This is a genomic window from Prevotella sp. FD3004, assembly GCF_000746155.1.
Classification (GTDB): domain Bacteria; phylum Bacteroidota; class Bacteroidia; order Bacteroidales; family Bacteroidaceae; genus Prevotella.
In genome coordinates this window covers 403,700-516,770 of the sequence record NZ_JQKR01000008.1, presented here as the reverse complement: position 1 = coordinate 516,770, position 113,071 = coordinate 403,700, and the positions used below count along the sequence as shown (strand labels likewise).

Here is a 113,071-nt window from a genome sequence, read left to right as displayed (position 1 = left end):
AGACGATGACGTTGATAGGGTGCAGGTGTAAAGACGGTGACGTCAAAGCCGAGCACTACTAATTGCCCGAGATCTTTCGCTGTATGCTGATATTATCAGATGTAGTTGTTTCTGAAACGGGCTTCTACTGAGGTTTCTTGTGTCGACAGTGTCAATACCCATATCAGGTGGTTATTGCAGCGGGGTCCCACCTCTTCCCATTCCGAACAGAGAAGTTAAGCCCGCCTGCGCCGATGGTACTGCAATGCAATGCGGGAGAGTAGGAAGCCGCCACTTTTGTTTGAGAGCCCTGAATCCGAAAAGGTTCAGGGCTCTTTCGTTTTGTTACTGAAAATATTGAATTCTTTTCTTATTGTTATCTTCCGATTACCGAAAATTCTTTGTATCTTTGCCATCGAAATGCAGAGGTTATTGTATATATATGTATGGCTAAAGCGTATAAGGCACACTTGTGGCTTTGGCATCCAGTCGCCTACCGATTATTGGTTGGTGCGTTATGTAATTAATGAGCATTGGCCATATTATCAATATAAAACATTAGGAAAAGGAGATCAATGGTTGACTAGAAAACTGGGGCGCCTCTATTTCAGGTTAGCCAATTGGCGACAGCCTCAAATGATAGAGAGTGATGGTTATCACGATTATTTCAAGGCTGGCTGCAGTATGGCAAACTATGGTAGCTCTACCGAATTAATTAGAATAACTTTGGAAGACGATTATCAATCTCGCTTGACTGATATATATAATAAGGTGAATGACGGGACAGTACTCATAGTGGAAGGCATACAAAAGGATATTTGTTTCTGGCAACAGATAGTAGCTGATGTAAGGACAGGTGTCACTTTCGATCTCTATTACTGTGGAATCGTTTTATTCGATAAGAAACGACATAAGCAAAACTATATTATTAACTTCTAACCAACAATTGAATATGAAGATAACTAAGGTTTATACTAGGACAGGGGACAAAGGCGAAACAAGTATCGTTGGTGGTATTAGGGTGAGAAAATCAAATGTACGTCTCGAAGCCTATGGGACGGTAGATGAGTTGAGCGCTCATCTAGGATTATTGGCGGCGGTGCTTCCTGTTGGTGATGACCGTGATTTGGTCATTAAGATACAGAACAATCTGTTTAACGTATGCTCCAATCTTGCAACCGATCAGAGTAAAACCCCCTTATATGAATCGGCTAAACTTGCTGGAGGAGAGATAGAATTGTTGGAACAGGAGGTTGATAAGATTATGAAACTGCTTCCTGAGAAGCAGGGATTCGTTCTTCCTGGTGGTACGCAGGCAGCTGCCCAGGCACATGTTTGCCGTACAGTGTGTAGAAGAGCTGAGAGACGTATCGTCGCATTGTCGGAGGTGGCGCTAATTAGCCCCGAAATACAACAATATATTAACAGATTGAGTGATTACTTATTTGTTTTGGCAAAAAAAATAAATTTTAACGCTGGTGTCAGTGAAATAGTTTGGCAAAAAGTTTGTAAATAAGAATAAAATGATTACTTTTGCGTCCGATAAATTAATATAGTAAACCCAAAGACCTAAGAAATATGTATTGGACACTGGAATTAGCTTCAAAATTAGAAGACGCACCTTGGCCCGCAACCAAGGACGAGTTGATAGATTACGCAATACGCTCAGGTGCCCCTTTGGAAGTACTTGAGAACTTGCAGGAGATTGAGGATGAGGGTGATGTATATGAAAGCATTGAAGATATCTGGCCCGACTATCCAACTAAGGAAGACTTTCTCTTCAACGAGGATGAGTATTAGACTGTAAGTGTTAATCTATTAATCAAAAACATCAGCGAGACAGGCAAATCGGATTTGCTTATCTCGCTGATGTTTTTGATGCTTTCAATCGTTATTTGCTGAGATAGCTCTTCAAGGCCTCGACGTATGCCTCGAATGCTTTTCGTCCTTTATCGGTGATGCGGCAGATGGTGCAAGGGCGTTTGCCTTTGAAGGTTTTCTCTACCTCGATGTAGCCCGCCGCAGATAGTTTGTCGACCTGCACGCTCAAGTTGCCTGCCGTAGCTCCCGTCTGCTCCTTGATATAAGGGAACTCGGCTTCGTCGGCGCTGATGAGCAGCGACATGACGGCTAGTCGCAGTTCTGCATGCAGCAGTGGATCTAATGGCTGAAACATAGACGGTCCTCCTTATTTCTTGTTTTGTATATGAATCACAACTCCTGGTATGATGAGGGCAATGATTGTAACGCCTGCCATTACATAGAGCTGTTGGTAACTGGAGAAAAATAGTGCGGTAAAAAATCCTCCCAAGCCTGCGATGAATCCGCATCTTTGTATGAGAAGGTTTTGGATTATGCGTCCCGTGATGCACGTACTCATTCCAAAACATAAGGAAATGATACTAGTTATGCAGCTGAATATGTATGCATTGGGGATAATCAGTTTTAAAGGCAGAACTCCAGTGCCTATCAGGCAGAACAAGATGCCGATACCTCCACAAAACAAACCAAATGTAGACCATACATGGCCTATGGTCTTGCTGACGAATGTTGTTGGGACTGTTTCTTTCTTTTTGTCGATTATCCAATTGCCAATAAAGCCAATCAGCCACATGACAGCCCATAGAGTGTTCCAAATAGGTCCACCATGATTCTTCCACAAGTAAGCTATCAGCGGTGCAAATATAGTGACGCAAACTCCCCACCACATCAGAGGCAGAGCTGAATTCTTGGTAATCGTGCGCTGACTACGCTCAATCTGTTCTGTGATAATCTCCAGACTGCGTTCAGCAGTCAAGTTTTTATTTTCTTCCATGTCGTTTACAATTTGATAAATTATGAAATGTTGTATAACTCTCTTATGTGCCTGTCTTTCCTCCTGCAGAAAGGTCAGACAGAACACAAATTATCCGGATTGCGCTGCAAAGATAAATAAGTTTATAATATAAACCAAATTATAATGCAGAATACATCTCAAATATAAGAATTATTAACACTTCATAAAGAATATGGATAATATGTGCTTCTATTGCAACAGGTGCTTGTGTATACTTTAGATCTGTTTACAATCGAAAAAAATATCTGTAGGTTGTTATGATAGACCTACAGATATTCACTTACATTCAATAGAATGTGATTATTCAGACAGCATGGTTACCTCGATGCTGCGTTTGGCAGCCAACAGTTGCTGAGCCATGCGCTGGATGTCTTCGGCTGTCATTTCTTCTACCATCTTACAGTAGTTATGGTCGAAGTCGGCATTATCGTCGAGTTCATGCCATATGATGTAGCTCCAGTAATCGTTGGTAATAGCTACTTGGGCATACTGCTTCACGAGATATTCCTTCACTTTCTGCATGGACGTGGCTGAAGGGCCATGATTGGCGATGTTCCTCAGCTGCTGATAGATGATAGGATTCAACTCTTCATATCTTGATGGGTCGGCATTGTACGAGATGTTCAACGTGGCGTTGGGCTTATCGTCCTTATCGAGTTCAAAGTCAACGCTTACACCATAAGTGCCACCCTTTTCTTCACGAACAGAGTCGGTATAGGCGATGGAGAGACAGCGTTTCAGGAAGTCGAGTTCCAAATCGCTCTTTGGAGTGAAGGGTACGTCTGCGGTCAGGTAAATGCTGACATTGGCCAATGGGGTGGCCTGTTGCTTAGTGAACTTTACCACCTTCTCGCCATCTACAATGCGGGGTACGTTCTGGTAGTTTGTCTGTTCGTGCTTTCCAGTGGCAGGCAGCGTAGCCAGATACTGACAAACAAGATTGCGCAATTCATGCTCGTCGTAGTTGCCGATGATAACCGTCTTGAAGTTAGAGGCATCGCTGAAACGCTCTTTGTATATCTGAAGAATGCGGTCGTAGTTGGCCTTGTCGAGAGTCTCCTGCACGACAGGTTCCAGTCGTGGATGATGTCCATAGAGGATGGCACGGATAGAGTCATTATAGTCAACTTTTGGTGAAGCATTTCTGTTAGAGAGGAATGAGCGTGTACGGCTGATGAGCGAGGCATAGGCAGCAGAATCTTTGCGAGGCTGAGTGAAGTAAAGGTAAGTTAGCTGGAACATTGTCTTCATATCTTTGACCGACGAACTGCCGTTGATGCTCTGTCCCTTACTGCCTACAGATGGACTGACACGCACGCTTTTGCCCGTCAGCATCTTGCGTAAGCTGACTGCATCGAAGTTGCCCACGCCTCCCTCGGTGACACCGCTGGAGATAAGTGAGAAGTTGGGAATATCCTTATCGTCATAGAGCGATGTTCCGCCATCTGCCTTCATGCTGAGCGATACGGCATCCGCTTCATAGTCAGTCTTCTTAGCGTACACCTTCATGCCGTTGCTGAGTGTGAACTCTGTGAAACCGTGAGCCCATGCCTGCTCGTTGGTGATGGATCCTGGCTGTGGCAACTTACTTACGAGGTCGGTGGCCAGCTGCTGTTCTTCATAAGGTGCATAACTTAACTGTTGGGCAGCAAGAATCACTTGACGTACCTGGTCTTCTGATGGAATGACGATGTTTTCCTTGTCTGGGGCATACATTACCACCACCTGATTCTGGTTGGTGATAAGTTCTTTCACAGCGGCATTCACTTCAGCCAAAGTCACTTCTCGGTCGAGTTTGCGGGTATTATCCAATTTGAAGTCGGCGCTCACCAAAGGCTCGCCCTCCAGGAAGTTGTCAACACACTCGTTCACGAAGTGCGAGTTACGGTAGTCTCCCTGCATCTTGGCACGGCGTTCGGCAGCATTCATGCGCAGTTTCTTGGCGCGGTCGAGTTCTGATTGGGTAAAACCATGCTGGCGGGCTCGTTCTGCCACGCCTACGGCAGCAATGATGCCTCCCAGGATGTTGTCACTTTTACAGCTGACACTCATAGAGAAGGCGTCTTTTGTGCGACTGAGGAAGAATATCGAAGAACGCCCCGTCGCACTCTGGAAGGGTGCGTCCGACTGCTGCCGCAGTTCTACGTAACGGTCGTTGAGCATAGTGCTGATCAGACCGTCCACATAGTCGTCGCGCAGGTATTTCTCCGAGTTCTTCTCACTGTCTGGGGTGGCATCACGTTTCTGATAAAGGTGACAGAGGGCAATGGGCTGCTCCTTGTCTTTTTCGATGGCTACAATCATCGTGTCGTTGTTACTGACAGGGAAGTAGATACGCTCTGCCGCTTTCTTCGGCATGGGGATGGGTGAAAAAATCTTCTTGATTTTCTTTTCCATCTTGTCCACATCAATATCACCAACAACGATGATAGCCTGCAGGTCGGGGCGATACCACTTCTGATAGTAGTCGCGCAGATCCTGATAGGGGAAGTTGTCTACGATGTCCATCGAACCGATAGGCATGCAGTCTTCATACTTGGTGCCTTTATATATTTTGGGCATGGCCTGTTCCATGAGACGCTGCACAGCCATACCGGCACGGCGGGTGCGCCACTCCTCATGAATCACACCACGTTCTTTGTCAATTTCTGCGTCTTCAAGCAGCAGGTAGTGGCTCCAGTCGTGAAGCACCAGCAGGCAGCTGTCTATGATACCTTCGCGCTTTAGCGGGGCAGAACCGATATGGTAGACCGTCTGGTCGATAGAGGTATAGGCATTCAGATTGGCGCCGAACTTCACGCCGATGGACTCGCACCAGGGCACGATGCCGAGGCGCTTGCCCTTGCCGGGGAAGTTCTTGGTGCCGTTGAAGGCCATGTGCTCCAGAAAATGGGCCAGTCCGCGCTGACGTGGCTCCTCAAGAATGCTACCCACGCGCTGGGCGATGTAAAAGTCTGCCAGACCAGCCTCTTTCGCATTGTGACGGAGGTAGTAGGTCATGCCGTTCTTCAGTTTGCCCTTACGTACGGCAGGGTCTTGTGGCAGGCTCTGGGCCACTGCCGTAGCCGACAGCAGCACCAGAGCTAAAAGAGAATATATTTTCTTCATCTTCATAACTTATTTGAACATTGAAGGTTTTGCTTCGGGGATGAAGTCGTTGGCAGAGTTGTTGGTGTCAACATACTTTCCTTCGCTGTCAGTCTTACGGATAACAGCCTTGCTATAGCGGGTCTTATCGTTCATGGTCTTTCCACAGTAAGTCCAGCCGCTGTCGATGTTAGCGGGCAGCACGTTCCACTGCCATTCCTCCTCAACACTAAGGTTGACGCCGTCGATAACCCATGACATGGGTACCTTGTAGGTGCTGTTCACTTTCATCTCATAGGTATTACCACTGACGCTCATCATATATTTACCGTTATAAGCATACTTCTCTAGCCAGTTTTCTTTGGTTTCCTTCATCTTGGCGATGGCCATCGACTTGAAACCGCGGTTGTGCATGCTGTAGAGTGTAGCGGTATAGCAGTACCACTTGTCGAGATTGGGCACATTGGTGTTGTCTACATCGTTGTAGGTAGGATTGCTGCTGATGTCATAGAACTCGTAGTCGGCACCACGCAGGTCGATGGAGTTGGCGTTGCCCTCCAGATGGTTGATGGCGTTAACGGCCAAGGTGAGTGACTTGCCAGGTTCAACGGGTACGCTTGTGCCGTTGCCAGGAATCATGTAGACGGCAGCTACGGCCATGGTGTCCTTGCTGATATCGGGTACGTATTCGTAGTTGTTAACAGTCAGGAATGATGACTCGAGGAAAGCGATGCTATCGGCATAGAGGGTAACATCACTGTTGTTGGTGATGACCACGTATTGGTCGTTGCTGTACTGTTTGCCTTCAGGAGTGGTGGTGCCTGTAAAGAATACCTCGCTGATCACGAAGCCGCCCTTGGCTGTGAAGGTGTTGATGGTAACCTTCATTGATGTAGCTGTGCGTGAGAGGTTGATGTTATCCTGGCTAACCTCGAATTTGCTGGTACCTGCCACACCATTGATGGTGAACGACAATTCACCTTCAGCATGCAGGTCGTAAGTGCCTTCTTCCACCTCGTTGAATGTGGCTACAAAGCCGTTGCTGGTCTTCTCGATGGCGTTGTTCAGAACATGTATCTGACTTGAGCTTACGTTGGTCAGGGTGATGTTGCTATTAGTTACCTCAACGTTCTCCAGGTTGAGGGGCATCTCCAGTGACAATGTCACAGGATCATTGATGATGATAGGATCATCGTTGCTGCTGCACGATGTCAGATTCAGTCCCAAGGAAAGGAGCATCAGGCTCCACAAAAATACCTTCTTCATAATTACTATACTTTTTATCTGATAAATATTATTGTTTAAAATGTGATTCCTAACTTGACAGCCAAATACTGTTCATATTCACTCTCAGAACAGAATGTCGCCCCTCCACTCAGTGCGCCGAACATTGCATAACGGCTGGTGCCGATGCCGTGGTCGTATCTTATCTGTGCATTGACGACTGTATAGTCGGCCTTCAGATAACGGAAGTTGTGGTTCTGCATCTTGACAGCAGCCTTTTCTGTGTTCACCACAGGGATGCTTAACTGGCTGTCAAGGTTTTTGTGATAGCCTCCTGTCAGTGCACAGGTCAGCGTCCCCTTTTTACCCAGTCCTGTGATGTATTGCGCACTCAACTGGCTGTATATACGGCTGACGTTCTGTTTACGCTCAGGCTCCACATACTTCTCATGGTTCTGCATATAGCCTACCTTCATGGCGATGTGCCAGCTAGAGTGTTGACGTTGTCCGTAAACCATGTTCATACTGGCATCGATGATGTTGTTCTTATACATGGTCAGTGTGGTCAGGATAGGGTAGCTGTTCGACTGCGACGAGCCTACCATGTTCTCATCGCCCAGTCGGCAGATATATTGCGCATCAGCATAGATGGCTAAGTCGGTCTTACCACTTTTCCGCCACCCTGCCTGCAGTTTGGCCTCCTCACGATAGAGTTTGGTGAGGGGCAGTGAGTTAAGAGAGGCGGCAATGCGCTCATAGCGATGCTCTCCGATGGTGATGTTGGTGAAAAGCCCCTGGCCGTTGCGGGGTTGGACGTTCAGGTAGAGCTGTGCGCCGCCACCATTGAAATACAGGTTGTTCACCTCGCCAGAGAAGCGCACGTAGATAGCTCCTAATCCCGTCATCTGAAACTCTGGTATGACGCCTGTCTCACGGTAGAAGGTGACGTTGTCTGTCTGTTTATAGATATTAGCCTCGGCTGCTGCTCCCAAAAGGTATGTGCCTGTTTCGTATGCCACTCCGCCCCTTAGGGTAAGGTCGGTCACGATGGCACGCATACGAGGGTCGATGGTACGGTATTCGTGTTCAGCACGGAACAGCATTTCACCCCCCATAAGCACGCTTCCGACCTTCGCGGCATAGCCGCCCTCAAACACATAGCGTTCGCGCTCTGTGTTGCCGCCCATGGTGTCGGCAAGGATATAGGGCTCCAACAACTCATAGTCTGAAACGGAGTTCCATTTGATGTTTCTGTTCTTACCAGTCATATATGATGCCTTGCCCCATACTGAAGAATGGTCTGAGAGACGCAAATATGTATCGGCTTCAATATCATAGAGCGTGCTGCCAGTTCCCTTCTGCAAAGTAAACGCCTCTGTCTGGTCTGTGAGATCAAGGGAAATTGCCAATTGTGAGTAAGCCGTCTTAAAGGCCTGTCCGTGAAGTGCTGGGTTCTTCCAAGTTTCAGCATCCAGTAGATTCCATGCCTGTTGGTGTTCTGTCAGCACAGAGTCGGGCGTGGCGGCCACCAATGAGGTGGTAGCTATTATATATAATAAGGTGGTAATATGTCGTAACTGTATGTTCATTCTTCCAGAAGTATGATGGGTAATTCTGTTTTGCTGAGAGGCATGTCGGCAAAAGGCTTGTAGTCCGAGTGTGCACGATAGTGGCGGGTACGTATCGCTCCGTCCAGCCCTGTGTATTTCACCATACCTGTCACGTCAACCTTATAAGCTCCTCGCAAGACGGTTGTCTCGAAGGTGTTGCCGCTCATGTCGGCTGTCGACGTGTTGAGCGTGGTGTTAAGACTCTGCAGGGTCAGCGTTCCCTGTATCTGTATGACGTTGATGGTGTCGGGGATGTCGAGTGTCACTCTGGCCACTGTATGGTAGTCTGTCTGCTCCTGGTGACAGCCCGTAAGGACTGTTGTCAGCAGGATGAAAATACATATGTTCAGTATCTGCTTCATATCTTTACGTTCATTTCTAGTCCGAAATAGGGTGTTACGTGGCGGCGGAAGGTGTAGCCCTTGCGCTCATAGTCAGGGGTGTAGTCCCATATCTTGTTACAGAACATGGCTATCTGTAGTCTGTCGGCAAACAGTTTCTTTGTCACCTTCAGGTTCAGGTTCATCGACATAGGCACGCGGGTCAGTTCATAGAGAGTCTCGCTGTTGGTTCTGATGAGCCATTGCAGATAGGTGTCGTTTTCGTCGCCAGCCAGCCAGTCATGTATGGTGCCGTCGGGAGCGATGTACTGGTCGGGTGTGTTACTGATACGGTCGCGTTGCGACATGGTGTACCATAGGAACTGTGCCGAGAGTGAGAATCCGAGTCTCAGGCGTGGCACATCGGTGTCGAAGGTGAAGTTGGTGTTGAACGACTCGCTCATCGTGCCGTCGGCATCCTGATAGAGACCAACATACTGCAGACTCCTGTCACCTACTACCATGCTGGGGCGATAGGTCTCGAGAATAGAATTGCGGTAGTGGGTGTGTAGCCAGGCGCCATTGATGGTCAGTCGTGTCAGTATCTTAGGCAGACGTACGGTCTCAAGGGTATATTCAATACCTTGCTTGTCGGTTTCGCTGCCATTGGTGTAGTTGCTATAGCCTACCAGTTCATCCCTCAGAGTATAGGTCATATCGCTGAGGGCGGGTGGCGCTGTGAGTGTTAAGCCGTCGATGGTTGAGGCATCGTATTCCTTATAACTGAAGCTCTCGTAGTGTGTCTGACTACGGAACCCTGAGGTCATCTTCTCACGGAAGTAGGTTATGCTCAGTCGGTTGCCGCCGATATTAATGTCGGCCGACATTTCCCACTTCAAGTTTCTGGCAGCCTGCAACTCCAGGTTCCTGGGGTTGCGGATATACGTCATGAGATTCACACGGCGATAGTCGGGATTCTCGTGGTAATAGTTCAGTTGGATGAAGTCGATGTAGAGCTTGTCGGGGAAGAGCTGCTCCATCGTCGGCATCTTTGTGTGCTGTCCGATACCCCCAGCCAGACGGATGAAGGTAGGTTTGCCCAAGAAGGAGAATTTTGGGAAGGTATAACCTGCGTTGATGCGTGGGTCCAGATACTTCTTACCGTGCATGGCATATTCAGCGGGCAGGTTTAGCATCTCTGTGACACGTATGCCGCCCGTTGCCTCAAAGGTGCCTATGGCTGTAGGCCATTTTAGTGTCTCTTCTGCAAACAAAGACAACCGGTGATTAGCAGGAATGTCGTAGAGTGGACGCTCGCGGGTTGATATGCCGGGGTAGAGCGGACGCTCGGGGTCGAACACCTGTCCACGTCCGTAGTTCTTGTCCATGTTCCAGTCGATACCTAGTAGCAGGGCATTGCTGAGTCTTGTCGTGGGAATCTGCAGACGCGCCGACAACTTTGCATAGATGTTGAGTGGTTTTCCTTCAACCTCATGGTTGGCCATGTATTTCCAGGGCAGCAGTAATGCATCGGCCTCGCCCTCCTCATGATTGGTGGCAGCCACCGTCGTACGCTGGAGCTGTATCAGACGTCGGCGCTTGATATCGTCGTATTCGTAGGCTGCCGAACACATCAGTCCTGCCGACTTCAGCCATGAGTCGCGTTTGCTTTTAAGTGTCAGGTCGCCCATCCAGACCATGCGGTTATACTGCGACTTGTAGGAGTCCTCCACGTTGTAGTTCAGGTCGGGGTCTACCTTGTCGTTGTCGAACGATCCTGTATAGTCGGCGTTGGTCGACAGACTCAGGTCGTAGTTGTCGCGAAGCCACTGTTTGTGCAGGCGTGCCGAGAACGTGATGCGTTTATAGTTCTCTAACGTGTTACGGGGATCGGCTTTGGCGTCGAGATAGTCGGCACTGAGGTTCAGACTCAGGTGTTGGGGCTTCCACTCCAGACCTTTTGACAGATAGAAAAGCTTTGAACTCATGTCTGCCTTCAGTCTCACGTGGAGGTCGGCACCACCTTTCTTGCGCTCAATCTTTACCAGACCGCTGGTCAAGTCACCATATTCAACAGAGGCGATGCCACGCACAATCTCTACCTTCTCAATATCATCGGTAGAGAGTGAACGCATGTCGACACCAGCATTGGTAAAGTCACGGTAGGTACTCTCAGAGTCCCATGCGCCGCTGACGTACTGCATGTTGGCATTGGTGGAGATGGGGGCTCCGTCAACCATGAACTGTGTGCCCAGCGACGAAGTCATATACTGACTGCCGCCCGAAGCCGCCTCACGGATGTGAATCACGTTGGGTGTGCTCAAAGAGGGTGTCTCTGCCCGTCCGCCAGGCAGCAGTTCCAACAGGTCGGCAAAACTTGAGGGCTGCAGGTGCTCCATGGCATGCTTGCCGATGGTCGAGGCACTGGTCAGCCCGCGGCTCTCCTGAGCCGTCACAACCACTTCACCTAATCGGCTGATCTCGGCCTCTAACAGGTAACGCCCGTTCCTGACAGGAGCGGTTGTCAGAATCTTATAACCTATATAAGTAATGCGTATCTGTTTGGTATCATCATTATTAGGTATCGTGAAACAACCTTCTGCGTCGGTAACCGCAATCGGCTTACCTTTTACGGCATCATGGATAGTGGCTCCAATGATGGGTTCTCGTGTATCCTTATCAAGTACTGTGGCGCGTAAAACTCCCTGTGCATGGGCTGCTTGGAGTGTGAATACGGCTAAAATTGTATAAATTATCCTATATATATGCATCTCATCTGTAATGGGATACAAAGGTACTAACTTTCAATCAAGCCTGCAATACTCAAAAATTAGGATTTTAATATATGGAAAGGTATGCTCAGACACCCTTGGCCGTTTTAGCGTTGCCGTATGACTTTTACACCTTCGCAGAGGTCGTAAAGGATGTGACCGTTCTTTGTGCCTTTGCCAACGTTGACGCGGCGACTAGCTGGCAGAAAGCCGCAGACGATACGTTTGATGTGCCGACTAATATTAAACTGCTTGGGTTCGTCAACGCCAATGCTCTCTACTCGAAGACTGAAGCGCCCGATTCCTTCGATAACCACCGTCTGCCCATTGGCCAGTCGATGCTTCATAAGGTCTTGAAGCTCCATCACACCTCTAACGAAGGCTCCTTTAGAAATGCCGCTGTTGGTTGCCGCCTCTTTGGCCAGTTCCTCTATTGTCACTTCGCCTTGGCTCACTGCCTTAGCAAAAAACTTACCGTATGAACTACTGCTCTTGATGTTGTTCTGTATCAGTTTAATGTGTACTGCCATTTTTTATAAAGTTACATTATAGTTGTTAATTGTTTGAATATCGGTTTGTTGGGTTGCTTTTGTCTTTCGTTGGAAACAACACCGTTCTGCGCGACTACAAAACAAGTTGTTTTGTACTTGTTAAGATAGTCTTTTAGATTGAAAGATGACGTCTCTGACGGAACAAAACAACTTGTTTTGTGGTTGAAGGCAACCTTTCCTTCACTCTAAAAGCTAATCCTTTACCCTGTCGTTTGCAGTCGGATGATTTAGGAAATCCACTTCCCGTTCAGTTTTATCCGCTCTGTCGCAAGACAGACCTCTTCTCAATTCTTTCCGAGTTGATAATTGTTTTTTTCATATACTCTGGTTTAGTTTATGATATGCAAAGATACAACAATTTTATGAGAGATGCAAACGTTTTACCAAAAAGCTATCGAAAATAGCGAAAAAATATAGCCTTAATATAGTATTTGTCATCTAAACAACATGCTTATATATGGTTTTTAATATTGAAGATGCTGTTATGATGTCATGATAAGAAAATAAAAATGTTGATGAGAAGATGATAATACCTGTCAATACCTACTTGTTATTAATCCTATATGGTAGGTGTTTCCAAGTGCAAGAGCCTTAAAACACTCAGTTTTAGGTATTGCGCACTTTAATTATTTGCCGTACCTTTGCACCCGAAAATCAGAACCATGCCGTGAGGCTAAATTAATCAACCATATACTTTTATTCAGTAATTGTTTATAATAAAAATAGGTAAAAATGAAAAAGATTGTAATGATGATGTTTGCCGCTCTGTTTACAATGAACGTGATGGCCGACAATGTGAAATTCAAAGTGAACAACATGCACTGTGAGAACTGTGCAAAACGTGTTGAGAAAACCCTGAAAGCTAATGATGCAGTGAGTGAGGTGAAGGTTAATCTGGAGTGTAAGGCTGTTTGTGTGAGTTATGATGCACAGAAGACTAACGTGGAAGCATTGCAGAAGGCGCTTTCAGACGCCAAGTTCGAGGCGGAGATTGCCAAGCAGTGTAACGATAAAGAAGGATGTAAGGGCGAAGGTGAGCATAAATGCGGACACAACGATAAGAAAACTCAGGAGTAACATTTAATTTCAAACAACAATGATGCGATTATTTAAATTCGCACTGGCAGCTCTCATCTGCCCAGTGCTGCTGGCCTCATGCTCTGATGATGAGGCAGAAAAGAAGATTGACGTGACGTTTAATGCCATTCCTAAAGTGGCGGGTGCCCTTGACGTTTCTGCCTTAGCAGGTACGCCTGTACAGTTTACTGAGGTACGAAACCAGGATACCAAATCATTCTCACTGGATGCCAACGGAAGTGTGATTGCTTCTCTGCCTATGGGCGTCTACAACGTATCTATTGAGAAGAACATCACTAATGCTCAAGGGGAGCAGGTGGTCATCTCGCTGCGTATGGAAAACGTAAACGTGAACACTGACGGACAGGTTATTGATGGTTATGTCAACTCGCTGCCAGCCAGTGCGTTAGGTAAGGACTTTATCTTCAGTGAGGTATTCTTCAACGGTGAGACCAACTCGGGTCGTATGATGCACCCCGATCAGTATATCGTACTCTTTAACCCTACGGAGGATGTGCTCTATGCCGACGGTGTGAGCGTAGGTGTAACGATGCATATCTCATGGTGGCCTAAAGAGTTGTGGTATGACAGCTACTATCCTGATCAGGTGCCTATCGGCGGCTTCATCACCATTCCCGGTAGTGGCAAGGAGCATCCGGTTCAGCCTGGTGAAAAGCTGGTGATTGCCTTTACTGCAATCAACCACTCAGAGGTTGTGAATGGTGAGATTGCCTATGATCACGCCGTAGACTTGAGTGGAGCAGACTTCGAGGTGTACTATGGTCCCGATGCCAACGATGTGGACAACCCCAGTGTTCCCAACGTGCTCATCACAGAGAATGGTGACTCTTACGGTTTCTTCTTCCAGCCTCGTGGTTATGTCTCGCCTGTGATGTTCCGTTTGGAGAATGGTCAGCAGTCGACTGTCGACGCTTTCGTCAACAGCCACACCACACTCTCGAAGACCCATGTCGATGCAACTGAAACAACTCCCGAGGGCGATATAGATATTCATATCCTGGCTATTGAGACCGAGAATATCATTGACGGCATTCAGACCAGCGACGTACCTCAGGACGTGAAGACACGTGTGGTGCCCGAGACCGTAGACCGCGGCAAGTTCCTTGTCAATGGTTGCCACCGTCAGGAACTCTGCATCCGCAAGGAAATTAAAGTAGGTGACAAGACTTTCTATCAGGACACCAATAATAGTAGTGAGGATATGCAGGATGTGAACGAGCGCAAGGCAGCGGGTAAAGTACAGACGGCATTCCCCGTTGGTTGGCGTAATAATAAATAATAATGTATCTTTCAAATCATATTAAATTTTGTTTATTGATCCTTCTCCTGCTGTGTAAGGCGACTTCCATTATCGGACAGTCCTACACAGTCAAGGGGAAAGTCATCACTGATCACGATGGCGAGGCTGCAAGCTTCGCCATCGTTAGTATACAGAATCAGGAGTTGCGTACACTCTGTGATATCAACGGGAATTTCGAATTACGCAATATTCCTGCCGGCAAACATACACTTGAAGTGGAGTGCCTGGGTTATGCGAAGTTGAAGAAGTCTATAGTGGTCAGTAAGACCCAGAGTATTCAACTACAGCTTCAAAGTAGCAGTTTCGCTCTGCCCGAATTCGAGGTGATGGCCAAAAGAAGCCGAAAGGGGAAAGTTGTTATTGATGAGGCGGCCTTAGAATATATACAACCAACGTCGCTTGCCGATGTAATGCTGTTATTGCCTGGCAGTGTGTATAAGGAGAATAATCTGACACAGTTCTCGCAAATCAGCAGCCGTCAGGTCGGTACCGATGCCAATACTTCCCTTGGCGTGGGGATTGTCACCGACGGCGCTCCCGTTTCCAACGATGGCATCCGTTCACAATTAGTGGGTATCACCGAGGGGAGTGGCACCTATGACAGTGAGGTGAGAAACCGTACGGGCATCAACCAGGGAACCGACATGCGATATATCTCTACAGACCATATACAAAGTGTGGAGTTTACCAGAGGAATCTCCTCTGCCCGTTATGGTAATCTGTCGAGTGGCATGATCAGTATCTCGTCGAAGCACGGTGTCACACCATTACGTGTTCGTTTGAAGACCGACCTGAAAAACAAACTCATATACATGGGCAAAGGTTTCCGACTGGGAGAAAAAGCTGGAACATTGCACGCTGGTATAGACTATCTGCACTCTATCGATGACATCCGTGAGGAAATGGATAAATTCTCGCGACTGACAGGGCAACTATATTATAATAATAAGGTGAAAGTAGGTGGCTACAACTTGGATCTTGACGCACGACTGAGTCAGACCATTACCACCAGCAAGATGAAAAAGGATGAACTGACTTACGAATACGACGAAACCTATAAGGCCGACTATAGTCGTACGGGACTGATGATGAAGGGGTGTATGACTTTCGGTAAGACATGGCTCGACCAGATTGAACTGACCCTCTCTGCCGACTATACCCGCGAAAAAATCAGTCGTCATCGTTTGGTACTCTCTGGTTCTGGACCGATGAATATGCCTTTGGCCTACGAAGAGGGCGAACATGAGGGAATCTATCTGCCACGAAAGTATTATAGCGATTTCTACATCGACAACCAGCCCGTGAATATCTATGCCCAACTTAATGCCAACTCACGTATACCACTATTCAGGAATATGATGCTAAACTTGATGTATGGCGCAGAGTATACCAACGTTAAGAATCATGGCGCAGGAGCTGTGATTGAAGATGAGAAACGTCCGCCTTTTCCATACGACAACTCCTACATGCGCCCTCGCCCCAACTGGGCTATTCCTGCCCTCGGTACTGGTGCTGGATATGTTCAGGCGGATTTTATCTATGATGATAGTAAACGTAACATTCTCCAACTCTCTATTGGAGGTCGTGCCTCTATGCTGACAAACCTGCCGTCAGACTATTATCTGCACGGCCGAGTGCTGACAGATCCTCGAATCAATCTCTCCTATACTGTGGGCAGAACAGTTAAGAATACCTTTAGAATTGGCTTTGGCACAGAAAGCAAGACGCCAACGCTTGACTACCTCTATCCAGAGAAACTCTATAAAGACTTCTATATGCTTAACGCTTATACCAATGATCCACAATACCGTCACCTCATTACTTATACAAATATATATGATGTGGCCAATCGTGAATTAAAGGCTAACAAGAACAAAAAGGCGGAAGCTGGATGGGATATTGACTATCAGGGATTGAGCATTTCGCTTACCGCGTTTTATGAACAGTCGGATATGGGATTTGAGTATTTTACAGAGTACTATCCGTTAACATACAATCTCTACACCACACTGAAGCCAGATGTAAGCATCGAAGGCCGTACACCTCAGAAAAACGACTATATAGAGGAACAGTATAGTCTCTTTACTACATCGAAGAAGGTCATGAACTCCAGCAAGGTGACAAAGCGTGGTATAGAGTACCGACTTATCTTTCCAAAGATAGTGCCCCTGTCGACAACGGTAGAAATCAATGGTGCCTATTATCAGACAGACTATGCCTCGTCGTTGCCACTTTACTATTATCCAGCCGTGAAGATCGGTGGAAAGGAGTATCCTTATGTCTGCATCTATGACAATGGAGCCAAGAACCAATATCGTCGTCTGAATTCCAATATATGGCTGAACACACATATCCCGAAGTTCAAACTCTTCCTGATGAACTTCTTCCAGGTGGTGTGGCTCAACACCTCGCAGTATAAGGATAACCACGATTATATCCCCACCGAATACATTGACATGAGTGGTGCCCTTAAACCCGTTGATGACATTATCCGTGCCCAGATTGCAGCCGATGATGGTACATTCCGTTACTTCCGCCGTACTATTCTGCCAGTGAAGTATGCCCGTAATGAGAAACCTGTGTCACTGCTTTGGAATCTGAAGGCCACCAAGGAGTTCAAAAAAGGAACCAAACTCTCGTTCTTTGTCAACGGCTTGCTCGATATCAGTCCTAAATACCTCTCTGGTAGTAAGGTCACCCAACGCGAATGGCATGACCCTTATTTCGGACTTGAACTGTTTTTTAATTTCAACTTATGATACGCAAATTACGAATATACATATCACTCGTAGCCATCACCTGTGGTTGTCAGGCATCAGCCCAACTGCTGCTTGACCGCGTCACTCATCCTCTGTCACCGCAGGAAGACCGCAGCCTTACTGATAATGTCGATATATCGCTGAGCAGCAGTTGTGCCTTGTATGCCAATCCCGTTTTCACAGAGTGGCGAAATAGTAATGACACGATGCTTCGTCGTCGTACGGCTATCGTTTATGCAGGGTTGGCAAGTGGTGACGGAAAGGGGGATTTCATCCCTTATGAGGGTGACGGTTCTTCGGACTATCGCGTTGGTGCGTATGGTGAGTATACCACACCCCGTAGTGGTACGCTTTCGGGTAGCATCCAGTATGCACAAGGTGAGCATCGCAATATCGGGTGGAGTGCCATGCGGTTGCCAGAACTTTACTTCCCTTATATATCCACAGATTCATGTGGTGGTGACTTCAAGTTCGATAGCTATTATGCTGAAGGAAATTATGCACTGAAAGTTCAGCAGTGGGTTCTTGGCGTAAAAGGTTCGTTCTATGGCGAGCAGGCGTATCGGCTTTCTGATCCACGCGCCTTGAACAATACAACCTGGCTGCGCTTTAACATGGGAACTGCACGTGATGTGAACGGACATCTGCTGATGCTTGATTGGGGGTATGGCCGTAACAAACAGCACATGCAATTACGATATTGGCGTCCTGGACAACAGGATCGCTTCTTCGTGTGTTATGGTTTTGGTCTCTATGATACACGTCAGAGCGGTGTGTCATTCGGCAAATCGCGTATGTACTATGTTGATGAGTATAATGCCCGTTTGCAATACCTCTCACCACAGAGAAAGAAACTGCGCTTTCATGCATCGCTGGCTTATGCCTATCAGCATATGGAAACCGAAGAAAGTGATATTTATAATCTCTATGAATCATGTTCGCATCACCTCACTCCAATGCTCAGTCTGGCATACGATCCGAAAAATAGCTGGCGCTTTGAACTGATGGTACAAGTCGACCTCATGTTGAGAAAAGGCTATGAGAATATTATAGAGGAATACCTAATTGACAATGCTAATAACATCTACGATTTCCGTACTATTGACACCCGTCAGAATTACAGTCGTAATACTGGCCGCATGGAGGTTGCTTTGAGAACTGCAAAGAATATGGGCCGTTTTGAATTAAGTCTGCAGGGTGGTATTGCCACAGATAGATATGACGAGAAATACAAGATAGGTGATTATCGAATCAATGTAAGAAGGCTGACTTCTCATATTAAAGCAGGGGTGAACTGGCAGGGAAGTCGCAACGCTTTGGCATTTAATTTAGTTTATGCTCGTCAGCGTATAGGCTCTCACGACTACCATGTTCAGATGCAGAATCAGAAGATAACCCACCTTGACTTCCAGCATGCCTTTGCTCCCTATGCCTATCGGACAGCCAATCTTCATAAGTTTATTGCGGATGTGACGTGGCAACACCAGTTGAAGAGTGTCATTGTAGGCATTAAAGGGAAGGCATATCTTGCCAATGGTCATCGTCTTGAGAATGCATGTTATACCGATGTTATCGGTTTTCCGTCAACGGCACCTATGATTTCGGCATATCCTGATAAGCATAACGAACAGTGGGGCAGTACTTCTTTCTTTGTAATGTTCTAGTATATACCTAATTATGATTAATATCCTATTACTTAGGATGCAATTCTGTAATGACAAAACACTCAGTTTTAGGTATTGTGTGTTTGGGAGAATTACCGTACCTTTGCACCCCGAAAGATGAATAGATCATGATAAGGTATAGTTGTTATAAGAAGCAATTTATAAAGTTAGAGAGGACTCGCATGGGTGCGGGTTCTCTTTTTTTTATGAACAATTTAGAACTTTGTTCGTTTTTTGACATTTAAAAGACTATGCAGATAAAAAAGGATTACACGCGTGAACATATATTAGGGGTGTCAAAGCAAGTGTTCCTGCGCGACGGTTACGCCAAGACCTCGATGCGCGATATTGCGAAGGGGGTAGGTATTGGAGTGAGTAATATCTATAATTACTTCAAGAGTAAGGATGAGTTGTTCCGCCATATCGTCGGGCCGCTTATTCAGGAACTCGAGAGGATGATGCACGAGCACCACAATGTAGACAATCAAGAGGCCTTCCTGAGGTATGCTAGCGGTGAGTGTAACGAATTGATTGCCAATAATGTGCAGGAGTACATGTGCCTCATCAACAACCACCGCGATGAACTGAAGTTGCTGCTCTACCAATCGCAAGGCTCTTCGCTCGAGAATTACATCGATCAGTATACCGAGGAGTGCTCCAACATGGTGTTGGAGTTTATGAACCAGTTGGGCTGCCAGTATCCCGACTTCAGCACCATCCATACGCCTTTTACCTATCACATTCATATGGTGTGGATGTTCAACTTCATCTCTGAGGTCATCAAGCACAACCTATCGGCGCAGGAAACCAAAAAGGCAATCGAGGACTACATTCTGTTTGAATTTGCAGGCTGGCGAGCACTGATGAATCATCAATAAAAAAGAAAGATATATAAAGTTTCAATTATGGTAAAAAGATGTTTATTAGGAATTGGTTTTTGTATGTGTAGTATGGTTATGGCTGCTGATGTTGACAGCGTATTGACCGTAAAAGACACAGTGAGATTGCGAGAGGTCCAGGTGATGGGCCGCAGCAGAATCAGAAAACTTAAGGAGTCGGGTATGCCCGTCACTGTGATTGGACAGCACCAGTTGCAGGGTACGGCCAATAATATTAATGATGTACTGTCGCGCACTGTGGGCGTCACCGTACGTAACACGGGTGGACTTGGCAGTGCCTCGCGTATCTCCGTTCGTGGATTGGAGGGCAAGCGCATCGGTATGTATATCGACGAGGCCCCAATGTCGCAACTTAGTAACTTTGTTGCCCTTAACGATGTGCCAACCGATATGATTGAGCGTATCGAGGTGTATAAGGGGCTGGTGCCCTATCGTTTTGGCGGATCAGCATTGGGTGGCGCCGTTAACGTGGTGACTAAAGAATACCCACCTCTATATCTCGACTTCTCTTATGAGATAGGCTCGTTTAATACCCATCAGGTGTCGGGCGTGTTCAAACGTACTGACAGTAAAAGTGGCCTGCAATTTGGCTTAGGTGGTACCTACTCGTTTGCCAAGAATAACTATAAAATGCGATTAGATCATATAGACGGCCGTTGGGTGGAGCGTGACCACGACCAGTTTGACAAAGCCATTTGTGGCGGTTCTATCAAAGCTACGAAATGGTGGTTCGACGAACTGAAACTGGAATTGATAGGTATGCATACCAAGCAGGAGATACAGGGAATTGACATTGATATTCGCGAGGCCTACAATTACTCCGACAACTATGTGGCAGCGTTGAAAGTAAAGAGGAACGATTTCTTTCTCGATGGTCTTGATTTGGATTTGGATGCAGGCTACGTATTGGGCTACTCAGGCATGAAGGACAAGGCCATGCATCGCTACGATTGGGATGGTAATCAGATGCCGCCCACATCGGTTTATGGTGGCGAGCAGAATTCCTACCCCAGCGATGGCCGCACACGTACCAATGAGGTTACCTGCAAACTAAATCTGGGATATACAATCGACCTGCACCACTCTCTTAACCTGAATGTGTATGCCGATCACAGCTCGATGCACCCCAACGACTCGCTGATGGATAAGGCGATGGGATTCAAAGCCAACTTTCCCAGCAAAATGAACACTGTTACAATCGGTTTCTCGTACGACCTGACGCTGTTTGACGGCAAGTTCCAAAACGCATTTACGCTCAAGGACTACCATTTCTCGTCATCGTCGCGTAGTATTGATGTTTACAGCGTAAGCGAGCCAGAGTCAGTAGATATCTCCAAGAACTATTTTGGTTTCAATGATGCCATGCGCTATAAGTTTGCCCGCGATTGGATGATTAAAGCCTCGTTTAATTCCGAGGTACGCATACCTACTACCGAGGAACTCATTGGTAATGGATTCAGTATCCTTGCCTCGCCCGCACTCAAGCCAGAACGTACCAATGGTGTAAACTTGGGCTTGATATATCGTCACCTGAAAAGTGATGGTGGCCTGTTGGAGATGGAACTGACGGGCTACTACAATCAGCTGGAAGATATGATACGTTTTACTCCCGACATTATACCTACCATGGCTCGTTATCGTAACTTTGGCACGGTTCGTACAAAGGGAGTGGAACTTGAGTTGAAAGGCGATGTCACCAAGCTGCTCTACCTTTATGCCAACGGCACATGGCAGGACCTGCGCGACGTGCGCAAGCTGACCCCAGGCACCAATGTGCCTAACCCTACCAAGAATCTACGTATACCCAACGTGCCTTACCTGATGGGCAATTTCGGCGCTGAGCTCCACAAGGAGAACCTGTTTGGCGGCAATGGCCAGAACACCCGTCTGCTGCTCGATGCGGCCTATATCCATGAGTATTTCTACGACTTCGAGGTGAGCAAGTATCAGGAGCGTAAGATTCCCACCTCTTTCACGATGGATGCTGCCCTGGAGCATAGTTTTATGGACAACCGATTGACGCTGACCCTGAGAGCAAAGAACCTGACCGACCGCCACGTGGTGTCGGAGTTCAACCGTCCCCTGCCAGGCCGCTACATTGGCTTTAAAATCAGATATGTATATAAGTAATTAATAATTATATTATCAGAATGAAAATGAAAAAGTACAGTTTATTGTTTGCAGCCATCATGGCTTTAGTTTGTTCATGTAGTAGTGATGACGACACCCCCAACCCCAGTAATGGGCAGGCTGAGGGCAACTTCACGGGTATCATCTTCGCCACCGCCATCACCAACCCTGAAGGCAGCAGCGGCAGCTCCTATATGCAGGCCATTGCCGGCATGATTCCCGGCAGCTACGACAACCGCAACGCCATTCCCTTCGGCTTTGGTGCCACGCCCATCGTTACCTCATCGGGCAGCATCTACACTTTCCCCGACTATATGGGCAACTCGAAGGCGCAGATAGAGCGCTATACCGTAGATACCCAGGGTAACTGGGTAAAACAGGGCGTGCTGTCGATTCCTGCCGAGGCCTCGGCTGCCAACATCGTGGAACTCAACAGCGAGAAGGCCTACGTCACCCTGCAGAGCCTGGGACTCATCACCGTGTTCAATCCCACTACGATGACCAAAATCACCGACATTGACCTGAATAGTCTGGCGCAGTCCACTACCAACGTATCGCCTGCCGTGATGGTGATTCGCGACGACAAACTCTTTGTGGGTCTGAACCAGATGAATGCTCAGTGGATGCCCGAACAGAACACAATAGAACTAGCTGTCATCGATACCAAGACCGACCAGCTTGAGAAGCACATCGTCAACTCGTCACTGGGCTTTTGCTTCGCCACCCGTCCTGTCGATCCCAATTCGATGTTCATTGATGAGCAGGGCGACATCTACATCAACTGCATCGGCTCCTTTGGCTATATCCCTGGCTTCCGTAGCGGCATCGTGCGCATCAAGAAAGGACAGACCGACATCGATCCCGACTACTCAATAGCCTTCGATCAGACCGAGGTTGCAGGTTTGAGCACGAAGTATGCCGACTTCCTGGCTGCTGTGTGCTATGGGGGCGACGGCAAGCTCTATGCCTATGCCAACTCAAATGCCCTCGACCCCGATGCGATGTCGAACCCCTACCTGAGCATGACCAACCTGCCCGTCATCATCGACCTGAAGGCGAAGACCATGCGGGTCATCGAGGGTATGGAAATCAGCAACCCCCACACAATGGCCATCGGCCTGCATCAGGGTCTCGTGGTCTATGGAAGTTCTAACAAGCAGGCCAACGGCTTCTATACCTACGACCCCAAGACGCAGAAGGTAGAGGGGCCTGTTATCAGCGTGCAAGGTATCCCCTGCTTCTTCCATAGCTTTGCTGAATGAATAGAGAAGACTCGCAGCAATGCGGGTCTTTTTTGTGAACGTTTCGGAACATTGTTCGTTATTAATATTAGTAAGGTATGAAGATTGAAAAGATTAATGAGTTGTTTGCGCGGTTTGCGGGACAACTGCTGAAGATGCGCTGGCTGACGTTAGGCATCTTCGCATTGGTGATGATTGTGTCGGTCATTGGCATGAAGCGGATGGTTAAGGAGACGTCGTTCGACGACTATTTCATCGAGGACGACCCCATGCTGGTAATGACGGAAGAGTTTAAATCGCATTTTGGTAACGACTACTACGTTGGCGTGCTGACACAATGTGATAACCATTTTACGCAGGAGAACCTGCTGACGCTGCGGGCTCTGTCCAACGAACTGTTGGATAGTCTGTCGTATGCCGACAAGGTGACGTCGCTGACGGATATCGAGTTTATGGTGGGCAGCGACGAGGGGATGACTATTGAACAGATAGTGCCAGAGGAGATTCCGGAGGACAACTCGGCGGCAATGGACAGCGTCCGTGCGCGGGCCTACAGTAAGCCGCACGTGGCGCGGAAACTCATCTCGCAGAAGGGCGACCTCTCGTGGATTATGGTGAAACTGCGCCAGTTTCCTAAGGACAGCGTGTGGAAGCAGCAGGGCACGGTGGCACCCGACATCATCACGGGTCAGGAGGTGGAGCGCATCATCAAGAAACCGCAGTATGCCTCGCTGCACCCACGGGGTACTGGTATGCCCTACGTTACCAATTGTAAGACCGTGTATATCGGTAAGGAGATGGGGCGCCTGATGATGATTGCCACCATCGTGTGCATGCTGGTGATGCTTTGTATGACGCGCTCGCTGCGTGGCGTTATGGCGCCGATTATCTCGGTGGTGGGCGGACTCTTCCTTACTTATGGCATCGCAGGCTGGACGCAGATGTACGTCGATTCCACCGTGTTGATGATTCCCACCATCCTGGCCTTTGCCGTAGCCATCGCCTACAACATCCACATCTTCTCGTATTTCAGAGGTAGGATGCGCATTCACGGCGAGCGGCACAAGGCTGTGATCGAGACGATGAGGGAGATCGGTTGGTCTGTGTTCTTCTGTGGATTTACTACGCTGGTATCGCTGCTGTCATTCCTCGTCATCCCCATTCGGCCGATGCATTGTGTGGGTGTCATCAGCTCGATGAGCGTGCTATTTGTACTGCTCACCTCGCTCATTATCTCGCCCGTATTGTTGTCGTTTGGCAAAAACAAGCGTCCTACAGAGGGCTTCACGGAGGAGAGTGACACGCGCTGGACGGCAGCGATGGTAAAGTTGAGTGACGTGGTACTGAGGAATCCGAAGAAGATTGGCTGCTCGTTCCTTGTGGTGTGCATCGTGCTGTGCGTGGGTCTGTGGAAGATTGAGGCGGCGTTCGACATTGAGCGCACGATGGGCACTCGTGTGGATTATGTGAAGGAGGTGATGGACGTGGGTCGCTCGGAACTGGGCTCGCTCTATTCTTATGACCTGATAGTGGAGTTACCCAACAATGATGAGGCTAAGGAACCAGAAAACCTGAAACGATTAGATCAGTTACAGCAAAAAGTGGCTGACTATAAACTGACTAAACGTACAACCTCAATCCTGGACATTCTGAAGGACCTGAACCAGACGCTCAACGATGGCGATACAGCTTACTTTCGCGTGCCTGATAGCGAGGAAGAGGTGGCACAGGAGATACTGCTTTACGAGAATGCAGGCGGCACCGAGTCAGAGTACTGGGTGGATTACGACTACCGCCGCCTGCGACTGATGGTAGAGATTTCCGACTTCAACTCGGCGCAAGTGGAGCGCGAGATGGCGCAGATCCAGACCGATGCCCAGAAATTATTCCCAGACGCTAAGATTACTACAGTGGGTAATATTCCGCAGTATGTAACTATGATGCAGTATCTGGTACGCGGACAGATGCTCTCGTTCGTCATATCCATCCTCATCATCGGTGTCATCCTCATGATAGCCTTCCAGAGCATCCGCGTTGGTCTCATCGGTCTGATACCCAACATGATGCCTGCAGTGTTCGTAGGCGGCTATATGGGATGGATGGGTGTGCCGCTCGACATGATGACTGCCACGTTGCTGCCCATGATGCTTGGTATGGCGGTGGATGATACCATCCACTTTATCAACCACTCCAAGCTCGAGTTCGACCGCACTGCCCACTATCGTGAGGCCATCCGTCGCACGTTCCGTGTTGTGGGTGTCGCCATCGTCATCACCAGCATCATTACGTCGGCCGTCTTTGCTGGCTTCTGCACTTCGGCCTGCACTATGTGCATCAACTTCGGCCTGATGGCTATCATTGGTATCCTGTCGGCTCTTGCTGCCGACTTGTTTGTAACGCCTATACTTGTTAATAAGTGTAAGGTGTTTGGTAAGGAAAAGTCTAATCAATAAAAATAGAATATGAAAAAGATCGTTTTAATTTTTGCCGTATGCCTGATGGCTGCCGGAGAGATGAATGCCCAACAACTGACGGGGCGTGATATTGTACAGAAGGTGAAAGACCGTCCCGACGGTAATACACGCTATGGCGAGATGGAACTGACACTCAAGAAAAAGAATGGTAGTACTCGTCAGCGCAAGGTGACGTCATGGGCCATGGATGAGGGTAAGGACACGAAGAAAATGATGTTCTTTACTTATCCTGGCGATGTGAAGGGAACGGGCTTCCTGACATGGGACTACGACCAGATAGGCAAAGAGGATGCTAAATGGCTTTATCTGCCTGCCATGAAGAAGACCAGACGTATCAGTGGTTCTTCATCGAAGACAGACTATTTCATGGGAACTGACTTTACCTATGATGATATGGGCTCGCGACATGTGGATGAAGACCATCATAAACTGCTCCGTGAGGAGATGAAGAACGGGTATAAGTGCTGGGTGGTTGAGTCGGTGCCTGTAGATAAGCACGAGATATACAGCCGTAAAGTGTCGTGGATCCGTCAGGATTGTTTGATTGCAGCCTATGTGGAATACTATGACAAGCTGAACAAACTGCATCGGGTATTGACAACCTCTGACATCAAGAAAGTGCAAGGCTTCTGGACCATCCATAAGATGGAGATGAAAAATGTACAGACCGAGCACAGCACTATGATTGTAGTGAAGAATTCTCAATATGATATCAAAATAGACAAGGCACTCTTTACTGTTGCCAAACTTGAGAAAGGTTTATGAAATCAGCTTTTATTTTCATGGCATTTTTGTGGTGCGCACTCCCTCGTCCTGTCATTGCACAGGACGAGGATTCTTTGCGTGTCGGTGTGAAAGGTTTTGTTGATACCTATCACGCTGTGCGAACAGAACAGCCTAACGACTGGATGTCGTCAAGAACCCGTGTGCGTGGTGAGGTATCGGTAGAGAAGGGTCATGCTGGTGCCTTTGTTTCGGCAAATCTGGTATATAACGCCATTTTGAAAGAACGTACAGACTTTCAATTGCGTGAGGCCTATGCTTATTACTCAGATCAGCACTGGGATCTGCGTGCTGGTCGACAGATTGTTGTCTGGGGTGTGGCCGATGGTCTGCGTCTGACTGATGTGATATCACCAATGGACTATACAGAGTTCTTAGCGCAGGATTATGATGATATCCGAATACCTGTGGGTGGTCTACGTCTGCGTTACTCTCATGAGAAATGGAGTCTTGAGGCTGTTGCCGTTCCCGTTAGTTCTTTTTTTGAACTGCCTACCGACACGGAGAACCCATGGTCTGTGGGGGCGATACCTATTAATAATGAACCTAGTCATAAACTATGTAATATGGAATATGGTGCACGCCTGTCATTCTACCTCAGTGGTATCGACTTTTCGTTCTCGGCATTGCATACCTGGAATAAGATGCCTGTTGTATGTAATGGCCGAGGTGATTATCGAAGAATGACCATGTTAGGCGCAGATTTGTCAGTGCCTGTTGATAAATTTGTGATAAGAGGAGAACTCGCGGAGTATCTGGACGAGGCACAGTCGGCCAATGGCGTTAAGGATATGCCAAGGGCTGCCTCTACAAATGGTCTTATTGGCATAGATTGGTATGCAGGAAACGATTGGTCGCTCTCTGCCCAGTATGCCCATAAATATGTGGCGTGGGGTGAGCATCGTAATACCGGGCTTGCCACCTTCCGCCTGTCCAAGGAATTGTTGCACAATACTCTGACTCTTCAGAGCTTTGCTTATGTCGATGTGACCAATGGCGGTATCTACAACCGACTAAGTGGTGATTATGCATTGAATGACCAGTTACATGCTATTGTGGGATACGATTATTTCCATGCCGATCGAGGCATGTTCACAGTCTACGATAAAAACTCGGAAGTGTTTCTTAAGTTGAAGTACAGCTTTTAGACTTCTGTTTTACGGTTTTATACCAATGATAGTAGCATAGTATGGCTTCTTTTGGTATACCTTGGTAAGGGTGAAACCCGCAGCGTTGAGCATGACCTGAAGCTCCTCTGGTGTGTAGACGGTCATGCCCTCAACGATATTGGTCCACATAGAATCGCTGTTAATGGCTTCCACCATGATGGCAAAACGGCCTCCTTGTTTCAATACACGATATACTTCTTGTAGACAGCTAGGCATGTTTGGCCAGAAATATACTGTTTCGACGGCTGTTACGAGATCGAACTTTTCATCATGATAGGGTAGCTTCTCTGCAGAACCTTGGCTGACGAATACCTGCTTATCAAGTAATTCCTTGTTTATTTTTTTTGCTTTTTTTACACTCTCTTCAGAGATGTCGATACCATAGACCTGCGCACCATTGCTTCGTTTCGATAGCCGCTGTAGGGTGGCGCCTCCGCCACAACCGATGTCGAGCATCGTCCATTTGTTTTGAATGTCGATAAGGTCTAACCCCCAGTTGGTAAGTGGCGCATGGGTGCTGTTCATGAACCACAACATTGCACGTCCCATCCGACCTTTGGGATGGGCACAGTTAGTGAACAGTTTACTTAATATTTTTGACATGATTGATTAATTTAGTCTTTTAAATTATAGTGCAAAGATACGGTAAAAAAATGAATGACGCAATACCTAAAACAGAGGATTTTATAAACAACGTTCCGCCCGGGCTTTCACAAGTCCGGGCGGAACTGTCAAATCTGACTTGACTTAAAAGAATCAGCTGCCTGCTGATTATCGTTACTACATTGTATAACGAACTATAACTAACTAGAAAAACCAAATTTAATCATAGATTGGTGTACCAGTCATATTTGCTCCGTGAGCACCTGCTCCCCAACCGGGATTCTGCTTCAGTACGGTCTCGTCGTTGGTGATGGCAATCTGAGCAGGTGGTATCATGACGAAACCATCGGTATCTGCATAACGCTGTGCCCAACTGCTGCCGCCAACGGCCTGGCCATGATGCATTACCGTCCAATGGCCTTTGTAGTTTACACGACTTCCATCCTGACGTTGTAAGGCTGCTGCTGCCTCGCAATTAACTCCTCCGTTCTTACCTGACCAGCGGCGCAAATCGTTATAGCGAATACCTTCGCATGCCAATTCCCAACGGCGCTCGTCCTTGATGTTCTTCCATGAATAGGTGGTGGCAGGCAGGCCTACACGGGCACGTACTTTATTCATTTGGGTGGCTGTTCCTGTGAGCTCAGAGTGCATCAGCATTACATCGGCCAGACGAAGCAACACCATGTCTGCAAAGTGGTCGCCCTGGAACGAGTTCTTGTTATTGTTGGCTGCCGTTGAGCTTTCAGAACGAAGGACTCCCCACCAAGTATAGACTGAGTTTACATCATTCCAATGACTCTTGGAACAGGTAATGGGCATCCATTTCTTGTTGTACAGGCCTGCATCCTCTGAACAGTTGGTAACAAAGGCGAACTTCTTACATTCTTCGGGCGCATTTAGGATTGTAGCCTTTTTACGCGGGTCATCGTCACTCCAGTCGTCCCAAAGTGTTGTATTGACAAGACCTTGTCCCCATCCCTGTCCGAAGGGCATCGTATTTTCCTTACCATTCTCATTGCCTTCACTGTCGTTTCCATTGCGTAGTCCCGTATAGAGCGATACCTGATTGGTGAATCCCATCTGGATATTACCGCTCCAGCCGCCACTGTTCATGTATTGAACCTGGAACATCTCCTCGCAGTTACCATTGCCAGCCCATACCTTACCGGCTTCAGCCAGATCCTTCACGTAGTCGTAGTCCTGAATGGTATATTTATTGGTATACTGCCAGAGCAGGCGATAGTCTTCAACCAGACTGTAGCCACCGTTGTTGATGGCATCTTCTACATAGCTGATTACCTGCGCTTTACTCAGTGATGCGCCTGCACCCTCCTGCTCAAAGTCGAAGACGACATCAGCGAGAGAGGCCGAAGCCAGCTCGCCGGCTTTCTTATAGAAACCCTCATAGAACATATAGGCACGAGCCAGCATACCCTCGGCAGCGGCCTTTGTGGCATGACCGTCACCCATGGTGGTCATACCATGATTCATCAGATTAGCGGCACTCACAAAGTCGGCAAGGATGTGTGGATAGATTACCGTCTCGGCATCCTGCTGTGGACAGGGATCTGGTGCTCCTGCTGCCCAATAGGCTGGAATGTCGCCCCAGAACTGTGCCCCCCAAAGATAGAACAAACCACGCATGAAGTATGCCTCGCCCACCATCTGATCGCGCTCTTTCTCCTGACCAGTCCAGTCAAAAGCGTCGACGCCATAGATAATGGCATTAGCACGAGCTATACCGACGTAGATTCTTTTCCACAGGTTATCAAACATATCCTCCTGGTTGTACATCAGATGGCCGATGGCGTGTATCTTTGTCGAACTAGCGCTGCCGCCGCCGTTTCCTTCATCGGCCATGATATGGTTCACCAGCCATGGTGTCTCGTTAGCCGTCTGACTGATTTGGTTCATCACACCATAAAGAGCTGCCAACTCCTTGTTCAGGTCGTTTGCTGAAGCTGGGAAGTTAGAGGTGTTCGCCTCAGTATAGTTTTGGGTATCGAGCGCATTCTCGCAAGAGGTTACTCCTGTGGCTAACAGAGCTGCGATAGCTATTGTATATATCTTTTTCATAATTTCTTATCTTTTAATTCTCAATTCTTAATTAGAACTTAACGCTTGCGCCTACGATAAAGGTACGGGCTGGGGGATAGAGACCAACGTCGATACCACGGATGAAGTTTGTATTATCAGCATTCTTGCCACCATCGGCCGAGCATTCCGGATCAACACCTGTATAACCAGTAAAGGTATAGAGGTTCTGAGCTTGTACGTAAAGACGAAGCTGACTGAATGGTGACCCCTTCCATATCTTGTTGAAATCATATCCCAACGTAACGTTCTGAATCTTGAAATAGTCACCATTCTGCATGAAGCGTGTAGATACCCACTGGTCGGCTATCTGACCGACTGTCAGTCGGGGCTGTGTGTTGCTAGTGCCCTCGCCATGCCAACGGCCGAACACATCTGTCGTATACTCGTCGTACTGGTTTGTACGTTGTGCGGTACGATAACACTGCATGATCTGCTGGCCGAAGGCGCCTGCACCAGTTATTCCGAAATCAAAACCCTTGTATTCGCAACCAAGGCTAACGCCGAGGGTTACATCGGGATTGGGATTGCCTACTTCATGGCGGTCGAGGTCATAGTTAATCTCGCCATCTCCGTCGTAATCAGTCCAGATGGGGTCGCCAGGAACTGCTGAGTCGAGTACGGCCTTTCCTGCTGCACGGGCAGCGTCGATCTGAGCCTGGTTCTGCCAGATTCCATCGTATGACATAGCATAGAAATAACCAACAGGATGCCCTTCTTCTACGAGCGATACATATGATGAGCCTTGGAACAGGGTGTTAAGGAATTCTTTGTCTATACCGATCTTGCCACCATTGGCTGCCAGACGGGTGACCTTGTTCTTGTTGGTGGCAACATTTACATTTGCATGGTAGTTGAAGTCGCTACCAATTTTGTCACGCCATGAGAGTGCTAGTTCGAAACCGGTATTCTTAATATCACCGCCGTTAATCATTGCAGGCTCCTCGTAGCCGAGCACTACGTTCATGGGGGCCTGTACCAGCCAGTCTTTGGTCATCTTTACATACCAATCGAAACTCAAGCCGAGACGGCCATCTAAGAAACGGGCGTCAAGACCGATGTTTGTCTGCTCAGAAGTCTCCCATGTCACATCTTCATTGGGGGGATTCTTGGCATAGGCTCCAGTCGTGTAGCTGCCCTGTGAGATGGTATACATGTCGTCATTGCTGAATTTGTAGCCATAGTCGGGATAACCTGTAGGAGAGAAACCGATATTGGAGAGATAGTAGAAATTACCGATCTGGCAGTTACCGTTCTGTCCCCATGAGGCGCGTATTTTCAGGAAATCAAGCCAACTGGCAGCTCTTTCCATGAACTTCTCGTTGGAAACAACCCATCCTGCAGAGAATGAGGGGAAGTAGCCCCAGCGCTTGCCACGGGCAAAGTTATTGGAACCGTCGGCACGGATGATAGCTGTGGCCATGTATTTCTCATCGTAGTTCCAGTTGGCGCGTCCGAAGAACGAGACGATATTGGTTTGCAGAGGGTTGTCGTAACCGCCATGACCAGTCATATATTGGGTCTCGTAGTTGTTAGGGATGTTGAAGTCCCATCCGTTGTGAACCAGTGAGTTCAGATTATCCTCGCCCACTGTAAAGCTCATGTTCATGCTGTTACTCCATTGGGTGCGCTCCAGCGACTGACCAGCCAGCACATCAATGGTATTTTTTCCCATCTTTGGAAGGATATATGCAAGTGTGTTTTCTACCGAGAGACTGCTGCTCTGCGCCTCCCTCATATTCAGGCTATAGTTCGCACTGGCACTGGTGGGGTTCGAGTTATAGGGCAGACTGATATCGCGGTGATTGTTGGCATTATAACCCGTATGGAACTGTCCGCGATACTTCAGGTCCTTGACAGGCTCTACTATCCAGTAGAAAGTGGCATTCACGTTGAAACTGCGATTCTTGTTGATGGAGCTGTAGCCACCGGCAAGGAAATGGTTCAATGGGTTATTATAAATGTCAGTGCTATAACCGGCACCGTTCTTGTCATAAGAGGCAATCGTACCGTCTGCATTGTAGGGCTCTACCAGTGGCGATGCCACATAGGCTGCCTGCATGATGTTCCAGTAGCCGCTACCTTCTGCTAGGTCATGACTCCTCTGGTAAGTGTAACTTACGTTCTCACCAATGGTGATGATGTCATGGCTCTCACCAATCAGGTCCTTGCCTTTCAGCAGCACATGCTCTGAGTTGATTCGACCACCGTAACGTTTGTAGTTTGATGCGTTGTCGCCGCCCATAATACCCTCGTTCGAGCTGTAGTTCAGCGATATTGAGAACTTTGAGTTCTCAGAACCACCAGTCAGTGTTACGGCGTTACTGAACTGTAAAGCATTTTTGTTCTCATATTCTTTTACCCAGTTGGTGCCTGTCCATCCATTATTAATCTTCGAAAGGATGTTAGCGGGAACTAAGTTCGACCAGTTGGTGGCTTCACCGAAAGTATTCATGTTGGTCTCGTCGATAATCTGCATGTATTGTTGGGCATTCAGCAAATCGGGCACTTTGTAAGGGTTCGACCAGCCAGCATAACCGTCATATTGCAACTGAATCTTACCGGCCTTTCCCTGTTTGGTGGTTACCAAGATAACACCGTTAGCAGCACGGGCACCGTAGATGGCTGCAGAAGCAGCATCCTTCAGTACGTCAATACTTTCAATATCGTTCGGGTTCAGACCGTTCAAACCGTCATCGGCCGTACCGGCATTGATGCCATCGATGATCAGCAGTGGAGAAGAAGTACCAATGGTACCGACACCACGGATGTTGACTTTAAAGCCCTTACCAGGCTGTGAAGAACTCTGGGTAATCTGCACACCAGGCGTGCTTGACTGCATGGCGGTCAGCGCATTGGTGGTGTTCAGTTTGGCGATTTCCTCACCCTTCACCTGAACAGTGGCACCGGTAACCAGCTTTTTCTTCTGGACACCGTAACCTACAACCACCACCTCTTCAAGGACTGCATTGTCGTCCTTCATCGTAATCTTGTAGTTGTTCTGATCACCAACCCTAATCTCCTGTGTTTCGAAACCAATAAACGACACGACAATCGTTGCACCTGGTTTCACATTGAGTGTAAAGTTACCGTCAAAGTCGGTAACCGTAGCATTCGTGGTACCCTTTTCCACTACACTGGCTCCGATGACGGGTCCCATAGCATCAACTACAGTACCTGTAATCTTCTTCGTTGCCTGCTGAACCTCTGTGGTTGAAGTCGAGGCGTTTGCGTTCGGCGAGTAGAAAAGGCCTGAAAGGGCTAATACTCCTACTAGAATTGCCGTTTTCCTTACTTGTTTCATACTTTAGTTTTAGTTTATAAATTTAAATTGATTGATATATAATATTTTTCCTTATGTGTACATTATTAATTATATAGGCTTGACCTGCTATGGACGTTATCTTTCTGCTTGCAAAGTTAGAAAATAAATATGGCAGAAATAGAGTTTGTGTTTGCAAATTCTGATACAATTTTGCTCAGAAAACATTTTGGACATATAGGCGCAACAAAGATGCCATATAAGCTCATTCCTATTGGAACATAGAAAAAACAAAAATCGCCTGAACTTGAAAATCCAGGCGAAGAAACATAGGAATAAACAGCTATAGATGACTACTTGCTACACAATTCCGTGTACCAATCATGAAGGTCGCTCCACTTGTAGTAGGGATAGTCCTTAGTCTGAACAGGCATACTTACTTCTGCACCATTCAGCAGACATTTCACGAGAATGTCATCATGGGCACTTTTACTGCGATAGAATATCAGTTGGATATTCGAAGCTTTACAGGTCTGCCAGTTTTGGTAGGTGTTTTTTACTTCATACGGATCTTCTGGGTCGCGATTGGCTCCATTGAGCCCCATCAGTACTGTCAATGGCCCTAAATAGGTATCATGACCGAAGCGTAAATCGGCAATATGATCACTGTCCCCAGAGATGACAGCATCAGCTTTTCTGATAATATCCTGAAGAATTGGTATTACATTATACTGGGGAGCGAATACCCATGAATATGCGTATAGATTGGAGAATTCCCATCTGTTTGCAATCTCCTCGTCGGTCACGATGCTGCCCATCAGTCCCTCATGATTAATATTTGGTAGCGAGGTGTATAGTCTCAGAAGGTCATCGGCGATATGACCAGCACCGCCGGGCAACCCGTCGGTAGAGGTGAATACACGTGTGATAATCTTCTCTGGCAGAGAATCGGTGAATATAAATTTGTCTTTGTTGGCTTCCCAACGTGGCGTCACACGGGGATATTTGTGCTTTATAGGATTCTCTCTATCATCAGGGACTACTCCGTCGAGTGTGAAACGTGAAGACAGCTCCAGAATCTCTATCGCAGGATTACATTGGACTAGTTCTTGGCAGAAAGCAACCATGCTCATAACGCTTCGTCCCGATAGTGAGGAAATGGCCAGTGCATTGCCACCCTTTTCGAATACCTGCGGAAAATGGTTGTACATGCTACGGGCTATCTGCTGGTGCTGCTCCCAACCCAATAGTGACAGTTCTGTAGCTCCAGTCATCAGTTCGTCCTTGATGGCCATGAAGCGCTTATAGAATGCCTCACCCTCATCAGTCAGTTGTTGGCGTTCATGAGCCATGGTCATAACAGTGTCAAGATCCAGATAGAGTCGTTTCTCCCAATAATAACGCGACCCGTGACGGGCATAATGGCTGATATAAAATGGCTCATAACCATTTGGTGCCTCTGTCATCCGACACGTATCAGCAGGGTAAGGATAGTCACCACCATATGCCTTTCTGGGGTCGGCTTTCAACTGGTTCAGAATCGCACTCTCTTGTGCCGATGCTGTTATGGTAAACAGCATCAGCACCATTGCTAAAAGTTTTTTCATTGTTTGTTTTTATTTGTTGTTTGTGTTACTTTTATATTCGTCTGGAGTCATACCAAACTCTGTCTTGAAATACTTAGAGAAGACACGGGGTGAATTGAAGCCTACTTGATAAGCTATCTCAGAAACATAAAGACCACTCTGTTCGAGTAACTGTCGGCCGCGTTTCAGACGCAGAAGTCGGATGAACTGGATAGGCGTGCGCCCTGTGAGGTGCTGCAGCTTTTTATAGAGTTGCGACCGGTGTACCCCCATCTCGCTACTCAGTTCCTCAACATTGAAGTCGGAGTCGGATATATGTTTTTCTACAAGTGAGATGGCGTTGGAGATAAATTGCTCGTCAAGTGATGTCACCGTGATTTCAGATGGTGCAATGTCTATCTCATTTTTGAAACGCTGGTGGTGCTGCTGGTTGCGCTCAACAAGGTTACGAACACGCTGAAGCAAAATGCCCATACTAAAGGGTTTAATCACATAGTCATCAGCGCCTGCTTCCAGTCCTGCAAGTTCGTCAACACTCTGCGACTTGGCTGTTAAAAGGATGATAGGAATGTGTGAAGTGGCTATGTCTGTTTTGACGATACGACAAAGTTCGAGCCCATCCATCTCGTCCATCATTACGTCGCTGATGATGATATCCACATCGTTTGTCTGAAGCTGCTTTAGAGCCTCTTTTCCATTCGAAGCACTTACAATATTATAAACTTCTGCCAACCCTTGTCCCACATAAGTCAGGAAATCACAGTTGTCATCAACCACCAAAACGGTGGTCTCATGCTCTGCCTCATGCTGCTCAGTTGAGATTTCACAATATTCCTCGTCTCTCTCACTTTTATGAATGGGCAGTGTGATGGTGAAAATAGACCCATGTCCCCCCTCGTTATTTTGAACCGTGATCTCTCCACCGTGCAGACGAACATATTCTCTTACGATATGCAGACCGATTCCACTGCCAATAGCTTGGAGATTATTATTGCTCGACTGATAGAAACGGTTGAAGATGAGAGGCTTTTCTTCATCGGGGATACCTATTCCTGTATCTGCCACCTGAATCAGTGCATTTTGATCTTTCACGTCAATGCTTACGGTGATACAACCGCCAATTCTGCTGAACTTAAAGGCATTTGACAGAAGGTTCATCATAACCTTTGTCATCTTGTCTTTGTCGAACTGCATCTCCACATCTTCCACCATAGGCAGGAAAGTCAGATTAATGCCATCCTTTTTCGCCTTTAGCTTGAAAGACTCACAGACAACACTGATTATCGGGACAATATTACCGTCTGTCAGGTTCATACGCTCGTTGCCAAGTTCCAGTCTGCGGAAATCGAGTATTTGGTTTACCAGAGAAAGTAAAAGGTCGGCATTCCGGTGAATCATATCCAACATTGATTTCGAGGTGGGGTCTTTGGTCCTTGCTTCCAAATCTTCCACAGGACCGACTATTAAAGACAGGGGTGTCCGCAAGTCGTGACTGATGTTCGTAAAGAAACGCAGTTTTATCTCGTTCAATTGCTTTTCCTGCTCTTGCTGCAGTTCAAGTTGTTGCAACTTCATCTTGTAGGCTCGTTTGTTACGATAATAGCGGAACAATATCCATAGAAGACAAGCGATAACTACTAGATAAATAAGGTAGGCCCACCATGTGCGCCATAATGGCGGATTGATGGTAATGTCTAGCAGGTGGCTCTCGAGTGAATCCTGAGTCTTGGTATAGAGCTGGTATTTGCCAGGAGGCAGATTCCACAATATAATGGACTGATGTTCTATGGGCTGCCATGTATCAGAGAATCCCCGTAATTGATAATAATAGGTGTTGGTCATCGTCTGCTCTTCGAACAGGCTGGAACACTCCACCATAATATTATTTTCATTGTAATTCAACTCGAGTTTTTTTGTGAATATAACATCGTGTGTAATCAATTCTCGCCCGTTTATTAATTGGTTGGGTGATAGAATCTCATTGTTAACGCTGATGCCGCCAATGACGAGAGGCTTCTCTTCAGACTCGTTGTTGGCATGTGCCAGCAAGCCATTTAGATTGATGCACTGATAGCCGTTGTCGGTGCCTAACCAGAGATGGTTGTCCTGGTCAATGTGCACTGCACCGGGATTATAGAAAATATCTTCTGTTTCAGGGCTGATATTGAAAACATTATAGTCCCATGTCTCACCATTCTTTTTCCCGTGACTGAGCCGCACTAGTTGATTACCGCTTACAGCCCAAAGATTGCCCGTTTTGTCAAGGGCTGCAACCTTCGATGGCACTTTCTCTAGGCCCGATGGAAGACTAACAGGTTCTCCTTGGGGATTAAGAACGGTCATGCCCAAGGCATTATTGGCCTCTCCTAACAGATATACATAGTTCTGACTATCAATACATCCATGTTTGAACATGCCATTATAAACTTTCTTCCACTGTCCATTACCATCCATGGTATAGAAACCGTTAGTGCTTATGGCATACAATTTGTTGTTAACGTATTTCAAATCGAACACAAATTGGGCCTCGAGATGTGTGTCGGTTGTCATTCCTGTAGTCTGGTCTAAGCACCATACACCTTTGCGTTGTAAGGCCACATAAATATTGTTCTTAGGCCCGAAAGCAATGGCATAAGGTGACTCTCCTTTAAAATAAAACTGCTGACTACCAATGGGCGATAGTCGAAGTAATCCCTGTTTATAGATTCCAGCCCATAAAGCATTATCAATATCGGTCTTGAGAACACTGACAGACGCATTCCCTATCTTCTTTGTCCATTCCCCATTGTGTAAGGGTTTATAGTAAATGCCTCGATCCTCGAGTCCCATCCATAATCCCTTACCGTCATTTGTCTGTGCAAATGAGAGTACATCGGTCATGGCGTTTGGATTCCCAGAGTCCATCACCTGATAGAGCATGCCGTAGTTCAAACTTTTGTTATATAAAGAGATGTCACCTTTAGCGTAGCTCACCCACATGGTCCCATTGGCTTTCTCATAATGCAGCATGTAAATTTGATTATCTTTTAGTCCATTTACATCACCAGCATGGTGTGTTAGGTGTTGCTGCATATTTAATTTCATGTCACAGATATAGATACCGTCGTTCTCCAGTCCGATCCATAGATGCCCGTCAGGTCCGCATTCAATTGTCGATACCGTAGAAGGGAATTCCATTGACGTTGTCCAGGATTGGTTGTTGTAATCATATTGACGTACATGGCGATCGTCGCTAATCCATACGTTACCTTTATCATCCGCCACCATAGGAAACAGGAAGGTGCTCACTTCGTTGACAAGAGGTGCCTTTCGCATCAGCTCCTTGGTCATTGATGAGAAGAAGTACAGATGTCTCGTGGTCAACACGATGTATGATTGCTGGTTCGAAATCACATTCACAACCTGCTCATCGGTGGTGTCGAACAATAGTTTCTGTACGTTCTTATGATTCAGGTTAATGTAGTAAAGCTTGTTGCCTTGCCAGGTCAGGCAGTTGTTATCCTTTATGTTGACGAAGAGGTCCTTGTTGACGACATGAATATTAAAACCTCCTAATACACGGTCGATGTCGGGGGTGAATTGATTGTTATGGGGATTATACCTAATGACCTGTCTGCTATGCGTGTTTAGCCAAAGTCTGCCATTCATGTCTTCATAAATGCCATCGATACCAGTCTGCATATCAGGATGCTGTCGATTATATCCGTTAGGATTTCTACTCTCCAGTTGTGGCAAGGTAAAAAGTCCGAACGACGTTCCCACCCACATGATGTTGTTGGTGTCACGATAGATGGCCTTTACTCTATAACCTTTTGTATAAATGTGGTAAAATCGAAAACTATCTTGACTGAAACATTGAAGTCCGCCAAGAATCACCATTATGAACATGAATAAGTATTTTCTCATTTTACACACACACACACATTTTTGTTGCGAAGATATATAAATTCTTTTTAAAGATGATGCAAAGATAAGCAATTTGCGGCTATTTGCAAAGAAGGAATGTTGATGGTTTGTGCATTAAATGTTGCCAGTTGTGGAAAATCGACAAACTGTGCATCTCTTAAGTACAAATAGAACGTTTATCCCATCATCACATCAAGCAGCATCATCAGGACAAAGCCAAAGGAAAAACCAATGGTACTATGATTGCTATGCTGTCCACTAGAGGCTTCTGGGATTAGTTCTTCGACAACCACATAGAACATGGCTCCTGCGGCAAATGCCAGCATATAGGGGAGAATGGGCAGCAGGAATGAAGCCAATAATAATACTGCAATAGCGCCAATGGGTTCAACGGCTCCACTCAATGAACCGATTAGAAAAGAACGCCAGCGGTTGTTGCCAGCAGTTCGCATTGGCATGGAAATGATAGCTCCCTCTGGTATGTTTTGAATCGCAATACCTAATGAGACGGCAATAGCACTGGCTAAGGAAATCTGGGAAGTGCCATTCTCTGCTCCTGCGAAAACTACGCCGACAGCCATTCCTTCCGGCAGATTGTGGATTGTTACGGCAAGAGCAAGCATCGCTGTCTTTGAGAGATGAGAACGGAGTCCTTCAGGCTTGTCTGTTCCAATATGCAGGTGAGGTGTTAGCTCATCTATTAACAGAAGGAAACCCATACCCATCAAAAAACCGATGGCGGCAGGTACGACAGCCCATTTGCCGCTATAGGTTTCCATCTCCATTGCTGGAATCAGGAGAGACCATACTGATGCGGCAATCATGACACCAGAAGCAAAGCCAAGAAGTGATTTCTGTAATCGTACAGACATTTCGTCCTTCATAAAAAAAACGAAAGCAGAACCAAGTATAGTACCAAATAAAGGAATTAATAATCCGATGATGAGTATAGTCATTCTGTTTGAGTTTTAAAACTGTTTCTTAATTCTTTTTGCAAAAATACTTGTTTTGGATGAGAAAAGAAGAAAAAAAACGATATTTATGGTGATTATTCAATTACTTTAACAAGTAAAAGGATTCGATGGTATATGTGCAATAATTTGTATGATACTTCGTTATTATGATGTGTATAAAAATTATGCTATAGCGTTGTTGATGATGTTTGCTTCCTGCAAAATATGGGCGCAAAATGAAATATCCTTCAGCCATTACTGGACGATGGAGCCATCTTTTAATCCTGCAACGGTAGGTAAAGAAGCAAAGCTCAATGTGGTAGCGGCTTATGCTATTCAAATGGCTGGCTTTGAGCACAACCCACATACCATGTATGCAGCTGCTGATATGCCATTTTATGCCTTGGGCGCAAGTCATGGTGTCGGTATTCAGTTCCTTAATGATGCCATAGGCTTGTTTACTCATAAACGGTTAAGTTTGCAATATACCTATCAGCGTCAGATGTCTGGTGGAAAAGTCTGTGCAGGTATACAAACTGGGATGTTAAGTGAAAATTTCGATGGCAGCAAGTTGGATGTCGATATTTCAGGTGATCCTGCTTTTGCAACCACTTCCGTGAATGGGACGGCTATAGATTTGTCCGCTGGACTGTATTATCAGACACGAAGCTGGTATGTTGGTGTTTCCGCATTACATCTGAATTCTCCGAAAGTGGAACTGGGCGAGGCCAATGAGTTGGAAATCTCTTCCATATATTATTTGACGGGTGGATACAATATTCAACTGAGTCATCCGTTTTTATCTATACACACCTCTGTGTTGGGACGTACTGATGGTACTACTTGGCGAGCCGATGTGACAGGCAGACTGAAGTATGAACATGATAGAAAATTGATGTATGCAGGCTTGACATACAGTCCGACGAACTCTGTGACAGTATTGGTTGGAGGGCGTTTCCGTGGTGTCTACATAGGATATGGCTATGAAGTCTATACCTCGGGCATCCATGTAGGAAATGGCAGTCATGAATTATTCGTGGGCTATCAAACGGAAATGAATCTATATAAGAAAAGTAAGAATCTGCATAAGAGTGTAAGAATACTCTAAATTGTTGAAATATGAACAAGATAACGATAGGAATGTGCATGGCACTGACTTTGCTGCTGTCGAGTTGCTTCGGTGGCAAGATACTGTCTGCCAGCGGTGGTGAAGTAACAGGAATGGGAGGCAAGAGCTTTACCGAACCGACACCTTATGGCATGGTGCTTGTGAAACGTGGACACCTGAAGATGGGTATTGTGAAACAAGATAGCCTATGGGGTAAGAAAACACCTTTGCGTGATATTTCGGTGGATGGCTTCTGGATGGATGAAACAGAAGTTACCAATTCGAAGTATCGACAGTTCGTGAATTATGTCCGTGACTCAATCTTGCGAGAACGACTCTCTGAGTTTGATGAGACTTATAAGTCTGTTAAGACAGATAAAGACGGAGAGGAGATCGGCTCTGTGTTGAATTGGAAAAAGCCCTTGCCGAGACGCCCGAATGAGGATGAAAAGGAAATCATTGATGCTATGTATGTTACCAATCCTGTGACAGGAGATAAGATGCTGGATTATCGTCAGCTAAACTATCGTTATGAGGTATATGACTATACGGCAGCAGCTTTGCGTCGGAATCGTTTGAATCCTCAGGAACGTCAACTGAATACCGATGTTGCTATTGATCCTAACGAACAGGTATGGATATCCAAGGATACTGCATATATTGATGACGAGGGCAAGATTGTTAGAGAGACTATCAATCGTCAGCTGACTGGTCCTTGGGATTTCTTGAATACCTATATCGTCAATGTTTTTCCCGATACCACTTGTTGGGTGAACGATTTCCCAAATGCAGACAATGAGATGTACCTTCGTTATTATTTCTCAAATCCTGCTTATAACGATTACCCTGTGGTCGGTGTGACGTGGGAACAGGCTAATGCCTTCTGTGCGTGGCGCACAGAATATCTTCTGAAGGGACTTGGCCCAGCGGCTCGCTATGTGCAGCGTTATCGTCTCCCAACAGAGGCAGAATGGGAATATGCGGCTCGTGGTAAGGATCAGAACGAGTTCCCTTGGGATAATGAGGATGTGGCTAATGGTAAGGGCTGCTTCTATGCAAACTTTAAACCGGATAATGGCAATTATACCAAAGACGGCAACTTGATAACAAGCCGAGTCGGTATCTATGCAGCTAACAGCAATGGCCTCTATGATATGGCGGGTAATGTGGCAGAATGGACTAGTACCATCTATACAGAAGCAGGTGTGGAGGCCATGAACGACATAAACCCACAGCTGAAATACAATGCTGCTCCAGAGGATCCCTATCGATTAAAGAAAAAGAGTGTGCGTGGAGGTTCTTGGAAGGATCCTGAGTCATATATTCGTTCGGCATGGCGGACTTCTGAGTATCAGAATCAGCCAAGAAGCTATATAGGTTTCCGCTGTGTGCGCAGTATGGCAAACACTACCAGTGAAAAGGTTAAACTAAAAGGAAAGAAGTGATAAAAAAACGTAGAAGTTATGACAACATATAGTAAATACAATATTGTTTACCGCTTGCAAAAGTGGATGGACAGCGTGCCAGGACAGACATTCCTTAATTATGCCTATAGCTGGGGTGCGTCTATTGTGATTCTAGGTACGCTTTTTAAACTGACTCACCTACCAGGAGCTAATTTCTTCCTGTTCCTTGGTATGGGGACTGAGGTTTTCGTCTTCTTTATTTCTGCTTTTGACCGCCCGTTTGATAAGACAACAGAAGGAATGGAACTCAACTTGCATCCGGGAGAAGAGAAAATGGCAGCTGGAGTTGTAAGTGATAAGGTGTCAAAACTATCGTCAGTATCAGCAGTTTCTACAACTCCAATTGTATCATCAATTTCAGCTGCTCCAATCAATACGGAACTTGAGATGGCAACGAACAGATATGTTGAAGAGTTGAAGCGTCTGACGGAAACACTCTCAAAAGTTTCGGAACAGAGCCAGAAACTGACCACAGATTCTGAAGAGATGGAGAATCTGAACCGTACACTGACGGGTATCTGTAAGGTTTATGAGATACAACTGAAAAGCGCCAGTTCACAGATTGGAACGATTGATGAGATTAACGAACAGACCCGTAAAATGGCTGCTCAGATCGCAGAGCTTAATAAGATTTACGCCCGTATGATTGAGGCTATGACTGCAAAGATGAACGTATAAGGTTATGGCAATCCGGAAAAGACCGATATCCCCTCGCCAGAAGATGATAAATCTTATGTATGTCGTCTTGATGGCGCTGTTGGCACTCAACGTTTCCAGTGAGGTGCTCAACGGCTTCTCGATTGTGGAAGACAGCCTGAATCGAACTACTGGCAACTCATCGAAGCAGAACTTGTCTATTTACCAGACTTTTGAGGAGCAGATGAAGGCTAATCCGCAGAAGACAAAGGTATGGTATGACAAGGCCCAGCAGGTGCGCCAGATGAGTGACTCGCTCTACAATCTCGCTATGGAACTGAAGACAGCCATCGTTCGTGAGGCAGACGGCAGCGACGGGGATATTCATGACATTAAGAATAAGGAAGATCTGGAGGCTGCTAATCAGGTGATGCTTGCACCTGGTAGCGGACGGGGCGGTGAACTCTTCAAAGCCATCAACTCTTTCCGTCAGCGGATGCTGAAGATGGTTGGCGATGAGAAGCAGAAGCGGATCATTGCCAGTAATCTGACTACGGAAATTCCAAAGAATGCTCAAACTATGGGTAAGAACTGGCAGGAGTATATGTTTGAGTCGATGCCAGCTGCAGCTGCTGTCACATTGCTCTCCAAATTGCAGAGTGATGTGCGCTATGCCGAAGGAGAAGTGCTTCACACGCTGGCCTCTAATATAGATATGAAGGATATTCGTGTCAATCTGCTCGAAGCCTTTGTGATTCCCAGTTCCAAAACTATTGTAAGGGGAGACCGTTTCTCTGCTCGTATTGTGATGGCCGCTGTGGATACGACTCAAGTGCCGGATATCTATATTGGCGGTCAGAAAGTGAACCTGAAAGATGGTCTATATGAAACGGTTTGTGGGCGAACGGGGGATTTTACCCTTAAAGGTTATATGGAAACTGTCAATGGTAATGGCGACCGCATTCGTCGTGAGTTTTCTCAAGACTATACCGTTGTTGAACCGAGTGCTACTGTCTCTGCCGACCTGATGAACATGCTGTACGCAGGTTATAACAATCCCATCAGCGTGAGCGTGCCAGGTGTGCCGTTGAATAAGGTACAGGCATCGATGACCAACGGAACGCTTCAGGCGGTAGGTACAGGTAAGTATATTGCCAGACCCTCGAAGATAGGGCAGGATGCGGTGATAACCGTAACCTCTACGAATACTGGTCATCCACAGCAGATGGGACAATATAAATTCCGTGTTCGTAAGTTGCCTGATCCTACACCTTATATCTCTATGAAGGATGAGCACGGTAATCCTATCCGCTATAAAGGTGGAGGTCTGGCAAAGGGACAATTGGTGGCAGCCGCAAACATCGGAGCCGCTATTGATGACGGAATCCTTGACATCGCTTTCCGTGTACAGAGTTTCGAGACTGTTTTTTTTGATAATATGGGTAATGCCGTTCCGATGGCTTCTGAGGGAGCCTCGTTCTCCGCTCGCCAGAAAGATACGTTCCGCAAACTCTCACGCAACCGCCGTTTCTACATTTCCCGTGTGACGGTAGTCGGTCCTGATGGTCTGACGCGTACCTTACAGAATCCAATGGAAGTAATCGTAAAATGATGAAGATATGAAGAGATTATTATTCTTTATTATGATAGTGCTGATGGCTGGTTCCGTTGTGGCTCAGCCGAAAAGAAGTCGTATACAACAGACGGAGCAGCAAAAGAATCCTTCTTCGGCCATGTCGATGCGTGCTCAGCTGACGTATCCTACCGCATTGGATATCCCAGAAGAGGTAGTGTGGCGTCGTGATATCTATCGGGAACTCGACCTGACGGATAATGCGAATGTTGGACTTTACTACCCCGTGGAGCCGCAGGGTAAGCAGTTGAATTTGTTTACGTATATCTTTAAGTTAGCGCAGAATGGTTATATCCCCATCTATGAATATCCAACGGATGGCAGCGACAGATTCTCTGATGATGCAAGAATTGATATGAAGACAGTTCTTGACAATTATCATATTTTCTACGAAGAAAAGAATGGAAGACTGAAGGTCGACAATAGTGATATGCCTTCTGCCGATGTGAGGAAGTTTTACCTGAAAGAAAGTGCCTATTATGATCAAGCCAATTCCTCGTTCCATATCAAGGTGCAGGCTCTTTGTCCTGTGATGCTTCGTGAGGATGATTTTGGCGGTGAGGCCACTCAATACCCCCTTTTCTGGGTGAAGTATAGCGACCTGGAACCATTCTTGAATCGTCAGACTATCATGTCTAGTAGCCTTAATAACGCTGCGACGATGTCGATGGATGATTTCTTTACAATGAACAGTTATAAGGGTAAGATTTACAAAACAAGCAATGCCCAGGGTAAGACTCTGTTGCAGCTTTGTGGCGGGGATGAAGAGAAATTGTCGGCAGAGCAGAAACGTATCGAGGAGGAGTTGGCTGCTTTCCATAAGACGATTTTCGGCGATTCTGCAAAAAGAGACTCTCTTGACAGCATAGCCGCCCTACAGGGTAAGGACACCAAGAAGGTGAAAGCCGTATCTTCTTCTGTGCGTAGTCCGAAAGCGCCCAAGGCTTCCAAAGCGAAGTCGTCTTCTTCAAAAAGTAATGGAAGCAGCAATAGTTCTGCCCGTGTGACGGTTCGCCGACAGCGACATTGATTTTAAACGGCATTTTCCCGCTAAAATATTCTTTGTTTCAAATTATTTTCGTATCTTTGCCCCCGCAGATGTAACATAAAACGGTTGAATTATGAAAAAGTTATTTGCATTAGTAGTGGCTTTTGCTGCTATAACGATGAGCGCTAAGGCACAGATTGATTTTGGTGTTAAGGGTGGCCTGAATGTGACTAGTATGAGTCTTGACGCTAAGGTCTTGGATTCCTCGAATCAAATGGGCTTCTTTATTGGTCCAACGGCAAAGTTCACATTGCCAGTTGTCGGATTAGGGATTGACGCTTCATTGCTTTTCGATCAGCGTTCTTCTGATGTGGAACTGGAAACAAATGAGGGTTATGTACTCAGCAATAAGATAAAGCAACAGAGTATTCAGATTCCCGTGAATGCCCGATTTGCATTCGGACTGGGTGATGCTGCTAGTGTATATGTGTTTGCTGGTCCTCAGTTCGGCTTTAATTTAGGAGGGAATAAGAACGTTTTTGAAAACGCAGCAGAGTGGAAATTCAGTTCTTCAAATCTCAGCGGTAATATTGGTGCCGGTGTTATGGTACTCAAGCATCTGCAGGCCTCGGTAAGTTATAATTTCCCGCTTGGTAAGACTGGTGAATTCGAGGTTGAGAACTATTTCGCAGAGAAAATAGGTAAGAATGGATCGAAGAGCAGCGGAAAGATGAATGCTTGGCAGTTGTCTGTTGCTTATTATTTCTAAGTCTTGTTTGCCGATATTATTTTACCACTGCCGCTTGACGGCCTTTTCACCTATTCCGTCCCGCAGCAGCTGGAGAATCGGGTGAAAGAGGGAATGCGTGTCCTTGTCCCATTTGGCAAGAATAAAACGTACGTAGGAGTTATTTCTAAGATACATAACCAGTCACCTGAAGGATTCCAGACTAAGGACATCCTTCAGGCGATTGGTATTTCTCCCGTTCTGCTTCCCCATCAGTTTGAATTCTGGCAGTGGATAGCCGACTATTATATGTCGCCTATTGGAGAGGTCTACAAAGCGGCGCTGCCTGCTGGATTGAAAGCGGAGGACGGATACAAAGCCAAGACGGAACTCTATATCAGGCTGACGGAGCCGTTCCGCAATGAACAGGCTCTTCATGTGGCACTGAATATGCTTCAGAGAGCAGGGAAACAGTTGAAGTGTTTTGTTGACTATCTCTCTATCTCACATTGGGATCAAGGTGAGGGTATAGAACTGACGCGTGATGAACTTTTGAATCAGGGACATTCGCTTCCGACGATTAACGCGCTTGTAAAACGAGGGGTGTTGGAAACCTATGAGCAGGAGGTGGGACGTCTGAATCTGACAGGAGATCCTCATCCAGAGAAAATAAAGCCTCTTAGTTCTGTACAGCAAGACGCCTTTAATCAGATACGGTTCTCATTCTTAAAGAAGAATGTAACCTTACTCCATGGCGTTACTTCGAGTGGTAAAACTGAAATATATATCCATCTGATTCAGCGTGCATTGGAAGAAAAGAAGCAGGTTTTGTATCTGTTGCCAGAGATAGCACTGACAGTGCAGATGATGGAACGTCTACATAGAGTGTTTGGTAACCGATTAGGCATTTATCATTCGAAATACTCTGATGCAGAACGTGTGGAGATCTGGCAGAAACAACTATCACAGAACCCCTACGATGTGATCCTTGGTGCTCGCAGCGCCATTTTCCTTCCTTTTCAGCACCTCGGTCTTGTCATTATTGATGAAGAGCATGAGACATCTTACAAGCAGCAAGACCCAATGCCTCGTTATCATGCCCGCTCAGCGGCTATTATGTTGGCGCAGATGTTCAAAGCCAAGACACTATTAGGTACGGCGACGCCATCGTTGGAAACATATCATAATGCAAAGGTTGGGAAATACGGACTTGTAGAACTGTTTCAGCGTTATCAAGGCATCGAGTTACCAGAGATCCAGGTGATAGACATAAAAGACCTGCAGCATCGTAAGATGATGAAAGGGCCGTTTTCTCCTATATTATTGAGAAAGGTTCACGAGGCTTTAGACCATGGTGAACAGGTTATTCTTTTCCAAAATCGTCGTGGCTATGCTCCGATGATAGAGTGTAAGCAGTGTGGCTGGGTTCCCCATTGTCAGCATTGCGATGTGTCGTTGACACTTCATCGTAACTTGAATCAGCTGACATGCCATTATTGCGGATATACTTATCAAGTGCCGACGCAGTGCCCCAATTGCGGCTGTACCCAGTTGCAGACTCGTGGATATGGTACGGAAAAGATAGAGGCAGAGGTTCATGACATCTTCCCTGAGGCACGTATTGCCCGTATGGATCTTGATACCACCCGTAGTCGTCAAGCTTATGAGCGTATCATTAATGACTTCTCAGCGGGGCGTACCAATCTGCTCATTGGTACACAGATGATTTCAAAAGGACTGGATTTCGATAAGGTATCAGTGGTAGGCATCCTCAATGCCGATACGATGCTTAATTACCCAGACTTCCGAGCTTACGAGCATGCCTTCATGATGATGGCTCAAGTGAGTGGACGAGCTGGTCGCAAGGGAAAGCGTGGTTTGGTAATTCTACAGACGAAAAGTCCGGATATTCCTGTGATTCAGCAAGTCGTCAATAATGATTATGCGTCGTTCTATCGCTCGTTGATTGCCGAGCGTCGGCATTTCCATTATCCGCCCTATTATCGTTTAGTGGAAGTCTATTTGAAACATCGTTCTGAGAGTGTTGTGGAAATGGCGGGTTTGGAACTTGCCAGTAGGTTGTGCCAATGGTTCGGAACCAGAGTTCTTGGACCAGATAAGCCAGCCGTCGCTAAGGTCAAGTCACTCGCTATTCGTAAACTTGTCTTAAAGTTCGAACAAGGTATCAATATGTCTGAAGTTCGCAAATATTTAGCGCTTGCCCAGCAGCTGATGCTTCAGGACAAGCGCTATGGTTCTCTTCAAATCTACTACGATGTAGATCCGTTATAACTTTTTTAGAATCTCATCTCGCAGCCGATGCCGAGGACATGGTTTGTACGAGTAAAGTCGTCGCTAACACCAATTTGGGGATAGTCCTCACGCTTATAGTGATCGTAGTTTGTCTGGAAGTAGGCTGCCTTTAGTGTGATGTTGTCGGCAACCTTATAGTTGAATCCAAAACCAAAGCTGTAGCTGTTGACAACGAATGACATATCATTCATATACTCGTCAGTGAGTTGATAGCGAGTCAGCTGTCCGCCAGCAGAGATGGTCAGCTTGTCGTTGAGGTCCCACTCTGCGCCGCCCAGATATTCGTTTGTGCCACCACCAAGCAGGTCCTGTGTGTTGTTATACCAGCTGACGTTGGTGTCAAAGAAGTGGTGATAACCAAGGTTCAGGCGAACGTCATCGGTGATGTTCCACATTGCGCCGACAGCGAGTTGTGCGGGAGAATCTTCGTCAATCTTCTCACTGTCGCGGAATTTATTGACAGCGGGAATCTCACTGGCCTCATTTACTGTCGACTCGTTCTTCATGTGAATCTGTGTCTTGAACTCGTACTTAGCGGCGAGGTTGAAGCGTCCGAACTTATAGTCGATGCCGATGACGGGAGCGATACCTACTGATGATTGGTTACAGAGAAGATTCACACCCTGAGAGTATTTCTGCAGGGAGTTGAGGCTCTGCTTGGTGCCCTCTAACTGCGCTTTCTGTTGTGTGAGTTCAGCGGGGACGGGTGCCCCTGCAGCCTCATACTGTGCAATACCTGCGTTAATCTTGCTAAGTCCGCCGTCAATAGTGGTCTCGGCACCTTGAAGGAAACTGCTGAAATCAACATATCCACCCTCGGTACCTACCATGATGTTACTAATCTTTGCTTTGTAGGTCGCTGTACCATAAAGCAGTCGCAGACCCCCATAAACAGAGAGATTCTTTGTTACCTTATAAGCAGCGCCGAGCTGGAATCCGAAATAGTACTGGCGTCCCTGCATGTAGCCGTCCATATCGTAGCCATTAGCCCCGAGTGGCTTCAGTTGGTTTGCGATACTACCTACAACGCTCTCAAATGATCCGAGACCATCACCAAATTCACAGGCTCCACCACCACCAGGAACAGAGAAGTTAAACTGGGCACTCCAATTCCCTTTGTTGTATGCAGCTTGGATTGAGGGAATAAAAGGAGCGTCTGCCACACCCTCGAAGGTCTTTACCGTTGCTCCGTTGTTTTTCTTGCCAAGGGCAAATAGGGGATTGGTGGATTCGATAGTACGAGTCTGGTGGGCGTATTGCCAGTTGATTCCGAGATAGAAACCTTCAGGAAGGAATGCTACGCCAGCAGGATTGCTGTATACACCATCAAGTCCGATGGCTGCATCGCGAGCAGGATTTCTGAGGAAGTCAATACTTTGATTTGTGTTGGTTAAGATGCCACCTGCTGTGGCTGGTGTTGCTATTGCCAGTATTGCGCCGACAAGCATGACATTGATTTTTTTCATATCCTTAAACAATTTTTTGCTAAAATCGGCTGCAAAGGTAAAAGTATTGTCCTAATTATCCCTGTTCGCGCTCACAAAGTTAACGAAGTTTAACGAAAAATGCACACAAACCTGCACAAATGTGCAATTTTGTGCAGGTTTATGCACACAAAGAGGTGTTTTTGTGCAATCTGAAGGCTTATTTTTTTAGCTCAGGATAACTAAGACGGGTATGATATATTGTTTTCAGTTTCTCAATGAGTACTGTTTTTGCATAAGCAATATCGCGGAATGTGATTGGGCATTCTTTGAAATAGCCCTCTTCCACCTGAGCATCAATAAGCCGGTTTACGAGTTCTCTAATAGTCTTTTCTGTATAATCGGGTAGGGAACGTGATGCAGCTTCTACGGTGTCGGCCATCATCAAAATGGCCTGCTCTTTCGTGAATGGGTTAGGACCAGGATAGGTGAAAAGCAGGTCGTCGACCGCATCGTTGGGGTGAGCATTCTTATATTGTACGTAGAAATATTTTGTTTTGCCCAATCCATGATGAGTTGTAATAAAGTCCTTGATGATGTCTGGGAGATTATATTTCTCAGCCAGTTTAATACCTTCCGTTACGTGACTGATAATCATCTGTGCGCTGTCAATTGATCCCATTTTCTCATGGGGATTAACACCCGATTGGTTTTCTGTGAAGTAGATAGGATTAATAATCTTACCAATATCGTGATAGTAAGCACCAGTACGTACCAACTGACTCTTTCCTCCTATTTTATTGGCAATCTCTGCGGCGAGGTTACCAACCTGAATAGAGTGCTGGAATGTGCCAGGAGCTACTTCACTCATCTTTCGGAGCAGTGTCTTGTTCATATCCGAAAGTTCGATGAGTGTAATGTTTGACGTAAAGCCAAAAGCTTTTTCTATCAAATAAAGCAAGGGGTAGGAGCAGAACAATAAAACACCATTGATGGCTATGTAGTTATATTCGCTATAACTGATTTTTGTTAGGTCATTATTGCGTATCCAGTCAAGTGACAGGTTTGATAATCCTGCCGCAAAAGTTACAAAAACTGCAGTCCAGAACAGTTGTGAACGGCTTGACAGTTCTCTCAGCGAGAAGATGGCTGTGAGCCCTGCAACTAATTCTACAGCAATAAATTCCAATGGGTATTGTAGGAAACTGGCACAAATCATCACCATGGTGGCGTGCGCAACGAAGGCGGTTCGAGAGTCCATGAACACTCGTATGAAAATGGGCACCATTGCAAATGGCAGGATATAGATATGCAGAACATTATGTTTAACCATCATCGATGCTATAATGACAAAGATGATGATTAGGGCGTACAACATAGCGGTGGAACGTATCTTCTCAAAATAGTCTTTGCGGAAAAGTGTCAGATATACGGTGAAACAGGTTATCAGGATAAACACATATAGAATCTGTCCCATGATGGTAAGGCTGATTCGTTCGTTTCCTTCTTCACGTCTCTGCATTTCTTTTTCAAACGATTGGAGGATATTATAAGTCTTGGTGTCAACAATATCGCCTCGGTCAATGATTTTCTGACCTCGCTGTACAAGTCCGCTTGCCAGAGCAATACTATTATGCAAGTCATTGAGACTGGCTTCGCTGCGTTCCTTGTCGTAAATCAAGTTGGGTGTGATGTAGTCGTTAAGATTACACTTTTGTAAGATCTCTCTATGTGCAGCCAAAGTTTGGTCAAGGAAAATCTGTTCATAAGCAGAGATGACAGAATGGACTTTTGTAATCTGTATGCTGACAGCATTTTTTCCATTGACGATACGGATAACCTGTGAGGTGTCTTTTGTAAGCCGAGCATATTCAGAGCTGTTCATGATACCTTGTGTGTAAATAGCACGAAGACGGTTGGCTATGATGCTGATATAGTCGTTGGGTAGTCCAGGTATACCGTCACTATAATCTTTGGCAAACTCGCGCAGTTGCTTGCCAACAATCTCGCTGTTGAAGGTATAGTAGGGCTCGTATTGCTTCATCAGACTATCGCGCTCTGCTTTTACAGCTTCGTCACTTTTGTAGATTGGAAAATCGAAGGGGGCTTTCAAATCTGCGTAGGTCCAGGGCTTTCCTTTTTCAATCCTGAATGTATTATGGGTGCTACGAGGCATCAGCCATACGATGATGGCTACAGTAACTATTATTAGTCCTGTACGGATGAGAAAATCACGCCAACTAGTGTCGTTTTTGAGGTTAAAACTACTCATTTCTACGTATTTATATGTATTTATGGTTGCAAAAATACAAAAATAAAATTAAATTTCGTACCTTTGCAGGCAAATTTAAGAAAAAGTATGTCAGAAAGAAGAGTAAGAGTGCGTTTTGCACCAAGTCCTACGGGAGCTTTACATATCGGTGGTGTGCGTACCGCCTTGTATAATTATCTGTTTGCCAAGCAGCATGGTGGTGATCTGGTGTTCCGTATTGAGGATACGGATTCAAATCGTTTCGTGCCTGGTGCCGAGGAATATATCATCGAGTCGTTCAAGTGGTTAGGAATCAAGTTTGACGAAGGCGTGTCGTTCGGAGGTGATAAGGGTCCGTACCGCCAGAGTGAGCGCCGCGATATCTATAAGAAATATGTTCAGCAGTTATTGGATGCTGACAAGGCTTATATTGCATTTGATACCCCAGAGGAATTGGAGACCAAACGTGCTGAGATCCAGAATTTCCAGTATGACTGTCATACCCGTGGTCAGATGCGTAATTCGCTGACGCTGACTAAAGAAGAGGTTGAACTGCTGATTGCTGATGGCAAACAGTATGTGGTTCGCTTTAAGATTGACGCTGGACAGGAAGTATTGGTGAACGACCTTATACGTGGTGAAGTGCGAGTAAAAACAGATATTCTCGACGATAAAGTGCTCTATAAGAGTGCAGACCAGTTGCCCACTTACCATTTGGCCAATATCGTTGACGACCATCTGATGGAAATCTCACATGTCATCCGCGGTGAGGAGTGGTTGCCGAGTGCACCCCTGCATGTGCTTCTTTATAAGGCTTTTGGCTGGGAGGATACAATGCCACAGTTTGCTCATCTCCCTTTGCTTTTGAAGCCCGATGGTAAGGGGAAACTCTCGAAGCGTGACGGCGACCGTCTAGGCTTCCCCGTATTCCCCTTGTTGTGGAAGGATCCGAAGAGCGGCGAGACTTCTCGTGGTTATCGTGAGGATGGTTATTTCCCTGAGGCAGTCATCAACTTCCTTGCTTTGTTAGGTTGGAATCCTGGAACTGAACAAGAGATATTTTCCCTCGACGAGCTTGTTCCACTTTTCGATATCAGTAAGTGTTCTAAGGCTGGTGCTAAGTTTGCTTTCGAGAAGGCTGTCTGGTTTAATCATGAGTATATCCTCAAGAAATCGAACGAGGAAATTGCGGCGCTCTTCGAGCCAATCGTTAAAGAGCATTGTCCCAATGAGACCTCAGAGCGTATCCTTCAGGTCACATCGATGATGAAGGATCGTGTTTCGTTTGTCAAAGAACTCTGGCCACTCTGCTCGTTCTTCTTCGTTGCTCCTACTGAGTATGATGAGAAGACTGCCAAGAAACGCTGGAAGGAAGACTCAGCACAGGTGATGACAGAGCTTATCGGAGTTCTCGAAGGAATTGATGATTTCTCTTTGGAGAATCAGGAGCAGATTGTTCATGCTTGGGTTGAGCAGAAAGAGTATAAACTTGGAAATGTGATGAATGCCTGGCGCCTGACACTCGTTGGCGAGGGTAAGGGACCCGGCATGTTTGACATCTCAGCCTTCCTTGGCAAGGAAGAGACTATTGCAAGAATGCGTCGTGCTATAGAAGTACTTGGATAATGTATAATATCGTCATTTATCTATATCTCTTGGGAGTTGCCGTCTACAGCCGTTTCAATGAGAAGGTTCGTAAGATGTGGCGCGGAGAGCGTGATGCCTTTCGTATTCTGAGAGAACAGGTTGACCCCAATGCGAAGTATGTATGGTTTCATGCCGCGTCGCTGGGAGAATTTGAGCAGGGACGTCCTCTGATGGAGCAGTTGCGTAGGGAGCATCCTGAGTATAAGATATTGCTGACCTTCTTCTCGCCATCAGGCTATGAGGTTCGTAAGAACTATGAAGGAGCAGACATTATCACTTATCTGCCACTCGACACGATTACAAATGCTCGTCGTTTCCTGCGTACCATTCGTCCTGTCATGGCATTCTTCATCAAGTACGAATTCTGGTATAACTACCTTCATATTCTGAAGCATAGACATGTACCTGTCTATAGCGTGTCGAGCATCTTCCGTCCCGACCAAGTGTTCTTTAAGTGGTATGGTCGCCAGTATTCTCGTGTGCTGAAGTGCTTTACGCATTTCTATGTTCAGAACGAAGTCAGCAAGGAATTGTTGGCAAAGATTGGCATTACTGATGTTACGGTGGTAGGCGATACCCGCTTCGATCGTGTCCTTCAGATTAAGGAGGCTGCCAAGCAGTTACCAGTAGTTGAGGCGTTTATAGGAGTGAAGAGTGAAAACTCTTCTAAGGTTTTTGTGGCAGGGAGCAGTTGGCTGCCTGATGAGGAGATATTTATTAAGTACTTCCTAGACAAGCTGGGTGACAAAGCCGGACGCAATGGATATAATGACTGGAAATTGATTATTGCTCCTCATGTGATTGGCGAGGAGCATTTGCAGCAGATAGAGAAACTGCTTGAAGGTCGTCGTGTAATCCGTTATACAGAAGCCACAGAAGAGAATGTGCGTGATGCTGAGGTTTTGATTGTCAATTGTTTCGGTCTGCTGTCAAGCATTTACCATTATGGTGATGTGGCTTATGTCGGAGGAGGCTTTGGTGTAGGCATACACAATCTGCTGGAGGCTGCTGTTTGGGATATACCCGTGTTCTTTGGTCCAAACAACCAGAAGTTCCAGGAAGCACAAGGCTTGAAGACAAGTGGTGGTTTTGAAATTTGCGACTATGCGCAGTTTGAGCAGCAGATGAACCGATTGACTTCTGATGCTTCTTATCTGATGGAACAAGGCGATAAAGCCGGACAATTCGTCAAGGGGCAGGCCGGTGCGACAGGAAAGGTACTAAGTAGTGTTAGTCCTCTGTAACTATCAGGTGATTCACACCACTGGGGTGTATCGTTCCGTGCTTCCTCATATAACCGATTAACAAGTCGGATGTATGTACATTAAGTGAATTATACGAGCAGTTAAGTAATGGCTGGCATATGCTGGCCACATAACTGTTTGTGATTACCTTGTATGTTCTGTTTAGGTCTAATTTCTTGCCGTCGAGTGTCATAACCTTGATGTGCTTCAGCCTGTCTTTCTTCTTGTCTTTCTTGTCGATAGAGGCTTTGCAGACAACACCTCCAACGCGTGGCAGATGATACAGAGAACCGCGACCGTATGTGTTAAGCAGTCTTGTGATTTCTTCTCCTGTCAGATGCATCTCGACAGCTTCGTTGTTAAAAGGATCCATCGACAAGACATCTCGCATGGTGATATCGCCAGCTGGCAGAGAGTCAATGCGTACACCGCCATTGTTCACAATGCAGATTTCTCCCTTGGTTTCTTCGATAAAGGCGTCACACATCATGAAGGTCAGTTCGTCTCTTTCCTTGAAGGATCTGTCGGCCTTTGCTATAACCTGCTCATAATAGGGATTCTTGTTAAAGTACTGTACCATAGCGTCTACTAACAGATTCTTCTGTGTAGAGCATTTCACGGGGATATATTCTGCCTTTTTATCTGTTACACGTCCGTTATTGATGGTTAAGGTGATATGAGTAGCCATCGATAGTTTGTTCTTGTTCTGGGTGATTAGCACGCCATTGTGTAAAGGCTCATCGGCAGAGAGTTGAGTATGGGTGTGACCTCCGATAATCAAATCAATCCATGGATATAGATTGGCCATCTTGACGTCTTCGGCATAGCCGATGTGCGATAGGAGTATCGTAGCATCGCACTGGTGGCTGAAGTCTTCATACTGGGTAATGACCTCTGTAGGAAGTGAGAACTTGATACCTTCCACATTATCGGGATGTGTATCGGGGTGTCCTTGACTGTTTACCTGCACCAAGCCGATAATGCCAATCTTCATGCCGTCAACGTCGAAAATCTGGGTAGGTACGATGTGTAGTCCGGCCTCGTCGGGTGAAGAGATATTGGCGCAGATATAACTGAAGTTGGAATAACCCATGAGTGGCGCTAACGAGTGAACGTCGAAGTCGTGATTGCCAAGTGTCGTGGCATTGAAACCTACCTGATTCATCAAAGCCACGATGGGGTATGAAGAAATTTTATACGCATCGTTGATGGGGTTGCCTGTTCTGTTATCGCCAGCCGAGAGAATGAGTAATGATGGGTAGAGTGCCCGAAGACTGTCAGCGATGCCCGCCAGTTGGGGAAAGGCATCGATGTTGGCATGCATGTCGTTGGTGGCGAGTATATGTATTTCTTGTTTTTGTCCGTAGCAGACGCTGCTCAGAAGTATCACCAGTCCTAAAAGCAAATCCTTTTTCCTCATTTTTATCCTATGTAACAAAGATATTAAAGTCTATTGGTTGTTAATCGAATGCAAAGATACTGATATTTTTCTTATTTACAAAATTAATTCGTATCTTTGTGCCCGTATCGCTTTCAAATAGGTGTGACATACTTAACTGATGAAATATATGTGGATGATAATCTTTATGGTGTTGCCTGTTGTAGCTTTGGTTTATGTGGCTTGGCATGTATGGATGGTGCTCCCTTTTGCTGCTCTTTGGAAATCGCTGCTTATTGCTGCTGGTGTGTTCTGCTTTGCAATGCTGTTTATGAACTTCGCGCGTAAGTTTGATACCTGTCCGTTGCCTGTGGCTCGGGCGGCCTATGATATTGGTACGTCGTCTATCTTCGTGTTGCTCTATCTGGTAATACTTTTCCTGGTGCTCGACCTTGGCCGGCTATTCCACCTAGTTCCGAGAACCTTCTTGTTTCATAACGGCCATACCTCACTCGCCATCTTTGTCCTGCTGTTTGGCATCTTCTTGTATGGTCATCTTCATTATAATAATAAGGTGCGCGTGGCTTTAGAGTTGAATTCGTCAAAGCCTCTGCCTCGTGAGTATAAGGTCGTCATGGCCTCCGACTTCCATATTGGCTACCATAACACGCGAAAAGAGCTGGCCCGTTGGGTGGATATGATTAATAGCGAGCATCCTGACTTTATCCTAATTGCAGGCGACATTATTGATGGCAGCATGCGCCCTTTGAAAGAAGAACGGATGTACGAGGAGTTTCTGAGACTAGAGGCACCGGTTTATGCCTGTTTGGGTAACCATGAGTTCTATGCAGGACATCCTGAAGCCAAGCAGTTCTATAAAGATGCGGGTATCCATCTGCTGATCGATGAGGTTGCTGTCATCGACAGTAGTATCGTCATCGTAGGGCGTGACGATCGTACTAACATGCATCGCAAATCTGTTAAGAGGCTCGTTCCCGATCGAAACAAATATACCATAGTGCTCGATCATCAGCCTTACGACCTCAATCTCAGTGAAGAAGCTGGTGTAGACTTTCAACTCAGTGGTCATACCCATCGCGGACAGGTATGGCCTATATCCTGGATTACAGATCACGTATACGAATGCTCCTGGGGTAGCCATCAGCGCGGCCAGACTCAATTCTATGTCTCTTCGGGCATAGGCATCTGGGGCGGCAGGTTCCGCATTGGTACCCAGAGCGAATATGTGGTAGCTACTCTTCGTTCAAATAATATTTAGAATATTCCACGTAATGCTTGGCGTTGTCGGTCTGTCCTGGACGCACGGGTTTGATGTACTTGGCTGGCACGCCACCCCAGATTTCACCAGCGGGAATCTTCGTGTTCTGGAGTACTAGAGCCCCTGCGGCTACAATGCTGCCTTCGCCGATCTCGCATCCGTCGAGCAGAGTAGAGCCCATGCCGATGAGTGCGTTGTCGTGGATGGTGCAGGCATGAACGGTGACGTTATGCCCAATAGTGACGTAGTTGCCGATGTGTGTGGGACCTGTCTCATGGGTCACGTGAACACAACTCCCGTCCTGTATGTTTGTGCAGTTGCCAATCGTAATTGGAGCCACGTCGCCTCTGACGACGGCGTTGAACCAAACAGAACACTCGTCGCCCATCGTTACATCGCCCACAATCGTGGCGTTCTCGCTGAAATAGCAGTCCTTGCCCCATTTGGGTGCCAGACCGCGATAACTCTTAATTAATGCCATAACTGGTTGCAAAGTTAAGCATTATTTTCGAGTAATCGTTATTTTTACGTCTAAAACATGCTCTATCATCTCAATGGTCTGTTCAAGATTGTCAGAGTCGAAATCGGCCGTCAGATGTTTGCTGGTGTCGTCGGCTGTCAGCTTGACGTGGTAATGCTTGCCCAGCACCTTAAGAACTTCAGGCAGTGGCGTGTTGTCGAAGTGGAAATGTCGAGGCTGTGGAGCCGTGATGGTCGAGGGTTGTACGACTTTTGCGCCATCGGTGGGGTGGGGAAGCACCCCTGTAGTGTAGGCGGCATAGGCTCCAACAAGCAGCAGAAGTGTGAACGAGGCGGCTACGGCCACCTTGCGCCAGAGTGGGATGACCTTTACTGGCGAGACATTGCGGATTGCCTGTCTGGTGTCGAATTTCCCCGTCTGATAGTGACGGAGTACGAATTTGAGTGATTTGTCCTTTATCTCTTTCATAGGTTTAATAATATGTCTTGGTGATCCATTCTGTTTCTGTAACATTGTATCCGCCCATGATGCCAACACCGTTAAGGATGTTGGATGGGGTGGGCGTTAGCAGGGAGAAACCGCTCTGCGCCAATTCGTTGTTCTCTACGTCGTTAAGGGCTTTTACGTAGCGGTAGAGTTCTGGCGTGATGTGGTAAAGCTGCACTTGATAGCGCATGAGGAACTCATAGTGAGACACGGTGGCGTTAGTCGCAACATTCAAGTGTAGCGTGTATGTCTGACCGTTGATGGAAGCATCGCTGAAGATGTAGAACTCCCTGAAGAAGTCGCTGTCAAATCCGAAGTTCTCGTCCATCTCGCTTATTGGATTTAGCAATGGCTCGTCTTCGTTGTTGATGATGGGGTAGCTGTAGGCGGAGTCCTGTAGCTCCATGTGCCATTCTGCTTCTGGATACTTCTCCTGATGGCTCAGGTAGTCGGCATAGGCGCCTCTTCCATTACCAAGTGACCAACGGGTCTGATAGTAGTCTATCTCACCATTTTCGTCGTAGATAGGATTGGCTTGTCCGTAGGCGTAGCCCTTATAGTTGATGGCTCTGACCCTGACAGCGTAGTAGTCTGTGGTCTCTTGTGGGTCGCTAAAGGTGGCCGTCAGTTGGTCGTAGGTTTCGAAACGGGCTTGACTATGGCTATATACACTGACCCTTTTCAGTCCGTCGATTCTGATAGGTATGACATTTGGGACGATAGCCTCCGACTTAACACCTTCAAAGCCCTCAGCTGTCACTTCGAGTGTTATGATGTCGCCCACCTTCTGAGGGCCGCAGGCATAGTACAGTCCAGGAATCTGCTGGGCGATTTCACGCTGTTGGTCGTTCACCTTATATATAATATGGGCATTTCCGATGGTAAGGCCCTCGTCTGCATGCGAATGCTTGCCGACGGGAATGGTGCGCCCTACTCTTATCCATGTGGTGTCGGCTGTGGAGGGATAACAGCTGACGTTGAGTTTCTGTGGCTCGTTGAGATTGGCGATGTCGAATTCGTCTTTGCAGGCGTAGAACGACAAAATAGTGAATACGGCTACAACGTATGTTGACAGATGCTTTTTCTTCATGATCTCTTAGAATTTGATGGTGTAACTGAATGATGGTACGATGGGTACGAAGCCTTTCGACTTGATACGGATAGTGCCGTCGTCTTTGATTTTCGCTTCTGTCCACATGGTGTTGATGTGACAGTAAGCATTGTAGAGCGACAGGTTCCAGATGCGTTGGTGACCGTGCTTCGTTGTGTGATAGAAGTTGAACCCGAGGTCGAGTCGGTGATAGGCAGGCAGCGTAGTGTTATTGGGCCGCTCATAGATAAATCCGCGTTGCATGATATCGCCATTGCCAAAGAAGAAGGTCTTCATGTCAGCAGACTCGATGGCGGGCAGCGATGGAAATTCGACGTATTGAGTCGGCAGCGTCATCTTATTGCCGCTATGTAGAGTCCATGCAGCAAACATCTCCGTCTTCTTGCTGAGCTTGAAACGTCCTGTCAGGTTCAGTTTGTGACGGTTGTCAAACTTGTCGTAATACCAGTCATCATAGAACTTGTCAAACTTCCGTTTGTTCCATGAAAGGGTATAGGCTGCGTCGAGCTGAATCTTCTGCGTATGATAGCTTACATCTGCCTCGATGCCATAGAACACACCTTTGCCGTCGATGACCTCGTTCTCCCATGAGGTTGCAGGAGGTTGCAGTCCTGACCAGCTTGAGTATTGGAGCAGGTGCTTTGTTGCCTTGTAGTAGCCTTCAATAGAGGCAGTCCACTGTTTGCCAAACTGGGTGTAGAGTCCTGCAGCCCATTGGTGGGAACGCATGGGCTGCAGGCTGGCCGTGGTGGGTACCCAGTAGTCGGTAGGCATCTCTAAGAAAGAGTTGGTTATCTTGTGAATATACTGGGTCATCATGGTGTAGCTGGCCTTGGCCGACAGATAAGAGGTTATCTGGTATTTTACTGCCAGACGCGGGTCGATGTAGGAGAATGTCTTACCCTGAGTGGTGAAGAACGATAGGTTTACACCGCCGTTGAGGCTCCAGCGCTTGCTGAGGGAAATCTGGTCTTCGACATAAAAGTTCAGTTCGTGAGAGGTATGATGATTGCTGCTACTCTTGCTGATGGTGTCACTCTCTTCCTGCACGCCGTTATAGTTTAGCAGTTTTTTGGTCTGCGGACGGAAAAGATGGAGTGTGTGGTTATTGCCGAAACGAATGTGATGACGGGGTGAAGGACGGAAGTCTGCCTCTGCTCTATATCCGATATCGTCGATGGTAGAGCGGGTCTCGTTCTCATGGTGGGTTATCTCTATGGGTATGTTGCTATTGGATGCGTAACGATAGTCATCGCGACGGTGGATGTTAGCCCGATTGTGGGTGTAGATGGCTGTCAGGTTGGTCATCAGTTTTGGTGAAGGTTGGTAGTTCCAGTTCAAGGCAGCGTTCAGATTGCCCCATCTCAGGCGATTTTTTGTCAGTTCTATGTCAGTGCCGCCATTGGACATTTTCCAGTCAGCCTCGTATTTGGTGCTGAGGGCATCGCGTCCTGAATAGAGACTCAGACTCAAACGCGACTGGTCGTTCAGAATGTGCGTCAACTTGGCATTCAGGTCGTGGAAGTTGTAGTTAAGACCGATTTTCTCTTCTTTCGATATCCTTCTTTGTAGAAAGAAGGCAGGCTCCGACAGCAGGTCGAGCCATGAACGGCGAAGACCGATGTTCAGTGAGGTCTTGCCTTTCTGGATGGGACCGTCGAACTGTACTCCTCCGTCAAGAAGGCCGATGCGATAGGAGCCATGCCACTCCTGCATGTTACCGTCGTTGGTACGCACGTCGACCACACTCGACAGTCGTCCACCATAGCGGGCAGGAAAGCCACTCTTGTAGAAATCGACGTTTTTCACCATATCGGTGTTAAACGAGGAGAAAAGTCCCATGGAGTGATTAATCTGGTAGAGCGGAGAACCATCGAGCAGAATAAGATTCTCATCGTTATTACCACCATGAACGTAGAGACCAGATGCTAACTCAACGCCTTCCTGTACGCCACTGATGCGCTGGAGTGTTTTCACCACGTCTGGCGAAGAGAACAGAGCGAACTCGGTCTTGATGTCAGTCTGCGACAGAGAGCGCTTTCCCATTTGGGTGCCGATGACTGGTGAGTTCAAGTCACCTGTAACGACGACCTCGCCCAGTTTGGTATTGCCGTCAAGCTTGATTTCGAGAGCCTGATGATGGGTGAGCTTGAGCTTAATGGTCTGTTCCGTAAAACCGACATAGGAGATGCGAAGCAGATGTTCGCCTTCTGGCAGGGTGAGTGAGAAGAAACCATACTCGTTGCTCATTGTGCCCTGTCGGGTAGTCAAGTCGTAAATGGTGGCATTTATGAGCGTCTCGCCGATGGAGTCTCTTACATGTCCGCTCAGGGTGAAGCGTCTGGTCAATTTCTGAGCCGTTTCCTTGAATAGCATCACGTACTTGCCGCTCAGTTGGAAACTGATACCTGAGCCCTCGAGAAGGGTTTTTAGGGCTTTTGAAAGTGAGAGCCCTTTCAGTGCTGGTCCATTGTAGTTCTGACCCACGTTGAGGCTTGCGTCATAGACGAAGTTTACGCCTGTGGTTTCATGTAGTCGATCCATCTGCTGACGGATGGTGGAAGTTGCTGTCTGGGCTCCTGCTGTTAGCGACAGAAGGAACAATAGTGTGATTATTAATTGTCTCATATTGTGTCTGTGTTAGAATACCAGACCTGCACTTAGCTGGAGATGGTGTAGGGTGTGTCTCGTTTTATCGTTCTGTTCATCGATTGTGATGATTTTGTCACTGTCTATGTAGGTAAAATCGAAACTATTGAAGTGCCATTTGTATTTCAGTTGTTGCAAGTGGTATCCTATCTTCAGGTCAAGCCGTTTCTTGCTGCCGAGGTTGAAGCTCTTGCCTACACCAAGGTTAAACATTAGTCCGTCGACACCTTTGCCTGAAGTGTTTTCGGCATTAGTAAATGTCCAGCCAAGTTCCGAAAACAGATAGGTGTGGGGTCTTGAACTCCAAGGTTTATAGTGCAGGGTGGCGAAGAGGGGAAACTGCCACATCTCTTGTGTGAATGAACGGCCGATGCCGAGTCCTGCGCCGATGCTCATGTGGCGGTTCAAATCATAAAGTTCATAAAGCATCAGTGTATTGCCGCCGTATTCGAAATTGTCGAGTCTTGACTCGTTATAAGTCTCTTCGTAGTCTTTCATACCTTTGTAGATAAACTGCTCGTCGACAAATTCGAAATCTGCTATGCGCCCTTTCGCCCAATCATGACGGTACAACTCTTGTTGATAGCGCAGGTCTATTTCGAAATGCCAGCGTCGTGGCTTTTGTTCTGTCTGTGCTTGTGTGGTAATACTTGACATAAGCATCATGGTGATCATGATGAGAAGCGGAGTCAGGACCGTACTGGTCCCAGTAGTGATTTTAATTTCTTTCATTTGGGTTCTTGCTTTTTCTGCTATGACGCAGGAAATAAAGCTTCCCCCCATCCTGATAGTGTTAAACAAGGTTAAGGAGGTAGAAATAGTCGCCAGACTTCTTACGCAAAAACCGTAAAGCCTTGCTGACCTGATGCTCTACGGTCTTTTCGCTGATATGAAGCTCTTCTGCTATTTCATGGTACTTCATCCCGTCTTGTTTCGCCATCAGGAAGATCTCTCTGCATCGCTCTGGCAGTGAGTCTATGGCTGTCCAGAGTTCTGCTTCGTGCAAACTTCGCTCGGCGGCTTCTTCATCACTGATGACTCCTTCAAGGTCGGTGGGTTGGATGTCGGTGGCTTGTGGGAATTTTCGACGGAGGTGGTCTATGCAGGTATTTCTAACGGTTGCATATAGCCATGCTTTCTCGTTAGCTACAGGCTCTTTCTCTATCAGTCTTACAAAGCATTCCTGCACTAAGTCTTCCACCACGTCAGTATCATTGACATAGTGTAGTGCGTACAGACATAGTGGCCTATAGTAATAAAGAAAGAGTTGTTTGATATCCATGAAAACACAAAAAAAGAGCAGCATGGGTGCACCATGCTGCCCTTTTATATAGTATTAATTAGAGGTTTGCATTGTCCTTAGCCCAGTCCTCTACAGCAGGGATGATGCCAAGTGAGATGATCTCATCGCGCATCTTCTGCAAGTGCTCGTAAGAAGCCTGCAATGCAGCCATCTCCTCAGCAGTACCCTCAGGCTGAGTAAAGTGAACACCATCTTTGTCGATAACGGTAGGCATAGCCATCATCACGTTCTTGAAGCCGTAAGCGTTGACATAGCAACCAGCAGGCCACTTGAAGGGCTCACCGCCCATAGCACCCTCAATCATCTTGACAGCCTGATAAGCGGGGCTCTGGAATGAAGAACGGCCACGGAGCTTGATGATGTTGCTACCACCCTGTGTAGTCATGTGCTTGATCTCTTCCCAACGCTCAGCAGAGAGTGAGAGCTCTGAGAGAGGCTTGCCATCGATGAGAGCCTTGCTGGCGAATACTGCCATCTGCTCACCGTGACCACCGTAAGTGTAAGCGTTTGTAACCTTGTCCTGCTGTACACCGAACTCCTGAGCCAGCTGCTGCTGCAGACGGGTAGAGTCGAGAGCTGCCAGAGAGGTCAGCTGGTTGGGCTTCAAACCTGAGTGGATCAGAGCTGTCAGGGCTGTTACGTCAGCGGGGTTGAAGATAACAACCACATGCTTCACGTCAGGACAGTACTTCTTGATGTTCTCACCGAAGTCGGCTGCAATCTGGCAGTTGCCCTTCAGCAGGTCCTCACGGGTCATACCCTCCTTACGTGGGGCACCACCTGAAGAGATGATGTACTTAGCACCAGTGAAAGCCTCTTTAGGATCAACAGTATAAGAGATGTTTGCACCAGGGAAAGCGCAGTGACACATCTCATCGTAAACACCATGAACACCTGGCTCATAGATATCATACAAACAAATGTTTGGAGTAAGGCCGAGCATCAGCACGCTCTGCACCATGTTTGAACCGATCATACCGCCTGCACCGACGATAACCAGTTTCTCGTTTGTTAAGAATGCCATAATTGTATAATTATAATTTGAATGAATACTCAAAAAAGTGCTGCAAAGTTACAAAAAAAACGCCATATTCAGTCTCTTTTTACTATTAATCTTCGTTAATCAGTTGAATCTCTAACTATTTCTTTGTACCTTTGTAAAGTCGAAATTACAAAATGAATAAAAAATGGATATAAACCAGCGAATAGCCGCTCTTCGAGAGGTGATGCAACGTGAACATCTTTCGGCCTTTATCTTTCCAAGTACTGACCCCCATCAGGGTGAATATGTGCCCGATCATTGGAAGGGCAGGGAGTATGTCAGCGGCTTTAATGGCTCTGCTGGTACTCTTGTCGTGACCATGAGCTCTGCTGCGTTGTGGACTGATTCCCGCTACTTTCTCGCGGCAGAAGAACAACTGAAGGGTACGGAGATCCTGTTGATGAAACTCAAGATAGAAGGAACGCCTACGATTGCGGAATGGATTGGACAGGAGTGTGGCGCTGGCGCTGAAGTGGGAGTCGATGGAATGGTTAATTCTGCTAGTGCAGTGAAGATGCTGATTGCTGATTTGCGCAGACAAGGCGGTATTACGCTCAGAACAAATATGGATCCGCTGGCTGTCATTTGGAAGAACCGTCCCCCGATACCTGAAAACCCTGTAGAAGTCTATCCGTTGACGTATGCAGGACAGGCTGCTCATGAAAAGATAGCCCGTATTCGTCAGGCTTTGCGCAGACTGCATGCCGATGGTATGTTGATGTCGGCTCTCGACGATATCGCCTGGACTCTGAATCTAAGGGGTTCTGATGTGCATTGTAATCCAGTGTTTGTCAGTTATCTGCTGATTTCATCGAAGCACGTCACTCTATATATAAATAAGGTGAAACTGTCACCGGATGTGATGGCTTATCTGAAAGCAGAGGGGGTGGATGTAGCGCCCTATGAAGATGTGAAGAAGGGATTGAGAGACTACTTCGAGTATAATATCCTGCTCGATCCTGATGAGGTGAACTATACGCTCTATAAGACCGTTACTCGTGAGATCGTTGAGGAAGAGTCGCCCGTTAAACGGATGAAGACCATTAAGAACCCCATAGAAATAGCGGGATTTAAGTCGGCGATGCTGAAAGACGGCATCGCAATGGTGAAATTCCTTCGTTGGCTGAAACCTGCCGTTGAGTCTGGTGAACAGTCGGAAATGTCTGTAGATGAGAAGCTTACATCGCTCAGGGCTGAGCAGCCGCTCTATCGTGACATCTCTTTTGATACCATCGCAGGTTATCAGACTCATGGCGCTATTGTGCACTATGAGGCCACACCTGAAACGGATATGGCTTTGAAACCTGAAGGCTTTCTGCTGCTCGATAGTGGCGCCCAGTATCTTGATGGAACGACAGATATCACTCGAACCATTGCCCTTGGTCCTCTGACGGAAGAACAGAAGAAAATCTATACCTTAGTGCTGAAAGGCCATATACAGGTGGAACTCTGTAAGTTTCCTTCAGGAACGAGTGGTACACAGATAGATATCCTGGCTCGTGAGGCGATGTGGCGCGAAGGTCTGAATTATCTTCATGGCACAGGTCACGGGGTGGGAACCTATCTGAATGTGCATGAAGGCCCCCACCAGATCCGTATGGAATATAAAGCTGCTCCTTTTGTAGAAGGGATGACTGTGACTGATGAACCCGGAATCTATCTTGCAGGAAGATTTGGCGTGCGCATTGAGAACACTCTTCTCATCACGCCCTATAAGGAAACAGAGTTTGGTAAGTTCCTTCAGTTCGAGTCGTTGACGCTCTGTCCCATCGATAAGTCTCCTGTCATCAAGGAAATGCTTTTGCAAGAGGAGATAGAGTGGCTTAATACCTATCACCAGCGTGTCTTCGATACGCTCTCGCCACATCTTGACGCGGAAGATGTGGAATGGCTTCGCGAAGCCTGTGCGGCGATATAGTCGTCTGTGGAAAAATGCTGAGCGAAGTCTGCCTCCGAGTAAAGTCTGACTTTCGTCGGAGTAAAGTGGCATTTTAGTCGGAGCAAAGTCCTGTATTGTTCCAACCTTTCTTTTTGGCCCCTTTTTAGGGAAAATGGAAGGAAAAAAGGACTGAAAATGAAAGAAAAGTGGCTAAAAACTTGTAAGTTATCTAAAAAAACAGTAACTTTGCACCCGCTTTTCGTGGCCCTATGGCCCGAGGCGGTAAGTTTAACATAAAATTTTAAAAACAAAAGCAAATGATTATTGTACCAGTAAAAGAAGGCGAGAACATCGAGAAGGCCCTCAAAAAGTTCAAGAGAAAGTTCGAGAAGACAGGTGTTGTTAAAGAGCTGCGTCGTCGTCAGCAGTTTGACAAGCCTTCTGTTCTGAAGCGCCTGAAGATGGAGCATGCCGTTTACGTACAGCAGCTTCGCACAAACGAGGAATAAAAATTCCCTAAAAAATTTGGTAGTTTCGGGAAATTTCCGTAAATTCGTAGCCGAAAAGGTATTGGTGACGATTTATGATGATTGACCAGTTTCTGAACTACCTGCGCTATGAGCGGAGCGCATCTCCGCAGACAGTGCAGACATACGAGGAAGGCCTACGGGAATTCGAATCGTATATCAGCTTAAGGGATAGCGGGCTCTCTCTACAGGCGGTGGATACCGACCTGATCCGTGACTGGATGGAGGGTCTGATGGATAAAGGAAACTCTGCATCAACAATCAATAAGAAGTTGAGCGCATTGCGTTCCTTTTATCGCTTTTCCCTAAAGCGAGGACTGGTTGAGAAGGATCCGGCACATGCCGTGACCGGACCGAAGAGGTCGAAGCCGCTGCCGCAGTTCCTGCGCGAAGGAGAAATGGACAGACTGTTGGATCAGTTTGAATGGAATGATGATTTTAATAATGTACGTGCGCGTACCATATTAATATTATTATATGAAGCAGGCCTCAGACGGTCAGAGCTTACAGGACTGAACGACGATGATGTTGATTTCAATGCAGGACAGCTAAAGGTGACGGGAAAGAGAAATAAGCAGCGTATCGTTCCTTTCGGAAGAGAACTTGCAGACGCGCTCCGTCAGTATATGACACTTCGCGACTCGCAGTTCGATGATAATAACGGTGCTATGTTTCTTGATAACAAAGGTGGGCGGATGACGGGGAGCCAGGTTTATGCCACGGTTCATAAATACCTGTCGATGGTTACTTCGCTCAAGAAACGCTCGCCTCACGTCTTACGTCACTCCTTTGCAACGGCTATGCTCAACAATGGTGCAGGGCTTGAGAGTATCAAGAACCTGCTGGGTCATGAGAGCGTCAGTACGACAGAAATCTATACCCATACCACGTTCGAGCAGTTAAGGCGAGTTTATAAAGAGGCTCACCCAAGAGCCTGAACCTTTATTAATAACTATTTTAAAATAGGAGGTAACTATGGAGATTAAGATTAAGTCGATTCATTTCGACGCTACCGAGAAGCTACAGGCGTTCATCGACAAGAAGATCGCTAAGTTGGAAAAATCTTTTGAAGATATACAGAAAGTAGAGGTGCAATTGAAAGTTGTGAAGCCCGCCACTGCACAGAATAAGGAAGCAAGCCTGTCTGTGATAGTACCTGGAAGCACTCTTTTCGTAGAGAAGACAAGTGACACTTTTGAGGAAAGTATTGACCTTTGTGTCGACTCAATGAGGGCTCAACTGCAGAAATTCAAGGAAAAATTGAGAAATAGATAAAAAAAACTTGGAAAAGTTTTGGTAATTCAAAAATAAGTCGTAACTTTGCAGCCGTTTTCCGACAGGTCGTAAATCTGAAACAGAGAACGGCTGCTTAGAAAAGCCTCTTTAGCTCAGTTGGCCAGAGCACGTGATTTGTAATCTCGGGGTCGTTGGTTCGAATCCGACAAGAGGCTCAAGGAAAGGCGAAAGCCAATTGAGTTCATACTCAAGGGTCGGCGAAAGCCAATCGGGCTGAAGGCTCAGAAGAAAGTTCGGGAACGAAAATGGTGAAAGCCAAACGGGTGTTTTCCAGAGTGGCCAAATGGGGCAGACTGTAAATCTGCTGTCTTTCGACTTCGGTGGTTCGAATCCATCAGCACCCACTCCCAAGAGATGTTTTGCGGAATTGATCGCGAGCCGAACGCAGAAGCTTGCTTTTGCTGAGGCGAGGACGAAATGCCGTTTTGCGGAAATAGCTCAGTTGATAGAGCACTAGCCTTCCAAGCTGGGGGTCGCGGGTTTGAGCCCCGTTTTCCGCTCGAAACTCGCTGTAATAGCTCAGTGGTAGAGCACTTCCTTGGTAAGGAAGAGGTCCTGAGTTCAACTCTCAGTTACAGCTCTCTTGATTTTGAAGGAGGAACTGAAAATTCGTAATAATTAACAAGATTAATAAACAAGTAAAATGGCAAAAGAGAATTTTGTGCGCACCAAACCGCACGTAAACATCGGTACTATCGGTCACGTTGACCACGGTAAGACAACTCTGACAGCTGCTATCACAACTGTGCTGGCAAAGGCTGGTCTCTCTGAGGTTAAGTCATTCGATCAGATTGACAACGCTCCCGAGGAGAAGGAGCGTGGTATCACTATTAACACCGCTCACGTTGAGTACGAGACAAAGACTCGTCACTACGCTCACGTTGACTGCCCGGGACACGCCGACTATGTGAAGAACATGGTAACTGGTGCTGCTCAGATGGACGGTGCTATCCTTGTTGTTGCTGCTACTGACGGTCCTATGCCTCAGACTCGTGAGCACGTTCTGCTCGCTCGTCAGGTAAACGTTCCCCGTCTGGTTGTATTCCTGAACAAGTGCGATATGGTTGAGGATGAGGAGATGCTGGAGCTCGTTGAGATGGAGGTTCAGGAGATTCTCTCTCAGTATGAGTTCGAGGATGATACTCCTATTATCCGTGGTTCTGCTCTTGGTGCACTGAACGGTGTTGCTAAGTGGGAAGAGAAGGTAATGGAGCTGATGGATACTTGTGACACTTGGATCCAGGAGCCTCCTCGTGCTACCGACAAGCCTTTCTTGATGCCTGTTGAGGACGTATTCTCTATCACAGGTCGTGGTACTGTAGCTACTGGTCGTATCGAGACTGGTGTTATCCACGTAGGTGACGAGGTTGAGCTGCTCGGTCTCGGTGAGGATAAGAAGTCAGTTGTTACTGGTGTTGAGATGTTCCGTAAGATTCTTGACGAGGGTCAGGCTGGTGATAACGTAGGTCTGCTTCTCCGTGGTATCGATAAGAACGAGATCAAGCGTGGTATGGTACTCTGCCATCCAGGTCAGATCAAGCCATTCAAGAAGTTCAAGGCTTCTATCTACGTTCTGAAGAAGGAAGAGGGTGGTCGTCACACTCCATTCGGAAACAAGTATCGTCCTCAGTTCTATCTCCGCACCATGGACTGCACAGGTGAGATTTCTCTCCCCGCAGGTGTTGAGATGGTAATGCCTGGTGATAACGTAGAGATCACTGTAGAGCTGATTTACGCTGTAGCTCTGAACCAGGGTCTGCGCTTCGCTATCCGTGAGGGTGGTCGCACCGTTGGTTCTGGCCAGATCACAGAGGTATTCGAGGACTAATCTCCTCATAGCTCTAGATTGTCTAGACTCTCTAGTAAAAACTAGATACTCAGGCCCCCGCACATAGGGCGGGGGCTTACTTACGGGAATAGCTCAGTTGGTAGAGCATCGGTCTCCAAAACCGAGGGTCGTGGGTTCGAGTCCTCCTTCCCGTGCAAAGATTAAAGATTATGTTTAAGAAAATTATTAATTATTGCAAGGCTTGTTATGACGAGTTGGCTCACAAGACAACTTGGCCTACGCGTAAAGAGTTGACGCACAGTGCGGTAGTGGTGCTTACAGCTTCACTTGTTATTGCATTGGTAGTATGGGCAATGGATTTCGTATTCAAGTCTGTAATGAGCCTGGTTTATCCAGGATAATTGATCGTTGAGAGATGGCTCAGACAGGAATGAAATGGTATGTACTTCGTGCTGTTAGCGGAAAAGAGGGCAAGGTAAAGGAATATCTTGAGGCCCTCATGAAGCATGATACGGTGCTTGCAGCTAATGTTGGTCAGGTATTGTTACCAACAGAGAAATATGCGCAGCTCCGTAATGGTAAGCGCGTGGTTAAGGAGAAACTGTTCCTTCCCGGTTATGTGCTTGTTGAAGCTAATCTTCAGGGTGAGATGGCGCACACTCTGCGCTTTATCCCTAATGTGTTAGGCTTCCTCGGCGGTATGGACAATCCTACTCCCGTCAAGCAGTCTGATATCAACCGCATCCTTGGTGTGGCTGAGGAGACTGAAATCAAAACAGAGGAAATCGGTGTTCCTTATATGGTTGACGAGGCAGTAAAGGTAACTGATGGACCTTTCAGTGGCTTCAGTGGAGTCATCGAAGAGGTGAATGCTGAGAAGCATAAGCTGAAAGTTATGGTTAAGATATTCGGTCGTAAGACACCGTTGGAACTTGGATATAATCAGGTAGAGAAAGAATAAGGCGAAATTGTTACGGTTCGCCGATTCTGTATATCGGTCGCAGGAGGCTTCCACTCCTAAGGCTTATATAACAATTCAATAAATTATTAACAGAAATGGCTAAAGAAGTTGCTGGATTAATCAAATTACAGATTAAAGGTGGCGCTGCGAATCCTTCACCCCCAGTAGGACCTGCTCTGGGTTCTAAGGGTATTAACATTATGGGATTCTGCAAAGAGTTCAACGCCAGAACCCAGGATAAGGCAGGTAAGATTATTCCTGTCGTTATCACTTACTACACTGATAAGTCATTCTCTTTCGAGCTGAAGACTCCTCCCGCAGCTGTACAGCTGAAGGAGGCTGCTAAGCTGAAGAGCGGAAGCGCTGAGCCTAACCGTAAGAAGGTGGCCAAGGTAACTTGGGATCAGGTTCGTGCTATCGCCGAAGATAAGATGAAGGACTTGAACTGCTTTACCGTTGAGTCAGCTATGAAGCTGGTTGCTGGTACAGCGCGTAGTATGGGTATCACTGTAGAAGGGGACTTCCCTGGTAAATAATTAATAACTTCAATTAGAAAAATGAGTAAACTGACAAAAAATCAAAAGTTGGTAGCTGATAAGGTTGAAGCAGGGAAAGCATACTCTTTGAAAGAAGCCGCTGCATTGGTGAAGGAGATTACCACCACCAAGTTTGAGGCTTCAGTCGATATCGATGTACGCTTGGGCGTAGACCCACGTAAGGCTAACCAGATGGTTCGTGGCGTTGTATCGCTGCCAAACGGAACTGGTAAGGTTACACGTGTGCTCGCTCTCTGTACTCCTGATCAGGAGGCTGCTGCAAAAGAAGCAGGCGCTGACTATGTTGGTCTTGACGAGTATATCGAAAAGATCAAGGGCGGTTGGACAGATGTTGATGTTATCATCACTATGCCATCTTGCATGGGTAAGTTAGGTCCCCTCGGCCGTGTACTCGGTCCTCGTGGTCTGATGCCTAACCCAAAGAGTGGTACTGTTACTATGGATGTTGCTAAGGCAGTAAAGGAAGTAAAGCAGGGTAAGATTGACTTTAAGGTTGATAAGGCCGGTATCGTGCACACATCAATCGGTAAGATCAACTTCACTGCAGATCAGATCTTTGAGAATGCGAAGGAGTTCATCTCTACCATTATCAAGCTGAAGCCTGCTGCTGCAAAAGGTACATACATCAAGAGTATTTTCCTCTCAAGCACTATGAGTATGGGTATCAAGGTAGATCCTAAATCAGTTGAATAACTCGTTAAAAGATTAGACAAATGAAAAAGGAAGTAAAAGATACTATCATCGTAGAACTCGGAGAGCAGCTCAAGGCATTCCCTCATTTCTATCTGGTCGACCTGACTGGATTGGATGCAGCGAAGACCTCTGACCTCCGTCGCAAGTGCTTCAAGAATGAAATCAAACTGCTGGTAGTGAAGAATACTCTTCTTCAGAAGGCATTTGAGGCATCTGAGATCGATTTCTCTCCGTTGTATGACTGTCTGAAAGGGAATACAGCTGTTATGTTCGCACAGACAGCTAACGTACCCGCCAAGCTGATCAAGGAGTACAAGAAGGAAGGTATCCCCGCCCTCAAGGGTGCATATGCTGAGGAGAGCTTCTTCGTTGGTGCTGACAAGCTTGATGAGCTGGTAGCTATTAAGAGCAAGAACGAACTTATCGCCGAGGTTGTGGCTCTGCTGCAGTCGCCGATCAAGAACGTCGTTTCTGGCTTGAACGCCGGTGGTAAGATCCACGGTCTGCTTGACGCTGTCGCTGAGCGTAACAAATAAGCGAAAAGAGTAACATTCTTGGCTGCGCCAAACGGCAAGGCCGAACGAACATTAGTAAAAACAATTAAAAATTTTAAATAAAATGGCAGATATTAAAGCTATTGCAGAAGAGTTGGTAAACCTTACTGTAAAAGAAGTAAACGAGTTGGCAACAGTCCTGAAGGACGAGTATGGAATTGAGCCTGCTGCTGCAGCCGTTGCTGTAGCTGCTGGTCCCGCCGCAGGTGGCGAGGCTGCCGCTGCTGAGGAGAAGTCTTCATTCGACGTAATCCTGAAGTCAGCTGGCGCTGCTAAGCTCCAGGTCGTTAAGGCCGTTAAGGAGGCTTGTGGTCTTGGTCTGAAGGAGGCTAAGGATCTGGTTGACGGTGCTCCCGCTACCGTTAAGGAGGGTCTTTCTAAGGAAGAGGCTGAGAACCTCAAGAAGACTATCGAGGCTGCTGGTGCCGAGGTTGAGCTGAAGTAATTCGCACAACAATACTATTTGGTTGGGGACTCTCCAGTAGAGAGTTCCCGACCATTTTTTGTCTTTATAACATTCCAAAGTTAATATATGGCTTCAAAAATCATTGATAACAGAGTAAATTTTGGCAGCGTCAAGAATCCTCTGCCGTTCCCGGATTTCCTTGATGTGCAATTAAAGTCATTCAAAGACTTCCTGCAGTTGGACACTCCGCCTGAGGAACGCAAGAATGACGGTCTGTATAAGGTGTTCGCAGAGAACTTCCCTATCACCGACACGCGTAATAACTTCGTTCTTGAGTTCCTGGATTACTATATCGACCCGCCCCGTTACACCATCGACGAGTGTTTGGAGCGAGGCCTCACCTATAGTGTGCCTTTGAAGGCTAAGCTGAAACTGTATTGTACCGATCCGGATCATGAGGATTTCGATACCGTTGTTCAGGATGTATTCCTGGGCCCGATTCCTTATATGACAGCCAATGGTACTTTCGTTATCAATGGAGCCGAGCGTGTAGTCGTATCTCAGTTGCACCGTTCACCTGGCGTATTCTTCGGCCAGAGCGTTCATGCTAACGGTACACTGCTTTACTCAGCACGTATCATCCCGTTCAAGGGTTCATGGATCGAGTTTGCTACAGACATTAACAATGTGATGTACGCATATATCGATCGTAAGAAGAAGCTGCCCGTTACAACTCTGTTGCGTGCAATCGGTTACGAGACCGATAAGGATATTCTTCAGATTTTTGATCTCGCTGAGGAGGTGAAGGTCAACAAGACGGCTCTGAAGAAGGTCCTGGGCTGCAAGCTTGCTGCTCGTGTGCTGAAGAGCTGGAATGAGGACTTCGTAGATGAGGATACGGGTGAGGTTGTATCTATCGAGCGTAACGAGGTGATCATGGAACGTGAGACCGAGATCACTGAGGACAATATGATGGAGATTCTGGAGAGTGGCGCACAGACTATCCTTGTACATAAGGATGAGTCGATGGCTCAGGACTACTCTATCATCTTCAATACGCTGGCCAAGGATACATCTAACTCAGAGAAGGAGGCTGTGCTCTACATCTATCGTCAGCTGCGTAATGCAGACCCTGCTGATGATGCAAGTGCACGTGAGGTTATCCAGAACCTGTTCTTCTCAGATAAGCGTTACGACTTGGGTGATGTAGGTCGTTATCGTATCAACAAGAAGTTGGGCCTCGATACCGATATGGATGTTCGTGTGCTGACTAAGGAGGATATTATCGAGATTATCAAGTACTTGATTCAGCTGATTAACTCTAAGGCAGCTGTCGATGATATCGATCACCTGTCAAACCGTCGTGTTCGTACCGTTGGTGAGCAGCTGTCTAATCAGTTCTCCATTGGTCTGGCACGTATGAGCCGCACCATCCGTGAGCGTATGAACGTTCGTGACAACGAGGTGTTCAATCCAACAGACCTGATTAACGCCAAGACTATCTCTAGCGTTATCAACTCGTTCTTCGGAACCAACCCATTGTCACAGTTCATGGACCAGACCAACCCGCTGGCTGAGGTAACTCACAAGCGTCGTCTCTCTGCTCTTGGTCCTGGCGGTCTGTCTCGTGAGCGTGCAGGTTTTGAGGTTCGTGACGTACACTATACACACTACGGACGTCTCTGCCCGATTGAGAGCCCTGAAGGTCCTAACATCGGTTTGATATCATCTTTGTGTGTATATGCCAAGATTAATGAACTTGGCTTCATCCAGACTCCATACCGTAAGGTTGAGAATGGTGTTGCCAATCTTGATAATAATGATATTGTATATCTGACTGCTGAGGAAGAGTCTGAGCACATTATCGGTCAGGGTAATGCTCCGTTGAACGATGACGGTACATTCATCCGTGAGGTCGTTAAGTGTCGTCAGGATGCTGACTTCCCCGTTGTGCCTCCTACAGATGTTGATCTGATGGACGTGTCTCCACAGCAGATTGCCTCTATCGCCGCTTCGTTGATTCCGTTCCTGGAGCACGATGATGCTCACCGTGCTTTGATGGGATCTAACATGATGCGTCAGGCAGTGCCCCTGCTTCATAACGAGGCTCCTATCGTAGGTACTGGTATTGAGAAGCAGGTTTGTGAAGACTCTCGTACAATGGTGACTGCAGAGGGTGAGGGTGTGATTGAGTATGTTGACGCTACAACCATCCGTATCCTTTATGATCGCACAGAGGATGAGGAGTTCGTTAGCTTCGAGCCTGCACTCAAGGAGTATCGTATTCCTAAGTTCCGTCGTACCAACCAGAACATGACCATCGACCTGCGTCCTATCTGTGAGAAGGGACAGCGTGTGAAGAAGGGTGATATCCTGACAGAGGGTTATGCTACTGAGAATGGTGAGTTGGCACTGGGTCGTAACCTGCTTGTAGCTTATATGCCTTGGAAGGGTTATAACTACGAGGATGCCATCGTGCTCAACGAGCGCATTGTTCGTGAGGACGTTCTTACTTCCGTACATGTTGATGAGTACTCTCTCGACGTTCGTGAGACAAAGCGTGGTGTTGAAGAGTTCACTGCCGATATCCCCAATGTCAGTGAGGAAGCTACCAAAGATCTTGATGAGAATGGTATCATCCGTGTTGGTGCACGTGTAGAGCCAGGTGACATTCTGATCGGTAAGATTTCGCCAAAGGGTGAGAGTGATCCTTCACCTGAGGAGAAACTGCTCCGTGCCATCTTCGGCGACAAGGCAGGTGATGTAAAAGACTCTTCATTGAAGGCTAACCCATCGCTGAGTGGTGTTATCATCGACAAGAAGCTGTTTGCCCGTGCTATTAAGGACCGTAAGTCTAAGCAGCAGGATAAGATAACGCTGGCCAAGATTGATGAAGAGTATGAGGCAAAGGTTGATGACCTGAAGGATATCCTGATCGACAAGCTCATGGAGTTGACCAAGGGTAAGACGTCTCAGGGTGTGAAGGACTATACCGGTGCCGAGATTATCACTAAGGGCAGTAAGTTTACCGCAACAGCCCTGCGTAACCTTGAGTACGGTGACGTTCAGATCAGCAACTGGACAAATGATGAGCACAAGAATGAGTTGATAGCCAAGCTGATTATCAACTTCATGAAGAAATACAAGCTGCTTGATGCAGAGCAGAAGCGCCGCAAGTTCGCCATTACGATTGGTGACGAGCTGCCCAACGGTATTCTGCAGATGGCAAAGGTATATGTAGCCAAGAAGCGTAAGATCGGTGTAGGTGATAAGTTGGCCGGACGTCATGGTAATAAGGGTATCGTATCGAAGGTGGTACGTCAGGAAGATATGCCATTCCTTCAGGATGGCCGTCCTGTAGACCTTGTCCTGAACCCGCTGGGTGTGCCTTCTCGAATGAACCTCGGTCAGATTTTCGAGGCTATTCTCGGTGCAGCAGGTAAGCGCCTTGGTGTGAAGTTCGCTACGCCAATCTTCGATGGTGCTAAGCTTGATGACCTCGCAGAGTGGACTGACAAGGCCGGTCTGCCACGTCTCTGCTCAACTCATCTTTATGATGGTGAGACTGGTGAGATGTTCGACCAGCCCGCAACAGTTGGTATCACTTACTTCCTGAAACTTGGTCACATGGTTGAGGACAAGATGCACGCTCGTTCAATTGGTCCGTACAGCTTGATTACTCAGCAGCCACTTGGTGGTAAGGCCCAGTTCGGTGGACAGCGTTTTGGTGAGATGGAGGTTTGGGCTCTGGAGGCCTTTGGCGCCAGCCATGTTCTTCAGGAGATCCTGACCATTAAGTCTGATGATACTGTAGGACGTTCGAAGGCTTATGAGGCCATCGTGAAGGGCGATCCTATGCCAACACCGGGTATCCCCGAGTCACTCAATGTGCTGTTGCACGAGTTGCGCGGTCTCGGTTTGAGTATCACGCTGGATTAAGCGAGTTAAGAATTTAGTTTTAAGAATTTAAGAGAAAGAATAATATATATGGCTTTCAAGAAAGATTCAAAAGTAAAGAGTAATTTTACGAAAATTACCATCGGACTTGCTTCGCCCGAAGAGATCCTCGAGAGCAGCTTCGGAGAGGTTACCAAACCTGAGACCATCAACTACCGTACTTACAAGCCGGAGCGTGACGGTCTGTTCTGCGAGCGCATCTTCGGTCCTACTAAGGACTATGAGTGTGCCTGCGGTAAGTACAAGCGTATCCGTTATAAAGGTATCGTTTGTGACCGCTGTGGTGTAGAGGTAACCGAGAAGAAGGTTCGTCGTGAGCGTGCTGGTCACATCGAGCTTGTTGTGCCCATTGCACACATCTGGTATTTCCGTAGCCTTCCTAATAAGATTGGTTATCTGCTTGGTCTTCCTACTAAGAAGCTCGATGCTGTCATTTATTATGAGCGTTATGTCGTTATTCAGCCAGGTGCTATGGCTGGTAAGAAGGATGCTGAAGGTAACGATGCCATTGGTTCTAATGTTTACGACCTGCTTTCTGAGGAGGAATATAACGATATCATTGACAACCAGCTCTCACCTGATAATGCTTATCTGGATGATAGCGATCCCAATAAGTTCATTGCTAAGATGGGTGCAGAGGCCATCTACGACCTCCTTGTACGCATTGATCTCGACTCATTGTCATATGAGTTGCGTGACCGTGCAAACAGTGACTCATCCGTTCAGCGTAAGAACGAGGCTTTGAAGCGCCTGCAGGTTGTTGAGGCATTCCGTCAGAGTGTAGAGAAGGGTATTAACCGTCCTGAGTGGATGATCATGAAGATTATCCCTGTGACACCTCCAGAGCTTCGTCCTCTCGTGCCACTGGATGGTGGTCGTTTCGCAACATCCGACCTGAACGACCTTTATCGTCGTGTGATCATCCGTAACAACCGTCTGAAGCGCCTGATGGAGATTAAGGCTCCTGAGGTGATTCTCCGTAACGAGAAGCGTATGCTGCAGGAGGCTGTCGACTCACTCTTCGACAACAGCCGTAAGTCTTCAGCAGTGAAGAGCGACTCAAACCGTCCTCTGAAGTCACTGTCCGACTCACTGAAAGGTAAGCAGGGCCGTTTCCGTCAGAACTTGCTCGGTAAGCGTGTTGACTACTCAGCCCGTTCGGTTATCGTTGTAGGTCCTGAGTTGAAGATGGGTGAGTGCGGTCTGCCTAAGCTGATGGCTGCCGAGCTCTACAAGCCATTCATCATCCGTAAGCTCATTGAGCGTGGTATCGTGAAGACGGTGAAGAGCGCCAAGAAGATCGTTGATCGTCGTGAGCCGGTTATCTGGGATATCCTGGAGAACGTGATGAAGGGTCATCCCGTTCTGCTTAACCGTGCACCGACACTGCACCGTCTGGGTATCCAGGCCTTCCAGCCTAAACTGATTGAGGGTAAGGCAATCCAGCTTCATCCATTGGCTTGTACGGCGTTCAATGCCGACTTCGATGGTGACCAGATGGCTGTACACCTCCCATTGAGCAATGAGGCAGTTCTCGAGGCACAGTTGCTGATGCTTCAGAGCCATAACATTCTGAATCCTGCCAATGGTGCGCCTATCACCGTTCCTTCACAGGATATGGTGCTTGGTCTGTACTATATTACCAAGATCCGTCCGGGAGCTAAGGGTGAAGGTCTGACCTTCTACGGCCCCGAGGAAGCTATTATCGCTCATAATGAGGGTAAGTGTGACCTCCATGCGCAGGTGAAGGTTCTTGTCGACGATATCGTTGACGGTCAGCCAGTGCGTCACTTGGTTGAGACCTCTGTAGGTCGTGTCATCGTGAATGGCATTATTCCTAACGAGGTAGGATTCGTTAATAAGATTATCTCAAAGAAGAGTCTGCGTGATATTATTGCCGACGTTATCAAGAATGTCGGATTTGCTGAGGCATGCGAGTTCCTCGATGGTATTAAGAACCTCGGTTATCGTATGGCTTACCTGGCTGGTCTGTCGTTCAACCTCGACGACATCATCATCCCGAAGGAGAAGGCTGACCTGATCCAGAAGGGTAACGAGGAGGTTCGTCAGATTACCGACAACTATAACATGGGATTCATCACCGACAACGAGCGTTACAACCAGGTTATCGATACCTGGACACACGTTAACAATGATATCGGTAACATCCTGCTGAAGCAGATGACCGAGGCCGACCAGGGCTTCAACGCCGTATTCATGATGCTTGACTCAGGTGCCCGTGGTAGTAAGGACCAGATCAAGCAGCTCTCAGGTATCCGTGGTCTGATGGCAAAGCCTCAGAAAGCCGGTGCCGAGGGACATCAGATTATTGAGAACCCGATCCTTTCTAACTTTAAGGAAGGTATGTCAGTGCTTGAGTACTTCATCTCTACTCACGGTGCTCGTAAGGGTCTTGCCGATACGGCCATGAAGACCGCCGACGCAGGTTACCTGACCCGTCGTCTGGTTGACGTTTCTCACGATGTGATCATCACAGAGGAGGACTGTGGCACACTCCGTGGTCTGCAGTGTACTGCTCTGAAGAGTGGTGATGAGATTATCTCAAGTCTCTCAGAGCGTATCCTCGGCCGTGTATCAGTACACGATGTGATTAACCCCAAGACCGGTGAAGTTATTGTAGAGGCCGGCGAGGAAATCACCGAGAGCGTTGCTGATGCCATCGAGAAGGCTGATATCGAGAGCGTTGAGATCCGTTCAGTGCTCACTTGTGAGTCGAAGAAGGGTGTCTGCATGAAGTGTTACGGACGTAACCTTGCTACCCGTCGTATGGTACAGAAGGGTGAGGCTGTTGGTGTGATTGCCGCTCAGGCTATCGGTGAGCCGGGTACACAGCTTACACTTCGTACGTTCCACGCCGGTGGTGTGGCTGCCAACGCTGCAGCAAATGCCAGCATCGTTTGTAAGTACGACCGTGCTATGATTGAGATGGAAGAGGTTCGTACCGTTCCGTTCGATGAGGATGGTCGCGAATGCGAGATGGTTGTCAGCCGTCTGGGTGAACTCCGTTTCGTTGATCCTAATACGAAGATCGTTCTTTCTACAGTAAACGTGCCTTATGGTTCTTCACTCTATTTCCACAATGGCGACGAGGTTGCCAAGGGCGACAAGATCGCACAGTGGGATCCGTTCAACGCTGTCATCGTGACCGAGTATGCCGGTACGCTGAAGTTCAACGACGTGATCGAGGGTATTACCTTCCGTGCCGAGACTGACGAAACAACTGGTCTGACTGAGAAGATCGTAACCGAGTCTAAGGATAAGTCTAAGGTGCCCACCTGTGATGTCATTGGTGCTGACGGTGAGGTCATCGGAACATATAACTTCCCTGTAGGTGGTCACGTGGTAGTAGAGGATGGCCAGACACTTAAGACTGGTGAAACCCTCGTTAAGATTCCTCGTGCTGCAGCCAAGGGTGGTGATATCACTGGTGGTCTGCCACGTGTAACCGAGCTCTTCGAGGCACGTAATCCATCTAACCCCGCCGTTGTATCGGAAATCGATGGTGAGGTGACCATGGGTAAGGTAAAGCGTGGTAACCGTGAGATTATCGTTACTTCAAAGACTGGCGAGCAGCGTCGCTACCTCGTATCACTCTCTAAGCAGATCCTGGTACAGGAGCATGATGCCGTACGTGCTGGTACACCGCTCTCTGACGGTGTCATCACGCCTGCCGACATCCTGGCCATCAAGGGTCCCACCGCTGTTCAGGAGTATATCGTGAATGAGGTTCAGGACGTATATCGTCTGCAGGGTGTGAAGATCAACGATAAGCACTTCGAGATCATCGTCCGCCAGATGATGCGTAAGGTTCAGATCAATGAGCCCGGTGACACCTCGTTCCTCGAGCAGGAGATTGTCGACAAGCTCGACTTCGCAGAGGAGAACGACCGTATCTGGGGTAAGAAGGTTGTTACCGATGCCGGTGACTCTGAGAACCTGCAGAAGGGTCAGATCGTAACAGCCCGCAAGCTGCGCGACGAGAACTCTATGCTGAAGCGCCGTGACCTCCGCCTTGTTCAGGTTCGTGATGCCGTACCTGCAACGTCTACTCAGATCCTGCAGGGTATCACCCGTGCAGCTCTGCAGACCAAGTCGTTCATGTCGGCTGCATCGTTCCAGGAGACAACCAAGGTGCTCAACGAGGCTGCCATCCGTGGTAAGGTAGACCATCTGGAGGGTATGAAGGAGAACGTTATCTGCGGTCACCTGATTCCTGCCGGTACCGGTCTGCGTGAGTTCGAGAAGATTATTGTTGGTTCGAAGGAAGAGTATGAGCGTATTCAGGCTAATCGCAAGAATGTGCTTGACTTTGCCGAAGAAACAGTACTCGACGAGAAGTAAATCAAACGCATCGGTTGCGATGCGCTTACAATAAATCCCTTTTAAGCGGGAAAAGTGAACTTAGCTGTCACTTTTCCCGTTTTATTTGTTTGTATACTGATATGGATATGACTGACAGAAAGCAGTCGGCAAACTGGCACGTATCATCCGCGCTTTCGCAATTTAGACTAAATTGCTGACCAATTTAGTCTATTTTGCTCTGTAATTTAGTCTAAATTGCAATTAAGGGAATAGTCTCTGTCAATGCCACCGCCTATAGATGACATCGGAAAGCTACCGCCCTGACAACTGCTCTCACTACCTGTGCGATACCTGAGGACAGAGTGCAAACGATGCTACCAGATTGTGCATCATACAACCAAATTAGGCAGGAATTCGTTGTTAATTATTGCAAATAACGTTATTTCTTGTTAAATCATATAGGGTATGGCGCTTTTTCTTCATTATAGATTAGGTGGAGTCGAAAAATAGTTGTACCTTTGCAGCCCGAAATGCCCTTCTGAGCGAGGTAGGGCGTTGTAAAGTATTGAATATAAACAATATATATACATAAATTAATTTAAAGTAAAAGTATTATGCCTACAATTTCACAATTGGTAAGAAAAGGCAGAAAGGTGATTGTTGACAAGTCAAAGTCACCCGCGCTGGACAACTGTCCTCAGCGTCGTGGTGTCTGCGTACGTGTTTACACAACAACCCCGAAGAAGCCTAATTCGGCTATGCGTAAGGTAGCCCGTGTTCGTCTGACAAATCAGAAGGAAGTTAACTCTTACATCCCCGGCGAGGGACACAACCTGCAGGAGCACTCTATCGTGCTTGTTCGCGGTGGTCGTGTAAAGGACCTGCCAGGTGTACGTTACCACATCGTTCGCGGTACATTGGATACCGCCGGTGTTGCAAACCGCACCCAGCGTCGTTCAAAGTATGGAGCTAAGCGTCCTAAGGCTAAGAAGTAAAATGACCGGAGAAGGTCAGTCGAGCCAAAAAAGAAACAAATTTTAATCCGTTTTGCTGGAGCGCCGATATTATTCGGTAAATGTTATAAGGTTGAGTAAATGCTCACGTGAGAGCGTTGAAGAACAAGTAAGAACAGCCCCCAAGCAGAATTTAATCATTCAAAAAACAAAATGAGAAAAGCAAAACCAAAGAAGCGTGTGATCCTGCCGGATCCCGTGTTCAATGACCAGAAGGTCTCAAAGTTTGTGAATCACCTGATGTACGATGGTAAGAAGACCAAGTCGTACGAGATTTTCTACAATGCGCTGGAGACAGTGAAGGCTAAGATGAATAATGAGGAGAAGTCTGCTCTCGAGATCTGGAAGCAGGCCCTCGATAACATTACCCCGCAGGTTGAGGTTAAGAGCCGCCGTATCGGTGGTGCTACTTTCCAGGTTCCTACCGAGATTCGTGCAGACCGTAAGGAGAGCATCTCAATGAAGAACATGATTCAGTTCGCACGCAAGCGTAGTGGTAAGTCTATGGCTGACAAGCTGGCTGCAGAGATTATGGATGCCTTCAACAACCAGGGTGGTGCCTTCAAGCGTAAGGAGGATATGCACCGTATGGCTGAGGCTAACCGCGCATTTGCACACTTCCGTTTCTAATTTAGGTGTTTTTTAAGGTAAAAGCAAATTAAGGATATACAAAACAATGGCAAATCGCGATTTACATTTGACAAGAAACATCGGTATTATGGCCCACATCGATGCCGGTAAGACAACGACCTCTGAGCGTATCCTGTTCTACACAGGTAAGACGCACAAGATCGGTGAGGTACATGATGGAGCTGCAACGATGGACTGGATGGCCCAGGAGCAGGAGCGTGGTATCACTATTACCTCTGCTGCTACAACCTGTAACTGGACATGGGATAACAAGACTTTCAAGATTAACCTGATCGATACTCCGGGACACGTAGACTTTACCGCTGAGGTAGAGCGTTCACTGCGTGTGCTCGACGGAGCTGTTGCTACCTATTCTGCGGCAGACGGTGTACAGCCTCAGTCTGAGACTGTATGGCGCCAGGCCGACAAGTACAACGTTCCCCGTATCGGTTATGTAAATAAGATGGACCGTTCAGGTGCTGACTTCTTCGAGACTGTTCAGCAGATGAAGGACATCCTGGGTGCTAACCCCGTTGTTATTCAGGTGCCCATCGGTGCTGAGGAGAACTTCAAGGGTCTCGTTGACCTGATCAAGATGAAGGCTATCCTGTGGCACGATGAGACTATGGGTGCTGAGTACGATGTTGAGGATATCCCCGAGGAGCTGCAGGCTGAGTGCGACGAGTGGCGTAACAAGCTGCTCGAGGCTGCCGCTGAGTACGACGAGGCTCTGATGGAGAAGTACTTCGACGATCCCGACTCAATCACCGAGGCTGAGATCATCGCAGCTATCCGTAAGGGTACCATCGCTATGCAGTGTACTCCTATGCTGCTCGGTTCTTCTTATAAGAATAAGGGTGTTCAGCCCCTGCTCGACTATGTGTGTGCATTCCTGCCCGCACCTGTTGACGTAGAGGTAATCAAGGGTACCAACCCCAGCACCGACGAGGAAGAGGATCGTAAGCCTTCTGAGGATGAGCCTACATCAGCTCTGGCATTTAAGATTGCCACCGACCCATATATGGGACGTCTGGTATTCTTCCGTGTCTACTCTGGTAAGATCACTGCCGGAAGCTACGTATTCAATCCCCGCTCAGGTAAGAAGGAGCGTATCAGCCGTCTGTTCCAGATGAACTCAAATAAGGAAATCCCCATGGAGTCAATCGACGCCGGTGATATCGGTGCAGGTGTAGGCTTCAAGGATATCCGCACTGGTGATACTCTCTGTGACGAGGCACATCCTATCGTGCTCGAGTCAATGACCTTCCCCGACACTGTGATCTCTATCGCAGTAGAGCCCAAGAGCCAGGCCGACGTTGCTAAGCTCGACAACGGTCTCGCTAAGCTGGCTGAGGAAGACCCAACCTTCACCGTACGTACCGACGAGCAGAGTGGTCAGACCATTATCTCTGGTATGGGTGAGCTTCACCTCGATATCATTATCGACCGTCTGAAGCGTGAGTTCAAGGTTGAGTGTAACCAGGGTAAGCCTCAGGTTAACTACAAGGAGGCCATCACCAAGACTGTTATGGGTTACCGTGAGGTTTACAAGAAGCAGTCGGGTGGTCGTGGTAAGTTCGCCGACATCATCGTAAACGTTGGTCCTGTTGACGAGGATTACGATGTTAAGGAGAATGGACCTCTGCAGTTCATCAACGAGGTGAAGGGTGGTAACATTCCTAAGGAGTTCATCCCCGCCGTACAGAAGGGCTTCGAGGCTTCTCTGAAGAACGGTATCCTCGGTGGCTATCCTATGGATTCACTGAAGGTAGTCGTTGTCGACGGTTCGTTCCACCCAGTTGACTCTGACCAGCTCTCATTCGAGATTGCTGCCCAGATGGCTTACAAGGCAGTCTGCGCTCAGGCTAAGCCCGTACTCATGGAGCCTATCATGAAGCTCGAGGTTGTAACACCTGAGGAGAACATGGGTGACGTGATCGGTGACCTGAACAAGCGTCGTGGTCAGGTAGAGGGTATGGAAGAGGCTCGCAGCGGTGCCCGTGTCGTTAAGGCTCAGGTTCCCCTGTCAGAGATGTTCGGTTATGTAACCGCTCTCCGTACTATCACCTCAGGTCGTGCTACCAGCTCTATGGAGTATGATCACCACGCACCACTCTCAAGCTCAATCGCCAAGACTGTACTTGAGGAGGTGAAGGGTCGTGCCGACCTCGTCTAATAAAAGACTGAATTAGGAGTGCCGCTGAGCAAATGACTCTTTAGCGGCCTCCGTTTTATAATAACAATTAAAATAGAAAGACAATGAGTCAGAAAATTCGTATCAAGCTGAAGAGCTACGACCACAAGCTCGTAGACAAGTCAGCCGAGAAGATCGTGAAGGCAGTTAAGGCCACAGGTGCTATCATCAGCGGTCCTATCCCCCTTCCTACGCACAAGCGTATTTACACCGTAAACCGCTCTACCTTCGTTAACAAGAAGGCCCGTGAGCAGTTCCAGCTCTCAGACTACAAGCGTCTGATTGACATCTACAGCTCAACTGCTAAGACTGTTGACGCACTGATGAAGCTTGAGCTTCCCAGCGGTGTTGAGGTTGAGATTAAGGTATAGTATTATCAATTTCCCCTCAATGATAAAGTGGCGCATCCGAAGTTTCGGATGCGCCCTTTTTTACAAATTAACATGCCTTTTGCTTCTTAAATTCATAAAAAAACTTAAAAATACGTTTTGGCGGGTGATAAATGTTGCCTATCTCACATTATATTTGTACCTTTGCACCCGCAAAAGTGCGTATTGCGCTGGCTCGATAGCTATCAATACCCTGATAAAGAGCAACTTAGCCTTCAAGAATGAAGCAGTTGAAGTTCCTTTTTAAGTGGGTTTTGTGTGCTTCGAAAAGCGAGATGACACTTAAAAAAGAACAATATAAACAATATTATTATTTAAATTTTAAACTGAAATGCCAGGATTAATTGGAAGAAAAATCGGAATGACATCCGTTTTCAGTGCCGACGGTAAGAATGTACCGTGCACTGTAATCGAAGCTGGTCCTTGTGTTGTTACTCAGGTTAAGTCTGTAGAGAAGGATGGCTATAAGGCTGTTCAGCTCGCCTTCGGTGAGAAGAAGGAGAAGAATACCACCAAAGCAATGATGGGTATCTTCAAGAAGGCTAACACAACACCAAAGGCTCACTTGGCCGAGTTCAAGTTTGACGAGGAGCTCAACCTCGGTGACACCGTAACAGTCGACATCTTCGAGGGTGCCGAGTTTGTTGACGTTGTCGGAACATCTAAGGGTAAGGGATTCCAGGGCGTCGTGAAACGCCATGGTTTCGGCGGTGTAGGTCAGGCTACTCACGGTCAGGACGACCGTCTGCGTAAGCCAGGTTCTATCGGTGCTTGTTCTTATCCCGCTAAGGTGTTCAAGGGAATGCGCATGGGCGGTCAAATGGGAGGTGACAGAGTGACAACTCAGAACCTCAAAGTGTTAAAGGTAATTCCAGAGCACAACCTGATTCTTATCAAGGGTAGCTGCGCTGGTTACAATGGTTCAACTGTAATAATCAACAAGTAAAGATGGAAGTTAGCGTATTGAATATCAACGGTCAGGAGACCGGAAGAAAGGTAACTCTGAATGAGGCTATCTTCGGCATTGAACCTAATGACCACGTTCTTTATCTGGATGTAAAGCAGTATCTCGCTAACCAGCGTCAGGGTACAGCTAAGTCAAAGGAGAGAAGCGAAATCTCTGGTTCTACTCGTAAGCTCGGTCGTCAGAAAGGCGGTGGCGGTGCACGTCATGGTGACATCAACTCTCCACTGCTGCGTGGTGGTGCTCGCGTGTTCGGTCCCACACCCCGTGACTATGGCTTCAAACTGAATAAGAAGGTGAAGCTTCTTGCTCGTAAGTCTGCACTGGCCTACAAGGCTCAGGAGAATGCAATCGTAGTTGTTGAGGACTTCAATATGGATGCCCCAAAGACTAAAGAATTCGTAAATATTGCAAAAAATCTCAAAGTAGACGGCAAGAAGACTCTCTTTGTTTTGTCAGGAACAAATAATAACGTATATTTGTCGGCTCGCAATCTGCAGGGCGCAGAGGTAATGGAGGCATCAACCATTAATTCTTACAAAGTTTTGAATGCTGATGTACTGGTTATCTCTGAGAAGTCTCTGGAGGTTATCGACGGTATCTTAAACAAGTAAAGGAGACAAATAGAAATGGCATTTATCATTAAACCCCTGGTCACTGAGAAGATGACCAAGATTACAGACAAGTCTTCTGTAGAGAAAACTTATAAGGTTAAGGGTGAAGAGAGAACCAAGAAGGCCGAGGCTAAGTATGGTTTCATCGTTAAGCCCGAGGCTAATAAGCTTGAGATTAAGAAAGAGGTTGAGAGCCTGTACAATGTGACAGTGATCGACGTGAATACCGTTCGTTATGCCGGAAAGCGTAGCTCACGCTACACAAAGGCCGGTCTGATCAAGGGTCAGAAGAACGCGTTCAAGAAGGCTATCGTTACTCTGAAGGAGGGCGATGCAATTGATTTTTATAGCAATATTCAATAATAGAAATGGCAGTACGTAAATTAAAGCCCGTAACTCCGGGTCAAAGACACAAGATTATTGGCACGTTCGAGGATATTACTGCATCCGTGCCAGAGAAGTCTCTCGTTTACGGTAAGCGTTCTACTGGTGGTCGAAACAACACCGGTAAGATGACCGTCCGTTACATGGGTGGCGGTCACAAGAAGAAGTATCGTCTGATCGACTTCAAACGAGAGAAGGATGGTGTTCCAGCTGTAGTTAAGACAATCGAGTATGATCCTAACCGCTCTGCTCGCATTGCGCTTCTTTTCTACGCTGATGGTGAAAAACGTTATATCATTGCTCCTAATGGACTGCAGGTTGGTGCAACCTTGATGTCAGGAGCGGATGCAGTGCCTGAGGTAGGTAATGCACTTCCACTCGCTAACATCCCCGTTGGTACAGTCATCCACAACATTGAGATGCGTCCCGGTCAGGGTGCCAAGCTCGTTCGTTCGGCAGGTAATTTCGCTCAGTTGACTTCTCGTGAGGGTAGCTATTGCGTTATCAAGCTTCCTTCAGGCGAGACTCGTCAGATTCTCTCAGCTTGTAAGGCTACTGTAGGTAGTGTAGGTAACTCTGACCACGCCCTTGAGGCTTCTGGTAAGGCTGGTCGCAGCCGCTGGTTGGGCGAGCGTCCTCACAACCGTGGTGTTGTTATGAACCCGCATGATCACCCAATGGGTGGTGGTGAAGGCCGTCAGTCTGGTGGACACCCACGTTCACGTAAGGGTCTGTACGCTAAGGGTCTCAAGACTCGTGCACCTAAGAAGCTTTCAAACAAGTATATCATTGAAAGAGCTAACAAGAAGTAATCACGAAGTTAATTAGAGAAGAAAATTATGAGTCGTTCATTAAAGAAAGGTCCGTACATCAACGTATCACTCGAGAAGAAGATTCTTGCTATGAATGAGAGTGGTAAGAAGAATGTCGTTAAGACATGGGCCAGAGCATCAATGATTTCCCCGGACTTCGTGGGACACACTGTTGCAGTTCATAACGGTAACAAATTTATCCCTGTTTACGTTACTGAGAACATGGTTGGTCACAAACTCGGTGAGTTTGCACCTACGCGTCGTTTCGGCGGACATGCTGGTAACAAGAAGTAATCCCAGGGAGATTTAAGAATTTAAGAATTAAGAATTAAGAATTTACAATGGGAGCAAGAAAACATATTAAGGCTGAAGAAAGAAAAGCAGCACTTAAGACACAGTATTTTGCCAAGCTGAAAGGCTGCCCCTCTTCACCCCGTAAGATGCGCTATGTCGTTGATATGATCCGCGGCATGGAGGTAAATCGCGCACTGGGTGTGCTTCGTTTCTCGAAGAAGGCAGCTGCAGCTGATGTAGAAAAACTCCTCCGTTCAGCCATTGCCAACTGGGAAGCCAAGAATGATCGCAAGGCAGAGGACGGTGAGCTGTTCGTAACTCGCATCTTCGTCGACGAGGGTGTTACAATGAAGAGAATGAGACCGGCACCTCAGGGCCGCGGCTATCGTATCCGCAAGCGTTCTAATCACGTGACCCTGTTCGTTGACGCTAAAACTAATGACGTAAAAGAATAAGTATGGGACAGAAAGTTAATCCAATAAGCAACCGTCTGGGTATCGTTAGAGGTTGGGATTCAAATTGGTTCGGAGGCAAAGACTTCGGAGATAACCTGGTAGAGGATCAGAAAATCCGTAAGTATCTGAACGAGCGCCTGGCTAAGGCAAGCGTTTCTAAGATTGTCATCGAGCGTACATTGAAGCTGGTTACCATTACTATTTGCACTGCCCGTCCGGGTATCGTCATTGGTAAAGGTGGTCAAGATGTTGACAAACTGAAGGAAGAGCTGAAGAAGCTCTACGATAAGGAGATTCAGATTAATATTTTTGAGGTTAAGCGTCCTGAGCTCGACGCAACCATCGTGGCTAATAACATCGCTCGCCAGATAGAGGGTAAGATTGCTTATCGCCGTGCTATCAAGATGGCTATTCAGAACACGATGCGTGCTGGCGCCGAGGGTATTAAGGTACTCATCTCAGGTCGTCTCAATGGAGCAGAAATCGCTCGTAGTGAGATGTTGAAGGAAGGCCGTACTCCACTGCACACCTTCCGTGCAGACATTGACTACTGCCACTCTGAGGCCCTGACAAAGGTTGGCCTGCTGGGCATTAAGGTTTGGATTTGCCGTGGTGAGGTTTATGGTAACGTTGACCTGGCTCCGAACTTCACTCAGGAGAAGGCTGGTGGCCGTTCAAACGGCGCTGGTCGTGGCGGTGACAGAAAGTTCCGTAATAAGAAGAAGTAATAATCGTTTAAAGTAGAAGCTTATTATGTTACAGCCCAAAAGAGTAAGATATAGAAGACCTCAGGATGGACGCGGCAATAAAGGCAACGCCCACAGAGGTACAACGCTGGCTTTCGGCTCATTCGGCATCAAGACTCTGGATGCCAAGTGGATTGACAGCCGCCAGATTGAGGCAGCTCGTGTTGCCATCAACCGTTATATGAACCGTGAAGGTCAGGTATGGATCCGCATCTTCCCTGATAAACCCATTACTCGCAAACCTGCTGATGTCCGAATGGGTAAAGGTAAGGGTGATCCCGCAGGATGGGTAGCTCCCGTTACTCCTGGCCGCATCCTCTTTGAAGTAGAAGGCGTTCCTTTCGACGTTGCTAAGGAGGCTCTCCGCCTCGGTGCACAGAAACTGCCGGTTAAGACAAAGTTTGTTATTAGACGTGATTACGATAAAAACGCTTAATTGAGTATGAAGATTAAAGAAGTAAGAGAGCTCGAGACCAAGGACTTGGCAGAGCGCATTGAGGCTGAGGTTGCAAAGTACAACCAGATGAAGTTAAACCACGCCATCACTCCGCTTGAGAATCCATCTCAGATTAAGGCTGCTCGTCGTGATATCGCACGTATGAAATCAGAACTTCATCAGAGAGAACTTAATAAATAACAATGGTCCAGATGGAAACAAGAAATTTAAGAAAGACAAGACAGGGTGTCGTTATCAGCAACAAGATGGATAAAACCATTGTTATTGCCGCTAAGTTCAAGGAGAAGCACCCTATTTATGGTAAGTTTGTCCAGAAGACAAAGAAGTATCACGCACACGACGAGAAGAACGAGTGCAATGTAGGTGATACCGTGCTCATTATGGAAACCCGTCCTCTGTCAAAGACAAAGAGATGGAGATTAGTTAACATTGTAGAAAAAGCTAAGTAATTATGATACAGACAGAATCAAGACTTACAGTAGCTGACAACAGCGGTGCACGTGAAGCTCTTTGCATCCGTGTATTGGGTGGTACAAAGCGCCGTTATGCCAGCGTAGGTGATATCATCGTCGTCTCTATCAAGAACGCGATCCCTACAAGTGATGTAAAGAAGGGTGCAGTATCAAAGGCTTTGGTTGTTCGCACTAAGAAGGAAATCCGTCGTGCTGATGGCTCATACATCCGTTTCGACGATAACGCCTGCGTACTGCTGAACAATGCTGGTGAGCTCCGCGGCAGCCGTATCTTCGGCCCTGTTGCCCGTGAACTCCGTGCCGTGAATATGAAGGTCGTTTCTTTGGCACCTGAGGTACTTTAATATTTAAATTGATACAAGAAATGGCAAAGTTCAATATTAAGAAAAACGATACAGTCATCGTCCTGGCCGGTGAGGATAAGGGCAAGACTGGTAAGGTGCTGAAGGTTATGGCCGACAAGCAGCGTGCCCTTGTTGAAGGTGTTAACATGGTCAACAAGAGTGCAAAGCCTAGCGCCAAGAATCCTCAGGGAGGTTTCGTGAAGATGGAGTCTCCTATTCACATCTCAAATATTAGTTTGATTGATCCGAAGAGTGGCAAGGCTACCCGTGTTGCTATCAAGCGCGAGGGCAAGAAGGTCACCCGTATCGCTAAAAATCAGGGGAGGAGATTAAGTAATGGCAAATACAGCACAGTTAAAGTCAGAGTACAAGGAGAAGATCGCTCCTGCTCTGCAGAAGCAGTTCAACTACACTTCAACGATGCAGATTCCTGCCCTGAAGAAGATTGTTGTTAACCAGGGATTGGGCGACGCAACTCAGGATAAGAAGATCATCGACGTAGCTATCAACGAAATCAGCGCCATCTGTGGTCAGAAGGCAGTTGCTACATATTCTAAGAAGGATATCGCCAACTTCAAACTTCGTAAGAAGATGCCTATCGGCGTGATGGTGACTCTCCGTCGTGAGCGCATGTATGAGTTCCTTGAGAAACTCGTTCGTATTGCTCTTCCCCGTATCCGTGACTTCAAGGGTATCGAGAGCAAGTTCGATGGCCGTGGTAACTACACACTGGGTATCCAGGAGCAGATTATCTTCCCGGAGATTAATATCGATTCAGTAGACCGTATTCAGGGTATGAACATCACTTTCGTAACATCAGCTCAGACCGATGAGGAAGGTTATGCTCTGCTGAAGGCATTCGGTCTTCCATTCAAGAACGCTAAAAACGATTAAGAGATATGGCAAAAGAATCAATGAAAGCCCGCGAGGTAAAGCGCGCCAAGCTCGTTGCTCGTTACGCTGAAAAGCGTGCAGCTCTGAAGAAGGTAATTGCTACAAGCGAGGATCCTGCTGAGGCTTATGAGGCAGCTCGCAAGTTGCAGAGCATTCCCAAGAATGCAAACCCCATCCGTCTGCACAACCGTTGCAAGATCACGGGACGTCCAAAGGGATATATGCGCCAGTTTGGTCTTTCTCGTATCCAGTTCCGTGAGATGGCATCAAGCGGTCTGATTCCTGGGGTAAAGAAGGCTAGTTGGTAAACAACAAGAAAGAAACAGAGATTATTAATATTGTCGGGGTAGTCCCGATTAATTAAAATTTTATTTTATGACAGATCCAATAGCAGATTATCTGACACGACTCAGAAACGCAATCATGGCACATCACCGTGTCGTTGAGGTTCCTGCGTCAAACTTGAAGAAAGAGATCACAAAGATCCTCTTCGAGAAGGGTTACATCCTGAACTACAAGTTCATTGAGGATGGTCCTCAGGGTACTATCAAGGTAGCTTTGAAGTATGACCCTGCAACTCGTGAAAACGCCATCAAGTGTCTGAAGAGAGTATCCACACCGGGTCTCCGCAAGTACACTGGCTACAAAGAGATGCCGAGAGTTATTAACGGACTTGGAATCGCAATTCTTTCCACGTCTAAAGGTGTAATGACAGACAAAGAGGCCGCTGCCCAGAAAATCGGTGGTGAGGTTCTTTGCTACGTATATTAATTGGAGGATAGAATATGTCAAGAATAGGAAAATTGCCAATTAGTATCCCTGCAGGCGTTTCAGTTGCTCAGGACAAGGACGGTATCGTTACCGTAAAGGGTCCTAAGGGAGAGCTTTCACAGAAGGTAGATTCATCTATCAAGGTGAAGATTGAAGATGGCCACGTGACATTCGAGATCGATGAGAACAGCCCTGTCAACATTAAGCAGAAGCAGGCTTTCCATGGTCTGTATCGTGCGCTTGTCAACAACATGGTTGTAGGTGTTAGCGAAGGCTATAAGAAGGAAATGGAACTCGTAGGTGTTGGTTACCGTGTATCTAATCAGGGTAACATCATTGAGTTCGCTCTTGGTTATACACACCCCATCTTCATCCAGCTTCCTAAGGAGGTTAAGGTTGAGACAAAGATGGAGCGTAACCAGAATCCTCAGATTATCCTCGAGTCATGTGACAAAGCACTGCTCGGTCTGATTTGTGCTAAAATTCGTTCTTTCCGTATGCCTGAGCCTTACAAAGGAAAGGGTATTTTGTTCAAGGGTGAGGTTATCCGTCGTAAGTCGGGTAAGTCAGCATCAGCTAAGTAACTTTAATTGATTTGACGATTATGACAACGAAGAAAGTAGAAAGACGAATTAAGATCAAATATAGAATTCGTAAGAACGTGTTCGGCACAGCCGAGCGTCCTCGTCTGAGTGTATTCCGCAGCAACAAGCAGATCTATGCTCAGGTGATCAATGATTTGGAAGGTAAAACACTCGCATCTGCATCATCACTGGGTCTCGAGACTATGCCTAAGATCCAGCAGGCTGAGAAGGTTGGTGAGCTGGTAGCCCAGAAGGCTCAGGAGGCTGGCGTTACTGCCGTAGTCTTCGACCGTAACGGTTATCTCTATCACGGCCGTGTAAAGTCACTTGCAGACGCAGCACGTAAAGGTGGACTTAAATTCTAAACGATTATGGCAATGAAGAATGTTAAAGTAAATAGTGACGTAGAGTTGAAAGACAGATTGGTTGCCATCAACCGTGTTACCAAGGTAACAAAGGGTGGTCGTACCTTTACATTCGCAGCTATTGTTGTTGTCGGTGACGGCAATGGCATTATCGGCTGGGGTCTTGGTAAAGCTGGTGAAGTAACAGCAGCTATTGCTAAGGGTGTTGAGGCTGCCAAGAAGAATCTTGTTAAGGTTCCCGTTCTCAAGGGTACTATTCCTCATGAGATGGAAGCCCGCTTCGGTGGTGCACAGGTATTCCTGAAGCCGGCCGCTGCCGGTACCGGTCTTGTGGCTGGTGGTGCTATGCGCGCCGTACTGGAGAGTGTTGGTGTAAAGGATGTGCTTGCAAAGTCAAAGGGTTCATCAAACCCTCACAATCTGGTAAAGGCTACTATCGCAGCTCTGAGCCTGATGCGTGATGCCTACACTGTTGCAGGTACCCGTGGAATCAGTATGGATAAAGTATTTAGAGGATAAAGGAGAAATTGACTATGGCAACAATTAAGGTTAAGCAGATTAAGAGTAAGATCGGTTATCCGGTAGACCAGAAGCGTACGCTCGAGGCTCTCGGCCTGCGTAAAATCTCCCAGGTTGTTGAGGTAGAGGATACTCCTTCAATCCGTGGAATGATTCGCAAGGTTCACCACTTAGTGACCGTTATTGACTAATAACAACATTTAAAAAGTAGATTCGATTATGAAACTGAATAATTTAAAGCCAGCTGAGGGCTCAACTCACTCACGTCGTCGTATCGGTCGCGGACCAGGTTCTGGTCTGGGTGGTACTTCTACCCGTGGTCACAAGGGTGCCAAGGCTCGTTCTGGTTATAAGAGAAAGATTGGTTTCGAAGGTGGTCAGATGCCTCTCCAGCGCCGTGTTCCGAAGGCTGGTTTCAAGAACATCAACCACAAGGAATACTTTGCTGTTAACCTCTCTACACTTCAGAAGCTTGCTGAGGAGAAAAACCTCACTAAGATCGGAGTGGCAGAGTTGATCGCTGCAGGTCTTACCAATGGCAAGGAACTGATCAAGGTTCTTGGTACTGGTGAACTGAAGGCAAAGGTTGACGTAGAGGCCAATGCTTTTTCAAAGACTGCCGAGGAAGCTATCAAGGCAGTAGGTGGTAACGCAACAAAAATCTAAAACTGTATATGAAGAAGTTAATAGAGACACTGAAGAACATTTGGAAGATTGAGGATCTGCGTCAGCGCATCCTGATTACTCTCCTGTTTGTAGCGATTTATCGTTTTGGCTCGTTTGTGGTACTCCCCGGTATCAATCCAGCCATGTTGAGCCAATTGCAGTCTCAGACTGCTGGCGGTCTGATGTCGTTGCTTGACATGTTCTCCGGTGGTGCATTCTCCAACGCATCTATCTTTGCGCTTGGAATCATGCCATACATCTCTGCTTCTATCGTAATGCAGCTTCTCGCTGTCGCTGTTCCTTACGTGCAGAAAATGCAGCGTGAGGGCGAGAGCGGCCGTAAGAAAATCAGTATGTATACCCGTTGGCTGACAGTAGCAATCCTGCTGTTTCAGGCACCGGGTTACCTGATGAACCTTAAGATGACTTCAGGAGCAGCTCTGGCAACAGGTATCTCTTGGTCTGTCTTTATGGTTCCCGCTGTTATCATTCTTTCTGCAGGAAGTATGTTCATCCTGTGGTTGGGTGAGCGCATTACGGATAAGGGTATAGGAAATGGTATCTCACTGATCATTATGATTGGTATCATTGCCCGCCTGCCTCAGGCTTTCATTCAGGAAGTGAGCTCGCGTTTTACTGCCATCACTGGTGGCGGATTGGTGATGTTCCTCGTTGAGATTATCATTCTCTATGCAGTTGTTTGCGCATCTATTGTTCTGGTACAGGGTGTCCGCAAGGTTCCCGTACAGTATGCAAAGCGCCTCGTAGGTAATAAGCAGGTTGGTGGTGCACGTCAGTACATCCCTCTGAAGCTGTTCGCTGCTAACGTAATGCCAATCATCTTTGCTCAGGCTCTGATGTTTATTCCGTTGAGCATCGCCCAGTGGATGAACCCGGAAAGCACTTCACCGTTCATGCAGGCCATTCGTACGATGATGGATCATCATTCGCTGGCTTACAACGTTGTATTTGCTGTTCTGATTATCGCATTTACCTATTTCTACACAGCAATCACTCTGAATCCAACTCAGATGGCAGAGGATATGAAGCGTAACAATGGTTTCATTCCTGGTGTTAAGCCTGGTAAGGAAACTGCAGAGTATATCGACACTGTGATGTCTCGCATCACCCTGCCCGGTTCTCTGTTTATTGCTTTCATCGCTATCATGCCTGCTTTTGCAAGTTTGCTGAATGTACAGGATGCATTCTCTCAGTTCTTTGGTGGTACATCTCTGCTGATTCTTGTCGGTGTCGTGCTTGATACGCTTGCACAGATCGAGAGTCATCTGCTGATGCGTCACTATGATGGTCTGCTCAGTTCTGGCCGTATCCACGGTCGCGGAATGGCTGCATACTAATCTTCTTCTATGAAGATATTTCTGAAGACTGAGGATGAAATAGAGCTGATGCGTCAGGCGAACCAACTCGTTGGTCGTACGCTTGGCGAATTAGCAAAACATATAAAGCCTGGAGTAACGACCCTCCAGTTGGATAAAATTGCGGATGAGTTCATTAGAGATAATGGAGCTATACCGACATTTAAGGGTTTCCCCAATCCATATGGAGGGCCGTTTCCTGCCAGCATCTGCACGTCAGTTAATGACGTAGTCGTTCACGGTGTGCCTAATGCAGAAACAATTCTGAAAGATGGCGATATCATCTCTGTTGACTGCGGAACATTACTGAATGGCTTCAATGGAGACTCTTGTTATACGTTTTGCGTGGGCGAGGTCTCAGAAGAGGTCAAGAAGTTGCTGAAAACCACTAAGGAAGCGCTTTACCTAGGTATTGAAAATGCCGTAGCAGGAAGGCATCTTGGTGATATCAGTAGTGCGGTGCAGGAGCATTGTGAGGCACAGAAGTATGGAGTCGTGCGTGAGTTGACCGGTCATGGTATTGGTCGTGACATGCATGAGGATCCGCAGGTACCAAACTATGGCAGGAGAGGAAATGGCGTGATGTTGAAAGCCGGTATGTGCATTGCTATCGAACCCATGATTACGATGGGTGATCGTGCCATCTGGCTGGATAAGGATCGTTGGACTATCCGCACCCGAGACGGTAAACCCGCTGCTCATTTCGAGCATACGATAGCTGTTCGTAAGGGTAAGGCTGAGATTTTATCTTCATTCGATGAAGTTCAAAAATTAGAAGGAAATATATATTAGATTTATGGCAAAGCAATCCGCTATTGAGCAAGACGGAACAATCGTAGAGTCGTTATCGAATGCGATGTTCCGAGTAGAACTTGAAAATGGAGTCCAGATAATTGCGCATATCTCTGGAAAGATGAGAATGCACTATATCAAGATACTTCCTGGCGATAAGGTTAAGGTCGAAATGAGTCCGTATGACCTGACAAAGGGACGAATTGTATTTAGATACAAATAAACAATAGGAACAAATATGAAAACAAGAGCATCATTGAAGAAGCGTACCCCAGACTGCAAAATTGTACGTCGTAAGGGCCGCCTGTTCGTTATCAACAAGAAGAACCCTAAGTATAAAATGCGTCAGGGTTAATGTTAAATAAGCATAAAATGTGCGGAGGTTTGAGAAAATCTTCGTACCTTTGCATGCTTTTTAGCAGAATTTCGAAATTTAAAGTTTATTATTTTATCTTTTTATTTAACAAATGGCAATAAGAATTGTTGGAGTAGATTTGCCCCAGAACAAGCGTGGCGAAATCGCATTGACCTATATCTATGGTATTGGTCGAAGTAGTTCAGCAAAGATATTGGATAAGGCAGGTGTCAGCCGTGACCTGAAGGTCAACGAGTGGACTGACGACCAGGCAGCCAAAATCCGTGAAATCATCGGCGCTGAATTCAAAGTAGAAGGTGATCTTCGTAGTGAGATCCAGTTGAATATTAAGCGACTGATGGATATTGGTTGCTATCGTGGAGTCCGTCATCGTAATGGTCTTCCTGTTCGCGGTCAGAGCACAAAGAATAATGCTCGTACTCGTAAGGGAAAGAAGAAGACTGTTGCTAACAAGAAGAAGGCTACGAAGTAATTCTAAGTTGAACGATTAAAGAATTTAAGAATTATGGCAAAGAAAACAGTCACTTCAAAGAAAAGAAACGTGAGAGTTAACGCTATTGGTCAGCTCCACGTACACAGTTCTTTCAATAATATTATTGTGTCTTTGGCTAACGATGAGGGTCAGATTATCTCTTGGTCATCAGCAGGTAAGATGGGCTTCCGTGGTTCAAAGAAGAATACTCCTTATGCTGCTCAGATGGCAGCCGAGGATTGCGCTAAGGTTGCTTACGATCTGGGTCTGCGCAAGGTGAAGGCTTATGTAAAGGGTCCCGGTAACGGACGTGAATCTGCTATCCGTGCTATCCATGGTGCTGGTATTGAGGTAATGGAGATTATCGACGTTACACCACTGCCACATAATGGTTGTCGTCCTCCAAAGCGTCGTCGTGTATAGTCTTTGAGGCTATTCAATATTTACAGAAAATTATTTTTAGAATTATGGCAAGATATTTAGGACCGAAATCAAAAATTGCACGCCGTTTTGGTGAACCCATTTTCGGCGCAGACAAAGTTTTGTCCCGCAGGAACTTCCCCCCGGGACAGCATGGCAACAACCGTCGTCGTAAGATGTCGGAGTATGCAGTCATGCTGGCAGAGAAGCAGAAGGCCAAGTACACTTATGGAGTACTTGAGCGCCAGTTCCGTAATTTGTTTGAGAAGGCTGCTAAGGCTGAGGGTATTACCGGTGAGGTGCTCCTTCAGTTGCTGGAGAGCCGACTCGACAATGTAGTGTTCCGTCTTGGTATTGCTCCTACTCGTGCAGCTGCTCGTCAGCTCGTAGGTCACAAGCATATCACTGTTGACGGCCAGGTTGTTAATATCCCTTCCTATAGTGTGAAGCCCGGTCAGGTTATCGCTGTTCGTGAGAAGTCAAAGTCTCTCGAGGTTATTGAGGCAGCCCTTGCTGGTTTCAACCATAGTAAGTATCCCTGGATCGAGTGGGATGAGAATTCAAAGAGCGGTAAGTTCCTGCACAAGCCCGAGCGCACCGACATCCCCGAGAACATTAAGGAACAGTTAATCGTTGAGTTGTACTCTAAGAACTAAAATCATTTAAATTAATGGCGATATTAGCATTTCAAAAACCTGATAAAGTCGTAATGTTGGAGGCCAACGACAAGTTCGGCAAGTTCGAATTCCGTCCTTTGGAGCCTGGTTTCGGTGTGACCATCGGTAACGCCCTCCGTCGCATTCTTCTTTCATCACTTGAGGGCTATGCCATCAACACCATTCGTATTGCTGGTGTTGAGCACGAGTTCTCATCTGTACCTGGTGTAAAGGAAGACGTGACCAACATTATCTTGAACCTGAAGCAAGTTAGGTTCAAGCAAGTAGTAGAAGAATTCGAGAACGAGAAAGTCAGTATCACGGTCGAGAATTCTACCGAATTCAAAGCCGCAGACATAGGCAAGTATCTGACTGGATTTGAGGTGCTGAATCCCGATTTGGTGATTTGTCATTTAGATTCCAAGGCATCGATGCAGATTGATCTTACAATTAACAAAGGTCGCGGATATGTACCCGCTGATGAGAATCGCGAGTTCTGCACTGATGTAAATGTAATAGCAATCGATTCTATTTACACTCCGATTCGTAATGTAAAATATGCTGTAGAGCCTTATCGTGTTGAGCAGAAGACCGACTACGACAAGCTCGTGCTGGAAGTTACGACGGACGGTTCCATTCACCCGAAGGATGCCCTGAAGGAGGCTGCAAAGATTCTGATTTATCACTTCATGCTGTTCTCTGACGAGAAGATTACACTCGAGAATACCGAGTCAGAGGGCAATCAGGAGTTTGATGAGGAGATTCTGCACATGCGCCAATTGCTTAAGACACGTCTCGTTGACATGAACCTCTCGGTTCGTGCCCTCAACTGCCTCAAGGCTGCTGATGTTGAGACGCTTGGCGATCTGGTACAGTACAACAAGACAGACCTTCTTAAGTTCCGTAACTTCGGTAAGAAATCGCTCACCGAGCTTGATGATTTGCTCGAGAGTCTGAATCTTTCGTTTGGAACTGACATTTCAAAGTATAAACTGGACAAGGAGTAACTGTAGGTTTGGCCTATAAGACTCAGCGCCCAATAAAAAGAAAAGAAACAAAATGAGACATAGTAAGAAATTCAACCATCTCGGTCGTACTGCATCTCATCGTAGTGCCATGCTTGCAAACATGGCTATCTCGCTGATCATGCACAAAAGAATCACTACGACCGTTGCAAAGGCTAAGGCCTTGAAGAAGTATGTAGAGCCCCTGGTTACTAAGGCAAAGGAAGACTCTACCAATTCTCGTCGTGTAGTATTCAGCTACCTGCAGAACAAAGAAGCTATCAAGGAACTCTTCGGAGAGGTAGCTCAGAAGGTAGGAGACCGTCCTGGTGGATACACTCGTATCATCAAGCTCGGTACTCGTCAGGGTGATGCTGCACAGGTTTGCTTCATCGAGCTCGTAGACTTTGATCCCGAAATGGCCAAGGAGACCAAGAAGAAGACTACCCGTCGTTCTCGTAAGGCTGCTCCTAAGGCTGAGGCTGCTCCTGCAGAAGCACCCGTTGCTGAGGAGGCAAAGGCAGAGGCTCCTGCTGAGACTCCCGCAGAAGAGGCAAAGGCTGAATAAATCAAAATCTCTTTTATATGAAGGTCCCGTATCGAAAAGATGCGGGACTTTTTTGTTTATTATTCGTATAAAATTGCCTTGTAGGGGTTCCCCTATGCAATTTTCGGGATTTCCCCTTGTTGGTATCTTATACATTTCTTATCTTTGCAGCGTTGAACAATAATAGGTCTGCTTATGAAAAAGATGTTAGTTTTATCGGTTGGCGCACTGCTGTTGTTGAGCAGCTGTGGTAGCTATACGGCTGCTGGTACTTATACCGGTGCGTCGTTTGGCTCTATTATCGGTTCTGCTATAGGAGGAATCGCTGCTGGCCCGCGTGGTAGTGATGTCGGTACTCTGATTGGTATGGCTGGTGGTGCTATGGTCGGAGCGGCTGTTGGTGCTGCTGCCGACAACGCAGAACAGAAGAAGTACGAGGACTACCGTCGGCAGCGTATGGAGCGTATAGAGTCGCAGCGAGATCGAGACACCTATTATGGAGGTGGTGAGGCTGATGACCGTCTTTATGGCTTTGGAGAAGACTTTACTCCGTCTACTGCTCCCGTCAATCGCGTCGTTGAGCCGTGTCTTGAGATTCGTAATCCCCGAATTGTGGATGCCACCCGTGACCATGTATTAAGCCGTGGCGAAGATGCTAGAATTGTATTCGAAGTGTTTAATACTTCAGCAAAACCTGTATTCCGTGTGTTGCCTTCAGTAAAGGAAGTTACGGGTAATAGACATATCCATATCTCAGAGAATGTCCTGATAGAGAGTATTATGCCTGGTAGAGGCATCCGATATTCGGCTATTATAAGGACTGATGATCGTTTACGTGACGGTGAGGCCGTCATCCGTGTAAGTGTTTTCCAGGATAACAGGGAACTGCGTTCTCAGGCTCGTGAGTTCCGTATAATAACAAGTAAGCGATAGAATCATTCTATCGCTTACTATCTTTTTCTTTGGCTGTTTCTTTCTTCATCTGTTCCCGTAGAATCACCCATACAGGCTTTTCCAACGGCCCGCTGTTAGTTCCCATCTCCAGTTCTGGCTGTTCGAAGATGTCTTCAGGTTTGAAAGGGATAATAGCAGAACTGTAGTGTTCGACAATGACAGGGGCGATACCTTGGGCAACGATTCCAAGTTCTTGAGCAGCTTTAACCGAGAGATCGATGATTCGTCCTTTTACGTAAGGTCCTCTGTCGGTTACGCGTACAATCACATGCTTGTTGTTTTCCGGATTAGTCACTTTTAGCAACGTACCGAAAGGGTAGGTACGATGTGCACAGGTCAGACTGTCATGGTGCAGCCGTTCGCCGCTGGCGGTCTTCCTGCCTGTGAACTTCTTGGGATAAAACGAAGCCTTACCGCTCTGACTTTGAGCCAAAGCGGTAAAGCTTATTAGCAATGTGAGTGTCGTTAAGACTATCTTGTTCTTAAATAACATTCATTAGTTTCTGCTCACTGGACAACAGGCAAGGCTTTGTACGAAGCCTTATCAGCATCGTAGATAGACCCTGGCTTGCGCCGAGCTTCTACACAATGCCCTGAGCCAGCATTGCCTTTGCTACTTTCATGAAGCCGGCAACATTAGCACCCTTTACGTAGTTGATGTATCCACTAGGTTCCTTACCGTACTTCACACACTGTTCGTGGATGCCTGACATGATCTGATGCAGACGCTTGTCAACTTCCTCTGCTGTCCAAGCCATACGCATCGAGTTCTGTGTCATTTCCAAGCCAGAGGTTGCCACACCGCCGGCATTTACGGCCTTGCCGGGAGCAAAGAGCTGACCTGCAGCGATGAACTTGTTCACAGCCTCTGCCGTACAACCCATGTTTGACACCTCAGCTACGCACAGTGGCTTGTTGGCCAGTATCTTGTCGGCATCTTCGCCATTGAGCTCGTTCTGTGTGGCACATGGCAGATAGATGTCTGCTTTCTGCTCCCAAGGCTTCTTGCCGGCGAAGAACTTTGAGCCAGGGAACTCCTCCTCATAGGGCTGACATACGTCGTTGCCACTGGCACGGAGCTCCAGCATGTATTCAATCTTCTCGGCATCAAGACCTTCGGGGTCGTAGATGTAACCGTCTGGACCAGAGATGGTGATAACCTTTGCCCCCAGTTCGGTAGCCTTCTTAGCAGCACCCCAAGCCACGTTGCCGAAGCCCGAGAGAGCCACTGTCTTACCCTTGATATCCATGCCATGAGTCTCCATCATGTGGTGTACGAAATAGAGGGCGCCGTATCCTGTTGCCTCTGGGCGCAGTATGCTGCCGCCCCATTCCATGCCTTTACCTGTCAGGGTGGCACCATGGAACTGGCTTGTCAGTTTCTTATAATAGCCGAACAGGTAGCCGATTTCACGTGCGCCTACACCTATATCACCAGCGGGCACGTCCATATCAGGCCCGATAACCTTATACAGTTCACACATGAAGGCCTGACAGAACTTCATCACCTCATTGTCGCTCTTACCGCGGATGCTGAAGTCAGAACCGCCCTTACCGCCGCCCATCGGCAGTGTTGTCAGAGCGTTCTTGAACGTCTGTTCAAAGCCGAGGAATTTCAGAATGCTCAGGTTTACTGACGGGTGAAAGCGCAGACCACCTTTATAAGGACCGATAGCGCTATTAAACTGTACGCGATAACCGATGTTTACCTGTACCTCTCCTTTGTCGTCGACCCAGGGCACTCGGAATGTCGTGATGCGCTCAGGCTCCACAATGCGTTCTATAATCTTGGCCTTTTCAAACTCTGGATGCTGGTTGTATACATCTTTAATAGATTCCAGCACTTCCCTAACGGCCTGTAGGTACTCCAATTCGCCTGGATGTTTCTGCTCCAAGGCTTGCATAATCTTCTCTACTTCCATCATAATTCTAAATTAGAATATTTGTTTTAAGTTGTCAATATGTTACTTATGATGGTGCAAATGTAGAAAAAATATCGGTACCATCCAAGGAAAGTACCGAATATTTTTGCTGTAGAGTTACAATTTGTTAAATCTGGGCTAATGCCTGCTTGATGTCGTCGAGGATATCCTCAACGTCTTCTATACCTACAGAGAGACGGATCAGGTCGGGGGCAACACCAGCCTCAAGAAGCTGCTCGTCGCTGAGTTGGCGATGGGTGTGCGAAGCAGGGTGGAGCACACAGGTACGGGCATCGGCCACGTGGGTCACAATGTTGATCATCTTTAGAGAGTCCATCCACTTGATGGCAGTCTCACGGGTGCCTTTCAGCCCGAAAGCAATCACGCCACATGAGCCGTTGGGCAGGTACTTCTGTCCCAGAGCGTAGTTCTTGTCGCTGGGCAGTCCGCAATAGTGAACCCAAGCCACCTTTTCGTTGTCGTTCAGGAACTCGGCCACTTTCTGCGCGTTCTTACAGTGCTGGGCCATACGCAGATGAAGTGTCTGCAAACCCAAGTTCAGCAAGAAGGAGTTCTGTGGAGCGGGGATGCTGCCGAGGTCGCGCATCAGCTGAGCTACGAGCTTAGTCATATAGCCCATCTTGCCGAAGGCCTTCACGTAGGTCAGTCCGTGATATGACTCATCGGGTGTGCACAGTCCGGGGAATTTCTCGGCATTGGCGAGCCAGTCGAAGTTACCACTGTCTACCACGCAACCGCCAACCTGAGTTGCCAGACCATCCATATACTTGGTAGTAGAGTGGGTCACGATATCGGCACCCCATTCAAACGGGCGGCAGTTCACGGGGGTGGCGAATGTATTATCCACAATCAGGGGCACACCGTTCTTGTGGGCGATACGGGCAAACTTCTCAATGTCGAGTACGGCGCAGCCTGGGTTCGAGATGGTCTCGCCAAACAATGCTTTCGTGTTCGGACGGAAGGCTGCTTGGATCTCCTCTTCGCTGGCATCCTGAGAGACGAATGTGCAATCAATGCCAAGCTTCTTCAGTGTTACACCGAACAGGTTATAGGTTCCACCATATATCTCATTGGAGGTCACGAAGTGGTCGCCAGCCTGACAGATGTTGAAGATCGCATAGAAGTTGGCTGCCTGACCTGACGATGTAAGCATAGCACCCACACCACCTTCGAGCGTAGCAATCTTGGCAGCTACAGCGTCGTTGGTCGGATTCTGTAAGCGGGTGTAGAAATATCCCTCTTTCTCGAGGTCAAATAACTTTGCCATCTCGTCAGAGTCATCGTATTTGAATGTCGTACTCTGGATGATAGGCAATTCTATTGGTTCTCCGTTTTTGGCCTTATAGCCAGCTTGTACGCATAGCGTACCTTGTTTCAATTTCTTAGCCATGTTGATGTTTGATTTACATTTTGCCGGCAAAAGTACGAAAAAACTGGCAGAAAGCATCAATTAATAGGATTATTTTGTGTTTTTGTCCCGATATTTCATCTCATAAGCAAAAGAAGTAATAAAGTATGCAGCATTTATTCATAATCTGAGCATTGGCGGCAATATGTCCTTTGTGGGTAAGGAGATAATCTCCTTAAGTACAAAACAACTTGTTTTGTACTCGTTAAGATGGTCTTTTACACTCATGGAGACTATCTCTTACGGAACAAAACAAGTTGTTTTGTAGTTTAAAGTCTGTTTCTCTCGTCGTTACCAGCACCTGTTCCTTTATACTTCGAGTTGCTGACATTGAAGTTATAGCTAAGGGTCAGGCCTACGCTCTGTGTATAGGTATAGACGTCCTGAGCCGTCTGGCCGATGGCATAGTAGGTTATTGTCTTGTGCTTGGCCGTGCGGAAGATGTCGTTGGCATAAAGCGTGGCCGACAGCTGTCCCTTCAAGAAGGTCTTTTGCAGTCGGGCATTCACTATGAAGTTACTGCCGCGATACATGAATCCCCAGTGGTTACTGCCTGAATAACTTGCCTGCACCAGAGCCTTCGCCGTTGGATTGATCTCGAACCAGTTGCTCAGGTTGAAACTGAATTCCGGCTTGTTCAGTTTCTTGGGTGCGCCGTACTTCTCGGCGTCGAACATCTGCTGATAGTAGTGTAGTGTGGCCTGTGGCTGCCAGAATCCGAATTTGGGCGAAGCGACGAGCGTGGCATAGACACGATCCTGGTGGTCGAAGTTGTCTGGCATAAAGATGGCGATCTCGTTCTCCTCGTCATAGATATTGCCAACGTGAGTAAAGAAGTCTTTCTCACGAGTAAAGCCCGTTGTGAAGTTCAGCCACGAATAGGTGAGACTGAAGTCGATGCTTTGGCGAACAGAAGGACGTAATAGCGGGTTACCGCCTTCGTAGAACATACGACTGTCGTATATGACCATAGAAGTCAACATGTTGTATGGTGGACGGGTGATGCGCTTACTGTAACTCAGTTGTGCCCCCCACTTGTCCTTCTGCCACGCAGCAGAGAGGTTAGGGAACCAGTCGTTGTAAGTGCGACTGGGCTCTTCCTGCCTGATTCCGAATGAGGTGTATTCTGCTGATACATGCTCATATCTCAGGCCGGCATTCAGATGCCAATGGCCCAGCTGCAAATCGTATTCTGCAAATCCGGCAATATTATTTTCCTTCATCTCTGTGTCCGACTCTGGTATGATATTCTCCTGATTGTAGTTATGCCCCTGACTTTTTGTACTTGTTGCCTCCGAACCGCCACTCAGTTCACCTTTCCAGACTGGATAGGTCAGCACCAGTTTACCTGCCGCCATCCGACGGTCCTCATTGGTCAGAGTGGTGATGGTGCGGTTGCCGTATTGTTCGCTCGTCTCCAGTTGGTTGTTATTATTCTCCGATTCTTGTCGCAACACGGTGGCGTTCAGGTCAATGCCAAGTTTGCCGGCCTTACCTATATAGTAGCTGTTCAGTTCCCATACGGGTCGGTTCTTTTCGCGGATATCCGTTGTCAGACGTACGTCGCCATCAAAGGCTCCGTTCTTCAGGTAGTGCTGCTTCATATCAGACTTGAAGGCTCCATAAAAGAGCTTTTGCGACGAGAAACTCAGTCCGATGGAATGGTCTGCGTTGAAATCGTAGCTCAGGCCACCCTTGTACTGAAGTTCAGTCCAGGAGCTCCTTACTGGCAAATCTGCATGGGCATTAAACAGGTCATTAGTAATATGCAATTCCTGATCGTCATCCTGGTCGTTGCTGTAGTGCCCGTTTTCGAGTGCTACGGTAGCAAAAGCCTCCAGTCCGCCAGTACGGTATTTCAAGTTCAGGTCATCGTAATTGTTCCACTTGTTGTTCTTCCATGTCTGAGTGGTCGCCATCAGACTGAATCCGTCGCCTTGGGACTTCAGCGTCTTGATGCGGATCACTGCATTCACCTCGGCGTTATATCTGGCACCAGGGGCCGTAATCACATCTACGCTCTTAATTTCGACAGACTTCAGTTGCTTCAGTTCGCTGGGGTCGCGCACCTTTTTGTTATTGATGTATATCTCAGGCTCGCCCTTCGCCAATACCTCGAACTTCCCGTCTTTGCCTTGCACCATCGGTATCATCGAGAGCAGGTCGTCGGCTGTGCCTATATCATGGAGGATAGAGTGCTGCACATCTACCGTCATACCTCCCTGAGCCAACTTGTACTGAGGTATCTCGCCTTTCACCTCTACGCCTTTCACCATATAGGTCTCTGGCTGGAGGGTAATACTGCCGATATTACCCACACCAACGTTTCGTATTACCGTCTTATAGCCTATGTACGATACCTTCAGGGTTATCTTCTGGGCCTTGCAGGGGATTACGAAATCGCCATTCTCATTGCTCACACCGCCATTTATATATGTGGAATTTTTGTTGTTCGTATGTGTTTCAGAAGCGCTGTGCAATGAGATATTGGCGAATTCTATAGGTTTGCCGCTCTCGTCGATTACACGTCCGATGACTTTTGTATCCTCTTTCTGGGTACATTCAATGAAGATGCGATCATCTTCGTAGGTTACCTTCATCGGATAGAATCCTATCACCTCACGGATGGCCTCCTTGATGGGCAGGTTAGTGAAGTGGCTGGTTACAGTGAAGTCTTCCAGTTCGTCGTAGATGAAGTAAATCGTTTTCTCGCTGGTCGTGGCGTTCAAGTCTTCGAGAACCTTCGAAAGCGGCTCGTTCAGATAGCTGCGGCTAACCCTTTGTGCCTGGGTGCACAGCGTCAGAACACAGAGTAATGCTGTGAATATATATTTTTTCATAATGTGTTGGCAATGATTATTCTACAATTAGTTTCTTGTCCTCTCGAGTCATGTGGATACGCTCGAATTTGTTGAACGTATCGATGATATCGTCTATAGACGATGTCTTGTCCCATGTAAAGTAGAGGCGGATATGCTTGCTGGCCTCTTTTTTATAGACGGTTTCTAACTGGTTGAAAGTAGCAATCTCATTCAAGATGGTACCCAACTCAGCGTCTTCAAACACCACGGGCTTCAGTGTGGTGCTGTCGTTAGTCGCCTCAGTAATTGTCTGCTGGCTGACCATAACCGCGTTTGCCTCCTGTTTTACGGTTTCCTGTTTGTTGTTACTGCTTCCAGCCATTTGTATCGTGGCGTATGCGATGCCTGAGAGCATCAGCACACCTGCGAATATGGCTGCTGCTTGCATCCAACTGCGTGAATGCTTAGGAGTGATGTGCTGTGTTTGGAAACGGTTCCATTCCTCATTAACATCGGGAATGGTGGCGTTTGTCTCGTCCAGCATCTTGTCCAGCTGCTCGTCTGTGTATTCCTCAGGGTGCAGAAGCATCCTGATTTCCTCATCTCTTTTCATACTTCTTGTCTTTTTAATGTTGTACGTAGTTTCCTCAATCCCTGCACAATGTGCTTGTTTACGGCTGAGAGACTGATGCCCAGCTGACTCGAGATGTCTTTGTACGACTGGTCCTCGTCGTAGTGCATCCGGATGATGCGACTGGTCTGAGGAGTCAGTTGTTCGTCAATGCAGCGTTTCACGATCTCGATGATATCATCGTCGTACTCTCCGCTGTCGATAGCATTGGGTGTCAGCAGTTGCATGGCCTCTTGCTGAGCCTTGCGGTGTGCAATGATGTTGAGGCAGCGATTACGGATGCAGGTCAGCAGAAAAGCTCGTTGCGACTCTTCCTTCACTGGGGTGGTACCTGCCCATAGTCTGGCAAAGACATCCTGTACGGTGTCTTTCGCCTCGTCTTCGTTGCCCAGTAGAATGTAGGCTGCCTTGTACATCCTGCTGTACTCCGATAGGAAGAGTTCCTTGAACTGTTGTGCTCTGTCTTGCATCTTTTTAGTCGCTTTTATCTATAATACAGATGAGTATGGAATGTCATTACCCCTATAGAGCGATTTTGTGCACAAAGATACGAATAATATCTGAACTAACGACCCTTCTATTTGATAAAATTCTTAATTGTTTGATAAATTTTCATTACGTTCCCGAAGGTTAATAATGTTAGAATTCACCCTTGGTTTGTTAAAAGATAACTTCCAATTCAACTCTTTACGTTACCTTTGCACCACGAATTCAGCCATAAATAGCTTTTGTATGAGAAAATTTTCATTACTTTTGCTGTCTGTTATGATGCAGACGGTGTGTTTTGGCCAAGTAACAGTCAAGGGTAACGTTGTAAACGAACGTGGCGAGGCCGTCGAGTATGTCAGTATTGGTTTCGAGGATGACAGCGTTGGTGTCATCTCCGATGCCAAAGGTCATTTTACCATCAGGATTCCCGCTGGGCGAAAGAAGGAACTCTCGTTCAGCCATGTGTCCTATCTCACGACAGAGATCCCCTATCAGGAATATGCCAAGGGAAGTGAACTCACCGTCGTGTTGAAAGACCGTGTCGTAGAACTGGCAGAGGTGGTGATTGGCAAGAAGAACAAGCCCAAGACTATCGTAGGCAAGGGCATACCTGCTCCAGGTCTCGTCGGTACATCTGGTCATGGCTCTGATCTAGGTCCTGAAGGCGGCGTACTCTTCTCATGCAGCAAGTCTTACGTCATCAGCGACATACTGGTAAATATCGCGGGCATCACCTTTGAACAATGCAAGGTGAGCATCAATGTCTACGAGAAACAAGGAAAACGGTTCGTGAACATCCACCAGAAGCCCATCTACGAGACGCTCACCAAGAGTAAGAACAAGTACACCCTCGATGTCCGCCCTGAAGAGAGCATTGTGCTGAAGCCTAAAAAGGAGTACTACGTCAGCATTAATGTGGTTGACGGCTATGGCGAGAAAGGCTTTCTGAATATGAAGGCCTATATGAAGAACGGCCTTTATCGCGATGCTGTGAAGGGCAAGACCAAGAAATTCCCCGTCTGTCCAGCCATACAAGTAAAGGGTTACGAAGTGGAATAACTGTTCTGATGATTCGATGTCTACGCGTACCTTATATCTGATAAGTCTCCTGCTTCCGTCTCTCGGGATGATGGCCCAGCGACAGCTGATAGTGGTCAACGCTGAGTCGAAGGTACCCATCCGCGATGTCATAGTGAGCACCAGTGATGGGCGTGAGATTCGCACCCCTTGGAATGGTGTGTTCGAATGGCCCGATAGTGTACGGCGTCTTGACTTCCGGCATCCCGACTTTGAGCGCCGCTATGTGTTGAGGCCCGAGATACAGGGCGACACCATCTTCCTGATTCCCAATATTCATGCCTTGCGCGAGGTGGTGATTCTGGGCGAACGACGCTTTGATAAGCGAATGAACTCGATGCTGAGAACTACGCCAGAGAAGAAACAGAATGACCAACTGGCCAGGATCAGCATACCCTCGGGCTTCAGCCCTATAGGTTTTGCTCTTTGGGTTTATGATGTGGCTTTCCGCAAATCCGTAGAAGAACGCGCCCGTAGGAAGAAAGCACTCAAGGAAGTCCGCAGACAGGAGACCATGTATCAGAAACGCTGGGAAGAACTGGAAAAGCCGTCAAAGTAGTTTCTCTCCTCAAGAAGTTTCCCCTAGGGAAACTATTGTTTTCCCCAGGGGAAAACACAGTTTTCTCCGTAGGAAACTATCGTTTTCGCCTAGGGAAACAAATGTATTCTCCTTAAGAAACTCCTTGAAAACTACTTTCCTTTCTTGATTCCGCCTACAACATCGTCGTTGTCAATGCTGTGTTCCGTCTTCTTGACATTGGCTTTAAGCGATCCGAAACGCCAGTTGACATTGATGCTGAACGTACGGCCAGAGAGCCAGGCCTTATTATAGCCGCGATAGTCGCCATTCACTGTCTTCGATGTTGATGTGGTGTATTTGCTGAAAGGTGTGTCGGCTCCGAGGCGTACCGTCAGGCGATTGCCCTTGAGGAACGAACGTTGCAATGAGACGCTGCATCCGTCAGACGAGTGTTGCATGCTATAGATGTCTGATGGCTGATAGCCAATCAACCCCCAAGCGCTCAGATTGAGACGCAGTTTCCAGGGAAGTATCTGTGAGAGGTTGGCGTAGTAGTTGTCAGACCATCCGAAGTTGCGATAGCCAAGGTTCGGATTCTCGTTGTGCTCGTAGCGCAGGTTGTTGTTGATGACAAGTGTCGTTCTATCGAAGGGCTTCCATTGCACATACTGTTCGATGGAGAAACGGCGATAGCGCAGGATATTGTCGTAGGTGGTATAGCGTATATCGTTCTTGGCAATCTGAACGGAACTGATACCGCCAGAGTAGAAGGTATAGCCTGGAGCCAGTTGGAAGGTCAGTCTGGGCAGGATATACGAGTAGATGATATTGAGACGCTGGATGTGCGAGCTTGATAGCTGCGGGTTGCCCTGCGACACGGCTGTTGGTGATATACCCGCAGCAGGGTTCAGGTACGAGATGCCAGGACGGTTGATGCTTGTGGTGTAGTTCAGCTTCAGCGACTGGGCATCTGTTATCTGATACCTCAGAGTGGCCTGGGGCACCCAGTCGCTCAGATGTTTGTCAAAGGACTCGCCACTTCCGTCGGGAAAACAGCCTTTCATGAAGCTGTATTCATAGCGCAGACCTGCGCGAGCCGACCATTTCTCCCAGTTATAGATGTAGTCTGCATAACCAGCCAGTACACGGGTAATGTGGCGGAACTCGTCGTGGGTCTGCATGTCGGAGCCGTAGAATTCCTGATGGCTATTGCTGCCGTTATGACGATCGATGTATTTGGTACCAATCTCCAGTTGATGGCCTTTTCCTAAAGGTCGTAGCCAGTCTGCCTGAAACGTGTGCTCCGTGAACCTTTCACGTTCCGTCATCATGATGCCAGAGTAAGAGAATGGCGCATTCACGATGCCAGTATAGGTATTCTCCTGATTGGTATGTTGACGTGTCAGGGCGAGCATATAAGAGAGAGTGAATCGCTCGCCCTTGCGACGCGTCTTGTGTTCATAGTCAAATCGCCCGTTCCACGAATGGTGCTGGTAGTCTGGCATCCAGTAGTAGTTGTCGTAGCGGTAAACGAGCTGTCCTGAAGGGGCACTCAGTGATGCCCGGCTGTCGCCCTGTACATTCACGTTATAGAAGAATCCGCCAAACGAGGCTGAGAGCAGATTGA

102 protein-coding genes, 5 tRNA genes, 1 rRNA gene and 1 pseudogene (1 of these 109 only partly in view) are annotated in these 113,071 nt (G+C 47.1%); 78 read left to right on the top strand and 31 right to left on the bottom strand.

Going from position 1 to position 113,071, the window contains the following annotated elements:
* The first annotated feature begins 163 nt into the window (after nt 1-163).
* The 4 genes from rrf (at nt 164) to T325_RS02360 (ending at nt 1,779) form a co-directional block, all read left to right on the top strand.
* Nucleotides 164-276 (top strand): 5S ribosomal RNA (gene rrf / locus T325_RS02375).
* Between the two features lie 123 nt (nt 277-399).
* The gene (locus T325_RS02370) at nt 400-918 is read left to right on the top strand and encodes a hypothetical protein (RefSeq protein ID WP_036909989.1); all 519 of its coding nucleotides are present in this window, start codon (nt 400-402) and stop codon (nt 916-918) included.
* 13 nt (nt 919-931) lie between these two features.
* Nucleotides 932-1,495, top strand: a complete 564-nt coding sequence (locus T325_RS02365) for a cob(I)yrinic acid a,c-diamide adenosyltransferase (RefSeq protein ID WP_036909987.1) — start codon at nt 932-934, stop codon at nt 1,493-1,495.
* Between the two features lie 62 nt (nt 1,496-1,557).
* Nucleotides 1,558-1,779 (top strand): DUF2795 domain-containing protein, encoded by a 222-nt coding sequence (locus T325_RS02360; RefSeq protein WP_021852076.1) that lies wholly within the window; start codon nt 1,558-1,560, stop codon nt 1,777-1,779.
* 91 nt (nt 1,780-1,870) lie between these two features.
* Here the strand turns inward: T325_RS02360 and T325_RS02355 are convergent, their stop codons facing one another.
* From T325_RS02355 to T325_RS02320, 8 genes are all read right to left on the bottom strand, one after another.
* On the bottom strand, nt 1,871-2,155 hold the full coding sequence (locus T325_RS02355; RefSeq protein WP_036909984.1) for a winged helix-turn-helix domain-containing protein: 285 nt from the start codon (nt 2,153-2,155) through the stop codon (nt 1,871-1,873).
* 12 nt (nt 2,156-2,167) lie between these two features.
* Nucleotides 2,168-2,776 carry a hypothetical protein gene (locus T325_RS02350; RefSeq protein ID WP_143058373.1) on the bottom strand — a complete coding sequence of 203 codons (609 nt, stop codon included), beginning with the start codon at nt 2,774-2,776 and terminating at the stop codon, nt 2,168-2,170.
* A 339-nt stretch (nt 2,777-3,115) separates the two neighbouring features.
* Nucleotides 3,116-5,923 carry a M16 family metallopeptidase gene (locus T325_RS02345; protein WP_036910162.1) on the bottom strand — a complete coding sequence of 936 codons (2,808 nt, stop codon included), beginning with the start codon at nt 5,921-5,923 and terminating at the stop codon, nt 3,116-3,118.
* Between the two features lie 9 nt (nt 5,924-5,932).
* A complete protein-coding gene (locus tag T325_RS02340; protein WP_051949655.1) occupies nt 5,933-7,168 on the bottom strand; it encodes a DUF4876 domain-containing protein in 1,236 nt (411 codons plus the stop codon).
* A 35-nt stretch (nt 7,169-7,203) separates the two neighbouring features.
* Complete coding sequence (locus T325_RS02335; protein WP_036909980.1) at nt 7,204-8,715, bottom strand: DUF6850 family outer membrane beta-barrel protein; 1,512 nt, start codon at nt 8,713-8,715, stop codon at nt 7,204-7,206.
* Complete coding sequence (locus T325_RS02330) at nt 8,712-9,098, bottom strand: hypothetical protein (RefSeq protein WP_036909976.1); 387 nt, start codon at nt 9,096-9,098, stop codon at nt 8,712-8,714. Before T325_RS02330 ends, T325_RS02335 begins: the two co-directional genes overlap by 4 nt.
* Nucleotides 9,095-11,827: a TonB-dependent receptor gene (locus T325_RS02325; protein WP_036909975.1), complete on the bottom strand. Its 2,733-nt coding sequence runs from the start codon at nt 11,825-11,827 to the stop codon at nt 9,095-9,097. Before T325_RS02325 ends, T325_RS02330 begins: the two co-directional genes overlap by 4 nt.
* A gap of 107 nt (nt 11,828-11,934) precedes the next feature.
* Nucleotides 11,935-12,357, bottom strand: coding sequence for an HU family DNA-binding protein (locus T325_RS02320; RefSeq protein ID WP_051949654.1), 423 nt, complete (start codon nt 12,355-12,357; stop codon nt 11,935-11,937).
* Between the two features lie 753 nt (nt 12,358-13,110).
* On the opposite strand from T325_RS02320, the gene T325_RS02315 reads away from it, so the two are divergent.
* The 10 genes from T325_RS02315 to T325_RS02270 all read left to right on the top strand — a co-directional run bounded on the left by T325_RS02315 (nt 13,111) and on the right by T325_RS02270 (nt 27,874).
* Nucleotides 13,111-13,455 carry a heavy-metal-associated domain-containing protein gene (locus tag T325_RS02315; protein ID WP_051949653.1) on the top strand — a complete coding sequence of 115 codons (345 nt, stop codon included), beginning with the start codon at nt 13,111-13,113 and terminating at the stop codon, nt 13,453-13,455.
* Nucleotides 13,456-13,474: 19 nt separating this feature from the next.
* Nucleotides 13,475-14,755 (top strand): DUF4876 domain-containing protein, encoded by a 1,281-nt coding sequence (locus tag T325_RS02310; RefSeq protein WP_036909974.1) that lies wholly within the window; start codon nt 13,475-13,477, stop codon nt 14,753-14,755.
* Between the two features lie 35 nt (nt 14,756-14,790).
* Nucleotides 14,791-17,535: a TonB-dependent receptor gene (locus T325_RS02305; RefSeq protein WP_231622172.1), complete on the top strand. Its 2,745-nt coding sequence runs from the start codon at nt 14,791-14,793 to the stop codon at nt 17,533-17,535.
* Nucleotides 17,532-19,199, top strand: coding sequence for a DUF6850 family outer membrane beta-barrel protein (locus T325_RS02300; protein WP_036909971.1), 1,668 nt, complete (start codon nt 17,532-17,534; stop codon nt 19,197-19,199). The genes T325_RS02305 and T325_RS02300 overlap by 4 nt, the downstream gene beginning before the upstream one ends.
* Before the next feature lie 251 nt (nt 19,200-19,450).
* Nucleotides 19,451-20,077, top strand: coding sequence for a TetR/AcrR family transcriptional regulator (locus T325_RS12515; RefSeq protein WP_036909969.1), 627 nt, complete (start codon nt 19,451-19,453; stop codon nt 20,075-20,077).
* Between the two features lie 72 nt (nt 20,078-20,149).
* Complete coding sequence (locus tag T325_RS02290) at nt 20,150-22,228, top strand: TonB-dependent receptor (protein ID WP_369794026.1); 2,079 nt, start codon at nt 20,150-20,152, stop codon at nt 22,226-22,228.
* 20 nt (nt 22,229-22,248) lie between these two features.
* Nucleotides 22,249-23,490 carry an NHL repeat-containing protein gene (locus tag T325_RS02285; RefSeq protein ID WP_081911011.1) on the top strand — a complete coding sequence of 414 codons (1,242 nt, stop codon included), beginning with the start codon at nt 22,249-22,251 and terminating at the stop codon, nt 23,488-23,490.
* A gap of 77 nt (nt 23,491-23,567) precedes the next feature.
* Nucleotides 23,568-25,922, top strand: a complete 2,355-nt coding sequence (locus tag T325_RS02280; RefSeq protein WP_036909968.1) for an efflux RND transporter permease subunit — start codon at nt 23,568-23,570, stop codon at nt 25,920-25,922.
* 9 nt (nt 25,923-25,931) lie between these two features.
* A complete protein-coding gene (locus tag T325_RS02275) occupies nt 25,932-26,708 on the top strand; it encodes an outer membrane lipoprotein-sorting protein (RefSeq protein WP_036909966.1) in 777 nt (258 codons plus the stop codon).
* Nucleotides 26,705-27,874: a DUF1302 family protein gene (locus T325_RS02270; protein WP_036909958.1), complete on the top strand. Its 1,170-nt coding sequence runs from the start codon at nt 26,705-26,707 to the stop codon at nt 27,872-27,874. The genes T325_RS02275 and T325_RS02270 overlap by 4 nt, the downstream gene beginning before the upstream one ends.
* A 9-nt stretch (nt 27,875-27,883) precedes the next feature.
* Here T325_RS02270 and T325_RS02265 read toward each other — a convergent pair whose 3' ends face one another.
* The 6 genes from T325_RS02265 to T325_RS02240 form a co-directional block, all read right to left on the bottom strand.
* Nucleotides 27,884-28,498: a class I SAM-dependent methyltransferase gene (locus T325_RS02265; RefSeq protein WP_036909956.1), complete on the bottom strand. Its 615-nt coding sequence runs from the start codon at nt 28,496-28,498 to the stop codon at nt 27,884-27,886.
* A 219-nt stretch (nt 28,499-28,717) separates the two neighbouring features.
* A complete protein-coding gene (locus T325_RS02260) occupies nt 28,718-30,577 on the bottom strand; it encodes a RagB/SusD family nutrient uptake outer membrane protein (RefSeq protein WP_036909955.1) in 1,860 nt (619 codons plus the stop codon).
* A gap of 31 nt (nt 30,578-30,608) precedes the next feature.
* On the bottom strand, nt 30,609-33,899 hold the full coding sequence (locus tag T325_RS02255) for a SusC/RagA family TonB-linked outer membrane protein (protein ID WP_036909951.1): 3,291 nt from the start codon (nt 33,897-33,899) through the stop codon (nt 30,609-30,611).
* A gap of 311 nt (nt 33,900-34,210) precedes the next feature.
* Complete coding sequence (locus tag T325_RS02250) at nt 34,211-35,464, bottom strand: hypothetical protein (RefSeq protein WP_143058370.1); 1,254 nt, start codon at nt 35,462-35,464, stop codon at nt 34,211-34,213.
* Between the two features lie 9 nt (nt 35,465-35,473).
* A complete protein-coding gene (locus T325_RS02245) occupies nt 35,474-39,349 on the bottom strand; it encodes a hybrid sensor histidine kinase/response regulator transcription factor (protein WP_036909946.1) in 3,876 nt (1,291 codons plus the stop codon).
* 176 nt (nt 39,350-39,525) lie between these two features.
* Entirely contained in the window at nt 39,526-40,305 is a 780-nt protein-coding gene (locus tag T325_RS02240; RefSeq protein ID WP_036909943.1) for a ZIP family metal transporter, read from the bottom strand.
* Nucleotides 40,306-40,453: 148 nt separating this feature from the next.
* On the opposite strand from T325_RS02240, the gene T325_RS02235 reads away from it, so the two are divergent.
* From T325_RS02235 to priA, 7 genes are all read left to right on the top strand, one after another.
* Complete coding sequence (locus T325_RS02235) at nt 40,454-41,410, top strand: PorP/SprF family type IX secretion system membrane protein (RefSeq protein WP_051949652.1); 957 nt, start codon at nt 40,454-40,456, stop codon at nt 41,408-41,410.
* Nucleotides 41,411-41,421: 11 nt separating this feature from the next.
* The gene (locus tag T325_RS02230) at nt 41,422-42,855 is read left to right on the top strand and encodes a T9SS ring complex lipoprotein PorK/GldK (protein WP_036909942.1); all 1,434 of its coding nucleotides are present in this window, start codon (nt 41,422-41,424) and stop codon (nt 42,853-42,855) included.
* Nucleotides 42,856-42,873: 18 nt separating this feature from the next.
* Nucleotides 42,874-43,554: a type IX secretion system motor protein PorL/GldL gene (gene gldL / locus T325_RS02225; protein WP_036909940.1), complete on the top strand. Its 681-nt coding sequence runs from the start codon at nt 42,874-42,876 to the stop codon at nt 43,552-43,554.
* A 4-nt stretch (nt 43,555-43,558) separates the two neighbouring features.
* The gene (gene gldM, locus T325_RS02220; protein ID WP_036909938.1) at nt 43,559-45,124 is read left to right on the top strand and encodes a type IX secretion system motor protein PorM/GldM; all 1,566 of its coding nucleotides are present in this window, start codon (nt 43,559-43,561) and stop codon (nt 45,122-45,124) included.
* Nucleotides 45,125-45,131: 7 nt separating this feature from the next.
* On the top strand, nt 45,132-46,175 hold the full coding sequence (gldN, locus tag T325_RS02215; protein WP_036909937.1) for a type IX secretion system ring subunit PorN/GldN: 1,044 nt from the start codon (nt 45,132-45,134) through the stop codon (nt 46,173-46,175).
* 91 nt (nt 46,176-46,266) lie between these two features.
* Nucleotides 46,267-46,902 (top strand): porin family protein, encoded by a 636-nt coding sequence (locus tag T325_RS12800; RefSeq protein ID WP_036909936.1) that lies wholly within the window; start codon nt 46,267-46,269, stop codon nt 46,900-46,902.
* Nucleotides 46,903-46,905: 3 nt separating this feature from the next.
* Nucleotides 46,906-49,152, top strand: a complete 2,247-nt coding sequence (gene priA, locus T325_RS02205; RefSeq protein ID WP_036909935.1) for a replication restart helicase PriA — start codon at nt 46,906-46,908, stop codon at nt 49,150-49,152.
* Between the two features lie 5 nt (nt 49,153-49,157).
* Here priA and T325_RS02200 read toward each other — a convergent pair whose 3' ends face one another.
* Both T325_RS02200 and T325_RS02195 read right to left on the bottom strand, forming a co-directional pair.
* Nucleotides 49,158-50,639 (bottom strand): OmpP1/FadL family transporter, encoded by a 1,482-nt coding sequence (locus T325_RS02200; protein ID WP_036909930.1) that lies wholly within the window; start codon nt 50,637-50,639, stop codon nt 49,158-49,160.
* A 178-nt stretch (nt 50,640-50,817) separates the two neighbouring features.
* Nucleotides 50,818-52,869 carry an HD family phosphohydrolase gene (locus tag T325_RS02195; protein ID WP_036909929.1) on the bottom strand — a complete coding sequence of 684 codons (2,052 nt, stop codon included), beginning with the start codon at nt 52,867-52,869 and terminating at the stop codon, nt 50,818-50,820.
* Between the two features lie 87 nt (nt 52,870-52,956).
* Between T325_RS02195 and gltX the strand changes: the two genes are divergently transcribed.
* Both gltX and T325_RS02185 read left to right on the top strand, forming a co-directional pair.
* On the top strand, nt 52,957-54,474 hold the full coding sequence (gene gltX / locus T325_RS02190) for a glutamate--tRNA ligase (RefSeq protein WP_036909927.1): 1,518 nt from the start codon (nt 52,957-52,959) through the stop codon (nt 54,472-54,474).
* Entirely contained in the window at nt 54,474-55,739 is a 1,266-nt protein-coding gene (locus tag T325_RS02185) for a 3-deoxy-D-manno-octulosonic acid transferase (protein WP_036909925.1), read from the top strand. The genes gltX and T325_RS02185 overlap by 1 nt, the downstream gene beginning before the upstream one ends.
* Here the strand turns inward: T325_RS02185 and T325_RS02180 are convergent.
* Nucleotides 55,726-57,159 (bottom strand): bifunctional metallophosphatase/5'-nucleotidase, encoded by a 1,434-nt coding sequence (locus T325_RS02180; RefSeq protein ID WP_036909924.1) that lies wholly within the window; start codon nt 57,157-57,159, stop codon nt 55,726-55,728. The two genes, T325_RS02185 and T325_RS02180, sit on opposite strands and share 14 nt — an antisense overlap.
* 148 nt (nt 57,160-57,307) lie before the next feature.
* On the opposite strand from T325_RS02180, the gene T325_RS02175 reads away from it, so the two are divergent.
* Complete coding sequence (locus tag T325_RS02175) at nt 57,308-58,396, top strand: metallophosphoesterase (RefSeq protein WP_036910148.1); 1,089 nt, start codon at nt 57,308-57,310, stop codon at nt 58,394-58,396.
* Here the strand turns inward: T325_RS02175 and T325_RS02170 are convergent.
* The 7 genes from T325_RS02170 to T325_RS02140 form a co-directional block, all read right to left on the bottom strand.
* Nucleotides 58,371-58,877: a gamma carbonic anhydrase family protein gene (locus T325_RS02170; RefSeq protein WP_036909923.1), complete on the bottom strand. Its 507-nt coding sequence runs from the start codon at nt 58,875-58,877 to the stop codon at nt 58,371-58,373. The genes T325_RS02175 and T325_RS02170 overlap by 26 nt on opposite strands.
* A gap of 21 nt (nt 58,878-58,898) precedes the next feature.
* Nucleotides 58,899-59,345, bottom strand: a complete 447-nt coding sequence (locus T325_RS02165) for a FecR domain-containing protein (protein ID WP_181020827.1) — start codon at nt 59,343-59,345, stop codon at nt 58,899-58,901.
* A 4-nt stretch (nt 59,346-59,349) separates the two neighbouring features.
* Nucleotides 59,350-60,453 (bottom strand): DUF4249 domain-containing protein, encoded by a 1,104-nt coding sequence (locus T325_RS02160; protein ID WP_036909914.1) that lies wholly within the window; start codon nt 60,451-60,453, stop codon nt 59,350-59,352.
* A 6-nt stretch (nt 60,454-60,459) separates the two neighbouring features.
* Nucleotides 60,460-63,102, bottom strand: coding sequence for a TonB-dependent receptor (locus tag T325_RS02155; RefSeq protein ID WP_036909913.1), 2,643 nt, complete (start codon nt 63,100-63,102; stop codon nt 60,460-60,462).
* A 12-nt stretch (nt 63,103-63,114) separates the two neighbouring features.
* Entirely contained in the window at nt 63,115-63,855 is a 741-nt protein-coding gene (locus tag T325_RS02150; protein WP_036909912.1) for a hypothetical protein, read from the bottom strand.
* A gap of 61 nt (nt 63,856-63,916) precedes the next feature.
* Nucleotides 63,917-64,405 (bottom strand): RNA polymerase sigma-70 factor, encoded by a 489-nt coding sequence (locus tag T325_RS02145; protein WP_036909911.1) that lies wholly within the window; start codon nt 64,403-64,405, stop codon nt 63,917-63,919.
* 58 nt (nt 64,406-64,463) lie between these two features.
* Complete coding sequence (locus T325_RS02140; RefSeq protein WP_036909908.1) at nt 64,464-65,450, bottom strand: malate dehydrogenase; 987 nt, start codon at nt 65,448-65,450, stop codon at nt 64,464-64,466.
* Between the two features lie 163 nt (nt 65,451-65,613).
* On the opposite strand from T325_RS02140, the gene T325_RS02135 reads away from it, so the two are divergent.
* The 52 genes and pseudogenes from T325_RS02135 (at nt 65,614) to T325_RS01880 (ending at nt 102,554) form a co-directional block, all read left to right on the top strand.
* Nucleotides 65,614-67,386, top strand: coding sequence for an aminopeptidase P family protein (locus T325_RS02135; protein WP_036909907.1), 1,773 nt, complete (start codon nt 65,614-65,616; stop codon nt 67,384-67,386).
* Between the two features lie 278 nt (nt 67,387-67,664).
* Nucleotides 67,665-67,856 (top strand): 30S ribosomal protein S21, encoded by a 192-nt coding sequence (gene rpsU, locus T325_RS02130; protein ID WP_028902393.1) that lies wholly within the window; start codon nt 67,665-67,667, stop codon nt 67,854-67,856.
* Between the two features lie 74 nt (nt 67,857-67,930).
* Nucleotides 67,931-68,812, top strand: a complete 882-nt coding sequence (xerA, locus tag T325_RS02125) for a site-specific tyrosine recombinase/integron integrase (RefSeq protein ID WP_036909905.1) — start codon at nt 67,931-67,933, stop codon at nt 68,810-68,812.
* A 37-nt stretch (nt 68,813-68,849) separates the two neighbouring features.
* Nucleotides 68,850-69,149, top strand: coding sequence for a ribosome hibernation-promoting factor, HPF/YfiA family (gene hpf, locus T325_RS02120; RefSeq protein WP_036909903.1), 300 nt, complete (start codon nt 68,850-68,852; stop codon nt 69,147-69,149).
* Between the two features lie 102 nt (nt 69,150-69,251).
* Nucleotides 69,252-69,325 (top strand) — tRNA-Thr (locus tag T325_RS02115).
* Nucleotides 69,326-69,431: 106 nt separating this feature from the next.
* Nucleotides 69,432-69,514: transfer RNA gene (locus T325_RS02110), tRNA-Tyr, on the top strand.
* 83 nt (nt 69,515-69,597) lie between these two features.
* Nucleotides 69,598-69,670, top strand: a tRNA-Gly gene (locus T325_RS02105).
* Nucleotides 69,671-69,678: 8 nt separating this feature from the next.
* A tRNA-Thr gene (locus T325_RS02100) sits at nt 69,679-69,750 on the top strand.
* 63 nt (nt 69,751-69,813) lie between these two features.
* A complete protein-coding gene (gene tuf, locus T325_RS02095; protein ID WP_036909901.1) occupies nt 69,814-70,998 on the top strand; it encodes an elongation factor Tu in 1,185 nt (394 codons plus the stop codon).
* A gap of 82 nt (nt 70,999-71,080) precedes the next feature.
* Nucleotides 71,081-71,153, top strand: a tRNA-Trp gene (locus tag T325_RS02090).
* A gap of 15 nt (nt 71,154-71,168) precedes the next feature.
* Nucleotides 71,169-71,360, top strand: a complete 192-nt coding sequence (gene secE, locus T325_RS02085) for a preprotein translocase subunit SecE (protein ID WP_036909900.1) — start codon at nt 71,169-71,171, stop codon at nt 71,358-71,360.
* Between the two features lie 14 nt (nt 71,361-71,374).
* Complete coding sequence (nusG, locus tag T325_RS02080) at nt 71,375-71,920, top strand: transcription termination/antitermination protein NusG (RefSeq protein WP_036909898.1); 546 nt, start codon at nt 71,375-71,377, stop codon at nt 71,918-71,920.
* Nucleotides 71,921-72,015: 95 nt separating this feature from the next.
* Entirely contained in the window at nt 72,016-72,456 is a 441-nt protein-coding gene (gene rplK, locus T325_RS02075; RefSeq protein WP_036909897.1) for a 50S ribosomal protein L11, read from the top strand.
* A gap of 21 nt (nt 72,457-72,477) precedes the next feature.
* On the top strand, nt 72,478-73,170 hold the full coding sequence (rplA, locus tag T325_RS02070) for a 50S ribosomal protein L1 (protein ID WP_036909895.1): 693 nt from the start codon (nt 72,478-72,480) through the stop codon (nt 73,168-73,170).
* A gap of 20 nt (nt 73,171-73,190) precedes the next feature.
* Nucleotides 73,191-73,706 (top strand): 50S ribosomal protein L10, encoded by a 516-nt coding sequence (gene rplJ, locus T325_RS02065; RefSeq protein ID WP_036909893.1) that lies wholly within the window; start codon nt 73,191-73,193, stop codon nt 73,704-73,706.
* A gap of 82 nt (nt 73,707-73,788) precedes the next feature.
* Nucleotides 73,789-74,169: a 50S ribosomal protein L7/L12 gene (gene rplL / locus T325_RS02060; RefSeq protein ID WP_036909892.1), complete on the top strand. Its 381-nt coding sequence runs from the start codon at nt 73,789-73,791 to the stop codon at nt 74,167-74,169.
* Between the two features lie 87 nt (nt 74,170-74,256).
* Nucleotides 74,257-78,069 (top strand): DNA-directed RNA polymerase subunit beta, encoded by a 3,813-nt coding sequence (gene rpoB / locus T325_RS02055; RefSeq protein WP_036909890.1) that lies wholly within the window; start codon nt 74,257-74,259, stop codon nt 78,067-78,069.
* Nucleotides 78,070-78,117: 48 nt separating this feature from the next.
* Nucleotides 78,118-82,449 carry a DNA-directed RNA polymerase subunit beta' gene (rpoC, locus tag T325_RS02050; protein ID WP_036909889.1) on the top strand — a complete coding sequence of 1,444 codons (4,332 nt, stop codon included), beginning with the start codon at nt 78,118-78,120 and terminating at the stop codon, nt 82,447-82,449.
* 575 nt (nt 82,450-83,024) lie between these two features.
* Nucleotides 83,025-83,405 carry a 30S ribosomal protein S12 gene (gene rpsL / locus T325_RS02045; protein WP_013063973.1) on the top strand — a complete coding sequence of 127 codons (381 nt, stop codon included), beginning with the start codon at nt 83,025-83,027 and terminating at the stop codon, nt 83,403-83,405.
* A 171-nt stretch (nt 83,406-83,576) separates the two neighbouring features.
* Nucleotides 83,577-84,053 (top strand): 30S ribosomal protein S7, encoded by a 477-nt coding sequence (rpsG, locus tag T325_RS02040; protein ID WP_036909888.1) that lies wholly within the window; start codon nt 83,577-83,579, stop codon nt 84,051-84,053.
* 46 nt (nt 84,054-84,099) lie between these two features.
* Nucleotides 84,100-86,229 carry an elongation factor G gene (fusA, locus tag T325_RS02035; RefSeq protein ID WP_036909887.1) on the top strand — a complete coding sequence of 710 codons (2,130 nt, stop codon included), beginning with the start codon at nt 84,100-84,102 and terminating at the stop codon, nt 86,227-86,229.
* 83 nt (nt 86,230-86,312) lie between these two features.
* Nucleotides 86,313-86,618 (top strand): 30S ribosomal protein S10, encoded by a 306-nt coding sequence (gene rpsJ / locus T325_RS02030; protein ID WP_013064715.1) that lies wholly within the window; start codon nt 86,313-86,315, stop codon nt 86,616-86,618.
* 349 nt (nt 86,619-86,967) lie between these two features.
* Nucleotides 86,968-87,582, top strand: coding sequence for a 50S ribosomal protein L3 (rplC, locus tag T325_RS02025; protein WP_036909886.1), 615 nt, complete (start codon nt 86,968-86,970; stop codon nt 87,580-87,582).
* Between the two features lie 2 nt (nt 87,583-87,584).
* A complete protein-coding gene (gene rplD, locus T325_RS02020) occupies nt 87,585-88,214 on the top strand; it encodes a 50S ribosomal protein L4 (RefSeq protein WP_036909885.1) in 630 nt (209 codons plus the stop codon).
* A 15-nt stretch (nt 88,215-88,229) separates the two neighbouring features.
* Nucleotides 88,230-88,577 carry a 50S ribosomal protein L23 gene (gene rplW, locus T325_RS02015; protein WP_036909883.1) on the top strand — a complete coding sequence of 116 codons (348 nt, stop codon included), beginning with the start codon at nt 88,230-88,232 and terminating at the stop codon, nt 88,575-88,577.
* A 5-nt stretch (nt 88,578-88,582) separates the two neighbouring features.
* Nucleotides 88,583-89,410, top strand: coding sequence for a 50S ribosomal protein L2 (rplB, locus tag T325_RS02010; protein WP_036909882.1), 828 nt, complete (start codon nt 88,583-88,585; stop codon nt 89,408-89,410).
* Nucleotides 89,411-89,437: 27 nt separating this feature from the next.
* Entirely contained in the window at nt 89,438-89,704 is a 267-nt protein-coding gene (gene rpsS / locus T325_RS02005; protein ID WP_013065476.1) for a 30S ribosomal protein S19, read from the top strand.
* Between the two features lie 47 nt (nt 89,705-89,751).
* Nucleotides 89,752-90,159, top strand: a complete 408-nt coding sequence (gene rplV / locus T325_RS02000) for a 50S ribosomal protein L22 (RefSeq protein ID WP_036909881.1) — start codon at nt 89,752-89,754, stop codon at nt 90,157-90,159.
* A 2-nt stretch (nt 90,160-90,161) separates the two neighbouring features.
* Nucleotides 90,162-90,887, top strand: a complete 726-nt coding sequence (gene rpsC, locus T325_RS01995; protein WP_036909877.1) for a 30S ribosomal protein S3 — start codon at nt 90,162-90,164, stop codon at nt 90,885-90,887.
* A 25-nt stretch (nt 90,888-90,912) separates the two neighbouring features.
* Entirely contained in the window at nt 90,913-91,341 is a 429-nt protein-coding gene (rplP, locus tag T325_RS01990; protein ID WP_036909874.1) for a 50S ribosomal protein L16, read from the top strand.
* Between the two features lie 6 nt (nt 91,342-91,347).
* Nucleotides 91,348-91,542 carry a 50S ribosomal protein L29 gene (gene rpmC / locus T325_RS01985; RefSeq protein ID WP_013065209.1) on the top strand — a complete coding sequence of 65 codons (195 nt, stop codon included), beginning with the start codon at nt 91,348-91,350 and terminating at the stop codon, nt 91,540-91,542.
* A 2-nt stretch (nt 91,543-91,544) separates the two neighbouring features.
* On the top strand, nt 91,545-91,811 hold the full coding sequence (gene rpsQ / locus T325_RS01980) for a 30S ribosomal protein S17 (RefSeq protein WP_036909872.1): 267 nt from the start codon (nt 91,545-91,547) through the stop codon (nt 91,809-91,811).
* 2 nt (nt 91,812-91,813) lie between these two features.
* Complete coding sequence (gene rplN / locus T325_RS01975; RefSeq protein WP_013065032.1) at nt 91,814-92,179, top strand: 50S ribosomal protein L14; 366 nt, start codon at nt 91,814-91,816, stop codon at nt 92,177-92,179.
* A gap of 20 nt (nt 92,180-92,199) precedes the next feature.
* Nucleotides 92,200-92,511 (top strand): annotated as a pseudogene (gene rplX / locus T325_RS01970) (50S ribosomal protein L24); the annotation flags it as partial.
* Between the two features lie 4 nt (nt 92,512-92,515).
* Nucleotides 92,516-93,073: a 50S ribosomal protein L5 gene (gene rplE / locus T325_RS01965; RefSeq protein ID WP_036909869.1), complete on the top strand. Its 558-nt coding sequence runs from the start codon at nt 92,516-92,518 to the stop codon at nt 93,071-93,073.
* A 5-nt stretch (nt 93,074-93,078) separates the two neighbouring features.
* Complete coding sequence (gene rpsN / locus T325_RS01960) at nt 93,079-93,381, top strand: 30S ribosomal protein S14 (protein WP_036909868.1); 303 nt, start codon at nt 93,079-93,081, stop codon at nt 93,379-93,381.
* Between the two features lie 67 nt (nt 93,382-93,448).
* A complete protein-coding gene (rpsH, locus tag T325_RS01955) occupies nt 93,449-93,844 on the top strand; it encodes a 30S ribosomal protein S8 (RefSeq protein WP_036909866.1) in 396 nt (131 codons plus the stop codon).
* Nucleotides 93,845-93,858: 14 nt separating this feature from the next.
* On the top strand, nt 93,859-94,428 hold the full coding sequence (gene rplF, locus T325_RS01950; RefSeq protein ID WP_036909864.1) for a 50S ribosomal protein L6: 570 nt from the start codon (nt 93,859-93,861) through the stop codon (nt 94,426-94,428).
* A gap of 20 nt (nt 94,429-94,448) precedes the next feature.
* Nucleotides 94,449-94,793: a 50S ribosomal protein L18 gene (gene rplR, locus T325_RS01945; protein ID WP_036909862.1), complete on the top strand. Its 345-nt coding sequence runs from the start codon at nt 94,449-94,451 to the stop codon at nt 94,791-94,793.
* Between the two features lie 6 nt (nt 94,794-94,799).
* Nucleotides 94,800-95,312 (top strand): 30S ribosomal protein S5, encoded by a 513-nt coding sequence (gene rpsE, locus T325_RS01940; RefSeq protein ID WP_036909861.1) that lies wholly within the window; start codon nt 94,800-94,802, stop codon nt 95,310-95,312.
* A 14-nt stretch (nt 95,313-95,326) separates the two neighbouring features.
* Nucleotides 95,327-95,503, top strand: coding sequence for a 50S ribosomal protein L30 (rpmD, locus tag T325_RS01935; RefSeq protein WP_036909860.1), 177 nt, complete (start codon nt 95,327-95,329; stop codon nt 95,501-95,503).
* 28 nt (nt 95,504-95,531) lie between these two features.
* Nucleotides 95,532-95,978 (top strand): 50S ribosomal protein L15, encoded by a 447-nt coding sequence (gene rplO / locus T325_RS01930; protein ID WP_036909859.1) that lies wholly within the window; start codon nt 95,532-95,534, stop codon nt 95,976-95,978.
* Nucleotides 95,979-95,986: 8 nt separating this feature from the next.
* Entirely contained in the window at nt 95,987-97,336 is a 1,350-nt protein-coding gene (gene secY / locus T325_RS01925) for a preprotein translocase subunit SecY (protein WP_036909857.1), read from the top strand.
* 9 nt (nt 97,337-97,345) lie between these two features.
* Nucleotides 97,346-98,146: a type I methionyl aminopeptidase gene (gene map / locus T325_RS01920; RefSeq protein ID WP_036909856.1), complete on the top strand. Its 801-nt coding sequence runs from the start codon at nt 97,346-97,348 to the stop codon at nt 98,144-98,146.
* A 4-nt stretch (nt 98,147-98,150) separates the two neighbouring features.
* Nucleotides 98,151-98,369 (top strand): translation initiation factor IF-1, encoded by a 219-nt coding sequence (infA, locus tag T325_RS01915; protein ID WP_004341775.1) that lies wholly within the window; start codon nt 98,151-98,153, stop codon nt 98,367-98,369.
* A gap of 15 nt (nt 98,370-98,384) precedes the next feature.
* Nucleotides 98,385-98,501 (top strand): 50S ribosomal protein L36, encoded by a 117-nt coding sequence (rpmJ, locus tag T325_RS01910; RefSeq protein ID WP_009160995.1) that lies wholly within the window; start codon nt 98,385-98,387, stop codon nt 98,499-98,501.
* A 112-nt stretch (nt 98,502-98,613) separates the two neighbouring features.
* Nucleotides 98,614-98,994: a 30S ribosomal protein S13 gene (gene rpsM / locus T325_RS01905; RefSeq protein ID WP_013065210.1), complete on the top strand. Its 381-nt coding sequence runs from the start codon at nt 98,614-98,616 to the stop codon at nt 98,992-98,994.
* A 33-nt stretch (nt 98,995-99,027) separates the two neighbouring features.
* On the top strand, nt 99,028-99,417 hold the full coding sequence (rpsK, locus tag T325_RS01900) for a 30S ribosomal protein S11 (protein ID WP_013063216.1): 390 nt from the start codon (nt 99,028-99,030) through the stop codon (nt 99,415-99,417).
* Between the two features lie 44 nt (nt 99,418-99,461).
* A complete protein-coding gene (gene rpsD / locus T325_RS01895) occupies nt 99,462-100,070 on the top strand; it encodes a 30S ribosomal protein S4 (RefSeq protein WP_036909854.1) in 609 nt (202 codons plus the stop codon).
* A gap of 14 nt (nt 100,071-100,084) precedes the next feature.
* The gene (locus T325_RS01890) at nt 100,085-101,077 is read left to right on the top strand and encodes a DNA-directed RNA polymerase subunit alpha (RefSeq protein ID WP_036909853.1); all 993 of its coding nucleotides are present in this window, start codon (nt 100,085-100,087) and stop codon (nt 101,075-101,077) included.
* A 52-nt stretch (nt 101,078-101,129) separates the two neighbouring features.
* Nucleotides 101,130-101,642: a 50S ribosomal protein L17 gene (gene rplQ, locus T325_RS01885; RefSeq protein WP_036909851.1), complete on the top strand. Its 513-nt coding sequence runs from the start codon at nt 101,130-101,132 to the stop codon at nt 101,640-101,642.
* Between the two features lie 174 nt (nt 101,643-101,816).
* Nucleotides 101,817-102,554 carry a hypothetical protein gene (locus T325_RS01880; protein WP_036909849.1) on the top strand — a complete coding sequence of 246 codons (738 nt, stop codon included), beginning with the start codon at nt 101,817-101,819 and terminating at the stop codon, nt 102,552-102,554.
* Nucleotides 102,555-102,561: 7 nt separating this feature from the next.
* Here T325_RS01880 and T325_RS01875 read toward each other — a convergent pair whose 3' ends face one another.
* The 6 genes from T325_RS01875 to T325_RS01850 form a co-directional block, all read right to left on the bottom strand.
* The gene (locus tag T325_RS01875; RefSeq protein WP_036909848.1) at nt 102,562-103,068 is read right to left on the bottom strand and encodes a septal ring lytic transglycosylase RlpA family protein; all 507 of its coding nucleotides are present in this window, start codon (nt 103,066-103,068) and stop codon (nt 102,562-102,564) included.
* 88 nt (nt 103,069-103,156) lie between these two features.
* Entirely contained in the window at nt 103,157-104,497 is a 1,341-nt protein-coding gene (gdhA, locus tag T325_RS01870; RefSeq protein WP_036910144.1) for an NADP-specific glutamate dehydrogenase, read from the bottom strand.
* Between the two features lie 127 nt (nt 104,498-104,624).
* On the bottom strand, nt 104,625-105,908 hold the full coding sequence (locus T325_RS01865; RefSeq protein ID WP_036909847.1) for an O-acetylhomoserine aminocarboxypropyltransferase/cysteine synthase family protein: 1,284 nt from the start codon (nt 105,906-105,908) through the stop codon (nt 104,625-104,627).
* Nucleotides 105,909-106,195: 287 nt separating this feature from the next.
* Entirely contained in the window at nt 106,196-108,766 is a 2,571-nt protein-coding gene (locus T325_RS01860) for an outer membrane beta-barrel family protein (protein ID WP_036909846.1), read from the bottom strand.
* A 16-nt stretch (nt 108,767-108,782) separates the two neighbouring features.
* Nucleotides 108,783-109,340, bottom strand: coding sequence for a FecR domain-containing protein (locus tag T325_RS01855; RefSeq protein WP_091769380.1), 558 nt, complete (start codon nt 109,338-109,340; stop codon nt 108,783-108,785).
* Nucleotides 109,337-109,828 (bottom strand): sigma-70 family RNA polymerase sigma factor, encoded by a 492-nt coding sequence (locus T325_RS01850; RefSeq protein WP_036909844.1) that lies wholly within the window; start codon nt 109,826-109,828, stop codon nt 109,337-109,339. Before T325_RS01850 ends, T325_RS01855 begins: the two co-directional genes overlap by 4 nt.
* Nucleotides 109,829-110,090: 262 nt before the next feature.
* On the opposite strand from T325_RS01850, the gene T325_RS01845 reads away from it, so the two are divergent.
* A complete protein-coding gene (locus T325_RS01845; protein ID WP_197051296.1) occupies nt 110,091-110,906 on the top strand; it encodes a carboxypeptidase-like regulatory domain-containing protein in 816 nt (271 codons plus the stop codon).
* A gap of 67 nt (nt 110,907-110,973) precedes the next feature.
* On the top strand, nt 110,974-111,483 hold the full coding sequence (locus T325_RS01840; protein WP_036909842.1) for a hypothetical protein: 510 nt from the start codon (nt 110,974-110,976) through the stop codon (nt 111,481-111,483).
* Between the two features lie 131 nt (nt 111,484-111,614).
* Here T325_RS01840 and T325_RS01835 read toward each other — a convergent pair whose 3' ends face one another.
* On the bottom strand, nt 111,615-113,071 hold the 3' portion of the coding sequence (locus T325_RS01835; RefSeq protein ID WP_036909841.1) for an outer membrane beta-barrel family protein. Its footprint extends 751 nt past the window's final position; 1,457 of the gene's 2,208 nt are visible here — the last part of the coding sequence; the start codon falls outside the window, past its right edge; it ends in the stop codon at nt 111,615-111,617.

Bases quoted from the DNA above. Each gene is read 5' to 3' on its own strand.
- T325_RS02370 (WP_036909989.1), top strand. From the start codon at position 400: ATGCAGAGGTTATTGTATATATATGTATGGCTAAAGCGTATAAGGCAC.
- T325_RS02365 (WP_036909987.1), top strand. From the start codon at position 932: ATGAAGATAACTAAGGTTTATACTAGGACAGGGGACAAAGGCGAAACA.
- T325_RS02360 (WP_021852076.1), top strand. From the start codon at position 1,558: ATGTATTGGACACTGGAATTAGCTTCAAAATTAGAAGACGCACCTTGG.
- T325_RS02355 (WP_036909984.1), bottom strand. From the start codon at position 2,155: ATGTTTCAGCCATTAGATCCACTGCTGCATGCAGAACTGCGACTAGCC.
- T325_RS02345 (WP_036910162.1), bottom strand. From the start codon at position 5,923: ATGAAGAAAATATATTCTCTTTTAGCTCTGGTGCTGCTGTCGGCTACG.
- T325_RS02340 (WP_051949655.1), bottom strand. From the start codon at position 7,168: ATGAAGAAGGTATTTTTGTGGAGCCTGATGCTCCTTTCCTTGGGACTG.
- T325_RS02335 (WP_036909980.1), bottom strand. From the start codon at position 8,715: ATGAACATACAGTTACGACATATTACCACCTTATTATATATAATAGCT.
- T325_RS02330 (WP_036909976.1), bottom strand. From the start codon at position 9,098: ATGAAGCAGATACTGAACATATGTATTTTCATCCTGCTGACAACAGTC.
- T325_RS02325 (WP_036909975.1), bottom strand. From the start codon at position 11,827: ATGCATATATATAGGATAATTTATACAATTTTAGCCGTATTCACACTC.
- T325_RS02320 (WP_051949654.1), bottom strand. From the start codon at position 12,357: ATGGCAGTACACATTAAACTGATACAGAACAACATCAAGAGCAGTAGT.
- T325_RS02315 (WP_051949653.1), top strand. From the start codon at position 13,111: ATGAAAAAGATTGTAATGATGATGTTTGCCGCTCTGTTTACAATGAAC.
- T325_RS02310 (WP_036909974.1), top strand. From the start codon at position 13,475: ATGATGCGATTATTTAAATTCGCACTGGCAGCTCTCATCTGCCCAGTG.
- T325_RS02300 (WP_036909971.1), top strand. From the start codon at position 17,532: ATGATACGCAAATTACGAATATACATATCACTCGTAGCCATCACCTGT.
- T325_RS12515 (WP_036909969.1), top strand. From the start codon at position 19,451: ATGCAGATAAAAAAGGATTACACGCGTGAACATATATTAGGGGTGTCA.
- T325_RS02290 (WP_369794026.1), top strand. From the start codon at position 20,150: ATGGTTATGGCTGCTGATGTTGACAGCGTATTGACCGTAAAAGACACA.
- T325_RS02285 (WP_081911011.1), top strand. From the start codon at position 22,249: ATGAAAATGAAAAAGTACAGTTTATTGTTTGCAGCCATCATGGCTTTA.
- T325_RS02280 (WP_036909968.1), top strand. From the start codon at position 23,568: ATGAAGATTGAAAAGATTAATGAGTTGTTTGCGCGGTTTGCGGGACAA.
- T325_RS02275 (WP_036909966.1), top strand. From the start codon at position 25,932: ATGAAAAAGATCGTTTTAATTTTTGCCGTATGCCTGATGGCTGCCGGA.
- T325_RS02270 (WP_036909958.1), top strand. From the start codon at position 26,705: ATGAAATCAGCTTTTATTTTCATGGCATTTTTGTGGTGCGCACTCCCT.
- T325_RS02265 (WP_036909956.1), bottom strand. From the start codon at position 28,498: ATGTCAAAAATATTAAGTAAACTGTTCACTAACTGTGCCCATCCCAAA.
- T325_RS02260 (WP_036909955.1), bottom strand. From the start codon at position 30,577: ATGAAAAAGATATATACAATAGCTATCGCAGCTCTGTTAGCCACAGGA.
- T325_RS02255 (WP_036909951.1), bottom strand. From the start codon at position 33,899: ATGAAACAAGTAAGGAAAACGGCAATTCTAGTAGGAGTATTAGCCCTT.
- T325_RS02250 (WP_143058370.1), bottom strand. From the start codon at position 35,464: ATGAAAAAACTTTTAGCAATGGTGCTGATGCTGTTTACCATAACAGCA.
- T325_RS02245 (WP_036909946.1), bottom strand. From the start codon at position 39,349: ATGAGAAAATACTTATTCATGTTCATAATGGTGATTCTTGGCGGACTT.
- T325_RS02240 (WP_036909943.1), bottom strand. From the start codon at position 40,305: ATGACTATACTCATCATCGGATTATTAATTCCTTTATTTGGTACTATA.
- T325_RS02235 (WP_051949652.1), top strand. From the start codon at position 40,454: ATGATACTTCGTTATTATGATGTGTATAAAAATTATGCTATAGCGTTG.
- T325_RS02230 (WP_036909942.1), top strand. From the start codon at position 41,422: ATGAACAAGATAACGATAGGAATGTGCATGGCACTGACTTTGCTGCTG.
- gldL (WP_036909940.1), top strand. From the start codon at position 42,874: ATGACAACATATAGTAAATACAATATTGTTTACCGCTTGCAAAAGTGG.
- gldM (WP_036909938.1), top strand. From the start codon at position 43,559: ATGGCAATCCGGAAAAGACCGATATCCCCTCGCCAGAAGATGATAAAT.
- gldN (WP_036909937.1), top strand. From the start codon at position 45,132: ATGAAGAGATTATTATTCTTTATTATGATAGTGCTGATGGCTGGTTCC.
- T325_RS12800 (WP_036909936.1), top strand. From the start codon at position 46,267: ATGAAAAAGTTATTTGCATTAGTAGTGGCTTTTGCTGCTATAACGATG.
- T325_RS02200 (WP_036909930.1), bottom strand. From the start codon at position 50,639: ATGAAAAAAATCAATGTCATGCTTGTCGGCGCAATACTGGCAATAGCA.
- T325_RS02195 (WP_036909929.1), bottom strand. From the start codon at position 52,869: ATGAGTAGTTTTAACCTCAAAAACGACACTAGTTGGCGTGATTTTCTC.
- gltX (WP_036909927.1), top strand. From the start codon at position 52,957: ATGTCAGAAAGAAGAGTAAGAGTGCGTTTTGCACCAAGTCCTACGGGA.
- T325_RS02185 (WP_036909925.1), top strand. From the start codon at position 54,474: ATGTATAATATCGTCATTTATCTATATCTCTTGGGAGTTGCCGTCTAC.
- T325_RS02180 (WP_036909924.1), bottom strand. From the start codon at position 57,159: ATGAGGAAAAAGGATTTGCTTTTAGGACTGGTGATACTTCTGAGCAGC.
- T325_RS02175 (WP_036910148.1), top strand. From the start codon at position 57,308: ATGTGGATGATAATCTTTATGGTGTTGCCTGTTGTAGCTTTGGTTTAT.
- T325_RS02170 (WP_036909923.1), bottom strand. From the start codon at position 58,877: ATGGCATTAATTAAGAGTTATCGCGGTCTGGCACCCAAATGGGGCAAG.
- T325_RS02165 (WP_181020827.1), bottom strand. From the start codon at position 59,345: ATGAAAGAGATAAAGGACAAATCACTCAAATTCGTACTCCGTCACTAT.
- T325_RS02160 (WP_036909914.1), bottom strand. From the start codon at position 60,453: ATGAAGAAAAAGCATCTGTCAACATACGTTGTAGCCGTATTCACTATT.
- T325_RS02155 (WP_036909913.1), bottom strand. From the start codon at position 63,102: ATGAGACAATTAATAATCACACTATTGTTCCTTCTGTCGCTAACAGCA.
- T325_RS02150 (WP_036909912.1), bottom strand. From the start codon at position 63,855: ATGAAAGAAATTAAAATCACTACTGGGACCAGTACGGTCCTGACTCCG.
- T325_RS02145 (WP_036909911.1), bottom strand. From the start codon at position 64,405: ATGGATATCAAACAACTCTTTCTTTATTACTATAGGCCACTATGTCTG.
- T325_RS02140 (WP_036909908.1), bottom strand. From the start codon at position 65,450: ATGGCATTCTTAACAAACGAGAAACTGGTTATCGTCGGTGCAGGCGGT.
- T325_RS02135 (WP_036909907.1), top strand. From the start codon at position 65,614: ATGGATATAAACCAGCGAATAGCCGCTCTTCGAGAGGTGATGCAACGT.
- rpsU (WP_028902393.1), top strand. From the start codon at position 67,665: ATGATTATTGTACCAGTAAAAGAAGGCGAGAACATCGAGAAGGCCCTC.
- xerA (WP_036909905.1), top strand. From the start codon at position 67,931: ATGATGATTGACCAGTTTCTGAACTACCTGCGCTATGAGCGGAGCGCA.
- hpf (WP_036909903.1), top strand. From the start codon at position 68,850: ATGGAGATTAAGATTAAGTCGATTCATTTCGACGCTACCGAGAAGCTA.
- tuf (WP_036909901.1), top strand. From the start codon at position 69,814: ATGGCAAAAGAGAATTTTGTGCGCACCAAACCGCACGTAAACATCGGT.
- secE (WP_036909900.1), top strand. From the start codon at position 71,169: ATGTTTAAGAAAATTATTAATTATTGCAAGGCTTGTTATGACGAGTTG.
- nusG (WP_036909898.1), top strand. From the start codon at position 71,375: ATGGCTCAGACAGGAATGAAATGGTATGTACTTCGTGCTGTTAGCGGA.
- rplK (WP_036909897.1), top strand. From the start codon at position 72,016: ATGGCTAAAGAAGTTGCTGGATTAATCAAATTACAGATTAAAGGTGGC.
- rplA (WP_036909895.1), top strand. From the start codon at position 72,478: ATGAGTAAACTGACAAAAAATCAAAAGTTGGTAGCTGATAAGGTTGAA.
- rplJ (WP_036909893.1), top strand. From the start codon at position 73,191: ATGAAAAAGGAAGTAAAAGATACTATCATCGTAGAACTCGGAGAGCAG.
- rplL (WP_036909892.1), top strand. From the start codon at position 73,789: ATGGCAGATATTAAAGCTATTGCAGAAGAGTTGGTAAACCTTACTGTA.
- rpoB (WP_036909890.1), top strand. From the start codon at position 74,257: ATGGCTTCAAAAATCATTGATAACAGAGTAAATTTTGGCAGCGTCAAG.
- rpoC (WP_036909889.1), top strand. From the start codon at position 78,118: ATGGCTTTCAAGAAAGATTCAAAAGTAAAGAGTAATTTTACGAAAATT.
- rpsL (WP_013063973.1), top strand. From the start codon at position 83,025: ATGCCTACAATTTCACAATTGGTAAGAAAAGGCAGAAAGGTGATTGTT.
- rpsG (WP_036909888.1), top strand. From the start codon at position 83,577: ATGAGAAAAGCAAAACCAAAGAAGCGTGTGATCCTGCCGGATCCCGTG.
- fusA (WP_036909887.1), top strand. From the start codon at position 84,100: ATGGCAAATCGCGATTTACATTTGACAAGAAACATCGGTATTATGGCC.
- rpsJ (WP_013064715.1), top strand. From the start codon at position 86,313: ATGAGTCAGAAAATTCGTATCAAGCTGAAGAGCTACGACCACAAGCTC.
- rplC (WP_036909886.1), top strand. From the start codon at position 86,968: ATGCCAGGATTAATTGGAAGAAAAATCGGAATGACATCCGTTTTCAGT.
- rplD (WP_036909885.1), top strand. From the start codon at position 87,585: ATGGAAGTTAGCGTATTGAATATCAACGGTCAGGAGACCGGAAGAAAG.
- rplW (WP_036909883.1), top strand. From the start codon at position 88,230: ATGGCATTTATCATTAAACCCCTGGTCACTGAGAAGATGACCAAGATT.
- rplB (WP_036909882.1), top strand. From the start codon at position 88,583: ATGGCAGTACGTAAATTAAAGCCCGTAACTCCGGGTCAAAGACACAAG.
- rpsS (WP_013065476.1), top strand. From the start codon at position 89,438: ATGAGTCGTTCATTAAAGAAAGGTCCGTACATCAACGTATCACTCGAG.
- rplV (WP_036909881.1), top strand. From the start codon at position 89,752: ATGGGAGCAAGAAAACATATTAAGGCTGAAGAAAGAAAAGCAGCACTT.
- rpsC (WP_036909877.1), top strand. From the start codon at position 90,162: ATGGGACAGAAAGTTAATCCAATAAGCAACCGTCTGGGTATCGTTAGA.
- rplP (WP_036909874.1), top strand. From the start codon at position 90,913: ATGTTACAGCCCAAAAGAGTAAGATATAGAAGACCTCAGGATGGACGC.
- rpmC (WP_013065209.1), top strand. From the start codon at position 91,348: ATGAAGATTAAAGAAGTAAGAGAGCTCGAGACCAAGGACTTGGCAGAG.
- rpsQ (WP_036909872.1), top strand. From the start codon at position 91,545: ATGGTCCAGATGGAAACAAGAAATTTAAGAAAGACAAGACAGGGTGTC.
- rplN (WP_013065032.1), top strand. From the start codon at position 91,814: ATGATACAGACAGAATCAAGACTTACAGTAGCTGACAACAGCGGTGCA.
- rplE (WP_036909869.1), top strand. From the start codon at position 92,516: ATGGCAAATACAGCACAGTTAAAGTCAGAGTACAAGGAGAAGATCGCT.
- rpsN (WP_036909868.1), top strand. From the start codon at position 93,079: ATGGCAAAAGAATCAATGAAAGCCCGCGAGGTAAAGCGCGCCAAGCTC.
- rpsH (WP_036909866.1), top strand. From the start codon at position 93,449: ATGACAGATCCAATAGCAGATTATCTGACACGACTCAGAAACGCAATC.
- rplF (WP_036909864.1), top strand. From the start codon at position 93,859: ATGTCAAGAATAGGAAAATTGCCAATTAGTATCCCTGCAGGCGTTTCA.
- rplR (WP_036909862.1), top strand. From the start codon at position 94,449: ATGACAACGAAGAAAGTAGAAAGACGAATTAAGATCAAATATAGAATT.
- rpsE (WP_036909861.1), top strand. From the start codon at position 94,800: ATGGCAATGAAGAATGTTAAAGTAAATAGTGACGTAGAGTTGAAAGAC.
- rpmD (WP_036909860.1), top strand. From the start codon at position 95,327: ATGGCAACAATTAAGGTTAAGCAGATTAAGAGTAAGATCGGTTATCCG.
- rplO (WP_036909859.1), top strand. From the start codon at position 95,532: ATGAAACTGAATAATTTAAAGCCAGCTGAGGGCTCAACTCACTCACGT.
- secY (WP_036909857.1), top strand. From the start codon at position 95,987: ATGAAGAAGTTAATAGAGACACTGAAGAACATTTGGAAGATTGAGGAT.
- map (WP_036909856.1), top strand. From the start codon at position 97,346: ATGAAGATATTTCTGAAGACTGAGGATGAAATAGAGCTGATGCGTCAG.
- infA (WP_004341775.1), top strand. From the start codon at position 98,151: ATGGCAAAGCAATCCGCTATTGAGCAAGACGGAACAATCGTAGAGTCG.
- rpmJ (WP_009160995.1), top strand. From the start codon at position 98,385: ATGAAAACAAGAGCATCATTGAAGAAGCGTACCCCAGACTGCAAAATT.
- rpsM (WP_013065210.1), top strand. From the start codon at position 98,614: ATGGCAATAAGAATTGTTGGAGTAGATTTGCCCCAGAACAAGCGTGGC.
- rpsK (WP_013063216.1), top strand. From the start codon at position 99,028: ATGGCAAAGAAAACAGTCACTTCAAAGAAAAGAAACGTGAGAGTTAAC.
- rpsD (WP_036909854.1), top strand. From the start codon at position 99,462: ATGGCAAGATATTTAGGACCGAAATCAAAAATTGCACGCCGTTTTGGT.
- T325_RS01890 (WP_036909853.1), top strand. From the start codon at position 100,085: ATGGCGATATTAGCATTTCAAAAACCTGATAAAGTCGTAATGTTGGAG.
- rplQ (WP_036909851.1), top strand. From the start codon at position 101,130: ATGAGACATAGTAAGAAATTCAACCATCTCGGTCGTACTGCATCTCAT.
- T325_RS01880 (WP_036909849.1), top strand. From the start codon at position 101,817: ATGAAAAAGATGTTAGTTTTATCGGTTGGCGCACTGCTGTTGTTGAGC.
- T325_RS01875 (WP_036909848.1), bottom strand. From the start codon at position 103,068: ATGTTATTTAAGAACAAGATAGTCTTAACGACACTCACATTGCTAATA.
- gdhA (WP_036910144.1), bottom strand. From the start codon at position 104,497: ATGGAAGTAGAGAAGATTATGCAAGCCTTGGAGCAGAAACATCCAGGC.
- T325_RS01865 (WP_036909847.1), bottom strand. From the start codon at position 105,908: ATGGCTAAGAAATTGAAACAAGGTACGCTATGCGTACAAGCTGGCTAT.
- T325_RS01860 (WP_036909846.1), bottom strand. From the start codon at position 108,766: ATGAAAAAATATATATTCACAGCATTACTCTGTGTTCTGACGCTGTGC.
- T325_RS01855 (WP_091769380.1), bottom strand. From the start codon at position 109,340: ATGAAAAGAGATGAGGAAATCAGGATGCTTCTGCACCCTGAGGAATAC.
- T325_RS01850 (WP_036909844.1), bottom strand. From the start codon at position 109,828: ATGCAAGACAGAGCACAACAGTTCAAGGAACTCTTCCTATCGGAGTAC.
- T325_RS01845 (WP_197051296.1), top strand. From the start codon at position 110,091: ATGAGAAAATTTTCATTACTTTTGCTGTCTGTTATGATGCAGACGGTG.
- T325_RS01840 (WP_036909842.1), top strand. From the start codon at position 110,974: ATGATGGCCCAGCGACAGCTGATAGTGGTCAACGCTGAGTCGAAGGTA.